The following is a 111,565-nucleotide window of genomic DNA, read 5'->3' as shown; positions in this document are numbered from 1 at the left end:
CTCGATCGCCGATCGGGTGCTGCCCTTCCGCGATACCGTTTGGTTGCTGCTCGACAAGGAGCGCCGCAAGGGAGCCCGCATCCTGTTCGAGGGCGCGCAGGGCAGCCTACTCGACATCGACCACGGCACTTATCCCTTCGTGACCTCCTCGAACACGGTCGCCGGTCAGGCGGCCGCCGGTTCGGGCATGGGGCCCGGTTCGCTCGGCTATATCCTCGGCATCACCAAGGCCTATACGACGCGCGTCGGTGAAGGTCCGTTCCCGACCGAGCTCACGGATGAGATCGGCCAGTTTCTCGGCGAAAAAGGCCATGAATTCGGGACCGTAACCGGGCGTAAGCGGCGCTGCGGCTGGTTCGACGCGGCACTGGTGCGCCAGTCGGTCGCCACAAACGGCATCACCGGCATCGCGCTCACCAAGCTGGACGTACTCGACGGCCTCGAAGAATTGAAGATCTGCGTCGGTTATATGCTCGACGGCGAACAGATTGATCATCTTCCCGCAAGCCAAGGAGCGCAAGCTAGGGTCGAACCGATTTACATCACGCTGGAGGGATGGAAGGAATCGACCGTGGGCGCCCGCAGCTGGGCGGATCTTCCGGCACAGGCGATCAAGTATGTGCGCCAGGTCGAAGAGCTGATTGGGGCGCCGGTCGCGCTCCTTTCCACCAGCCCGGAGCGGGACGACACGATACTTGTGACCGATCCGTTTGAGGATTAAGGTCACGGGTCACTGTGGAGGACAGTACGGCGGAAAGCCGGACTTCTTGAGAAAGTACTGATGGCGGATTTTATTGCAGTTATTCGGCGGGCCGTCGACGGCTTGGCTGAAAATACCCCCGAGATGCGGGTGAAGGTCTACGAACGTGCTCGCGGCGCAGTGCAGCGGCAGCTCGAGAACATGAAGCCGCGCCCGCCGGAAGCCATGCTGCAACGCCAGCTCGAAAAGCTCGAGGCCGCCATCCGCGAAGTGGAGGGGGAGCACTCCGAAGCGCAGGCGCTCGACGAGGCGACTGGCGCTGTCGCTGCGCCGGAAATCTTGGAAGAACAAGCGGTTTCTGACGAAAGCGAACTGGCGTCCGCGCCCCAGCCGGCTGTCGATCACCCGGTCGGTGAAGCCGATGTGGAATCGCCGGCGGCCGTCGACGAGCCCGATCACGTGGAAGCCCACGCACAGCCGGAAATCCAGGAAGAGGTCGCGGCCGAGGAGCCCGAACCTGCGCAGGTCGAGCCCGCGCAGACACCTGTTTCGGCGGAGACCGAGGCACCCGTCGAGACATACTGGCATCCCTCGCATGAGGAGGAGGCCCCGGCCGAGGAATGGCATGCCGGCGAGGCGCGAGATGTCGCTGCCGACGAAGTCCCGCCGGAACCACATGGTTTCGAAGCGCCGCCTGCCGGTCATCCCTACGATGAGGCCGACGAACATCGTGCCGACGAGCCGCATTCCGTGGAAGCCGACGAGGTCGCAGCCGAACCGGCGACAGTGGAAAGCCATCAGCCGGAGGCCGAGGCGGCTAACGAGCCCATCGAATCGTTTCAGCCGATCCCACGCGGCATAGAGCATGCATCCAACCGGCTGGTGGAGCCGGTCGCCGATTTCGATCGTGCGCAGGACTTCGTCGAACATAGCCGCGAGGAGCCGTTGCACGCAGATGCCGCGGCGCATTTCGACCCCGTCTGGACCGAGCCCGTCGCCGAAACACCAGCACCGGCGCCCAAGGATGCCGAGACGGAATGGGCGGATGAGGAACTTCGGCACTATTCGGAAACCGCGCCGAGCGCCACCGACACCTCGGCGCGTGCGTTCGAAGAGGTGATATCGAGCCTCGAAAAGGTGGCGCCCGCGGCGGTCATGCCGGCCGCCAAGGAAAGCTTTTCCTGGGAGACGGCCGCTTTCGATGATCTGCCGCCGATCGAGGCCGGCAGCAACAAGAAGACGCCGGTTGCCTCACATTTCGACGATGTCGATATCTTTGCGGAAGTCCACGATGGAAAGCCCGCACCCGCCGCCGGCGCGCCGAGCGAGGCGTGGCGCGAAGCGAAGGCGCTTCGTGGCTATGACCGCCGCGGCTCGGTTGCCGTTGATGATGACGACACCAATCCGGCGATGGATATCGACCAGATCGTCGCCTCCAAGCTGCAGGGCAAGAATTTCCGCATGGAGCCGAAGCGCCGCCGCTTCGGCATCGGCACCGTGATCACCCTCATCTTCGCGCTTATCCTGATCGGCGGCGCCTATGCCGGCTGGATGAACAGAGAGGCGCTGGTGGCGATGGTCGATGGGCTTGTCAGCTCGGCACCGTCGCAGGCGACGAGGAACGAGGCGGCAACGACGCCCGCGACCTCGGAGACTCCCGCGCAGCCCACGCCGACGCCAGCCCAGCCAGCCACGCCGGAAGCGCAGAATACACCGGCGGCACCGGCACAGCCGAACCAGCAGGTGGCGTCATTGAACAATGACGGTGCAGCGGCCAATTCCAAATTCACGCAGCGATTGCTTTCTGACGGAACCGAAGTCGACAGCGGCCCGGCGACGGTGCCGGGAACGCCGACCGCCGAAGGAAAGTCGGTAGCCGAGCAGAATGTGGCGGCAGCGGATACGCCGGCTGCCAGCGCGCAAGGCGACACCGCACCGCCCGAAACACAGACGCCGAACGGTCCTGCGGTATCGCCGCAGCAGGCAGCGCCGGTTAGTTCGTCGGAAAAAATGTTCCTCTATGAGGAGCGTATCGGCCAGAGTTCGCCTACGGCGATCGAGGGAACGGTCGTCTGGAGCGTACAGCACGAGGCCGGCCAGGGTGGCCGGCAGGAGGCGACGGTTCAGGGCAATGTCACCGTTCCCGAGCGCAATCTCTCGGCCCTCGTCACCTTCAAGCGCAATTCCGATCCGTCGCTGCCGGCGAGCCACCTCGTCGAGATCGTCTTCTCGGTGCCGCCCAATTTTGAAGGCGGCAGCATCGACAGCGTCCAGCGCATTTCGATGAAGCGAACCGAACAGGATCGCGGTGATGCGCTGATCGCGGTGCCGGCCAAGATCACCGATGATTTCCACATGATCGCGCTCAACGACTATCCCGATGCGCGCAAGGCCAATCTCGATCTGATGTCGACCCGCAACTGGATCGATATTCCGATCACCTACCGCAACGGCCGCCGCGCGCTGCTGACGATGGAGAAGGGTGGCACGGGAACGAATGCGTTCAATACCGCGATTAAGGAATGGACCGCGCTGGGGGATGTCTCGACGAGCCAGTGAGGCGTGGGCCGTTGCATAGGTGCCGAGCAGCCTCGATTCTGCGGCCGCCTCCCAGCAGAGGTCAGAGGCCGGCATTGAGGCTCGCTCTTCTCCCCGCTGCCCAGTAGAGACATATGGCAGCGCCTTGCCCGACAAAACAAAAACGCCACCTCCCCGAAAAGGGAGGTGGCGTTTCCATTCTTAAGTTCAGCAATCAGGCCGTGGCTTCGACGACGCGGATGGCCTTGGCGCGCTCGAGGGCTTCCTTGCGGACGGCATCCTGCACCTTCTCGAAGGCGCGAACCTCGATCTGACGGACGCGTTCACGGCTAATGTCGAACTCAGCTGAAAGGTCTTCCAGCGTCACCGGTTCCTCGGCAAGGCGGCGGGCCTCGAAGATGCGGCGCTCGCGTTCGTTCAGCACGCTCATTGCTTTCGCCAGCATGCGCCGGCGGGTGTCGAGCTCATCCTGTTCGATCAGCACCTCTTCCTGGCTGTCGTGGTCGTCCACAAGCCAATCCTGCCATTGACCGCTGTCGCCTTCGGCGGCCTTGATCGGCGCGTTCAGCGAGGCGTCGCCGGAGAGACGGCGGTTCATCGAGATGACTTCTTCCTCCGAGACATTCAGCTTCGTGGCGATTTCAGAGACATGCTCCGGCTTCAGATCGCCGTCGTCGATCGCCTGAATGCGACCTTTCAGCCGGCGCAGGTTGAAGAACAGGCGCTTCTGGTTGGCGGTCGTGCCCATCTTCACCAGCGACCAGGACCGCAGGATATATTCCTGGATCGAGGCCTTGATCCACCACATCGCATAGGTGGCGAGGCGAAAGCCGCGCTCGGGGTCGAACTTCTTGACGGCCTGCATCAGGCCGACATTACCTTCCGAGACGACTTCGCCGATCGGCAGGCCGTAGCCGCGATACCCCATCGCGATCTTCGCAACGAGACGGAGATGGCTGGTGACCAGCTTGTGGGCGGCATCGCGGTCGCCGTGCTCGGCATAACGTTTTGCCAGCATGTATTCCTGCTGCGGCTCGAGCATCGGGAATTTGCGGATTTCGTCGAGATAACGATTGAGACCGGCTTCGCCGGCGGTAATGGACGGCAAGGTATTTCGGGCCATAGTGCACCCTCCTAAAGTGAATTCCGGTTCCCGATAGAAACGCGTCCCCGCGTTGAGAAAGGCGAACCGGGACGTGCGGCTCTCAACTCAAGCCCGCACTAAGTCTATATACAGATAAGTATGGCGAAATGGCGGTTCAAGATGCCGCTCACGCAGGTGTGAGACCGGGGAGGGCGGAACTCCGGGAGCCTTATCGCCGCCGCAGTGCCTCGACCAGTTCGATCATATCGTCGGGCAGCGGTACCTCGAAATGCATGAGTTCGCCGGTGCGCGGATGTTCGAATTGCAGCATGAAGGCATGCAGAGCCTGGCGGCCGAAGCCGTTGACCACCTTGCGGATCTCTTCGGGCAGCAGATTGGCCTTGGTTCTGAAGCCGGCTCCGTAGACTGTGTCGCCAACGAGCGGATGGCCGATATGGGCCATGTGCACACGGATCTGATGGGTGCGGCCGGTTTCGAGGTGGCACTCGACCAGTGAGGCAAGCGCCGTCGCATCCGGATTCTCCTGGAAACGCTCGATGACCTGGTAATGCGTGATCGCTTCGTCGGCATCCTGGCTGTCGGGGTGCTTGACGGCGCGGCGTGTGCGATCGCCGGTGGCGCGGCCAAGCGGTGCATCGACCATGCCCGACAACGAGCGAGGGCGACCCCAGACGACAGCCTGGTAAGCCCGCTCCAGCGGCATGGTGCGGCCGTGGTCGGCAAATTGAAGCGAGAGGTGGCGATGGGCTATGTCGTTCTTGGCGACGACCATGACACCTGTCGTGTCCTTGTCGAGACGATGGACGATGCCGGGGCGACGCACGCCGCCGATGCCGGACAGCGTATCGCCGCAATGATGGATCAGCGCGTTGACGAGCGTTCCTGTCCAGTTGCCGGGGCCGGGATGGACGACCAGGCCTGCCGGCTTCGATATGACGATAACGTCGTTGTCCTCATGGAGGATATCGAGCGGGATATCCTCGCCCTTTGGGGTCGGGTCTTCCGGCTCGGGCAGGGTGATCTCGAAACTGTCGCCGACGCGCACCTTGCGCTGCGGATCGGTGACGGCTTCGCCACGCATGGAAACCTGACCGTCCTTGATCAGCGCCTTGATGCGGCTGCGGGAAAAAGCCTCGCCGAGCTGCGCCGTCAGCCAGGCGTCGAGCCGGCCTTCGGCGGTTTCATCGGCGGTCAGGACTTTTCTAATGGCGGCGGCTTGTTTAAAGGGGTCGCTCAAGAGGCTTCTTCTCCGACGCATTTTTAGAACGGGACGCACAGATGACAGCAATCGAGCCAGACGACCAGGAAGAGAAGCCCCTTGATCCGGCGATGGAAAGTGTCCGGCGCAAGATGGTCCGCCTGCAGATCGTTTCCGGCGCCATCATGTTCGTGAGCCTTATGGCGGTCTTCGGCGCTGTTGTCTACAAGACGATGCGTGAACCAAAGGGGACGACGTCCACTGCCGCGACCTCCGGTGTGCCCTCGGATGGACCGCTTGCGGCGACCGTTTCCCTGCCGCTCGGATTCAAGGTGCAGTCGACCTCGTTTTCGGCGGGGCAGATCCTGTTCTATGGCGAGACGGTCGAGGGCAGGAACAAGGCGCTGGTCTTCGACCTCACGACCGGCCGAACCGTCGCCGACATCCTCGTCACGGGCAATTGAGGCCGGCATGGCCGCCAACCCCATCGTCATCGACAGCGCCGACGATCCGCGCATCGCTGAGTTTCGCGATATAAGAGAGCGTGACCTGACGGGCCGGGAGAACCGCTTCATCGCCGAGGGTACCGTCGTGTTGCGCATGCTGGCCGAAGCCCATGCGGCGGGCCGCGGCTTCTCAGCCGAAAAGATCCTGCTGCTGCGCAACCGCGTCGAGGGCGTGTCGTCCATCCTCGAACGATTTCCGACCGATGTGCCGGTTTATGTCGCCGAGGCCGATGTGCTTAACGGCGTTGTCGGTTTTCATCTGCATCGCGGCGTTCTCGCCCTCGGCCGGCGGGAGGACCGCGGCGAGGCAGCGCTTCTCGACGCCCTGCCGGAACGGGCGCTGGTGCTGGTCGGCTGCGGCATTTCCAATCACGACAATGCCGGCTCGATGTTCCGCAATGCGGCCGCCTTCCAGGCAGATGCGGTGCTGCTCGACGAAACCTCCTGTGATCCGCTCTATCGCAAGGCGCTGCGTGTTTCGGTCGGTTCGGTGCTGAGCGTTCCGCACCGGCGCGGCGGCAAGGCATTGGATGTGCTTCTGGCGCTTGCCGAACGGGGTTTTGCCATCTGGACGCTTTCGCCCCGTGGCATCACAGACATCCGCGCCATTCCGGCCTCGGCGCGCATGGCGCTTGTCGTCGGCACGGAGGGCGAGGGCCTGCCGGAGGCGCTGCTGGCACGCTTTCAGAGCGCGCGCATCCCGCAATCGGACGGGCTCGACAGTCTCAACGCCGCGACGGCGACAGGGATCGCACTGTTTTCCATGGCTTCGGCAATGGGGCGGCTCTGACGCTTACCGCACCGGATTGGCGATGATGGCCGCTGCCCTGTCGGCTAGGCTGACGCGGTCGTTCGGGTTCTTGGTGCCGGCATCCGGCAGCAGCGTCCGGATTGGTGAGGAAGGGCCTTCGTTGAGTGCGGTCAGCGCCACCATATTGGCGGCGATCGAGGCGATCTCCTCGCGGATCGCGCCATCACGCCCGGTAACGGACTTTGCCTTCAGCAGGCGCTCGGCAAGGGCGGCGCTGCGCATGCGGACATCCTCGCCCATCTCAGCTGCCACCGCGGCCGTGTCGAACACGGATGCGGTCGTGTCTTCGGTCGTCAGTTCCGGCGGCAGCTCCGCCGCCATCTTGGCCAGGCCGGCCTCGCGCAGCACCCGATTGATCTTGCGGATCTCGGCATTGGCGGCCTTCACCTGCTCCTTCAACTTGGCGATCTCCTGCTGACGGCGGATAAGCAGGCTTTCCTTCTCAGCAGCGGAGGCGCTCTCGCGTGCGGCCTTGTCCTCCAGGCGGATCACCATATGCTGCTGTTGCGTCAGTTTCTGTTCGGCATCCTTGGCCCGCTTCTGCAGCAGGGTGACGTCCTGGCGCAATGTGTCACGTTCGTCGCGTAGCGCATTGGCGCGGAATTTCAGGCTTTCCGCCTCGGTCTCACGCGCGGCAAGGTCGATCCTCAGCCCGTCTATTTGTTCGCTGAGCTTGCTCAGCCGTGTGCGCATTGCCGCCAGTTCGCTCTCCTTGTTGGCCGCGGATTGCTCGGCAATATGCAGATTGGTCTTCAACTGGCTGATATAGTTCTCATCCTTGCGCAGGCGCGAGCGCTGCTCGGCCGCCTCGACATGCATCTCGCCGATCTCGGCCTGCAAGTCACTGATCTCGGCGGCAAGCCTGCCGGCATCGACGGCAAGCGCATCGTGGCGCAGCTGGAGCGATAGGGATTTTTCGCGTTCACGCAGAAGATCCTGGGTCGTGCGGGCGTTTTCGGCGGCGTAAAGCGCGCGCACCATATCCTTCTGGGCGCGAACCTCCTGCGGGCTCAGCGGCATCGTCGCCTTCAGCCGGTTTTCGGTATACCAGACGATGCGGCGGTGCACCGCCGGCGAGATCAGAAAGACGAGGAAGGCCGCTGTCAGGAAGCCCAATCCGAACAAAAGAGCATATTCGATCACTGCGCGGCCATCGATTCGACGTTGATACCAGAATGGGACGATTTCAGTCCGGCCGGTCTAAAATCTGAACTCTATTCTTAATGAGATGCAGCATGCTGTCATCCGAAAACTGTTCACATGTTTCGGCATCATGCTCTTGGCCAGCCGCGATGATTAAGCATGCATGGTGCATAGGGGCAAGGCCGCCGATGCGGACGGCGGCAATTTCCAGGGCCCAGCGGCGTCAGAAGGGGTTCCAGGTCGGCGCCTGGGTGATCTTGAGATAGCCGACATTGACGCCGAGGCGGGCGCCGACGCCGGTGCGGATCGGCACAATCAGCACGTTGTTGTTCTTCAGCACCGTCATGCCGAAGCCGGCGATCACATAGGCCGAACCGCTGACGCCGCCGAAGCGGGCATAGATGCCGTCGATGGAGGGCAGATCATAGACGAGCATCATGACCCGCGAGCCTTGGCCGCCGTAATCGATACCGAGAGACGGACCCTGCCAGTAGAGCGAATGCTCGCCGGCATTCTTGGTGTTCAGCTGGCCTTCGCCATAGGTGAGACCGGCGATGAAGGCGCCGCCGCCTTCCTGTCCGAGAATATAACCGTTCGGCAGGCCATATTTCTGGAAGGCGCTTTCCACCACCTTGGCGAGGCCGCCGCTGGCGGAGCCGAAGAAGGAGTGGCCCGTATCGATGATTTCCTGCATCGTATACTGACCGTTGTTCTGGGCGGCGGCCGGCCCGGCAATCATCAGCCAGGTCAGTACGAAGGCCGAAAGCAACCTGCAGAAGCCAATGAATCGGTGCGGAAATCGAGGGCGCATGGTGTCATCCGTTCGTCGTTTGGCTGGAGCGGGCACCCGCTCGCGTCGATTGCTGCATTTTGCGCCGATGATCTTAACAATCGGTTTACCAAATATGGTGTCATTATGGCACCGAGTACGATCGCAAACTTCGCGCAATTTTGATGAAGCATATTTGCCGGCGCGATGAGATTGCTGCCCTTCAGGAGACGATGATGTCCAAGAACCCGAACCTCACCCTGTCCGGCCCGGATCTGGCCGCGCTTCTCTGCAGCCGCGTTTGCCACGATGTCATCTCGCCCGTCGGCGCGATCAATAACGGCCTGGAACTTCTGGATGAAGGCGGTGCCGATGCCGATGCGATGGATTTGATCCGCACCAGCGCGCTCAACGCTTCCGTGCGCCTGAAATTCGCGCGCCTTGCCTTCGGCGCCTCGGGTTCGGTCGGCGCGTCGATCGACACTGGCGAGGCGGAGCGGGCCGCCAAGGATTTTGCCCTCGCCGAGAAGAAGACCGAGGTGATCTGGAACGGACCGCGCGCCATCGTTGCCAAGAACCGCGTCAAGCTGCTCCTCAACCTCTTCCTTGTTGCCTATTCGGCGATTCCGCGCGGCGGCGTGCTCGAAGTAACGCTCGAAGATCCCGAGTTCGATGCCAGGTTCAGGCTCACGGCCAAGGGCAAGCTGATGCGCCTGCCGCCCAAATTTGTGGAGATATCGACCGGTACGATTGAGGAGGCGATCGATGCCCATTCGATCCAGCCCTATTACACGGTGCTGCTGGCTGAGGAGTGCGGAATGACGCTTGATCACAGCGCAAGCGCCGACGAACTGGTGTTCACCGCCGCGGTCGCTGCGGCGTGATTTCGGCGCCCGGACAAGCGGCTGCGCGTTTGCGGTAACGATTCCTTAGCCTGATGGAACTATACTCTAGGGTTGTAGGAGGCATCCTGTTACGACGAATGCGAGGGCAAAGGAGTAGTCATGCAAAGGTTCATGATCACCGATAACTCGGACATCGTCCGCAAGGTCGGCAAGCGCATTCTCTCCGAACTCGACTTTCTCGTCAGCGAAGCTTCCAACGCCGGTGAGGCGCTTCAGCGCTGCCAGGCGGAGCTGCCGGAATATCTGATCGTCGATTCCGGCATGGAAGGCGCCCTTGACCTCATTGCCGCCATCCGCGCCATGGAGGGCGGCAAGGACGTCAAGATCTATTACTGCGTCATCGAAGCCGATCTCAAGAAATTGATGGCAGGCAAACGGGCCGGCGCGACAGACTTCCTGCTGAAGCCCTTCGATCGCAAGATCCTGACCGCCGTTTTCGGAAACCGCGCGATCGCAGCCTGACTGCAGGTTTCTTCCCGGCCGCATCGGCCGCCCTTGAGCACAATGCCGAAAGCGTGGACGGCTCCGGCTGCGCGACATCTTCCAACGTGATCGAGAGATGGAAACCAGCCATTCACGCTGGATCTCGAGCGTTTATCCGGACAGCAACGTCTGCGCGGTACAAACGAAAAATCCCGCCGGAAGGGCGGGATTTCGTCATCCGATAAGGGGGACCGGAAGATCAAGCGGTTTCCGCATATTCGGTGCCATCAGGCTCGCGCAGAACGTAGCCACGGCCCCAGACGGTCTCGATATAGTTGGCGCCGCCGGCCGCGTTGGCGAGTTTTTTGCGAAGCTTGCAGATGAAGACGTCGATGATCTTCAGTTCGGGCTCGTCCATGCCGCCGTAAAGGTGGTTCAGAAACATTTCCTTGGTGAGGGTGGTGCCCTTGCGGAGCGAAAGCAGCTCCAGCATCTGATATTCCTTACCCGTCAGGTGGACGCGCTGGCCGCCGACTTCGACGGTCTTGGCGTCGAGGTTGACGATGAGCTCGCCAGTCATGATGACCGACTGGGCGTGGCCCTTGGAGCGGCGGACGATAGCGTGGATGCGGGCGACGAGCTCGTCCTTGTGGAACGGCTTGGTCATGTAATCGTCGGCGCCGAAGCCGAGGCCGCGAACCTTGTCTTCGATGCCGGCCATGCCCGACAGAATGAGGATCGGCGTCTTGACCTTGGACAGCCGGAGGGTGCGGAGCACTTCATATCCCGACATGTCGGGCAGGTTCAGATCGAGAAGGATGATATCATAATCATACAGCTTGCCCAGATCGACGCCTTCTTCACCGAGATCGGTGGTGTAAACATTAAAACTTTCTGATTTTAGCATCAACTCGATGCTCTGCGCCGTAGCGCTGTCATCCTCGATGAGAAGTACCCGCATAATTATCCCCTTTACCGCCGCCGAAAGGTGGTCTGGCCCCCTACACGCTACCCGAACAAGCTACGTGATTTGGAAGCTGCCACGAAATGGTTAACAAATTCTAATTCACTCTGGCAAGGAGTATCGAATTTATTAAATAATTTTTCCATTTCTCTGTTTTCCAATAGGAATCTCAAAAAGGCGTTCCTAAACTTTAACATCAGGAAACAGCGCTAAGTGATTCATCCGACTCGCCAATGAAAAGGTTCGAACTTCATGCCGCGGCATTTACCGAGCCTTAAATCATCGGGCCTATCATTAACGATGCCCGTAAACGAAAGGTTACCAGCGGTAGGTTTTTGTTAATATCGCAGGAAATTTTTTAGCAAACCGTGTCAAAGCGGCGCGCAGGGTGGTTTCAAGTTGAGCCGGGGTCTCGCATCACGGGAGTAATGCGTATGAAGTCGCGAGAAAGTCTCGTTCGCCTGAAGGAGTTTCAGGTGAACGAAAAACGCCGTCAATTGCAGCAGTTGCAGATGATGATGTCCGAATTCGAACGGATGACGAAGGATCTGGAGAGCCAGATCGTCGTCGAGGAAAAGAAGTCCGGTATATCCGACCCGAATCACTTTGCTTATCCGACCTTCGCCAAGGCCGCGCGGCAGCGGGCCGACAACCTGCAGGTTTCGATCAAGGAACTGAAGATGCAGGAAGAGGCGCTGGAACTGGCGCTCGAGGAGATGCAGGCGGAATATGCAAGGGCGACGGCGCTGGAAGAGCGTGACGGCGGCGCCCGCGCTAGGGCCTAAGAGACAAACGGGCGCCGGCTTCGGCGCCTGAGGATCGCCAGAGAGAAGCCATGTATGATGGGCGCGCGCTGTCCGTCATACATGGCTTTTGGTGTTTGCCTTTCACGTCTGCATGTCGTCGCGCAAACCTCACCGGATTTGGGCCACGGCATCAGTTCACGACATCCTGCCATTCCGGGTGGCGTTGCGCTTGCGCCTTGAAGAAGGGGCAGAGCGGGATGATCTTCCAGCCACCCGCGCGAGCCGCTTCCACCGCATGCAGCGCCAATGCCTGGCCGACGCCCTTGCCGCGCAAGGCGTCGGGAACCGCCGTATGATCGATGATGACGAGCTTCGGCGACGCGCGCGAATAGGTCATCTCCGCCTCGTGCCCCTCGACCTCGGCGGCATAACGGCCGCCGGAGCCGCCTTCTTCATTTCGAATGTCCATCGCCTTACCTCGTACACAGATATTATCGCCGCCGACGGTGACACGGCGGCGCCGCCGTGCCAAGCCGGTGAAATCATTCCTGAGGGAGACGCAGTGTTCATGGAAAATATCGCATCGACACGAGCCTCTGGGCAATGAGAGCGCTTTCGATCGTCCGCCCCGCTCTTCTCGTCGCGGCTCCGTTCCTCCTGGCGCTCGGGCTCATCTTACCGCTGGTTCGTTTCGAGACGCTTTATTTCTTCGATCAGACTCCGTCGCTCATCGAAATCGTCGTCTCGCTCTGGCAAGGCGGAGATGGGCCGCTGGCGGCGATCGTTGCGCTGGTCTCGATCGTGCTTCCGCTTCTCAAGATGGTCGGGATCGCGGCGGAAGCGACGGCTGCCGGCGGCGGGGCCGGGAGCCTGTTCTATCGTCGCGTCGTGCCGCATCTGTCCAAGTGGTCAATGATGGACGTGCTGCTCGTCGCGATCGTCATTGCTGCGGCGAAGACAACGGGGTTGGCGGATGCCTTCACGCAGCCTGGCCTCTGGTGCTACGCCGCCTCGTCAATAATTTCGGGCCTTCTTCATTCCCTGATGGGAAATGCGCCCGGCCCGAAATAAATGTCGATGATGCGTGCGATCAGTGGCGATATTGCTGGATACGCGTGGTGCGCAGGCCGGCAAGGCCGTGGCTGTTGATCGACGACTGCCAAGAAAGGAACTCTTCGACCGTGAGCGTATAACGCTCGCAGGCCTCTTCCAGGCTCAACAGGCCACCGCGAACCGCCGCGACAACCTCTGCCTTGCGGCGGATCACCCAGCGCCGCGTATTGGGCGGCGGAAGATCCGCGATGGTCAGGGGGCTGCCATCGGGGCCGATGACATATTTCACTCTGGGACGTATCATTTCGGTCATGGGACTCTCTACACAACGCAAGACCACGGACGCCACTCTAGCTTGCCACATTTAAAAATTGCCTAAACGCATCGTAAGACTTTGATAACAAATTTAGATGGTCGGCCGGCGATCATTTGGGGCGATTGCATGCCGCTACGTCAATCTGTCGGACGGCTGCATGGGGCCAGGCGGAATGAAATCTTCCCTGTCCCCGAGAAAATTTTATAAGCCGCGCAGCAAAGAATATACGCAGAGGCTTCGCCTCCGTTCTTCCCGTTGTATCAGTCCAGCGCGTGCCTTCGACGCTTCCCGTTCTCGGGATGCGGGCAAAGGCCGTTTCTGACGACCCTCTGGCGCGAGCTTTTCATCGCCGGCAGCAAGGCCGAGCTGAAGCTTGCGGACCAGGATACGAAGATGAAAAAGCATGGGTGCGCAATCGACGATTGGCCTGAGGATGCTGGGTTTTCGCCTTAGCGGGCCGATGGCGCCGACCTGTCCTTCACCGACATCGCGGCGGCTCGGGGAGACGGCGCAGCTTGCGGCCGTCGGTTTTTATCCGCTCTCGGCTTTCCCGCATGATCTTCATCGAAAACAGGTTGATTAGCAACTGGCCGTAAAACCTCAGCGGCTTATACGAGGCGGCCGTTCCTTCTATTGCAGCCGGCTGGTGACCGCGACGAAGCGAATGGTCATGGGTGTTTTCTACGAGCGGGGAGCCTTTGCGGAGGCGCCGCCAGCAGGAAAATCGGCGTCGCAACGCCCTCCCTCAGATGCGCGGGCGGGGAATAGCTTCGCCTTCACGCTGCACGATGTGTGACCTGAAACAAGACATCCTTGCCTTCTCAGGCGGCTCTCCCCTGCTTGACGGGGATCTCAGGCGGAGGCGCTGCTGTACGCCTGTGTGGCGCTTCCCCGTGCAGCTGCGGCCTCGAGGAAGGGCCATCGGAGACGTTCACGCGGCGCGAAATCGAATGCCGGCGCTGGTCGGCTGTCGTCAGGAGCAGCGACGAGCTCGCGATCATTCTCGACCTGTCGTCGCATACCGAGGCGGGTTATTTGAAGAGTGCGATGCGCGCAAGCAGCTCGGTCAATCGCATGCAGGCGGTCGCCAGGGCACACTTCGGTACCGGCTGCTCTAAACCCGTCGCGATCTTTACAGATTCGCGTGGCATGGGCCATTGTTTTGCGTGACGTGCTTTCGGGCTGGCGGGCTTTACGAAAAACCGAAAGCGCGCCGCCTCAAACATGAGTCATACGACGCGCTTCCAGATTTTTGGTTTTCTATGTCCTTATCCCGGAATGGCTGCAGCCTTCCGGCCGACAAGTTATCAGAAGCCTTTTCCGCCGGTGAGTTCCGACACGACGGTTCCGGCAATGATTCGGACGTCCATCCAGATCGAAAAATTGGCGACATAATAAAGATCGCTGGCGATACGGGCTCGCGCCTTGGCCGGACGATCGGTCGGGCCGCGCAGGCCACGCATCTGGGCAAGGCCCGTCATGCCCGGACGCATCGCGTGGCGCTGGTGATATTCCGGCACAAGCTCTTCGTAGAGCATGCCGCCAGCGCGCATGCCGATCGCGTGGCAACGCGGGCCGACGACCGACATGTCGCCCATCAGCACATTCAGCAACTGCGGCAACTCGTCGACATTCGTGCGACGCAGAATGGCGCCGACGCGGGTGACGCGCGGGTCGTTTCTCACCGTCTGCGCCACGCCGGAGACGTCGCAGAGGTCGGTGCGCATGGAGCGGAACTTGTAAACCTTGATGGTTTTGCAGTTCTTACCCCAGCGCGTCTGCTTGAAGAGTACCGGCCCTGGGCTGTCGAGCTTGATCAGCAGGGCGACGAAAAGCAGGAAGGGGGCGAGGACGAGGAGGGCGCTCAACGACGAAACAATGTCGAACGCCCGCTTCAGGACGAGATCCATCCACGGCGCCTGAGGCGCATCGCTATGGATAACAGGTGTCTGGATCTTCAGGGCCGGCTGCTGGCGGCGGCTTGGCCGAAAAGACTCTGTCGAGATGGTGTTGTTTAGTTCCGTGATGCTCAAGGATCGTACTCTGTTGTCTTCGAGGGGCGCGGCGGCAATAGGCGATCAATGGTTGACCCTGTCACCAGGGCTGCACTCAGGTGTTGGTAACCCTACTAAAACGGAAAAATGCGACAATTGTGTAATGCTGTCCAGAGAAATATCGCATTGCAATAAATCTTTCGCAATTGCGATAAGTTGAGGCAAGCTCATGATATTTCGTTAATAATTGGAATTTCGTCAAGGTTTTTAGGCCTTTGGCGAGAGCTTCCGGGGGGCGGTCGGTGTGTTGTTTGGACACGCGACCGACCGTCGGCAGCCAGTAATTTTAACGAATTCCGACGCGAAATTTTTTTGGCGAGTATCCTCGACCGTCCTCAAACTGTGTCGGAATATGACAAAATCAAGGCCGAATCGGCGGTGTCCAAGCCGAGTGAAGTATGGCCGGGGCCAGGCAGAATCACCTGAGCCGGTTCGGCGTTGCGAATCACGTTCGGACTCCTGCCTGCATGGCGTGCCGCTCGATCGCGGGCAGGACGATACCGGCCAATCAAGAGAAGGGCGGCGGCCGTAGAACCTTCCAATAGTGTGGGGGACCGCTTATTGCGGTCTCTTCGAAAATCCTGCGGGTGATCAAGCCGGTTCGAGGACGCGTTTCCTGCCGCCCCAGGAGATGAAGTTCGGATTGGCGAAATCGAAATCCGCCGCCGTTCCTGTCTTGCCATAGGTCAGCGGCGCTCCGTCGAGCGTCACCGTCGAGCCACCGGCGGCGCGCAGCACCGCGTCGCCGGCGGCTGTGTCCCATTCCATCGTGCGCGTGAAACGGGGATAGACGTCGGCCTTGCCTTCCGCCAGCAGGCAGAATTTCAGCGAGGAGCCGATATTGGTGCATTTGGAGATCGCGTGGTGAGCAAGGAAGTTGCCGGTCTCCGGGCTGTTGTGGCGAAGGCTTGCGAGCGCAAGCCTGTCGTCCGGCTGTTCGCGCACGGTGATGGCTGTGCGCAGGCCGACCGTGAAATCTTCGGTGACGACCAGTCTTTCAGCGTGTCCGCCTTCTCCGGAGAAGGCGAGTCCGAGCGCCGGGGCATAAACGATGCCGGCCACGGGGGCACCGTTTTCGATATAAGCGATGTTAACGGTGAATTCCTGCCGTCCCTCGACGAATTCACGGGTGCCGTCGAGGGGATCGACGAGAAAGAAGCCCCGGCCGCTGATGTCGGGCACTTTTCCGGCGGCGACCGATTCTTCCGCCACGACGGGTATGTCGGGATAATCCCTGGCGAGGTGGGCGAGGATGATGCGTTCGGCCTCCTCGTCGGCGACCGTGACCGGACTTGCATCCGCCTTCATGGCGACGGGGAAGCCTTCGCGTAAGACCGTAATGATGGCCTTACCGGCTTCCAGGGCCGCCCTTTCAAATGTCCTCAGCATCGTCCTTTTGCCGTTCGCCATGCGGCGCGCACCCGCTGTCGCCCGTCCGCAAACCATCCCTGTCACCCGATACGGGATATGGTGTTTCCCGTCGCGTTCCGCATCCCCGACAACGCAGAACCACGATACTACCATAAGTCTTCAGTCATGTCAGACGAAGATGAGGTATTGCGCGTGGAATCGCGTTCGCTAAAGCGAGCAAATCCAGGTTTGAATTTGCTCCATCTTCCAATTCTGTGGAATGGCTTACGCGCGAAACGCGCCAAAAATCGAAAACGTTATTCCTGGATAATTAACCCCGCGGCGGTTTCTGACCAAAAACAGGCCGCGCCCTGCCGATTTTCTGTGGATTCTGGTTCAAAATGCGTCATTTAGCCCTGTTTCGACAAGAATCTGCCGGAATAAATCCTTTTTGTCTTCACATTTCCAGCGAAACCGCTATGCATCGGCTTATGAGGTTGCCTGAAACGGGGAACCAAAGAACCAAAAAGAGATGCAGCACGTTCCGCTCGCATCCAGGGGAAAACGACATATGGAGTATTTCGTCCAGCAGCTCTTCAATGGGCTGACGCTCGGATCCATCTATGGCCTTGTGGCTATCGGCTATACGATGGTTTATGGCATTATCGGCATGATCAACTTCGCCCATGGCGACATCTTCATGCTCGGTGGTTTCGCCGCTCTTATCGTCTTTCTCGTTCTCACATCCATCTTCGCAGGCCTCCCGGTGGCAATTTTGCTGTTGGCGATGCTTGTCGTAGCGATGCTGATGACGAGCTTGTGGAATTGGACGATCGAGCGTGTCGCATACCGTCCGCTGCGCGGTTCTTTCCGCCTTGCGCCACTGATTACCGCAATCGGCATGTCGATTGTTTTGTCCAACTTCATCCAGGTGACTCAGGGACCGCGCAACAAGCCGATCCCGCCCATGGTGAGCTCGGTCTACCAGTTCGGCAATATTTCGGTGTCGCTGAAGCAGATCATCATCATCCTGATCACCGCGGTGCTGCTCACCGTCTTCTGGTACATCGTCAACCATACGGCACTCGGCCGGGCCCAGCGCGCGACGGAGCAGGACCGCAAGATGGCGGCGCTGCTCGGCGTCAATGTCGATCAGACGATCTCGATCACTTTCGTCATGGGGGCCGCGCTGGCTGCAGTCGCCGGCACCATGTATCTGATGTATTATGGCGTTGCTTCGTTCGCTGACGGCTTTACGCCGGGTGTGAAGGCGTTTACCGCAGCCGTTCTCGGCGGCATCGGCTCATTGCCGGGCGCCGTGCTCGGCGGGCTGATGATCGGCCTGATCGAATCGCTGTGGTCGGCCTATTTCACCATCGCGTACAAGGATGTGGCGACCTTCGCCATCCTCGCTTTCGTGCTGATCTTCAAGCCGACGGGTATTCTCGGGCGGCCGGAAGTCGAGAAGGTATAACGTCATGGCAAACATCGAGAATTCTGCAGGCAAGTCCGATGCCGGACTTGTCCGCAAGGGTCTTATCGAAGCCCTTTTCGCCGCCGTTCTGTCGCTCGGGATGTTTGTTCTCTACGTCGGCCTGAAGACCGATCAGAACATCAACAACGAGCTGATCATCGTCCAGCGCTGGGGTCTGCTCGCGATCTTCGTCGCGATCGCCGCGATCGGCCGTTTCGCCATGGTCGTGTTCGTCAAGCCGAATATCGACCGCCGCAAGCTCCGCAAGGCGCGGGAAGGCGATCTCGACATCTCGACCGAGAAGAATTTCTTCCATCGGCATTTCCTGAAGATCGCGCTGATCGCTTTGATGCTGTATCCTGTGGTGATCGTTGCGCTTGTGGGCGCTCAGGGCTCGCTGAAGTGGGTCGACAATTTCGGTATCCAGATCCTCATCTACGTGATGCTCGCCTGGGGCCTGAACATCGTCGTCGGGCTCGCCGGCCTGCTCGACCTCGGTTATGTCGCTTTCTACGCGGTGGGCGCCTATTCCTATGCGCTGCTGTCGAGCTACTTCGGCCTGTCCTTCTGGGTGCTGTTGCCGCTTTCCGGTATCTTGGCCGCACTCTGGGGTGTCATCCTCGGCTTCCCGGTGCTGCGCCTGCGCGGCGATTACCTCGCCATCGTGACGCTTGCCTTCGGTGAAATCATTCGCCTCGTCCTCATCAACTGGACGGACGTCACCAAAGGAACCTTCGGCATATCGAGCATACCGAAGGCGACGCTCTTCGGTATTCCCTTCGATGCAACGGCCGGCGGCTTTGCCAAGCTCTTCCACCTGCCGATGTCCTCGGCCTATTACAAGATCTTCCTGTTCTATCTCATTCTGGCGCTCTGCATGCTGACCGCTTACGTCACCATCCGGCTGCGCCGCATGCCGATAGGCCGTGCCTGGGAAGCCTTGCGCGAGGACGAAATCGCCTGCCGATCGCTCGGCATCAATACGGTGACGACCAAACTGACAGCATTCGCGACGGGTGCGATGTTCGGGGGGTTCGCGGGCTCCTTCTTCGCAGCACGGCAGGGCTTCGTTTCACCGGAATCCTTCGTTTTCCTGGAGTCGGCCGTCATTCTCGCCATCGTCGTTCTTGGCGGCATGGGCTCGCTGACCGGTATAGCGATTGCTGCGATCGTCATGGTCGGCGGCACCGAGGCGCTTCGCGAAATGGATTTCCTGAAACAGGTCTTCGGACCCGACTTTACGCCGGAACTTTATCGCATGCTGCTTTTTGGCCTCGCCATGGTCGTCGTCATGCTGTTCAAGCCGCGCGGTTTCGTCGGTTCGCGTGAACCGACCGCCTTCCTCAAGGTGCGCAAGGCAGTATCCGGAAGCTTTACCAAGGAGGGCCACGGTTGATGAGCCCCGTTACCAATGCAATGTCGAGCGACACGCTTCTCAAGGTCGAGCACCTGTCGATGAAGTTCGGCGGCCTGATGGCCATCAACGACTTCTCGTTCGAGGCCAAGCGCGGCGATATCACCGCGCTGATCGGTCCGAACGGCGCCGGCAAGACCACCGTCTTCAACTGCATCACCGGTTTCTATAAGCCGACGATGGGGATGATCACGCTCAACCAGAGTAGCGGCAAGCAGTACCTCCTGGAGCGTCTGCCGGACTTTCGCATCACTAAGGAAGCCAAGGTGGCCCGCACCTTCCAGAACATCCGGCTGTTCTCCGGCCTGACGGTTCTCGAAAACCTGCTCGTCGCCCAACACAACAAGCTGATGCAGGCATCGGGCTACACCATCCTCGGCCTCATCGGCATCGGTCCTTACAAGCGGGAGGCTGCCGGTGCGGTCGAGCTCGCCCGTCATTGGCTTGAAAAGGCCGAGTTGATCGACCGTGCCGATGATCCGGCTGGGGATCTCCCTTACGGCGCCCAGCGGCGTCTCGAGATCGCGCGTGCCATGTGCACCGGTCCGGAACTGCTTTGCCTGGATGAACCGGCCGCCGGCCTCAACCCGCGGGAATCGGCAAAGCTCAATGAGCTCCTGCAGAGCATTCGCGCCGAAACCGGAACCTCGATCCTGCTCATCGAGCACGACATGTCGGTGGTCATGGAAATCTCCGACCACGTCGTCGTTCTCGAATATGGCCAGAAGATTTCCGATGGCACGCCCGACCATGTGAAACACGATCCGAAGGTCATCGCGGCCTATCTCGGCGTCGAGGATGAAGAAGTGGAAGAGGTGATCGCAACCGTCGAGCAGCTCGAAGGAGGCGCAAACTGATGGGCGATGCAGTAATGACGGGCCAACCGCTCCTTCAGGTGAATGGCGTCGAAACCTATTATGGCAATATCCGCGCGCTGGCCGGCATTGATGTCCAGGTCAACAAGGGCGAGATCGTCAGCCTGATCGGCGCCAACGGCGCCGGCAAATCGACGCTGATGATGACGATCTGCGGCAGCCCCCAGGCCCGCACCGGTTCTGTCGTCTTCGAGGGCCGCGAGATCACCCGTATGCCCACCCACGAAATCGCACGATTGCGCATTGCGCAGTCGCCGGAGGGGCGTCGCATCTTCCCGCGCATGACGGTCATGGAAAACCTCCAGATGGGCGCGGGTCTCGACAATCTCAAATATTTCGCCGAGGACGTTGAGAAGATCTTCACGCTCTTCCCGCGCCTGAAGGAACGCCATGCCCAGCGCGGCGGCACGCTCTCGGGCGGCGAGCAGCAGATGCTGTCGATCGGCCGCGCGCTGATGGCGCGCCCGAAACTGCTGCTGCTCGACGAACCTTCGCTCGGCCTGGCGCCGCTGATCGTCAAGGGGATTTTTGAAGCGATCCGGAAGCTCAACGAGCAGGAAGGCCTTACCGTATTCCTCGTCGAGCAGAACGCATTCGCTGCCTTGAGGCTTTCGCATCGTGCTTATGTGATGGTGAACGGCAAGGTGACGATGAGCGGCTCCGGCAAGGAACTGCTCGCCAACCCCGAGGTTCGCGCCGCCTATCTCGAAGGCGGAAGACACTAATCGAAGGAGGAGTTTGATATGCAGGGACTTTTCTTCGAAAGTGACGACGGTGTTCGAGTCGTCATTCGCGCTCTCGTCGTGCTGATCGGCTTCTGGACGGCGTGGCGGGCCGGGAAGGCGGTTGCGGACGGCTGGAATAATTATCCGCTCGCCGTGATCTACACCTTCCTCCTGGCCTGGGCGATGCAGTTTCTGCACCATGCCCTGTTCAATGGGCCGATGCTCAGCGCCTTCTATTACACCATCGATTTCGTGACGCTGCTGGTCTTCTCGACTGCCGGCTTCCGCTTTCGCCGTACCAATCAGATGGTCAACAACTATTACTGGCTGTACGAAAAAACTTCCGCGTTTTCGTGGAAGGACAAACATTGACAGTCCGTTGAAACTAGGCATGAATTGCCTTCAGAGTGGAACAGCTTTCCTGGCGCAGTCAATGGTGGGTAATGCGCCGGGCCTTGGACCGGAACCCGCCCAAAAATTGGGAGTAACAATATGAAGAAGTCTCTTCTGTCGGCGGTGGCTCTGACGGCGATGGTCGCCTTCAGCGGCAACGCTTGGGCCGACGTCCTCATCGCTGTCGCTGGTCCGCTGACCGGCCCGAATGCCGCTTTCGGCGCTCAGCTTCAGAAGGGTGCCGAGCAGGCAGCTGCCGACATCAACGCTGCCGGCGGCATCAACGGCGAGCAGATCAAGATCGAGCTCGGCGACGACGTCTCCGACCCGAAGCAGGGTATCTCGGTCGCCAACAAATTCGTTGCCGACGGCGTCAAGTTCGTCATCGGCCATTTCAACTCGGGCGTATCCATCCCGGCTTCGGAAGTTTACGCCGAAAACGGCATTCTCGAAATCACCCCGGCCGCTACTAACCCGAAGTTCACCGAGCGTGGCCTCTGGAACACCTTCCGCACCTGCGGCCGTGACGACCAGCAGGGCGCTATTGCCGGCAAATATCTTGCCGACCACTTCAAGGACGCCAAGATCGCTGTCGTTCATGACAAGACCCCCTACGGTCAGGGCCTTGCCGACGAAACCAAAAAGGCCATGAATGCCGCTGGTGTCACGGAAGCCATGTACGAAGGCATCAACGTTGGCGACAAGGACTTCTCGGCCCTCATCGCCAAGATGAAGGAAGCCGGCGTCTCGATCATCTATTGGGGCGGTCTGCACACCGAAGCCGGTCTCATCATCCGTCAGGCCGCTGACCAGGGCCTGAAGGCAACGCTGGTTTCCGGCGATGGTATCGTTTCGAACGAACTGGCCTCGATCGCTGGCGACGCCGTTGCCGGTACGCTGAACACATTCGGTCCTGACCCGACGCTGAACCCGGCGAACAAGGAACTCGTCGAAAAGTTCAAGGCTGCCGGTTTCAACCCCGAAGCCTACACGCTCTACTCCTACGCTGCGATGCAGGCGATCGCCGGCGCTGCCAAGGCTGCCGGTTCGCTCGATCCTGAAGCCGTTGCAGCGGCCATGAAGGAAAAGGGTCCGTTCCCGACCGTTCTCGGCGACATCTCGTTCGACGAAAAGGGCGACCCCAAGATTCCTGGCTACATCATGTACGAATGGAAGAAGGGCGCGGACGGCAAGTACACCTACGTGCCGCAGGGCATGTAAGCTTTACTTCCTCTCTATGAATATGATCATCGAAGCCCGGTTCCAGCCGGGCTTCTTTTTTGCGGCGCTTGATCCACGGCGCGGTCAGGCGGTGAAGCGGCGCTGATTTCGGCGCTGGCCTGAACGGATGGAGAAGGTGACTGTTGCCGCTTGTCGGTGGTACTGCGGAGGAAATGTGATCCGCGGAAGGCCTTCGCTATCCATCACATCTCATGCAGCACATGCGTAGCCTTCACGGCGGCCGATGCACGGTTCTCGACGCCGAGCTTCACATAGATCTGCTCGAGGTGCTTGTTCACGGTGCGCGCCGACAAACCCAGTATCTCCCCGATATCGCGATTGGGCTTGCCCTTTGCAATCCAAAGCAGCACTTCGGATTCGCGCTGGGTGAGCGAGAATCGCTGGCGCAGCACCTCGTCGTCGCTTCGCTGGCTGGCGGCGGTGAGGCGGAAGAGATATTCGTCCGGCCCAATCGCGCCGAGGAAGGCGAGCTGGAGCGCGGTCTGGCCGGCATGGGTGACCGAGATGATGCCTTCGCGTACCGCTGCCACGCGGTCGCGCATCCAGCCGGCGATATGGCGGACGACGATCTCCATGCCGTCGTCGCTGCCCATGGCGGCATTGACGAGCCGCGTCGCCTGCGGCGTCGACCAATGGATCGCACCGTCCCCTTTGACCGCCAGCAGGTGACGACCGGCGGCATCCAGCGCAACCCGGGCACTCTGGGTCGAGCGGGCATTGCGCAGGTGAACGCGGATGCGGGCGCGCAGTTCGTCGATGTTGATCGGCTTGGTGAGGTAATCGACGCCGCCGGATTCCAGCGCATGCACGACGTGCTCGGTTTCCGTCAGCCCGGTCATGAAGATGACCGGCACCTGAGCGACGGCGGCGTTCGCCTTCAGCCTGCGGCAGGTCTCGAAGCCATCCATCGCAGGCATGACGGCGTCGAGCAGGATGAGGTCGGGCGTGATCCGCTCCACGATGCCAAGTGCTGCCGTGCCTGAGGTGGCGATCAGCACGGAGAAGCCGGATTGTTCGAGCGCATCGGTCAGGAAGCCGAGCGCCTCCGGCGAGTCGTCGACGAGCAGAACGATATCGCGAGGGAGGGCCGGCTCAGCCAATGGGTTCCACCTTTTCTTCGAAGTCGTGCAGGAATGTCATGAAGCCGGCCAGATCGAAGGCTGCCACATAGGGTCGAAGGGCCTCCGTGAATGGCCGATTTGCCTCCAGCTTGGCAAGGTCCGAAAGCTTGGCTTCGATGCCCCTGATGTAACCGATCTCGCCGAGCCGCAGCAACTCCTGCACATGGGCCGCACCCGGGCTCAGCATCGGCGCTTCGGTCTTTGCAGGAGGGATGGGAGCGTCGTCGGCGTAGACCCAGTTCAGGCCGAGATGCAGGGCGAGCTTGTCGCGCAACTGGCGGATGTCGACGGGCTTGCCAATCGCGTCGTTGTGGCTGTCGTCGCTCTCGCTTAAGACCGTCGCATCGCCGATGTTGGCCGAGAGCATCAGTACCGGCGCCGTCTGGCCGGCCTCACGCAGGCGCGAGACGAGCTGCCAGCCACTCATGCCGGGCATCAGAATATCGACGAGGAAAAGATCGGGCATGATGCCGTCGATCAGCGTCAGGCATTCGGCGCCGCCTGCCGCCGTCAGCACGATGAAATCGAGCGGCGCCAGGATCTCACGCATCATGTCGCGGTGATCTTCATTGTCGTCAACGACGACGATCGTGCGGCGCGGACCGTCGTAACCAACGATGCGCTTTTCCTGCGGCGGGGCGGCGGCGCGCATGACGGCGGACAGCATCAGCCGCACACGGAAGGTCGAGCCTTCGTCCTTGACGCTCGAAACCGCAATCTCGCCGCCGAGCGTATTGGTCAGAAGCCGGGTGATGGTGAGGCCGAGACCGAGGCCCGGCATCGGCCGCACGCTGTCGGCTTCGCCGCGCTGGAAAGGCTCGTAGATGCGCGTGAGGTCCTTTTCGGCGATGCCGCGGCCAGTGTCGGTGACGGTGAAGGTCGCGACCTGGCTGCGATAGCCGACATCGAAGGTGACGCTGCCTTCGTCGGTGAATTTGATGGCGTTGGAGAGCAGGTTGACAAGGATCTGGCGCAGGCGCTTCTCATCCGTGCGGACGAATTGCGGCAGGGCCGGTGAGCGATCGTGGATGAAGGCTAGCCCCTTGGCCTGCGCCTGCGGCCGGAACATTTCAACGATCTGGTCGAGGAAATCCTGGATGTTGATCTCGTTGGAATAGACCTGCAGGCGGCCGGCCTCTATCTTGGAGATATCGAGCAGGCCGTCGATCAGGCCGGAGAGATGTTCGGCGCTGCGACGGATGACCTTGATCGAGGGTTGGCGTGGCGCCGGGATCGTCTCGTCGCGTTCGAGGATCTGGGCGTAGCCGAGCACGGCATTCAAAGGTGTGCGCAGCTCGTGGCTGAGGCCGACGACATAGCGGCTCTTGGCCCGGTTGGCGGCCTCCGCCGTCTCCTTGGCATTCTGCAGCGCGGCGTCGGTCTTCTTGTGAGCGGCGATTTCCTTGAGCAGCAGCGTGTTCTGACGTGAGGATTCCTCCTCTGCGACGACGCGGCTGTCATGGGCAAGCACATAGAACCAGCAGACCACGCCTGAAATCACCGAGAATACGAAGAAGACGATGAGGATGGTGCGGTTGACCACCTCTGCCGTCTCGGGAGAGGCGGAGGCGACCTGATGGGCGATCATTGCCAGGATCGCGCCGATGGCGGTCAGCGCCAGCGCGACCGCGATGCCGTAGCGGCCGAGGCGCGTCGTCAGCTTGCCAAGAATGCTTTCCGGCAGCAGCGTTTTGGCGACGGTGCCGACCTGTGCGTTGAAACGGGCGGCCGGCTTGCACATGTCGTGGCAGCGACTGTCGAGCGAGCAGCAAAGCGAGCAGATCGGTGCGGCATAGGCCGGGCACCAGGCCATGTCTTCTGGCTCGAACGGATGCTCGCAGACAGAGCAGGTGATGCTCGTCAAATTCTTCCAGCTCTGGCGCGGCTTGCGGGCGAGATAGAATTTGCCCCTCGTCGCCCAGGCAAGCGCCGGTGTGGCGATCAGTGCGATGACGAGGGTGATATAGGGAGCGAGCGACGCGGCTATTTCGCCGAAAGCGCCGAAATGGGCGATCAGCGATATCGTCGCCGACAGCGTCATGGCGCCGAGGCCGACCGGGTTGATGTCGTAGAGATGGGCGCGCTTGAACTCGATGCCGGGAGGGGCGAGCCCCAGCGGCTTGTTGATGAAGAGATCGGCAGAGATCGTGCAGAGCCAGGCCATGGCGATGATCGAGAAGATGCCGAGCGTCTCCTCCAGCAGCCGATAGATGCCGAGTTCCATCAAGAGCAGAGCGATCGCAACGTTGAAGACCAGCCAGATGACGCGGCCGGGATGGCTGTGGGTCAGCCGGGAGAAGAAGTTCGACCAGGCGAGCGAGCCGGCATAGGCGTTCATTACGTTGATCTTGAGCTGCGAGACGACGACGAAGGCGGCCATCAACAGCAGCGCGGCATCGTGCCAGGGAACCATGTAGCCGAAGGCCGTGAGATACATCTGCGCCGGATCGGCGGCGCGGTCGAGGGGCACTCCCGAGGTGAAGGTCAGCACGACGAGGAACGAACCGGCAAGCAGTTTCGGTGCGCCGATGATGACCCAGCCGGGACCGGCGAGAAAGACGGCGAGGCGGTGGTGCCACTTGCGCTGCGGGACCGGCGGAAGGAAGCGCAGGAAATCGGCTTGTTCGCCAATCTGCGACATCAGCGCCAGAATGACGGCGGAGGCCGCACCGAATTCAACCAGATCAAATTCGGCCACGGTACCCGGCGGGCCGGAGGCGTGGCGGATGCCAGCGAAGGCTCGCCAGAGATCGAACTTTTCCCAGTCCATGAAGGCGATGAAGATGAAGGGCAGGATGTTCAGCACGATCCAGAATGGCTGGGTCATCAGCTGGAACTTGCTGATCAGACGCACGCCGTGCGTCACCAACGGGATGACCATGACAGCGCTGATGATGTAGCCGATCCAAAGCGGAATGCCGAGGGTAAGCTCCAGCGCGCCGGACATGATCGAGGCCTCGATCGCAAACAGCATGAAGGTGAAGCTCGCATAGATCAGCGAAGTTATCGTCGAGCCGATGTAGCCGAAGCCGGCGCCGCGCGTCAGAAGATCGATGTCGACGCCGTGACGGACGGCATATCGGCTGATCGGCAGGCCGATCGCCAGCATGGCGATCGAGGCGACAATGATGGCGTAGAAAGCGTTGGTGGTGCCGTAGGAGAGGGTGATCGCCCCGCCGATCGCCTCAAGCGCTAGGAAGGAGATCGCGCCGATCGCCGTCTGCGAAATGCGCTCAGAGGAAAAATGGCGGGCGCTCTTCGCGGTGAAGCGCAGCGCATAATCTTCGAGCGTCTGGTTGGCGACCCAGCGATTATACTCGCGTCTCACCGGAATGATGCGTTGGCGCGCTGTCATGCCCTCTTTCCGGCACTCTCGTTGGGCTCATCGTTCCACGGCAGTTTTGGCGGGATGGACGGGAAAGGCAAGGGGTGAGCACTGGCGGATTTGCAGAACAGTCATATTTTTGAGACGGCTCTGTCACATATCCGCTCTAACCCTCCCGCGTTTCGTTCAACCACTCGGGTATACTCATGTCCGTTTCAAAACTTTGCCGCCTGGGCACCGCTCTCGTCAGCTTTCTTTCGGTCGTGCCTTCGCTTGCCGCCGCAGAGCAGGCCACGACCGCGAAAGCGCCCTATGCCGAGACCGGAAATACCAACAAGCGCGGTGACGCCTGCTTCTCGACGGTCGACACCAACGCCGCCGTCCATCTTCTCTCCGGCTTTCTCGAAGTATGGACACCGCGAACGCCCTTCGTCGATGCCGGCGTAGAAGCTCCGGCCAAGGACAGTTGCCCCGCTGTCGCCAAGACGGATTGGGATGGCATCCCTTTCAGCAAGACCGACGGCCAAATCGTCAACAAGCTCGTTCATGATGCGAATATCGGCTATGTTATCAAAGTGACGAAGGCGCGGACGGCCGAGCAGGCGGTCGCTGCCTATCTCGACGACCGGCGCGGCAAGAATGCCAGCATCGTCGACGGCCTCGGTCCGCTGAAGGATGCCTGGAAGGCCGGTTCCAAGCAGACCACCACCATCACCGAAGTCGCGGCCGATGCGACGACCGTCAAATATGACGACAAGGGCAACAATCGCGGCGCCGGCAGCAAACCGGACACGGAAAACAAGACCGATGCCAATCCGGACATGGGCCTTGCCATCGACTTCATCAACGCCGCAAGCGGTGACGGCTCGACGGAGCCCGCCAAGCGCTATTTCAAATATGCGCGTCCCTATCGCTGGAGCCAGGACGTCTCTGTCGTCCCGACCCTCGAGCCTGCCAAGAGCAGCAAGCCGGTCGAGGACGGCGGTTTCCCGAGCGGCCATACGGCGGAAGCCTGGCGAGATGCGCTCGCGATGGCCTATCTCGTGCCGCAGCGCTTTCAGGAAATGATCACGCGGGCCAGCGAACTCGGCGAAGACCGCATCCTCGGCGGCATGCATTCGCCCCTTGATGTGATGGGCGGCCGCATGCTCGGCACCGCTACCGTTGTCTATAATCTGAACAAGGCCGACAATGCAGCGTTGAAGAGCGATGGCTACGCCCAGGCGCAGGCATGGCTGATCGCCAAGTCGGGCGTTGCGGATGCGGGTGCGCTCGAAGTCGCGGCCCATGCGGCGCGGCTCTCCGCAGACCGTTTCGCCGATCATGACGCCAATCGTGCCTATGTGCTGCAGCGCCTGAGCTACGGCATGCCCACGATCCATGCAATCGATCAGCCGGCTCGGGTGCCCCAGGGCGCAGAAGTGCTTCTAGAGACCCGTTTGCCCTATCTCGACGGCGAACAGCGCCGCGAGGTGCTAATGACGACGGAAATCGCCTCGGGTTATCCGCTGCTCGACGACGCGGAAGGTTACGGCCGCCTCAACCTGTTTGCCGCAGCCGACGGCTACGGTGCATTCGAGCAGGATGTGATCGTGACGATGGATGCGGCCAAGGGTGGCTTTAATGCGATCGATACCTGGCGCAATGACATCCGCGGCAAGGGCAAGCTGGTGAAGCGCGGCAGCGGCATCCTTGGCCTTTCCGGCGCCAACAGCTATGCTGGCGGCACCGTGCTGGAAGAGGGCGTGCTGGTCACCCGCTCGCCTTCGGCTCTCGGCGCCGGCGGGCTGATGGTCAATGGCGGGTCGCTCGTCGTGGCGGCCGACAAGCCTTTGACCGTCGGCGGCGACTATCAGCAACTCGCTAGCGCCACGGCGAAGCCGACGCTCGCTGCTGACGGGGCAGGCACGCTCGTCGTTGCAGGCAAGGCGATGCTTGCCGGCGATCTCGACGTGACGCTCGCCCATGGCTTCGCGCCGGCGCCTGGAACGAAAATCGAGATCCTGAAGGCTGCTGCCGTGACCGGCACTTTCGGCAAGTTCACCATCTCCGGCCACACGGCGACCCTCTCCTACGGCCCGACCTCGGTCACCCTGACAATTGGCGGCTAATTCCATAGCGAACCGGAAGGGCATCCCTGCTGCAGGGGATACCCATCTTGCTTAAACTGCCCGTTTGCCCCCTGCGCCTACGTCATTTTGCGTATGTGTTTTCGCGCTGCAGCACCCGATAGTCCCCTCGGCAACAGTTGATTTCCGTTTTTCCGGCCTGTTGCGGAACAAAGAGAGGGGAGTTCAATCAGATGAATCTCAGAACCACTATTACGGGTGCTGCGCTCGGCGCCGTCATGGCGGCGTCCGCTGCCTTCAGCGGTGCGGTTGCCGCCGACGACACGATCAAGGTCGGCGTGCTACATTCGCTGTCTGGCACGATGGCGATTTCCGAAACCACGCTGAAAGACGCCATGCTGATGCTCATCGACGAGCAGAACAAGAAGGGCGGCCTTCTCGGCAAGAAGCTCGAAGCGGTCGTCGTCGATCCGGCGTCCGATTGGCCGCTCTTTGCGGAAAAGGCACGCGAACTGATCGAAAAGGACAAGGTCGCCGCCGTGTTCGGCTGCTGGACCTCGTCCTCGCGCAAATCCGTCTTGCCCGTCTTCGAAGAGCTGAACTCGCTGCTCTTCTATCCCGTGCAGTACGAGGGTGAAGAATCCTCGCGCAACATCTTCTACACGGGTGCCGCCCCGAACCAGCAGGCGATCCCGGCAGTCGACTACCTGATGAACACCGAAGGCGTGAAGCGCTTCGTGCTCGAAGGCACCGACTACGTCTATCCGCGTACGACCAACAAGATCCTGGCAGCCTATCTCGAATCCAAGGGCATTCCGAAGGAAGACATTCTCGTCAACTACACGCCGTTCGGTTTCTCGGACTGGCAGACCGAGGTCGCCAAGATCAAGGAATTCGGTTCGGCCGGCAAGAAGACCGCCGTTGTCTCCACCATCAACGGCGATGCCAACGTGCCCTTCTACAAGGAACTCGGCAACCAGGGCATCAAGGCAACCGACATTCCGGTCGTCGCCTTCTCGGTCGGCGAAGAAGAGTTGGCCGGTCTCGACACCAAGCCGCTCGTCGGCCATCTCGCCGCCTGGAACTACTTCGAGTCGGTGGAAAGCCCCGCCAACAAGAAGTTCATCAAGGAATGGCATGCCTTCACCAAGAACGACAAGCGCGTGACCAACGACCCGATGGAAGCCGCCTATATCGGCTTCAACGCCTGGGTGAAGGCCGTTCAGGCTGCTGGCACAACCGACACGGATGCCGTTCTCGACACCATCATCGGCGTCACCGTTCCGAACCTCTCCGGCGGTTATGCCACCGTCATGCCGAACCACCACATCACCAAGCCGGTGCTGATCGGTGAAATCCAGGCCGACGGCCAGTTCGAAATCGTCCAGCAGACCCCCGCCGTCGTCGGCGACGAATGGTCCGACTACCTGCCCGACTCCAAGGACCTGATCTCCGATTGGCGCAAGCCTCTCTCCTGCGGCAACTTCAACGTTGCCACAGGCAAGTGCGGCGGCAAGGGCTCCTGAGGATATCCCAACCGTTGAAAGCCTGAAGACTTCCGTCCGGAGCTGATCCGGGCGGAAGCTCCGTCCTTACCGCTGCGCCGCAAGGCCGACGACAATCAAGGCGAGAGAGCCGATGTTTCGCGCCATCAAGATCTTTCTTCTGACATTTTGCCTGATGTTTTCGGGCCTGACGCTTTCGATGACCGGCCTTCGCGCCGAGGGCGATGTGCATGCACTCGTCGATGCGCTCGGCGTCGGCGGCTTTCCCGAGCGCGATGCGGCGATACGGGCACTCGCCGCTTCCGGCGACCCGCATGTCAGCAAGATCCTGAAGCAGCTGAGCGACGGCCAGCTCTACGTCAATTCGGAGGGCGGTCCCGTTCTCGTTCAGGGCGGCACGGAGGATGAGCCCACCTATTCCGATCCGATCACCGGCGAGGCGGTCGCCGATGTTGACCCCGACATGATGTCGAAGGTCAAGATCAACAATGCGCTGCGCACCACGATCACGACGATGATGAGCCAGCTGACGCTTCTGAGCCCGGATCGCTCCGCGCGGCTCGCGGCGGCTGAGGGCATGCTCAAGGATGCCGATCCCGCCAATCTCGATCTCCTGAACTCGGCTCTGTCGGCCGAAAAGGACGGCGAGATCAAAAGCACGATGGAAGCGGCGCGCGCCGTGATGATGCTGAAGAGCGATGCCGGCATCGAGGACAAGAAGGCGGCAATCGACATGATCGCTGCCCGTGGCGGCCGCGATGCGCTGACGATCCTGACGACGGCGATGGCGAATGCGCCGGACGATCTGAAGCCTGCGATTCAGACGGAGATCAATTCGATCAACCGCGACCTGGCGCTGTGGGACGTCGTCCAGAACGTCTGGTACGGCCTGTCGCTCGGTTCGGTGCTGCTCTTGGCCGCGATCGGCCTTGCCATCACTTTCGGCGTCATGGGCGTCATAAACATGGCGCATGGCGAGATGGTGATGATCGGCGCCTATACGACCTATGTCGTGCAGGAAACGATCGCCTCGGCCTTTCCCTCGCTTGCCGATTATTCGCTGGCCTTCGCGGTACCGGCGGCCTTCCTCTTCACCGGTCTGGTCGGTCTCGTCATCGAACGTTCGGTGATTCGCTATCTCTACGGCCGGCCGCTGGAAACCCTGCTCGCCACGTGGGGCGTGTCGCTGATCCTGCAGCAGGCGATCCGCAGCTATTTCGGCCCGACCAATCGTGAGGTTCGCAATCCGAGCTGGATGTCCGGCGCCTTCGATTTCGGCGGGCTCGTCATCACCTGGAACCGGCTCTGGATCATCGTCTTCTCGCTGGTCGTGTTTTTGACGCTGTTGATGCTGCTCAAGCGTTCCGCCTTCGGCCTGCAGATGCGGGCAGTGACGCAGAACCGGCGGATGGCCTCCTCGATGGGCATCCGCACCGGCTGGGTCGACGCCTTCACCTTTGCGCTCGGCTCCGGCATTGCCGGCATGGCGGGCGTGGCGCTCTCGCAGATCGACAACGTCTCGCCCAACCTCGGCCAGAACTACATCATCGACAGCTTCATGGTCGTCGTCTTCGGCGGCGTCGGCAATCTCTGGGGCACGCTGGTCGGCGCGCTGTCGCTCGGCGTCGTCAACAAGTTCCTCGAGCCCTTCGCCGGCGCCGTGCTCGGCAAGATCCTGGTGCTCGTCCTCATCATTCTCTTCATCCAGAAGCGTCCGCGCGGGCTCTTCGCACTCAAAGGAAGGGCGGTGGAAGCATGATAACGGCCTTCCTTCTCCGGTCTCTCGATCGCAGGATCTCAATTGCCGTCGCCCTGCTGCTGGCGGCCGCCATCCTCGTGCCGGTGCTGAACCTTGCCACCGGCCCGACCCATCCGCTGCACGTTCCGACCTATATCATGGCGCTGTTCGGCAAGTATCTGACTTATGCGCTTCTGGCGCTGGCGCTCGATCTCGTCTGGGGTTTCTGCGGCATCCTCTCGCTCGGCCACGGCGCCTTTTTCGCGCTCGGCGGTTATGCGATGGGCATGTATCTGATGCGCCAGATCGGCTCGCGCGGCGTCTACGGCGATCCGATCCTGCCCGATTTCATGGTATTCCTGAACTGGAAGGAACTGCCCTGGTTCTGGCACGGCTTCGATCAGTTCTGGTTCGCGGCGCTGATGGTGCTTCTCGTGCCTGGCCTGCTCGCCTTCATCTTCGGCTGGTTCGCCTTCCGCTCGCGGGTCAACGGCGTCTACCTCTCGATCATCACCCAGGCGATGACCTATGCGCTGCTGCTTGCGTTTTTCCGCAACGACATGGGGTTCGGCGGCAATAACGGCATGACCGATTTCAAGGACATCCTCGGTTTCAACATCCAGGCGGACGGCACGCGCGCCAGCCTCTTTGCCGCGACCGCAATCTTCCTGGCACTGTCGCTCACGATTGCCTCGGCGATCGTGCGCTCGAAGTTCGGCAAGGTGCTGGTTGGCGTGCGCGATGCCGAAAGCCGCACGCGCTTCCTCGGCTACCGCGTTGAGCATTTCAAGCTCTTCACCTTCGTCGTTTCGGCGATGATGGCGGGCATTGCCGGCGCTCTCTACGTGCCGCAGGTTGGCATCATCAATCCTGGCGAATTTGCGCCTGCAAACTCTATCGAAGTCGTCATCTGGACGGCGGTCGGCGGGCGGGGAACGCTGATCGGGCCGATCATCGGCGCGATCCTCGTCAATGGCGGCAAGACGATCTTCACCGGCCTGTTCCCGGAGATCTGGCTGTTTGCGCTGGGTGGCCTCTTCGTTGCCGTCACGCTGTTCCTGCCGAAGGGCGTCGTCGGCACGATCTCGCATTATCTCGGCGGGCGGAAAGCCGTTACCAAAGCTGCGCCGCCGCCTGCGCAGGAAGACGGCATCGAGCCGAAAATCCAGGCAGCGGAGTGAGTGCCATGATTCCCGACGTCAAACCCAACAGCGTCCTCTATCTCAGCGGCGTCTCCGTTTCCTTTGACGGCTTCAAGGCGCTGAATTCGCTCTCGATCGTCATCGAGCCGGGCGAGCTTCGCGCCATCATCGGCCCGAACGGCGCCGGCAAGACGACGATGATGGATATCATCACCGGCAAGACCAGGCCCGACGAAGGCGAGGTTTTCTTCAACGGCACCGTCGATCTCACCAAGAAGGATGAGGCCGACATCGCTCAGCTCGGCATCGGCCGCAAGTTCCAGAAGCCCACGGTCTTCGAAAGCCATACGGTGTGGGACAATCTGGAACTGGCGCTGAACCGCCGACGCTCAGTCTTTTCGACCCTGTTCTACCGTCTTTCAGGCGAGGACAGGGCGCGCATAGACGAGATTATGGAAACAGTACGACTGACGCACCGGCGCGACGAATTGGCCGCCAACCTTTCGCACGGACAGAAGCAATGGCTGGAGATCGGAATGCTCTTGGCGCAAGAGCCGAAGCTGCTCCTCGTCGACGAGCCGGTGGCCGGCATGACGGATGCGGAGACGGCGGAAACGGCGATCCTGCTCAAGGATATCGCCAAGACCCGGTCGGTCGTCGTCGTCGAGCACGACATGGGCTTCATCCGCGACCTTGGTGTCAAGGTGACGTGCCTCGCGGAAGGCTCGGTGCTGGCGGAAGGATCGATCGACTTCGTCAGTTCGGATCCGAAGGTGATCGAGAACTATCTAGGAAGGTGAGGAATGCAACTTCCAGGCTTGAACCTGACAGAGGAAGACGTTCTAAAACGAGCGGGGTCTATTGTGGGGTTTCATCATGGCTTTTCTCGGTATTCTGGTCGCGGCGCTCAGCGGCGCGGTCATCTGGTATTGGCGTTTTAAAATGGTGCGCGAGGCGGGAAACGAGATCATCGATTCCGTCGAGCGCATGCGGGGCGCTTATAAGCGCAGAAAGTTTCGCAAGCAGGCCGAGGTCGCGCCGCTGGCCTCGATTGCCGATCCGGCGATTGCGGCGGTGGCCTTCTTCTTCTGTCTGGCCAAGGAGAAGCCGATCTATGTCGACGCGGCGAAGAATGTCGTGCGCAACCGCATGAAAGGCATCATCCGGCCGGGCGACATGGAAGAGGTGCTGGTTTTCGGCGAATGGGCGTCCAAGAACGTCACCAGTCCCGAAGATCCGATCCGCCGATTCCGGGACCTCTGGATAAAGGCGCTCGACATGCAGGAGCGCCAGCAGCTGATCGGTATTGCCGAGGACGTGGCCGCGGTCGGCGGCGAGGCAACGAAAGAACAGGACTACGCCCTGCAGACGCTGAGGCGCAGTCTGATGAACTGATGGGGAACGGGTGAACGGATGCTGACAGTCGAAAACGCAAATCTGCACTATGGCGCGGCGCAGGCGCTACGCGGCATCTCCATCAAGGCGGAGATGGGCAAGATCACCTGCGTGCTGGGGCGTAACGGCGTGGGGAAGAGTTCTCTTCTGCGCGCCGTTACCGGCCAGCATCCGCTGTCGGCCGGCACCGTCACCTTCAACGATACCAGGCTCAACGGCCTGCCGCCCTTTGCCCGCGCCAAGCAAGGCATCGGCTATGTGCCGCAGGGGCGCGAAATCTTTCCGCTGCTCACAGTCAAGGAAAATCTCGAAACCGGTTTCGCTCCGCTTGGCCGGCGCGACCGCAACATTCCCGACGACATCTTCAGTCTCTTCCCGGTGCTGAAGTCGATGCTGTCGCGGCGTGGCGGCGATCTTTCCGGCGGGCAACAGCAGCAGCTGGCGATCGGACGGGCCATGGTGACGCGGCCGAGAATCCTCGTGCTCGACGAGCCGACCGAAGGCATCCAGCCGTCGATCATCAAGGATATCGGCCGGGCGATCCGCTATCTCCGTGATTCCACCGGCATGGCGATCCTGCTCGTTGAGCAATATCTCGATTTCTGCCGCGAGCTTGCCGACTACGTCTACATCATGGATCGCGGCGAGATCGTGCATGAAGGGCTTGCCGAGGCGCTGGATACGCCGGAGGCCCGTCGCCATCTGACCGTCTGAGGGGCAGATGCCGCATTTTGCGGCAGGGGTGTGCGGGCGCTTCGTCATTCTCCCGAGCGCGTCGCCGATATCTCGCGGACGGCATGGGAATTGCTTGGTTTCCGTGATCGGCGCGGTCGAATGGAAAGCCGATCGCGTGACCGAAAGGAACGATATGACCATTGCGGCGGCCATCACGAGACCGCAAAGAGCGGAAGGACGCGGGCGTCTGGCGGCAAGGCTGCTTGACCGGCGCACGCGCATCCACGAACTCTATCAGGAGGGCGCGGCGAAGATCCGCCTGCCCGATACGTTCGATGCCTCGATGGAAGCCGTCATCATCAATACCGCTGGCGGGCTGACCGGCGGCGACCGGATGGACTGGAGTTTCGTTGCCGGCGCCGGCACGCGCATCGACGTCACGACCCAGGCCTGCGAGAAGATCTACAAGGCATCGGCGGGCACCGCAGAGGTGACGACCCGAATCGACGTCGGAGCGGGCGCGCGCGTCGACTGGCTGCCGCAGGAAACGATCCTCTTCGACCGTGCTTCACTTTTTCGCCGGCTCGATGTCGATCTCGACGAGAGCGCCGAATTTCTGGCCGTCGAAGCCGTGCTGCTCGGCCGCAAGGCGATGGGCGAGGCGGTGGAGACCGGGCTTTTCCGCGACCGTTGGCGTATCCGCCGCTCGGGCCGGCTGATCCATGCCGAGGAGCTCAGGCTTTCCGAGGGCATCGCGGCAATCGCCGCGCGCCAGGCCGTGCTCGGCGGGCAGGTTGCCTTTGCGACGTTGCTTTATGCCGGTCCGCTGGCGGAAGCTTATCTTGGCAAGGTGCGGCCGCTCGTCGAAGGAACGATGGGCGGCGCGAGCGCCTGGAGCGACAAGCTCGTCGTTCGCCTTGCGGCATCAGACGGCTTCACGCTGAGAAAAATACTGATCCCAGTCATTTCCGTCTTGCGCAATGGTGCGTCCGTGCCGAAAGTCTGGAATTTATGAAGCGAAGCATGATGGGCAAGCAATGAACCTCACTCCGAGAGAAAAAGACAAGCTGCTGATATCGATGGCGGCGATGGTGGCGCGGCGGCGGCTTGAGCGCGGCGTCAAGCTGAACTATCCCGAGGCGATCGCGCTGATCAGCGATTTCGTCGTCGAAGGCGCCCGCGACGGCCGTCCGGTCGCCGAGCTGATGGAGGCCGGCGCCCACGTGATCGGCCGCGGCCAGGTGATGGAAGGCGTTGCCGAGATGATCCACGACGTGCAGGTGGAGGCGACCTTCCCGGATGGCACCAAGCTCGTCACCGTGCATGAACCGATCAGGTGAGGATGTAGAATGCTGGAACTCAGGCCCAATTGCGAATGCTGCGACAAGGATTTGCCGCCGGCGAGCGCTGAAGCGCGGATCTGCACCTATGAATGCACCTTCTGCGCCGATTGCGCCGATGGCGTATTGAAGGACGCCTGCCCGAATTGCGGCGGCAATCTCGTCGCCAGGCCCATCCGGCCGGCCGCCATGCTCGCCAAAAATCCGGCATCGACGAAACGCGTGTTGAAGGCCGAGGGCTGCGCGCCCAAGGCGGCTTGAGGAGAATGAAGATGATTCCGGGCGAGATCATTGCCGCAAGCGGCGACATCGAACTCAACGCCGGCGCGCCGACCGTGACGCTGGAGGTTTCAAATACGGGCGACCGGCCGGTGCAGGTCGGCAGTCACTACCATTTCGCGGAAACCAATGCCGGGCTTTCCTTTGATCGGGCGGCGGCCAATGGCAAGCGGCTCGATATTCCGGCAGGTACGGCCGTGCGCTTCGAGCCGGGGCAGACGCGCTCGGTGACGCTGATCCCGCTGTCCGGCAAGCGTGAGGTCTACGGCTTCCGTCAGCTAGTGATGGGCAAGCTCTAGATCAATCGGGAGGCATGTATGCGTCTGAATATGTGCCTTACCGGGGCGGCGATGCTGGTTGCGGCCGGCGGTGCCTCGGCCCAGGATGTCGATTGCAAGAATCCCCAGACGCAATCGGACATGACCTCCTGCGAGGTGGCGCGCCACGAGACCGCCGACAAGGCGCTGAACGAACAGTACAAGAAGACGCGCGCAGCCATGGTGGCGGTCGACAAGGATCTCGACGGCGACATGAAGGGTGCAGAGAAAGCGCTGGTCAAGGCACAGCGCGCCTGGATCGATTATCGCGACGCCGAATGCGATGCCTTCGGCTTTCAGGCCCGCGGCGGAACGTTGGAGCCAATGTTGGTGGCCGGATGCCTGGCTGAAGAGACGGAAAAACGCACGAAAGAGCTGAAACGGCTCGAAGATACGATGAGCAATTAAAGTGATCAAAAAGATCGTGATCGTCGGCAATGGCGAGGTCGGAGAAGGACAGGCAGGCATGATCGATGCCGCCGATTTCGTCATCCGCTTCAACGATTGCCGCTCCTATGGGGCAGGCGGCAGCCGCACCGATGCCGTCGCGGTCTGCAATACCGGTCGGCCGGCCAAGGCGATGCTCGGTTCGCCTGAGTGGCGCGTTCATCCCGGCGTCGTTGCTGCTCGCGAAATCTGGAGCGTTCGCGACCCGGAAAAATTTGCTGCGATGCGGGAGCCGCTTGCCGTCTCCCATCCCGATCTTGATGATTTCTGCGACGACTATACGAATGCATTCGCCGCATTCTGCGCGGAGACCGGCAAGACGCATGTCGTCGTCGGCAAGGCGGTCCACGAGGCAGTCGACGCCTCGCTTTCGGCCTTTGCGCCTGAGCCCTATGTCGTGCCGAGCAGCGGCATGATCGTCGTTGCCGAAGTGATGAATAAATTTGCCGAGGCCGAGGTCATGCTGGCCGGCTTCGGGCACGCCGGCTGGGAATGGCACCCGTTTGCGGCCGAACGGCAGCTTGTCGATAGCTCTATTGCTGCCGGTCGCCTCACGCGGCTCGGCGAAAAAACACTTGTCTCTTCCTCCTACGGAGCCTGATGGATGCCCTACAAGATCTCGCGCGCCGCCTATGCTGGCATGTTCGGACCGACCACCGGCGATAAGGTGCGCCTTGCCGACACGGAGCTCTTCATCGAGATCGAGAAGGATTTCACCACTTATGGCGAGGAGGTGAAGTTCGGCGGCGGCAAGGTGATCCGCGACGGCATGGGGCAGAGCCAAGTGACGCGGGCGGACGGTGCGGTCGATACTGTTATCACCAATGCGGTGATCGTCGACCATTCGGGGATTTACAAGGCCGATATCGGCCTCAAGAACGGGCGCATCGTTGCGATCGGCAAGGCGGGAAATCCGGATATGCAGCCCGGCGTCAATATCATCGTCGGCCCGGGCACGGAGGCGATCGCCGCTGAAGGCAAGATCGTCACGGCGGGCGGCATGGACAGCCATATCCACTTCATCGCGCCGCAGCAGATCGAGGAAGCGCTGATGTCGGGTATGACCTGCATGCTCGGCGGCGGCACGGGGCCGGCGCATGGCACGCTCGCCACCACCTGCACGCCCGGCCCCTGGCACATCGCGCGCATGATCGAGGCAGCCGACGCCTTCCCGATGAACCTTGCCTTTGCCGGCAAGGGCAATGCCTCGCTGCCGGGTGCTTTGACCGAAATGGTGCTGGCCGGCGCCACCTCGCTGAAGCTGCACGAAGATTGGGGCACGACGCCCGCCGCCATCGATTGCTGCCTGTCGGTCGCCGACGAATATGACGTGCAGGTGATGATCCACACCGACACGCTGAATGAAAGCGGCTTCGTCGAGGATACGATCGGCGCCATCAAGGGCCGGACCATCCATGCATTTCACACGGAAGGGGCGGGCGGCGGACACGCGCCCGATATCATCAAGATCTGCGGCCAGCCGAACGTCATCCCCTCGTCGACCAATCCGACCCGGCCCTATACGGTCAATACCATCGCCGAGCATCTCGACATGCTGATGGTCTGCCATCACCTGTCGCCGTCGATCCCCGAGGATATCGCTTTTGCCGAAAGCCGCATTCGCAAGGAGACGATTGCCGCCGAAGACATCCTGCATGATATCGGCGCCTTCTCGATCATCTCGTCCGACAGCCAGGCCATGGGCCGTGTCGGCGAGGTGGCGATCCGCACCTGGCAGACGGCCGACAAGATGAAGCGTCAGCGCGGCCGGCTGAAGGAGGAAAAGGGTGACAACGACAATTTCCGCGTTCGCCGCTATATCGCCAAATATACGATCAATCCGGCGATCGCCCATGGTCTGAGCCACGAGATCGGCTCGGTCGAAATCGGCAAGCGCGCGGACCTCGTGCTGTGGAATCCGGCCTTTTTCGGCGTAAAGCCTGACATGGTGCTGCTCGGCGGCTCGATCGCCGCCGCTCTGATGGGCGATCCGAACGCTTCAATCCCGACGCCGCAGCCGGTGCATTATCGGCCGATGTTCGCCTCCTATGGAAAGAGCCTCACCAATTCCTCCGTCACCTTTGTCAGCCAAGCCTCGCTCGATGCCGGCCTGAAGGGCCGGCTCGGGGTCGCGAAGGAATTTGTGGCGGTGAAAAATACGCGCGGCGGCATCTCCAAGGCATCGATGATCCACAATGATCTGACGCCGGAGATCGAAGTCGATCCGGAGACCTACGAAGTCAGGGCAAACGGTGAATTGCTGACCTGCGAACCGGCGACGGTGCTGCCGATGGCGCAGCGCTATTTCCTGTTTTAGGCTCGATCATCCGCGTGCGCCGATGACTGCGATGAGGACTGGCATCCGCTGGCTGCTGCGGATCGTATTCTTGCTGGTGTTTCTGGCAACGGCAGGAACCTTCATTCCCCGGCCGCTGATCGCTCCGGTCAAGGCGTCATCGTCGGCGGCAACCCATCAGATTCTCCTGCTGGCGGGACCGATTCATACCGATATCGCCATTCCGCTCGATGAAGAAACGCGGGCGGCCTTTTCCTTCCTCGCCGATACCGATTTTCCGCTCGCTCATCCGAACGCGGAATGGCTCGTCGTCGGTTGGGGCGGCCGCGCCTTCTATCTGGAAACACCGACCTGGGCCGAGCTGAAGCCGCTGCCGGTGCTGCGGGCGCTGACAATCGATCGTTCGGTGCTGCATGTGGATCTCGCCGGCCACATCACCGAGCCACAGCCCGCTGTTACGGCATTCGATATCGGTGAGGATCAATTGGCGCAGCTGCGCAACTTCATCCTGGACAGCTTCGACGGCGAGGCAGGCGAGATCGCGCCGATTCCGAATGCGGGTTACGGCGGAATCGACCGGTTCTTCGAGGCCGAGGGATACTTCAACGCCCTCGTCGGCTGCAACACCTGGACCGCCGCTGCGCTCCGTTCGGCAGGGCTCCGGACCGGCTTATGGAACCCGCTTCCACAATCATTGCGATTGTCGGCGAGTGTCTACAATTGATGCATCCGCCGGCCGGTTCGCACTGAAACGAAATTGTGATCGAAACTCTCCAGCGGTTGTAAAAATCAATGGGAAGCCGCAATTTTCTCCGATTAGACCATTCTGGAACAGCCTCGCCGCCGATCCCAAAAAAGTTGTTTTATATCAATTCTCTACGTACATCCGCGCCCTGTTCGATTCAGGGACTTGAGGTTTACAGCCACTGCTAGAAAAAATCTGTCTACTGAATCGTCAAAAACCGTTCGAATTTTAGCGAGTCGATTAAGACACCCGCAGCAATTGGGCTCTTATCAATGCCTTGAAACGCCGGGCAGGAAGGTCGATTCTGATGAGAAACTGGATGTCGCTGCAGGCCGATTTTGGCGATTTTCAATATCGCAGGCATGTCTATCTGTTTGCGCTGAAAATGAGCTTTGTTGCCGTCATTCTCTCCGGCTTCATCATTGCTCTGACGATACCGCCGCTCGGCTTTCTCGGGCTGCTGCCGGTGACCCTTTCGCATGCGATCGGCTTCGGCGCCATTCTTTCGTGGCTTGTCGGCGGGACGGTTTCCGGCATGCTGTCGCTGGCCGCAGGCTTCACCATGCATGAGCTGACGCTGTCGCGGGCGGAATTCGAAAAGCTCAGCCGCACGGATACGCTCTCCGGTCTCCTGAACCGGCGTGCCTTCACAGAGGCGCTTGATAAAGCCGAAGACAATGCCTCGCTTGTCATTTTCGACGTCGACCGGTTCAAGGCGATCAACGACCGTTTCGGCCATGCTTGCGGCGATGCCGTCATCACCGCAGTCTCGTCCATACTCACGTCCGCCTTTGACGAGATGTGCGTGGTCGCACGGCTGGGCGGAGAGGAGTTTGGCGTCATCGTGGGCGGGGAGTTGCTGGAGTCGCGCATGGAGCGCATCGAAGGCGTCCGGACCCGGATCGCCAGCGGCGTCATTGCGGCCGACGGACACGATATCCGCATCACGGTTTCCGGTGGCGTTGCCGATCTTGTTGCCGGGCGCAGCAAGCAGATGGTCTACGCCTCGGCTGACCGGGCGCTTTATCTCGCCAAGGCGCTTGGACGCAATCGCGTCGTGCACGAACGGGAAGGTCTGCATCATGCGTGGCACGGACTTGCCGAAAATGGTCCCGATGCCGAGACAAGGGCAAATGGGAGCGACAACGTGATGCAGGCCTACGGAATATAAGGCCGGCCCTCAAGTGAAAGGCTGCCATTGGCGCTTGCATCAGCGAGAGCTATTTTGCATGGTCGTCCTTTCAGCAAAACGGACATGTCATGCAGCGCGTCACTTCCTATCTTCCAGCCGGAACCCCTTCCTCCCATCCGACCGCCCAGGTCAAGCTGCCGCATGATTTGCGCCATCTGCGCCGCAAACTGCTGCATCTGGAGAATGGCGAGATGGTCATGCTCGACCTCAAGGATCCGGTACTCTTCGCCAATGGCGATCTTCTTGTGCGCGAGGATGGTGAACTGATCGAGATTCTGGCCGCCGACGAGAAGCTCTTTGAAATTCGCGGCCGCGACCGCACACATCTGGTCGAGCTGGCCTGGCATCTCGGCAATCGTCATCTCGCCGCCCAGATCGAGGAAGACCGTATCGTCATCCTGCGCGACCATGTCATCCGCTCGATGCTGCAGGGCCTCGGCGCTACCGTTCTTGAGATCGACGAGCCTTTCCAGCCCGCGCGCGGCGCCTATCATTCCCATGGTGGGCATTCGCATGACCACGGCCATGCCGCGCATGACCACGGGCATAACCATGCTCATGGCCATGACCACAAACATGATCACAGCTGCAACCACGATCATGACCATGATCACGGGCGGGATCATCACCATGACCGTCCCGGTCACAAGCACGATTGAACACAATGGCTCGGGATCGTGAGCTGCAGGCATTGCTGCGCCTGACGGCGTGGCTGTCGCCGGCCTTTCCGGTCGGCAGCTTTGCCTATTCGGGCGGGTTGGAGCGGGCAGTTGCCGATGGGCTCGTGATCGATGCGGCTTCTCTTGGCAGCTGGATCGGCACGCTGATCGGCCATGGTTCGGTCTGGAACGATGCGGTGTTTCTGGCCGAGAGCCACAGGCAACAGGCGGATGCCGCGCGCCTTGCGGAGGTCGCGGTGCTCGCCGAGGCGCTTGCCGGATCGCGCGAGCGTCATCAGGAAACGATGTTGCTCGGAGACGCCTTCCTCGCAGCGGCACGGGCCTGGCCGGACAAGGTTTTCGACAGGCTGCCCCCCAGGGCAGCTTATCCGGTTGCGGTCGGGGCCGTCGCAGGCGCGCATGGCCTAGAGTCTGAGAAAGTCCTTGCGGTCTTCCTGCATGCCTATGCCTCGCAGGCGGTTTCATCCGGCATTCGCCTCGGCGTCGCCGGGCAGAGGGATGGCGTGGCCGTGCTTGCCGGTCTCGAAGATTGCATTGCCGAGGTCGCCGGCCAGGCGGCAGCCTCGACGCTCGATGATCTCGGTTCCGCCACCGTTCAAGCTGATATTGCAAGCCTGCGGCACGAAACATTGCCGACGCGGCTATTCCGCTCGTGACTTGCAAAATTATCCGCGGGAACTGCGTCATTTGACGGTGGCGCGCACCGCAGCCATCGCTATCATGCGGTGCGATTGGAGTAATACCTATGAAATCAAGAAACGGACCTCTGCGCGTCGGCATCGGAGGGCCGGTCGGCTCCGGCAAGACGGCACTGACTGAAAAGCTCTGCAAGGCGATGCGCGACGACTATTCAGTCGCCGTCGTCACCAACGACATCTACACGACCGAGGATGCCGAGGCGTTGGTGCGCATGCAGGCACTTCCTTCGGATCGCATCGTCGGCGTCGAGACGGGCGGCTGCCCGCACACCGCCATTCGCGAGGATGCTACGATCAATCTTCAGGCGATCGCCGATCTCAACCAGCGGATTCCCGATCTCGACGTCGTCTTCATCGAATCCGGTGGCGACAATCTGGCAGCGACCTTTTCACCCGATCTTGCCGATATCACCATCTATGTCATTTCCGTTTGCCAGGGCGAGGAAATCCCGCGCAAGGGCGGGCCCGGCATCACACGCTCGGACCTGCTCGTCATCAACAAGAAGGATCTCGCCCCCTATGTAGGCGCCGATCTCGACATCATGGATCGGGACGCGACGCGCATGCGCGCAAGCCGACCCTTCGTGTTCTCCGACATGAAACGCGGCGACGGCGTCAGCTCGATCATCAGCTTTCTGAGAGAGCAGGGTGGACTGTGAGCGGCGAGCCTGCCACAAGAGGCAGAGACAACCGGTGACGGTGGCGAAGCGATAAAACAAAACGGGCCGGGAGATGATCCCGGCCCGTTGGTTTTCCGCTTTGTTCACTCAGCTGCAAACGGCGGCAGCCGCAGCACATTGGTGTCGTTGGCGCCCTTTCGCTTGCTTTCCGGCTTTTCGATCGCCGTCAGGCGCTCGTCAAGCGCGTCGATATCGCTGCGGTTCTCGCGGGTGACACGGGTGAGATCCTCGCGTGACAGCGGCAGTTCCTCCTGGTCTTTCCTGCCGACCATGCGGCCGAAGATCCAGCCGAGCAGGCGGGAGAGATCGTCCATGATCAGGAAGAAGGAGGGCACGACAACCAGCGACAGCACGGTCGAGACGATGATGCCGCCGATCACGGCGATTGCCATCGGCGCGCGGAACGAGCCGCCTTCGCCGACACCGAGAGCGGAAGGCAGCATGCCTGCCGACATGGCGATCGAAGTCATGATGATCGGCCGGGCGCGTTTGCGGCCGGCTTCGACCATGGCCTCGACACGGGACATGCCCTGGTGGCGCATCTCGATCGCAAAATCGACGAGAAGGATGGCGTTCTTGGTGACGATACCCATCAGCATCAGAATGCCGATCATGACGGGCATGGACAGCGGGTTGCTGGTGATGATCAGGCCTGCCGCGACGCCGCCGATCGCAAGCGGCAGCGAGAACAGGATGGTGAAGGGCTGGATCACGTCCTTGAAGAGCAGGATCAGCACCGTCAGCACCAGCAGGAGGCCCATCAACATGGCATTGACGAAGCTCTGCTGCATCTCGGTCTGCACCTTGGTATCGCCGCTTTCGGCAAGATGCACGGAAGCCGGGATCTTGGCGTCGTTGACGATCTCGCGGAAACGGGCAGAAGCTGTGTCGAGCGCCACGCCCTGCGGCAGGTCGGAACCGATCGAGACGACGCGGTTGCGGTTATTGCGCTTGATTGAGCTGACGCCTTCCGAATAGTCGATATTGGCGACGCTCGAAAGCGGAACGGTGCCGCCGCTGGCGGTCTGGATCTTCAGTGCCCGGAGGGCTGCAAGATCGCGGCGCATGTCGAGCGCTGCCTGAACGCGGATCGGGATCTGGCGATCGTCGAGCGAGATCTTGGCAAGTGCTGCATCGACATCGCCGATGGTGGCGACGCGGATCGTCTCGGAGATCTGCTGCGGCGTGATGCCGAGGCGGGCAGCTTCATCCTTGCGCGGGTAGACCTGCAGTTCCGGACGGGGCAAGGCGCCGTCGGCGCTGACATTGGCGAGCAACGGGTCGGCACGGAGCTTCGATTCCAGAATGCCGACGGCGTCGTTCAGGTCCTTCTCGTTCTTGGAGAGGAAGTTGAAGGAGAGGTCGCGCTCGCCGCGGTCGTTAAGCTTCAGGATATGAACGTCGGGAATGTCGCGCACCTTGGCGAAGACTTCCTTTTCAATATCCCACTGCGGGCGTTCACGGCCATGGACCTCCACCTTCGGCAGCATTGGCCCGATGACCGGGATGGCGCCGAAGACGTCGTTGACCACCTTCTTGATCAGCGACTGGTCGAGCTTGTGAAGCGCCAGCGTAATGGTGGCGCGGCGAAGTTCGAGATCGCCCTTCGGCGACGCGCCGCCCAGGACGAAGACGCTTTCGACGCCGTTAATGTCCTTGACCCGGTCATAGATCGACTTTGTCGTCTTCTCGGTATCGTCGAGCCGCGCATTGGGCGGCAGTTCGACGGAGAGGACGATGCGCGAGGCATCTTCCGGCGGCAGGAAGCTGCCGGGAACCTTCATCAGCAGCATAACCGAACCGACGAGGAAGCCAACCGCTGCAAAAAGCGTCAGATATCGCGAATATTTATGCCCGGTCGTGGCGCGGATCAGGCGCGTATAGCCCTTCATCAACAGACCGTCATTATCATGATGGTCGTCAACGCCGTCTTCGGCGCGCATGAGATACGCGGCCATCATTGGGGTGATGAGGCGCGCGACCATCAGCGAGAAGAAGACGGAGAAGGCGACGGTCAGGCCGAACTGGATGAAGTATTGGCCCGGAATGCCCGGCATGAAGGAAACCGGTACGAAGACGGCGATGATGGTGAAGGTCGTAGCGATGACGGCGAGTCCGATCTCATCTGCCGCCTCGATCGCCGCCCGGTAGGGCGTCTTGCCCATCTTGATGTGGCGGGCAATGTTCTCGATTTCGACGATGGCGTCGTCGACCAGGATACCTGTCGCGAGCGTCAGGGCGAGGAAGCTGACGAGGTTCAGCGAGAAGCCCATCATGTCCATGACCCAGAAGGTCGGGATCGCGGAAAGCGGCAGCGCGATGGCCGAGATCAACGTGGCACGCCAGTTCCGGAGGAACAGAAGCACGACGATGACGGCGAGCAGGGCGCCTTCGAGCAGCGTGTGAATGGCGGCTTCGTAGTTGCCGTAGGTGAAATAAACCGAATCGTCGATCATCTCGATCTTCACATTCGGGTTCTCACTCCGCACCTTGTCGAGGCTCTGCGCCACCGTTTCGGCGACGCTGACTTCGCTGGCACCCTTCGAGCGGAAGACGCCGAAGGTAACAACCGGCGTGTCATTGAAGCGCGAGAAGGATTTCGGCTCCTCATAAGTGTCCTTGATGACGCCGAGATCGGACAGCTTGACGAAGCGGCCGTTCGGCAGCGCAATTGTCGTGTCGGCAAGTTCGGCGACGTTGCGGGCGTCGCCGAGAACGCGGATCGCCTGTTCGCTGCCTGCCACCTGGCCGCGGCCGGAGCCGAGGTCGACGTTGGTGCCGCGCAGCTGCTGGTTCACGCTTGCAGCGGTGATGCCGTAGGCATCAAGCTTAGCGGGGGTGAGTTCGATGCGCACTTCGCGCTCCGCGCCACCGTAACGGTCGACGCGGCCGATGCCGGCCTGGCCCTGCAGGGCGCGCTTGATCGTGTCGTCGACGAACCAGGAGAGTTCTTCAAGCGACATGGCGGGCGAGGAAACCGCGAAGCTCTGGATCGCCTGGCCCTCGACATCGACCTTGGTGACAATCGGCGTCTCGGCCGTCGCCGGCAGATCACTGCGAATGCGGTCGATCGCATCCTTGACGTCCTGCACGGCCTGTTCCGTCGGCACTTCCATCCTGAACATGACGTTGGTTTGCGAACTGCCGTCGGTCACCGTCGACTGGATTTCGTCGATGCCGGTAATAGAGGCGATCGCATCTTCGATCTCCTTCGTCACCTGCATTTCGAGCTCTGCCGGCGAAGCGCCGCTCTGCGTGACGCTGATCGACACGAGCGGCACGTCGATGTTGGGGAAGCGGGTGATCGGCAGCGTGTTGAAGGACTGGATGCCGATGAATATCAGCAGGCAGAAGGCCAGGAGCGGCGCGATAGGATTTCGAATGGACCAGGCTGAAAAATTCATCGGATGGTCTCTTTAGTTGGAAGCCGAGGGCTGTTCGCGCACCGGCGTGATGTGGTCGCCGTCGCGGACATAGGCGCCCGCCTTGGCGACGACTTCGTCGCCGCTCTTCAATCCATTGACGATCTCGACATAGGCGCCGTCCTGGATGCCGGTTTCGATCTTGGCGAATTTCACCACGCCGTCTTCGACCTTGCGGGCGGAGGAGCCCTCATTGCCCGTGAGCACCGCAGTCAAGGGAAGCGAGACGCCCTCGGTTTCGCGGACGATGATCTCGGCGCTGCCATACATGCCGGAACGCGCCTTGCTGTCATCGTCGATGGAGATATGGACGAGGCCGAGGCGGGTGCTGGCATCGACAGTCGGCGAAACCAGGCGCACGGCGCCGGAAAGCTTTTCACGGCTGCCGGAAAGCGAAATCGTCGCCTTCTGACCGGCCATGACCCTGACGATGTCGCTTTCTGCGACTTCGGCGACAAGCTCAATATCGCCATCGCGGATGAGGGTGAACAGCGGATCGCCGTTGCCGGCGGCAATGGCGCCGACCTTGGCGTTCTTTGCCGAGATCGTGCCGGCGACCGGCGTCTTCACGTCGGTGCGAGCAAGCTTCAGATCGGCGTCGGCAATCTGGCTGTCGAAGACCTTGAGATCGGCTTCGGCGACCTCGATTGCCTGTTCGGCGGAAACGACGCGGGCATTGGCGGCAGCGGCGGTCGCATCGGCCTGCTCGACCTGGGCGGTGGAAACCGTGCCCTTCTTGACCATTTCCTGGGCGCGCGCCTGCTGCTGCCGTGCCTGTTCGGCATTCGCCTGGGCCTCAATGAGCTGGGCGCGCAGCTGGGCAAGGCTTGCCTCGCCCTTGGCCTTCGTTGCCATCATCTGGCTCTTCTCCAGCACCAGTGCGTCGTCGTTGAGCGTCGCCAGCGTGCTTTCGGCCTGAACCTTGTCGCCGACATCAGCCTTCAGCGTGCGGATCGAGAGGCCTTCGACCTGCGGCTGGATGTAGACTTCCTCGACAGGTTTGACCGTTCCGGTGCCGATGACGCGGTCGACGAGCGTGCGGTTGACCGCCGTGGTGACGACGATCGCCGGCAGGTTCTGCTGCGGCTTTGCGACCGGCGTTTCCTGCGAAAAGGCGGCGGATGCAGCCAGTGCCGCTGCAAAAAGGGTGGATATGCCTAGAATTCCAATTGGCTTGCGTGCCATGCGTCTTCGTCCAATCCTGTGACAAGCTTAGCCGAATTCGCGCGTCTGCCACTCAGCTCGCGATAAGGCCACTGCCTTTCCTGCATTCTCAGGGGTATCCACACTTCATCTGCCAGTTTCATCCCTCGCCGGCAAATCGGCTTCCAATTGGTATCGATTTGCTCGATATGCAAGCCCGGCAGAAAACAATTCCCCATGAGCCGATAATAATTACCATCAGAACCTGAATCAATCATCGCAAGATTATGCGAACATGACGATGATTGATCCTGCTCCTCTCCTAATGACGTTTGACGCCGGAAAAATGCGACATCGGAGACACTTTTTTTCATTTCATCCGACAAATAAGAAACGCGCGGATAATTTCTCCGCGCGTTTCGCTTTGGCTCCTGCCGTATTTACTTGGAAGCCGCGTCTGTGATCTCGTGGGTCCAGGCGCCTGCGGGCTCCTTGCTAATGATCTTCTGGTCGAGCAGCGCCTTTGCAGTGCGGGCGTAGAGCGCTTCGTCCAGCTTGCCGGAGCCGTCGCCGACGAGCTTAGCGACTTCGCCCATCATCCGCTTCTGATGGTTTTCGTCCTGGCCGCCGTTGTCGACGACGATCTCGGCCGCCTCGTCCGGGTTTTCGGTCGCATATTTCCAGCCCTTCATCGAGGCGCGAACGAACTTGACCATCTTCTCCTTGAAGGCCGGATCCTTCAGCTTGTCTTCCATCGCATACAGGCCGTCTTCCAGAAGATCGTTGCCCATCTCGGTATAGTTGAAGACCGTCAGTTCCTCCGGCTTGAAACCGGCATCGATCGCCTGCCAGTATTCATTATAGGTCATGACGGAGATGCAGTCGGCCTGCTTCTGGACGAGCGGCTGGACGTCGAAGCTCTGCTTCAGCACGGTGACGCCGTTCGGGCCGCCATCCGTGGATAGGCCGAGCTTATTCATCCAGGCGAAGAACGGATATTCGTTGCCGAAGAACCAGACGCCGAGCGTATGGCCCTTGAAATCGGCCTCGGTCTTAACGGGGCCGTCCTTCCGGCAGATCATTTGCAAGCCGGACTTCTGGTAGGGTTGGGCAATGTTGACGAGCGGAACGCCCTTTTCGCGTGCAACCAGGGCGCCGCCCATCCAGTCGACGATAACATCGGCGCCGCCGCCGGCTATCACCTGCTCGGGGGCGATGTCGGGACCGCCCGGCTTGATGTCGACGTCGAGGCCTTCTTCCTTGTAGAAACCCTTGTCCTTGGCGACGTAATAACCGGCGAACTGGCTCTGTGTGACCCATTTTAGCTGCAGCACCACCTTGTCGGCGGCCATCGCATGAGCAGCGGCCAGCGACATGGCGCTTGCCACCATTGCAACCATCAACTTTTTCATTTTCTTGTCCTTACCCTCTGAAGTTATGCCCGGACCTCATTTGCGAAGACCGCGCGCGCCTAGCCACCACGGATAGACGGATGCCAGAACGTCACCGCCCGTTCGGTGAGGGCGATGATGCCATAGAAGATCGAGCCGGCCAGCGCCGCAACAGCGATTTCCGCCCAGACCATGTCGACATTCATGCGGCCGATCTCGGTGGAGATGCGGAAGCCCATGCCGACGATCGGCGTCCCGAAGAATTCGGCAACGATGGCACCAATCAGCGCTAGCGTCGAGTTGATCTTCAGGGCGTTGAAAATGAAGGGCATCGCTGCCGGCAGCTTAAGCTTGAGCAGCGTCTGCCAGTCGCTCGCGGCATAGGTGCGCATCAGGTCGCGCTCCATGCTGCCGGAGGCGGCAAGGCCCGCGACGGTGTTCACCAGCATCGGGAAGAAGGTCATGATGATGACGACGGCGGCCTTGGACGGCCAGTCGAAGCCGAACCACATGACCATGACGGGTGCGATGCCGATGATCGGTAGAGCAGATACCATATTGCCGATCGGCAGCAGACCGCGGCGCAGGAAGGCGATGCGGTCGGCCAGAACCGCCACCGCGAAGCCGGCGAGGCAGCCAATGATATAACCGATCAGCACTGCCTTGAAGATCGTCTGCCTGACGTCGTCACCAAGGATCGGCAGCGAGGCCATGATGCGCGCGCCGATCGCGCTCGGAGGCGGCAGCAGAATGAAGGGGACGCCGGCGCCACGCGTGATCGCCTCCCAGAGGATGAGAATCCAGGCGCCGAAGATCGCCGGGATCAGCAGCTCAAACGCCGACTTTCCGAAGCTGGTGACGGGCTGCTGGTTCGACAGCTCCGTGACGCAGCGCCAGGCAAGCAGCCAGCAGGCGAAGAGCAGCAAAAAGAACGCCCGCGTCGCCATGCCTTCATTGCCGGAAAGAGCCGAAAGCAGCATCCAGGCAGCGCCATGCGCGCCGATAAACAGCACGGTGGCGCGGTAGGCCGGTGGCTGCGGCGCGAAAGACAGGAGGGCGGCCGCAATGATGATGATGAAGACGAGGCTTGCCATGCCGTCCGTCAAGGGTTGCGCCGCGCCCTCGGCCAGAAGCGGTAGGCTCGTCAGCGCCAAGAGGCAGAGGAGGAGGGCGACGACGCCCTGCCAGGAGAAGCTCAGATGTCTCATGCCGGTCTCCCGCCCATGGCGCGATCAACCATCTTGCCGGCAAGTCCGACGATTGCAACCAGGATCCCCGCCAGCAGCGACCCGGCGACCAGGGCTGCCCAGATGTCGATGGTCTGACTGTAATAGGAGCCGGCAAGCAGTTTGGAACCGATGCCGGCGGTCGCACCCGTCGGCAGCTCGCCGACAATGGCACCGACGAGGCTTGCGGCGATCGCGACCTTCATCGAGGTGAAGAGGAAGGGGATCGAGGCCGGAACGCGAAGTTTCCAGAAGGTCTGCATTGGGCTGGCGTTATAGGTGCGCATCAGGTCGAGATGCATAATTTCAGGCGACCGCAACCCCTTCACCATGCCGACGGCGACGGGAAAGAAGGAGAGGTAAGTCGAGATCAACGCCTTGGAGACAAGGCGGGAGGCGTCTGAATCGAGGTTCAGGAGATGCGCCAGCGCGTTGTCGCCGGTCAGCACGTTGTAGGAGATGATGACGATCATCGGCGCGATGGCGAGGATCGGTATGGTCTGGCTCGCCACCAACCAGGGCATCAGCGACCGGTCCATGGCACGGTTATGCACGATCAGCACGGCTAGGAGTATGCCGAGCAGCATGCCGAAGCCAAAGCCGAGCAGGGTGGAGGAAAGCGTCACCCAGCTATGATAGACGAGGCTGCGGTTGCTCGAAAGTTTTCGCAGGACAGTATTTTCATAGACGTTCTGCACCACCTGATGCGGCGCCGGCAGAATCGGCTTCGGCTGGGCGAGCGTCTTGCCGATGAATTCCCAAGTGGTTGGCGTTGCGCCAGCGCGACTGTCCATGTCGCGCTGGAACGGCGCATTCATCAGGACGGCTGCGACATACCAGAGGGCGACGAGGGCGAGCAGGATGGTGGCGACGGGGATGATTTTGTTTTTGAAGGTGTCTGGTTTCACAGCGACTGCCCCCATATGTTGGCGTCGAATGTGCAGCCTCGCCTTGAGCTCAACACCCTAAACCTCATGGCTATGCCCCGTCCTCAGCCCCTCGCGCACGCGATGGGCGATCTCCAGGAATTCGGGGGTGTCGCGGATGTCGAGCGGGCGCTCGGCCGGCAGCGTTGTATCGATGACATCGGTCACACGGCCGGGGCGCGGCGACATGACCACGATCTTGGTCGAGAGGTAGACCGCTTCGGGGATGGAGTGGGTGACGAAACAGATCGTCTTGTTGGTGCGGGCCCAGAGTTTCAAGAGTTCTTCGTTCAGGTGGTCGCGGACGATCTCGTCGAGCGCGCCGAAGGGCTCGTCCATCAGAAGCAGGTCGGCGTCGAAGGCGAGCGCGCGGGCGATCGAGGCGCGCTGCTGCATGCCGCCGGAAAGCTGCCAGGGGAATTTCTTCTCGAAGCCGGAAAGGCCGACGAGGTCGAGCGCCTCGGCGATGCGCCTTGTCCGGTCGGCGCCGCCGTAACCCATGATTTCCAGCGGCAGAGCGATGTTGTTCTCGATGGTGCGCCAGGGATAGAGCGCCGGCGCCTGGAAGACATAGCCGTAGGCGCGGGCCTTGCGGGCTTCCTCCGGCGTCATGCCGTTGATCGAGATCTGGCCGGACGTACTCTTCTCGAGATCGGCGATAACGCGCAGGAAGGTCGTCTTGCCGCAGCCCGACGGGCCGATGAAGGAAACGAAATCGCCCTTGCGGACGTCGAGGTTGACATCGCTCAGGGCACGCACCGGGCCGTCATTCGCCTGGTAGGTGAGACAGAGATCCTTGGCGGATACGACGGAGGGTGCTTGCATCAATGCGACCAGTCTTGTTTTCCCCGCGCAAGCGCGGTTTGCGTGTTACCATCGCCGCAGGCTCTGGCGGCGGCACAATTCATGGAGGAAGAGAATGGACGCCACATCAAAACCCACCTGCCACATCATTCGACCCAACCATGCCTATGACGGCAAGCAGGGGCTCAGCTATTTCCAAGGCATAGCGGCCGAAACCGTCGGCGCCAAAGGCATCTGCATGCACCTGCTGACGATCCCGCCCGGCGTGCGGGCCAAGGCGCATCTGCATGAAGCGCACGAAACAGCGATCTACGTGCTCTCCGGCGAGGCCCATACCTGGTACGGCGATCGGCTGGAACATCACGTCATTACCCATGCGGGGGAACTGTTCTATATCCCGGCCGGTGTGCCGCACATGCCGGCGAACCTCAGCAGCACGCCCTGCACGGCGGTCATCGCGCGCACCGATCCGCACGAGCAGGAAAGCGTCGTGCTTCTGCCGGAACTCGACGCGTTGGTGCCGGCGTGAGCTCATCAGCATGGAGGCGCCGTCCTCCAGTTGGTAACCGTATCATTACACTCCATCGTCATACGCCGGTTGCCGGAATGCCCGAGCGCTCCACCTTGCGCGGAGAGGTGATCTCCTTCCAGGTCGACAAAGCCTTGCTGACGGCTGTGACCGGTTCGCGCCTGACGAACTCGCCATGGCCCTCACGAGTCTTGATCGTGCTTTCCTCGATCGCCACCACGCCGCGGGTCAGCGTGTAGCGGGGCAGGCCGATCACTTCCTTGCCTTCGAAAACGTTGTAGTCGATCGCCGACTGTTGCGTCTTCGACGAGATAACCTTCGAACGGTTCGGGTCCCACACGACAATGTCCGCATCGGCGCCGACGAGGATCGCGCCCTTTTTCGGATAGATGTTGAGGATCTTGGCGATGTTGGTCGAGGTAACGGCGACGAACTCGTTCATCGTCAGCCGGCCGGTGTTGACGCCATGTGTCCAGAGCATCGGCATGCGGTCTTCGAGGCCGCCTGTGCCATTCGGGATCTTGGTGAAGTCGCCGACGCCGAAACGTTTCTGCGCCGTGGTGAAGGCGCAATGGTCGGTTGCGACCACCTGCAACGAACCGGAGGCAAGCCCGGCCCAGAGCGAGTCCTGATGCTGCTTGCTGCGGAAGGGGGGCGACATGACGCGGCGGGCGGCGTGATCCCAATCCGGATTGGAATATTCGCTTTCGTCGAGCGTGAGGTGCTGGATCAGCGGTTCACCGTAAACGCGCATGCCCTTGGAGCGGGCGCGGCGAATCGCCTCGTGCGCCTGTTCGCAGGAGGTGTGGACGATGTAAACCGGGCAGCCGGCCATGTCTGCAATCATGATGGCGCGGTTGGTGGCCTCGCCTTCAACCTCGGCTGGGCGCGAATAGGCATGCGCCTCGGGGCCGTTATTGCCCTCGGCGAGCAGCTTAGCCGACATCGAGGCGACGACATCGCCGTTTTCGGCGTGCACCAGCGGCAGGGCGCCGAGTTCGGCGCAGCGCTGGAAGGAGGCGAACATCTCGTCGTCATCCACCATCAGCGCGCCTTTGTAGGCCATGAAGTGCTTGAAGGTGTTGATGCCCTTGTCGCGGACGATGGTCTCCATTTCCTTGAAGACCTGTTCGCTCCACCAGGTGACCGCCATATGGAAGGAATAGTCGCAATTGGCGCGGGTCGATTTGTTGTCCCACATCGTCAGCGCTTCGAGCAGCGACTGGCCGGGGGCGGGAAGGGCGAAATCAACGACCATGGTCGTACCGCCGGAAAGGGCCGCCCGCGTGCCGCTCTCGAAATCGTCGGAGGAATAGGTGCCCATGAAGGGCATTTCGAGATGGGTGTGCGGATCGATGCCGCCGGGCATGACATAACATCCGGAGGCATCGAGCGTCTCGTCGCCCGAGAGGTTCGGACCAATCTCGATGATCTTGCCGCCGTCGATCTTGACGTCAGCCTTATAGGTGAGGTCGGCCGTGACGATGGTGCCGTTCTTGATGACTGTGGTCATGATCGTTCCCTCTTCTTTTCTTTGGATTCGCCTGGTGAATAGAAGCTGAGCGTTCCCTTGCTGGCTTCAAGCCGGCCTTCTAATGCTGCCAGTATTGTTTCGAGTGCCGAGCGTCTTTCGCGAGAGACTTCCTGATTCCAGAAGCGCAGGACCGAATAGCCATTCGCATTGAGCCATTCGGTTCGCCATTGATCGGTGACGTTTTCGGCATGCTGGAAGCCATCGACTTCGACGATCAATCGTCTTTCGCGACAGAGGAAATCGACAATGAACGGGCCGAGCGGAACTTGCCTTGCAAATTTATAACCGTTCAAGCGGCGGGCGCGCAGGTCGCCCCAGAGATGGTATTCTTCTTCGGTTTCGTTTTGACGGAGCTGTCGAGCTTGTGCTGTTTTGGCCGGACGATGTTTGCGGATATCCTGTTTGATAACTTTTGTCGCGCCCGGAGCCCCCTCATCCGCCCTTCGGGCACCTTCTCCCCGAGGGGAGAAGGGACAAGCCGCGACGTCCGCCATTCCCTTCTCCCCAGCGGGGAGAAGGTGGCCCGAAGGGTCGGATGAGGGGGCTCCGGGTGCTGCAGCAGACATCACACCACGATCTCCGCCGTCTCGACCACCGCGTGGAACAGTACATCGGCACCAGCCGTCGCCCATTCCTTGGAGATCTCTTCCGCCTCATTGTGGCTAAGCCCGCCGACACAGGGGCACATGACCATGGTGGCGGGGGCGACCTTGGCGGCCCAGCAGGCGTCGTGGCCGGCGCCGGAGATAATGTTCATGTGGCTGTAACCGAGGTGTTCGGCGGCAGAGCGAACGGCCGTGACCAGCTTTTCGTCGAAGGTGACCGGCTCGAAATGGCCGATCGCCTCGATGGAACAGCCGACACCTAGGGCGTCGCAGATCTTCGGCGCTTCCGCCTCAATCTTTGCCCGCATGCGGTCGAGCTTGGCCTTGTCGGGCGAGCGGATGTCGACGGTGAAGACCACCTTGCCCGGCAGGACGTTGCGCGAATTCGGCGAGAAGAACACCTGGCCGACGCCGCCGACGGCGCCCGGCTGTTCGCCCATCGCCACCCCCTGAACCATTTCCAGGATGCGCGACATGGCAAGGCCGGCATTGACGCGCATGTTCATCGGCGTCGAGCCGGTATGGGCTTCCTTGCCGGTCAGCGTGAATTCCAGCCACCACAGGCCCTGACAGTGTGTGACGACGCCGATCTGCTTGTCTTCGGCTTCGAGGATCGGCCCCTGCTCGATGTGATACTCGAAATAGGCGTGCATCTTGCGGGCGCCGACCTCTTCGTCGCCGACCCAGCCGATGCGCTTCAGCTCGTCGCCGAAGAGATTGCCTTCGGGATCCCTGCGGTTATAGGCGAAATCAAGGCTGTGCACGCCGGCGAAGACGCCCGAGGCGAGCATGGCCGGGGCGAAACGCGCGCCTTCCTCGTTCGTCCAGTTGGTGACGACGATCGGGTGCTTGGTCTTGATTCCGAGATCGTTCATCGTGCGCACGACTTCGAGCGCTGAGAGCACGCCGAGTACGCCGTCATATTTGCCGCCGGTCGGCTGGGTGTCGAGGTGCGAGCCGACATAGACGGGCAGGGCATCGGGATCGGTGCCGGGGCGAGTGGCGAACATCGTGCCCATGCGGTCGACGCCCATGGTGAGGCTCGCTTCGTCGCACCATGTCTTGAAAAGGCTGCGGCCCTCGGCATCGGCATCCGTCAGCGTCTGGCGGTTGTTGCCGCCGGCAATGCCGGGGCCGATTTTCGCCATGTCCATGAGACTGTCCCAGAGACGGTCGCCATTGACGCGCATGTTCTCGCCTGGTGCTGCCACCATTCTTCAAGCCCTCACCTGTTTGCGGCAGGCATGCAAGGGCATGCCCGCCTGTTCCCGTGGTCAGTTCCTGCGCCTCTTATTGGTTTTGTTGAGCGCCGCAAAAACGCCAGTTGCCTTTGTTTTGCATCTGGCGGATATTTGACCGATTGGTAAACATTACAACTTCCACCGCCGGGCTCAAGACGAAAATCACGAAAATTGCCGATAAAAATGCGGGCAGTTGCTCAAGAAACAACTGGACCATCTTCGGCCCAAACTTGAGCGAAGAAGTTGAATTTCAAGGGGAAACAATAGCCGATGGCTATTCCGAGAGCAGCGAAGACCTTGAGACGGACCCGAATCCAGGAGGAGAAGGAAGAGCAGATTCTCGAAGCCGCGCTCGACGTTTTCTCGGCCCGTGGATTTCGCGGCTCGACGATCGACCAGATCGCCGAAGTGGCCGGCATGTCGAAACCCAATTTGCTCTATTATTTTCGCACCAAGGAAGCCATGCACCGGGCGCTGATCGACCGGGTGCTCTACACCTGGCTGGAGCCGTTGCGCGCCTTCGATGCCGAAGGCAATCCGGAGGAGGAAATCCGCAGCTACATCAGACGCAAGCTGGAGATGGCGCGCGATTTTCCGCGCGAGAGCCGGCTTTTCGCCAACGAGGTGCTGCAGGGCGCGCCGCATATCGAGGACGAGCTGAAGGGCCCGCTGAAGCAACTCGTCGACGAGAAGGCGGAGGTCATCCGCGCCTGGACGAAATCGGGCAAGATCGCCAAATGCGATCCCTATCACTTGATCTTCGCGATCTGGTCGACGACGCAGCACTATGCCGATTTCGACGTCCAGGTGCGCGCCGTGTTGGGGCAGGAGCATGCCGGGGAAGGACGCTTCGAGGATGCGGCGCGGTTTCTCGAACAGCTCTTTATCGGCGGATTGCGGCCAAATCTTCCGATAACCTGACCATCTTATTTCCTCTTGGGAAGCTCCACCCGGGCGAGGAGATCGGTTATGCCTTCGGTCGTATAGGGTTTCTGCAAGACGGGTGCGCCCGAGTGGCTATTCGCCTGGGCGATCCCTTCGCCGTAACCCGTGGCAAACACGAAGGGAACGCCTGCGGCTGCCAATCGGTCGGCAATCCCGAAACTCGTCTCGTCTCCCAAATTGACATCGAGAAGCGCGAAATCGAAGGACTGGCCGGCGAGGATCTCCATCGCCTCGGCGACGCTCGGCGCCGTGCTCACGTCGGCACCCAGGCGGCGCAGGATGTCCTCTCCATCCATGGCGATGATCAGGTTGTTTTCCACCAGCAGGATCTTCAGACCTGATAGCGGCTCCTGATCATCGGCGGGCGCGGTTTTGCTTGGCGCAACGCCGGCAGTCGTCGCGTTCTGCAACAGGCTGGGGTCGACGGCGTTCACGTAGCGAGCCGGAATCAGGAAATCCGCCTCCAGCCCCTCCTTGATGTAGCGGACTTCGGCCTTGCCGCCGAGGTCGTAGGGAATGGAGCGCCGGATGATCGTCGAACCGAACCCGTGGCGGTTCGGCTCGATGACGGGCGGGCCGTCCTTTTCGCGCCAATCGATGCGCAGATTGCCTTCATTGTCGCGCTCCCAGCTGAGTTCGATCGTGCCGCTGCCGGCGATGGAGAGGCTGCCGTATTTGGCGCTGTTGGTCATCAGCTCATGGAAAACCAGGGCGGCGGTGGAAAAGGCCTGCGGCTCCAGCAGCACGTCTTCGCCCCTCATCCGGAAGCGTTGCGCGTTTTTTCCAAGATAGGCCGCGGTTTCGGCCGATAACAATTGCCGCAGCGAAGCGGGCGCCCAGTGATCCCTGGTGATCTGGTCATGGGCACGGGAGAGCGACTGAATGCGGCCCTCGAGTTGACGGACATAGTCACCGAGGCCGACCGACGTCGTCTGCGACTGCCGGATGATTCCGGTAATGAGGCTCAATATGTTGCGGACGCGGTGGTTGAGTTCGGCGATCAGCAGTTCCTGCCGCTCGTTCGCCATCTGGCGCGCCATGCTGGCCTCGTCGGTCAGGCGCAGCACCACTTCGATCAGCGTGAGGCGGATCGTTTCGGCGACCCGGCGCTCGGCTTCCGTAAAGGGCAGCGAGCGGCCGCGCACCAGTTCCGACCAGGCTTCGAAGCTCTTGCGCGGCGTCAGCCGCGGGCCGTTGGGGCCATATTCCAACGGCTTGTGCGGATCGCCGCCCCAGCGGACGGTGCGCACCAGTTCCTGACGGAAAAGCACGACGTAATCGCGCGGCGAACGCGAGATCGGGATGGCAAGCATGCCTGCCACCACATCGTCGATTTCAAGATCCGGATAGGTTTCGCCAAGCCTGTCGACGGCATAGATGCGCCCGCCGGCGTTGCGGTTGAGATGGCGGATGAGAGCGGAAAAGCCTCGCTCATCCGGCCCGATGCCTGCAAGCGCGAGGCGCCCATTGATCCAGACGCCGATGCCGTCGGCAGGAATGGCGTCGGCGAGCGCCTCGATCAACCAGGCCGGATCGTCGAGCAGGCTGGCATTATCGGCGACGGAGGTGAGAAGACGATCGGCGATGCGACGCGCCTTGGTCTCGTAGTCGAGCGCCAGCCGCCGTTCACGGCTTTCAAGACGCGACGCGAACATCTGGCCGAAGAGTTCGGCAGTCGAGCGGCTTTGCGCCGATGGCAGGCGCGGGCCGTAATGATGGCAGGCAAACAGGCCCCAGAGCTTGCCGTCCACGACGATCGATATGGAAAGCGACGCGCCGACGCCCATGTTTTTCAGATATTCGATATGGATCGGCGAGACCGAACGCAGCACCGACATGGAGAGATCGAGCGGCTGGCCCTGTTCGTCGAGCTGCGGGAGAACCGGCACAGGCACCGCCTCGATATCGGCGATGATGCGGAATAGGTTGCGCAGATAAAGCGCGCGCGCCTGAATTGGAATGTCGGAGGCCGGATAGTGCAGCCCGAGGAACGAGCCGATGCCGCTGCGGGCGGCCTCCGCCACGACCTCGCCGGAACCCCCTTCATCGAAACGATAGACCATCACCCGGTCGAAGCCGGTGAGCGCGCGTGCCTGCCTCGCGCCCTCGCGGAAAAAAGCCTCCAGCGTTTCCGTCTGGTCGAGGCGGGACATCATGCTGCGCATGGAAAGCGACGGAGCGTTGCGCTTTTCTTGCTGGCAGCGTTCGCCTTCGAGGATGACCTGATTTTCGTTGACGTGAACGGCAAGGTCGAAACGCGACTGATCGGGCAGCAGGGCAATGTCGAAAATGCGCTCGACGACATCGGGACCGCGCAGCGTGGTCAGCTTGTTGCGGATCGTGTGCAGCGCCTCCGGCGTGATCAGCGAGGAAATCGGACGGCCGAGCGCATCGGCCTGGGACACGCCTATAAACTCCGCAAGATTGGCGGAGGCCCGCGTGACCATCCAGTCGAGCGATATCGTCAGCAGGAAGCCAAAGGGTTGGATGGCGCCGAGCTGGTGGATCGGCTCACGGTCGCAGTTGGTGAGATCGACGGGTTCGGGTGTGCCGCTCATGGGACGGCTTCCAGTTCGAGCTGCCCGGCTTTGAGGAAAAGATCGAAGAGCGTGCGCGCCGAGGAAACGGCGGCGAAGGGATCGTCGGCCCCGATTGCCTCGAGACGATCCATGAAGATCCTGATGGCACCCTTTGGACCTCGTGGCGTGAGATAGCGGCTGGGCAGGGGATCGGGTACGGATCTCGCGAGCACGGCGCCGCCGAGTTTCGAGCCTTCGAGGACGTAGAGGGCACCCCAGAGCGCCGCTTCATCATGCAATGCCGGCGCCGGAAGGCGCTCGGGCAAACGGTCGCCGAGTTCGCCGATATCGGCAAGCAGCAGCTGCGCTCGCCTTCGTTCCGGCCAGTCGGGCAGCAGCCGAACGACCCCGGCCTCGTCGAGTGCATTTTCCGCCGCCGGTACGACCCGGGCATGCGCGCGCAGGAATGTCCTGTACTGCACGTTGCTGGAGAGGTCGAAAGTGCCGAAGAGCTTATCGACTTCGGCGTGGCAATCTGCTGTTTGTGCGCGGAGCACGCTGCGAAGTGACATGTGGACCGTGTTCTGAGTGATATGGCACGGATGCCGTTTATGCGGGAGCGACGAACTAACGATATATTGCGGCATCTCGGTACTTCCAGACAAACCCACAGAAAAACATGGGCTTCCCGTTTGGCTTGAGCTTCCCGAGAGGCCGCGTCTTTCAGCTCATTATCTCAGGCAGCTCCGCAGCCAGCGTATCGATCGCAAGGCGCACTTTCGGCAGCATCACCGGCGATCTCGGCCAGACGGCATAGGCTTCGAAAATGCTGGACGGCATATCGGTCAGGACCCGCACGAGTTCACCAGACTGGACCCTGTCCCGCACCAGCCAGCAGGTCAGCCAGGCTAGCCCGCGGCCTTCAACCGCAGCGTCCGCTATCGAGGCGAGATCGTCGAGCCGCAGCCGCGATTTCGGCAGAACTTCGCGTGGGGAACCGGCCGCCGCCGGGAAGATCCAGGCCCTGTCATTGTCGCCCCTGCGATAGACGATGCCCTGATGGTGGGCGAGGTCGTCGAGCGTTTGCGGCACGCCATGTTTTTGAAGATAGGCGGGCGAGGCGCAGACCGTCATTGACTGCCGGGCGATCCTCCGCGCCATCAGATCGGGATTGTCCTTCAGCGGGCCGTTGCGGACGGCAAGGTCGAATCCGTCCTCCAGGAGATCGACGACGCGATCGCTGAAGGACAAGTCGAGTTCGAGATCCGGGTGATCGTCCAGCAGGCGGGTGAGGATCGGAGCGGCGCAGTGGCGCCCGAACAGCGCCGGCATCGATACCCTCAGCCTGCCGCGCACCTCGCGCCTGCCCGATTCAAGCTGCGCCTCGCCGATCCGGATTTCCTCGATGGCTCTCAGGCAGCGCTCATAGAAGAAGCGGCCTTCGTCGGTCAGGCTCTGGGTCCGGGTTGTGCGGTTGAAGAGCCGGACGCCGAGCCGCTGCTCGAGCCTTGCAATCGTCTTGCTGACGGCCGAGCGTGTGAGATGAAGCCGTTCGGCGGCAGCTGCGAAACCACCGGCTTCAACCGTCTCGACGAAGATCGAAATGCCCTTCAGCCGCTCCATATTTGTTTCCTCAATGGCACCATTATGGCGATTTAATATCGCAACAGGAGATCATTATTCAACGATATATGTGCTGCTCCTCCAATGGAGAAGGAGCAGGAAGATGCAGACGACAAGGCAGTGGCAAACCGATGCGATCGGGCCGGAGGCCAATCTGACGATCGGTGAAGCCAGAATTCCCGAGGTGTCCGGCGCGATGATCCGGGTGCGGACGCAGGCGGTCTCCCTCAATTTCCGCGACAGGCTGGTGCTCGAAAGCGGCATGGGGCTGCCGTTGCAGTTTCCCTTCGTGCCGGCCTCGGACATGGCAGGCATGGTCGAGGCCGTCGGGCCAGATGTTACCCGCTTCAAACCCGGCGATCTCGTTATCTCCACCTTTTCCCCGGACTGGATCGACGGCCGCGGCCCCGGTACGGCGCGTGATCTACCTTACCAGACGCGCGGCGGTTTCTATCCGGGCGTGCTGTCCGAATACACGGTGCTTTCCGAGGAGTGGTTTACCCTTGCACCGAAAACGCTCGATGCCGCCGAAGCGAGCACGCTGCCCTGCGCCGGGTTGACGGCATGGTTCGCGCTGATCGAATGCGGCAAGCTGAAGGCCGGCGATAAGGTGCTGGTGCAGGGAACCGGCGGCGTCGCGCTCTTCGGCCTGCAGATCGCCAAGGCACAGGGCGCCGAGGTCTTCGTCACGTCGGGCAGCAGCGAAAAGCTCGACCGGGCGCAGGCGCTCGGCGCCGATCATCTGATCAACCGGCATGAGGGCGACTGGGTGGAGCAGCTCCATCGCCTGACCGGCGACTATGGCGTCGACCACGTGCTCGAAATCGTCGGCGGACCGCATCTCGGCCAGGCGCTGAAGGCCGTGGCGGTCAACGGCCGGATTTCGGTGATCGGTGTTTTCGAGGGCTTCGAGGTTTCGGCGCCGGCGGCGCCGCTGCTTCTCAAGGCACCTGTCGTGCAGGGGATTGCGGTCGGTCATCGGCGGGCGCTGGAAGATCTGGTGCGGGCGGTCGACCAGACCGGGTTGAAGCCGGTCATCGACCGGCGGTATGCCTTCGCGGAACTGCCGCAGGCGCTCGATCATCTCTATCGAGGTCCGTTCGGCAAGGTCGTCATCGAATTTTGAGACAGGCGCTCCCTCCCATTATGGAAGGGAGCGTTCTTTCATTCGGCGGCGATGGCCTTGCGTTCGAACTCGAAACCCTCGTCGGCCCAGCCGGTCACACCGCCGATCATCAGCTTGGCCTGGAGGCCAAGCTTGGCGAGGCGGAAAGCGGCCTTGTCGGCGCCGTTGCAATGCGGACCGGCGCAATAGACGACGAAGAGCGTGTCGCTGGCCCATTCCGACATGCGATGCGCGGTCATCTTGCCATGGGGCAGGTTGATCGCGCCCGGCACGTGGGATTGCGCAAACAGCGCCGGCGAGCGCACGTCGAGAAGGACGAAATCGACCTTGCCGGCGGCAAAGGCTGCGCGGACATCCGAACAATCGGTTTCGAAGGCGAGCTTGGCAGCGTAATGGGCGGCGGCGATATCGGGTTCGGCGGCTGACATTTCGGAGACGGCGCTGGGCATCGGTCTTTCCTATCGTGTTGGATTGCCGCCTGGTATCGCCGATGTTAGAGATTTGCGAAATTGGCCATCATGACTGACAGCGTAAAGATCATGCCAAACGCATCTCTGCAGACGAAGGGACCACTGGTCGCAGTTCTTGCCTATGACGGGCTCTGCACCTTCGAATTCGGCATTGCCTACGAGGTCTTCGGGCTGCCGCGTCCGGAGATGGGCGAGGGCTGGTATCGCTTCTCGGTCTGCGGCATCGAGCCGGGGCCGCTTCGCGCCGCCGGCGGATTGACGGTCGCGGTCGACAACGGGCTGGAGGTGCTCGACGAGGCGGAACTGATCGTCGTGCCCGGCTGGCGGTCGATCGATGCGCCTGTGCCGGAACCGCTCGCCGCCGCGTTAAGGGCGGCGCATCGGCGCGGCGCGCGCATCATGTCGTTCTGCTCCGGCGTTGCCGTCCTTGCAGGCTCCGGCCTGCTCGCCAACCGCAGGGCGACGACGCATTGGCGCTATGTCGCCTCGATCGCGGCACGTTATCCCGACATCACGCTCGATGCCGACGTTCTCTACATCGACGAGGGCAGCCTGCTGACGGCGGCCGGCAGCGCTGCCGGCATCGATCTATGCCTACATGTCGTGCGCAGCGATTTCGGCTCGGAGGCCGCCAATAGTGTCGCCCGCCGCCTCGTCGTGCCGCCGCACCGAGAAGGGGGACAGGCGCAGTTCATCAGCGTGCCGGTTCCGCAGGAACGCGAAGGTATTCGCCTGGGCCCGCTGATCGAATGGATGCGTCAAAGCCTTGCCGAGGAGCAGCCGATCAGCTTGCTCGCCGAGAGGGCCGGCATGAGCATGCGCACCTTCCAGCGCCGCTTCGAAGCGACGACCGGTCTCAGCGTCGGCGAATGGCTGCTGAAGGAGCGGCTGCGCCACGCCCGCGACCTTCTCGAAAGAGAGCTTGCCGTATCGCTCGACGACATCGCGATATCAAGCGGCTTCGGCACGCTGGCGACGATGCGGCATCACTTCCGCAAGCGGCTGGGCACGAGTCCGCATGCCTATCGGAAGTCATTCGGCGGTTAGCGCCTGACGGTGCCACTTGCTTCACTTACACTCTATGGCAAACGTCTCGTACGGCTTGAGCTCAACCGTTTCCCCGATCATGTGCACCGGTTCATAATTCAGATAAGGCATTCTCCCATGATGGCGAGCTCCGTCGGTAAACTCAACGCAATATTCCTAGGGGTGAAGTTGGCAACCACTATGATCCAGCTCCTGTCGAGCGCGCGGGTATAAACGAAGACATCGGGGTGCTGGTCGAGCCAGGACCGGTACTCCCCATAGACGATGACAGGGTGGGTTTTCCGGAGAGCGATCAGCTTGCGATAATGGTTCCAGATCGACCTCTCGTCCTTGATGGCCGCTTCGGCGTTGACCTTCGGGTAATTAGGATTGACCTCGATCCAGGGCACGCCGGCAGAGAAACCGCCGTAGGGGGCAGCACTCCATTGCATCGGTGTGCGGGCGTTGTCGCGGCCGTTCTCGTTTGCTCCGCGGATGAATTCCTCCGGTGAAAGCCCGGCCTCCACGTGGAGCCTGTGCATGTTGATGGTTTCGATATCCCGATACTGTGAGATCGAGGTGAAAGGGACGTTGGTCATTCCGATCTGGGGATGCTTGCGGGTTCCACCGGGCCAATCCTTCCTTCCGCATCCCGCACGTCGGCAGACCAGCCGACCCGAGGAACCCCCTCCTCTCGAAACCGTTAGGAGGTGTGGCAACAGAGATTATCGGGAGACCATTGCGGTGCCGAACCGTAGCAGCAGCTGGTATGAGGAGGCAGTGATCTACAGTGTCGATGTCGAGAAATTCGCCGATGGCAATGATCACGGAATTGGCGACTTCATCGGACTGACCGAAAAGGTGCCATACCTTTCAGAACTGGGGATCACCTGCATCTGGCTCCTGCCGTTTTACCGCAGCCCTGACCGTGACAACGGTTATGACGTCAGCGACTTTTATTCGATCAACCCGAAGGTCGGAACGCTTGATGACTTTCTGACATTTCTGCACAGCGCGGGTGAGCATGGCATTCGGGTAATCGTCGATCTCGTCGTCAATCACACATCCGATCAGCATCCCTGGTTCCAGGCCGCCAGGCGGGACGACGAGACGCGCTACCGCGGTTACTATGTCTGGAGCGCCGATCCCCCACCTGTCGCTCCAGGAGCCAAATCGATTTTTCCGGGCGAAGTGGAAAGCCTTTGGACCTATGATCAGGTGGCGCGAGCCTCTTATTTCCATAGTTTCTACGAGTTTCAACCCGAATTGAACGCTGCTAACCCGCAGGTCCGGGAAGAGATGTTGCGCATTGTCGACTACTGGACTGCGTTCGGCGTCAGCGGGTTCAGGCTCGACGCTGCTCCGCTCATCATCGCCGATAAAGGACTCGAGCATGCCAATCCCCGTGATCCGCATGGCATCCTCAGGCAGATCGGCAGCTATCTGCAAAGCAGGCGGCCGGGCGGTGTGCTCGTCGGCGAAGTCAATCTTCCACCGGAGGCTTCCGACGCGTTTTTCGGGGAAGGGGAGCAACTCCAGCTTCTGCTCAACTTCATGCTCGCTTGCTATCTCTTCGCGAGGTTCGCCCGGGAAGATGCGTCCTCGATCAACCACGGACTGAGCCTGCTCCCGGAACCACCGCCCGGCTGCGGCTGGGTCAATTTCCTGCGCAACCTCGACGAGCTCGATTTTTCTCGAGTTTCCGCGGAATTGAAAAAGAACGTATTCGACGCCTTCGCGCCGAAGGAAGAGATGCAGGCATTCGGACGCGGTATCCGCCGTCGCGTTGCGCCCATGTTGAGCGGCGACCAGCGACGAATCGAACTTGCCTTCAGCATCATCTTCTCGCTGAGCGGGCCGCCGCTTATCGTCTACGGCGATGAGATCGGCATCGGCGAGGACCTGTCCCAGTCCGGACGCAATACGGTGAGGGTACCGATGCAATGGTCGGCGGAGAAGAATGCCGGCTTCTCCGGTGCCAATGCCGGAAAACTGTGTCAACCGATCGTCGCCGATGGCCCGTTTTCCTTCAAGAGGGTCAATGTTGCCGACCAATCGAAGGATCCGGATTCCCTATTGAACGGCATCAGGCGCTTTATCTCTCTTCGCAGGAACCAGCCGATCTTCACAAAGGGGCGGATGGTGAGGGTAAGCGCCGCGGATCCGGCCGTTTTGGTCCACGGTTTTGAAGACGCTGGGGCGCTTCTGTTGCTCGTCCATAACCTCGCGGGCCGGCCTATCGAGACGGAGATAAATTTTGCCGGCATGCAGCCCAGGAGGTTTCGAGATCTGATCGGCGATGTTGAGTACGAAGGTATCACCCAGACGCGCCTGGAGCTCGAGCCCTATGCCTACCACTGGTTTATTTCCGAAGGTAACGGATCATGACGCTCATCGGCTATCACGCGTCCCATGAACAATTTTCGCCAAGTGAGCTCATTGGATATGTGCAAGCGGCGGAGGCTGCAGGTTTCGACGCCGTGATGTCGTCCGATCACCTGACGCCATGGAGCGAGCGGCAGGGGCAGTCGGGCTTTGCTTGGGCCTGGTTAGGAGCGGCGCTCCAAGCCACGCGGGCTATTCCGTTCGGTATCATCACCATCCCTATGGGCTGGCGTTATCACCCGGCAATTACCGCGCAGGCTGGCGCGACGATCGCAGAGATGTTTTCGGAACGGTTGCCGTGGATCGCGGTCGGTAGCGGGCAAGCCATGAATGAACACGTCATCGGTGAACGCTGGCCTTCCAAGTCGGAAAGAAACGAACGGCTACTCGCGGCCGTCGAGATCATCCGCGACTTGTGGTCGGGCAAGCTTGTCAGCCGGGCAGGGCCTATCAAAGTCGATCAGGCCCGCATCCACACTCTTCCCGACGAAATTCCTCGCATTGTTGCCGGCGCTCTTTCGCCGGAAACGGCTGAGTGGGCGGGAGGCTGGGCGGATGCGCTTATCACCATCAATCAACCGCCCGACAAGCTCCGCAAAATCGTCGATGCCTTCCGGCGCGGCGGCGGGGAGGAAAAGCCGCTCTACCTGCAGACACATGTTTCATACGCCGGCTCCGATGAGGACGCCAGGGCAAACGCCTTCGAGCAGTGGCGGAGCAACGCAATTTCGGCCGCAATCTCGGAAACGCTTCGGTTGCCGGAAGAATTCGATGAGGCGTGTCTGAAGGTGCGGCCGGAAGACCTGGATGAACATGTGCGCATCTCGGCTGATCCGCAACAGCATGTCGAGTGGCTGGAAGCTGACGTCGCGATGGGATTCGAAGAGATCTACATTCATAATGTCGGGCGCAATCAGTGCGAATTCATCGAAGTCTACGGACGCGAGGTCCTGCCCGTTTTCAGGGCCGGCGCGACAGCTGCTGCATCCGATCCCTCGATCCGGGTAAACCTGAAGGGCAGGCCAGGAACCAGCTGATCGGACTTCATTGCGGCTGACGCACCAGTTGCCTGCCAAAGGAGGTATTATGTTCAAGAAATACGCCTACGCCTGGATCACAGTCGGCTTCTTTCTATTTTCGCTCGCCGGCCATTGGTTGTTTGGCTGGTTTGCTTTTGTCGGCGAGCAACAGAGCCACGGTCAAGCCCCTGATATCAATGCCTACCTCATGGAGATGAGCCGAGACACCTTTGAAAATTGGCAGTCCGAATTCTTGCAGTTGCTCTGGCAGGTCGTGGGTCTTGCCTACTTTCTCTATATCGGATCTCCTTCTTCGAAGGAAAACGATGACCGCACCGAAGCGAAACTGGACGCTCTGATCAGATTGAATGGCGGAGAGAAGGCTGAAGCGATCATCGCCGAGATCGACAAACACTTCATGAGAACCGGTGGACATGCGGGTCCATACGCCCACGAGCTGGAGACGCAAAGAGGCCCGAAACGGATCGGCGACGCCACCTAGGCCGGCGCAGGCGGATCACGGAGGTGCCGGTCGTTTGCATCCCGCAGCCGGTCGGAGCCAGTCGAGGCGCCCGAAGCAGCCACGTAAAAAAGGAGAGTGGCCACGCTTCTTTCCAGCTTGAGGTCAAGCACCGCACGGAGGTACGCTAGCGGACGGAAACAAGTCCCTCTAGACGACGTTTGGTCTGCGGAAGTCAGGAGGAGCCGTGGCACACGATGAACAGATAGTGGCGATCGCCGGCGCGCTTGAACGCCGGCAGGCTATGTTGTTCGTTGGCGCAGGCATATCGATGAATGTCGGCTTACCGTCGTGGACCTGCCTGATTGACCACATGTTGATGGATCTAGGCCTGCCTTCGTCGTTCGCCGTCGCGAACGGCACGACCTACCAGGAGATCGCCGAATATTACCGCCTGAAGCACGGCTCATTGTCTCAGTTGGTCGACTGGATGAAGCGCGAGTGGCAGATTTCGCCGGCGCAACTGAAAAACTCGGAGTTGCATCGGCTGATCGTGGAACTGGACTTTCCTCTCGTCTACACGACGAATTACGATTCAAATCTCGAGATGTCCTATGAAACATTCGGGCGGCCATTCACCCGGATCACGAGCGCGAAAGACATGGCCATGGCGCCGGCCGGCAAAACTCAGATTGTCAAATATCACGGCGATTTCTCCGATCCTGACACGCTGGTGCTGACCGAGTCGGACTACTTCGACCGCCTGTCATTTGGTGCCCCCTTGGACATCAAATTCAGGAGTGATGCCTTCGCCTCGACATTGCTGTTCATCGGCTACAGCATGTCAGATCTGAATATTCGCTTTTTGCTCCATCATCTGTGGTCAACGTGGCGTCGAACAGGGCTGGACCGACACCGGCCGCCGCTATTTCTCTTCATGCACGAGCCAAGCGAAGTCCAGGTGCACGTCCTCAAGAGGTGGGGCGTCACCGTCCTCAGCGGCGACGGCGAGAATTCAGGTCACTCCCTCGCTCAGTTCCTCGGACGTCTGCTTGAACGACGAAATCCGGACGACTGCCGCTAAGTGTCAGGATCTCCGGCTCGCAAAATGCCGGCTTGCCACTTCTCCATCGGCACTGCTGGCGCGTCTTGCTTATTATGGAATTTTGCGGCGGCGAGCACGAGGGCAATATCCCCATTCAATACCCAGCGCTTTTGAAAATCATAGGGGCGGCGGCCGCTACCACCGTATGAGGCATCTTCACTGGACCACGAGAGATGCCATTGGTGAGCCTCTGGTGGAGCAAAAAGCGGATCCGGCAGACTGTCTATCGCGAGATCGTTGCCGAAGTTGATCAGCAATAGTCTCTCGTCAGAGGGTTCCTCGGCGAAGAATCGCAGGAGAAAGGCGGTGCTGGACAAGATACTGCCGTCCATTTCGCCGTCACGGGCGCAGGCCTGGCGAGAAAAGGCCTTATCTGTCTGACGCAGATTCAGCAGGTCGCGATGAAGCTGAACGACTCCCGCGTTCCTGTCCCATTCGGCCCAATCAAGCTTCACCTTGTCGAACGTCGCGCGAGCACATGGATCCGCCATGTGTCTAAGCAGTTCTTCATCCCTCAGGTTCGGGAATTGGCTTATAAAACTGCGCCGTCCCTGCCGTACCACGTCGGCGATTTCTCCCTCGTGATCTGCGAAATAATAGAACGGGGAAGAGGAACCAAACTCCTGCCCCTGAAAGAGCATGGGCGTCTGCGGCCCCAGTAAATGGAGCGCCGTCAGGGCTCGAAGGCGAGCCGGCGATGTTATGTGGCCGATCCTGGTTCCTGTGCCGGAGTTGGCGATCTGATCGTGATTTTGGAGAAAGTGGACAAAATTCCACGGCTTGAGGTCGAACCCCGCAGTGCCCCGTGGCTTGTCCTGCCAATCGTATCTTTGTCCCTGAAACAGGCAGCCATATTTGGCGGCAGAAACGAGTTCCTGAGCCGTACCGCGATGATCATGATAATAGGCTTCATTGCGGCCCGTCAGCGCGACTGTCGCGGAGCGGTGGAAATCCTCATTCCACAAGGCGTCCAGCCCATGCCCTCCCACCTTAGCCGGTCGCGCCATGTCGGTTTGTTGCGGCTCATTTTCGCTGACGAGATAGATTTGACGCTGTCTCGTTGCTGCGCGAGCTTCCCTGGCAATGACCGTGACGATGTGTTCGCGGCTTGAGTCGAACAAGGCCTGCGTTGCATCGATGCGCAATCCGTCAAAATGAAATTCGTCGATCCAGTAGGTCGCGTTCTTTGCGATATATTCGCGGACGCCACGGCAGTTCGGACCATCGAAATTGATCGACTTGCCCCATTCGTTCGAGTAACGCTCGGTGAAATAGTCTGGTGTAAATTCGCAAAAACGCTCGCCTTTGCCGAAGTGATTGTAGACCACGTCGAGGATCACACCAATGCCGATCCGGTGGGCTTCGTCGATGAAGGCGCGCACGTCATCAGGCAGTCCATAGAGCCGGGTCGGAGCATAGAGCAACGTGCCGTCGTAACCCCAGCCGAACTCGCCTTCAAACTCGTTGATCGGCATTACCTCCAGGCAGGTGATGCCAATCGCCCGCAGTTTAGCCAGCTTTTCCCGGGCTGCCGCAAAGGTACCCTCCCTCGTGAAGGTGCCGATATGCATCTCATAGACAACAGCTCCGAAGGCTTGGATCCCTTGCCAATCGTGATCATTCCACTGATACCGCGCCGGATCGACGACAGCTGATGGCCCCGATAGACCCTCCGGCTGAAAACGCGAGGCAGGATCGGCAAGGAGATCATCCGTGTCGCCAAAGTGAAACTGATATCGCGTCCCTTCACTCAAGCCCGGCAGATTGAGGCAGAAGTAGCCGTCGTCTTCCGCGTTCATCTCGTATTCGGAATTTCCCCCGATCACGAGGAAACAGCGCTCTCTGGCAGGGGCCCAGAGTCGGAACGAAACGCCGCCGGCATCAACCTCGGCTCCGATCGGAAGGCGTCGGCTCGATCTGGGAGGCATCTGTTTCGATTTTTCGCTGCTTGAGTGGTCGTGCATGGCTCTCTCGCGGAGATCGCCTGCGCTAACTTCGGCAGCCTCGTGTTGTTCCCGCCGCCGGGTCGCCCATCAAGCCCGAAATCCGGATTTGCAATCTAGCGTTACGCCGCGGACGAGCTGGTCCGCGGCGTAACGAAGCGTCACTCCGCCGCTTGGCGCGCCATCGGGTTGTTCGGGTGGGTCGTCCAGTTGGCATAGTTCGGATCGACGGTGCGGCCGGTACGCCTGTCGAGAGTGCCGGCGGCAAGCGGTTCCATGGTGATGCAGTTCTCGACCGGACAGACGTTGACACAGAGATTGCAGCCGACGCATTCCTCTTCGATCACCTCGAAATGGCGCAGGCCGTTGACGACGTTGGTGATCGCCTGGTGCGAAGTGTCCTCGCAGGCGATGTGGCAGCGGCCGCATTTAATGCAGGCGTCCTGATCGATCTTCGCCTTGGCGACATAGTTGAGGTTCAGATACTGCCAGTCGGTGACGTTGGGCACGGCGCGGCCGGTAATGTCGTCGAGGGTCTTGTGGCCCTTTTCATCCATCCAGTCGGAAAGGCCAGTGATCATCTCCTGCACGATCTTGAAGCCGTAGGTCATCGCCGCGGTGCAGACCTGTACGTTGCCGGCGCCGAGAACGAGGAATTCGGCCGCGTCCCGCCAGGTGGTGATGCCGCCAATGCCGGAGATTGGCAGGCCGTAGGTTTCCGGATCACGGGCGATCTCGGCCACCATGTTGAGCGCGATCGGCTTGACCGCCGGGCCGCAATAGCCGCCATGGCTGCCCTTGCCGCCGACCGTCGGGTTGGGGGCGAAGTTGTCGAGATCTACGGAGACGATCGAATTGATCGTGTTGATCAGCGACACGGCATCGGTGCCGCCGGCCTTGGCCGCCCGCGCAGGACGGCGGATATCGGTGATATTGGGCGTCAGCTTGGTGATGACTGGCATACGCGTGTACTGCTTGCACCAGCGCACGACCATCTCGATATATTCCGGCACCTGGCCGACGGCCGAGCCCATGCCGCGCTCCGACATGCCGTGCGGACAGCCGAAATTGAGTTCGATGCCGTCGGCACCGGTCTCTTCGACGAGAGGCAGGATTGCCTTCCAGGCCTGTTCCTCACAGGGCACCATGATCGAGGCGATCAGCGCCCGGTCCGGCCAGTTCATCTTCACCTGCTTCATTTCACGCAGGTTGGTGTAGAGGTCGCGGTCGGTAATGAGCTCGATGTTGTTCAGGCCGAGCAGGCGGCGGTCGGCGCCAAAGATTGCGCCGTAGCGCGGCCCGTTGACGTTGACAACCGGCGGGCCTTCCTCGCCGAGCGTCTTCCAGACCACGCCGCCCCAGCCGGCCTTGAAGGCGCGCTCGACGTTGTAGGCCTTGTCGGTCGGCGGCGCCGATGCCAGCCAGAACGGGTTCGGGGATTTGATGCCGACGAAATTATTGCGGAGATCAGCCATTGTTCATTCTCCCCTTCAAGCAACCGCGACAGCCGGAGCAGCGGCTGCGGTGAGGGCGCGATGGATGGATTCAGCCGCGTCGCGGCCGTGGGCAACGGCGGAAACCGTGAGGTCCTCGCCGCCGAAGACGCAGTCGCCGCCGGCCCAGACGCCGTCGAGCGAGGTATGGCCTTCAGTGTCGACGGCGATGCGGCCGGATTCCATGCGCAGCGAGCCGAGACCGGAGGCCTCGAAGGTCTGGCCGATCGCCTTGAAGATCTGGTCGGCGGCGATCACACCCGTTTCACCGGTGCCGACGAGGCGGCCTTCGACGAGTTTGGTGTATTCCACTTCGATCGCAGCGACCTTGCCGTCCTGCGACAGGATCGATTTCGGCGCCAGCCAGTGGCGGATGATGACGCCTTTGGAACTGGCCAGATCCTGCTCGTATTCGGAGGCGTTCATGTGCTCCTTGCCGCGGCGGTAGCAGATCGTCACCTCCTCGGCGCCGAGGAGCTTTGCCTGCACGGCGGCGTCGATTGCCGTCATGCCGCCGCCAAGCACGACGACGCGGCGGCCGATGGCGATGTCACTCTTGTCTTCAGCTTGGCGCAACGCCGCGATGAAATCGACGGCATCGTCGACGCCCGCAAGGTTTTCGCCCTCGATGCGCAACGCATTGACACCGGCAAGGCCGATGCCGAGGAAGACGGCGTCATATTGCGCCTGCAGATCGGAAAGCGAAAAATCGCGGCCGAGAAGGGCGCCATGGCGCACCTCGATGCCGCCGATCGAGAGGATGTATTCGACTTCCTGCTGGGCGAAATCGTCGACCGTCTTATAGGTGGCGATGCCGTATTCGTTGAGGCCGCCGGATTTTTCCCTTGCGTCGTAAATCGTGACGGAATGGCCCTTCACGGCCAGGCGATGGGCAGCGGCAAGGCCTGCCGGGCCTGCGCCGACGACGGCAATCCTCTTTCCCGACGGTTCGGCTCTGACATAGAACTGCTTGCCGGCCTGCATCGCGGCATCGGTGGCATAACGCTGCAGGCGGCCGATCTCGACGGGACGCTCTTCGGCCGTATTGCGCACACAGGCCTGTTCGCAAAGCTCTTCGGTGGGACAGACGCGGGCGCACATGCCGCCAAGAATGTTCTGATCGAAGATCGTCTTTGCCGACCCGAGCGGATTGCCGGTCGAAATCTGGCGGATGAAGAGCGGAATGTCGATCGAGGTGGGACAGGCCGTCATGCACGGCGCGTCATAGCAGAAATAACAGCGATCGGCGGCGACCAGCGCTTCATGATTGTCGAGGCGCGGATGCAGATCGGAAAAATTAGCCTCATACTCAGCGGACGAAAGCCGGCCGGCATGAATCCCAGTTTCCAGTCGTTCCATTGAAGTTCCCTCATTATTGGTAAACGGCCTGTGAGCGAAGGGTAACTCAGGTTTAAAAATTTATCAAACGGTAAAATTTTTTGAAGATCCGGAAAATCGACGAGGCTAAGCCTGTATTTTTGTTAGCGTAATTCGTGCGATGTGCAGCAATGGAATGCCTGACGGGGGAGCGACGGGGGAGCATCCGAAAAAAGATCCAAAAAAGCTGACTTTTTTTCGGATGGAAGGGAACCAAAGTTTGCGCTCGCCGTTATTGCGGTATCCGGATGGTGATCGCATCGACCCAACATGCGCGCCCCCAACCCACTATCCGGACGTACTCACGGTCCCCTCCCGGTGAGTGAAGACAGCCGGTGCGCCGCCCTCGCACCGGCTGTTTTTCCGTTGTTAGCGGTGTCAGACTTCACACACGCTTGAAGATTTCGAATTCGGTTTCCGGAATGGTAAGACGATATTCGATGCGGCCGGGCACGAGGTTCAATTCCGCTTTGCCGTTGACCGACGAGGGCACGACACGCTCCAATACGGTGCGGCCGAAGCTGTTCTCGCTGAATTCATGGACTTCAGACTGATCCTGCAGCACTTCGTTCCAGGTGATCTCGATGGCCTTCCTGTCGTTGATCCCGGCCTCGCGGCAGTTCAACGTGATGGAGGCGGCGCCGCCCGATATCGCGCCGTAGGAGGCGGAATTGACGATCAGTTCGTGCAGCGCAAGGCCGAGATGCACGGCGGCATTCGGCGTCAGATGGGCGTTGATGCCGTAGATTGGCATGGAGCCTGATGTCTCAGGCCAGTAAGGAGCGAACTGTTTTTCCGCAAGTTCAAAGAGATAGGCGCCGCGCCAGCTCGAATCCGTGACCAGGTCCTGGGAATTGGAAAGCGATTGCAGCCTGCCGCGGAACTTCAGGAGGAAGCTGTCGAGAGAAAGCGTATTGCGCGCCGTTTGCGTCGCAATGCCCTGGATGATGGCAAGGAGGTTCTTCGAGCGGTGCGAAAGCTCGCGCAGCAGCGATTTCAGCACTTTTTCACGATGCCGGGTTTCGGTGACTTCCGTCATGACGGACAGCAGTCCCAGCGTGCCGCGTTCGCCGGTGCGTTGGATTTTCAATTCATAGGTTCGCATTTCGCCGTCGACATCGATCTCGACCTCGGCATTGTTGGGAATGCCGGTCTCCAGCACCTTGCGTTTCAGCGCCGTCAGATATTGCCCATGGACCTCGCCGAACAGGGCGGCATCGCTGCCGCCGGGCATAAAAAGCGCGGCGAAATGCGGCGGCAGATTTTCGGCGTAGAAGATCAAAAGCCGGGCGTCCTGGCAAAGGATTGAAATCCCGGCGCTGCCGAGCGCCCGCTCCATCATTGCGGCTTTGCCTTCGAAAGTGAAAGGCGTGCCCGACAATGGTTCAGTCGTATTCACTCGGCCGCCTTTCCTTGTGACATCTCGAACGTCGCCGAAGGGAGCGCCCTTCCCGAAACTGCCTGCCAACTCTAGAACAAAGCGCTGCAAAAACCGTTAAAGCCTTCGGGGCATCCCGGTTGCACCGGAACGCCTGTTTCGGCGATTGGTTCCGAAGGCCGGCAAATTGCGGCTCAGGCGGCTACCTTGGTCGATTCATTGAAGAAAAGCGCTTGGCTGATCAGTGCTTTGACCATGTCGGGATTGAACGGCTTAGTGACGAGGAAAGTGGGTTCGGGGCGCTCGCCCGTCAAAAGCCGTTCCGGGAACGCGGTGATGAAGATCACCGGCACGCTCGACGTCTTGAGGATGTCGTTGACCGCGTCAATACCGGAACTGCCATCAGCAAGCTGGATGTCGGCAAGCACCATGCTCGGCTTTGTCTTGTTGTAGAGCGCGACGGCTTCAGCATGCGTACGGGCAATGCCGGTGACGCGATGGCCGAGGCTTTCAACCATCTGCTCTATATCCATGGCGATGAGCGGTTCGTCCTCGATGATCATGATGTCGGTTGCGACCTGACGGGAGATCTCCTGCGAGGCCTTGTCGAGCAGGTGCATGACATCCTGTTCGTCGAGTTCGAGAATTTCTGCGATCTCAGCAACGCGGAAATTCTCCACCGAAGCGAGAAGGAAGGCCTGACGAGCGCCCGGTGAAACCTTCGACAGGTTGAGCGTGGCGCGCTGTTCCCATGCGTAAGGCGAGGTTGGCTCCGGAATCTGAACTGCGGTGGAACCAAACAGTTGGGTGAACAGTTTGTAAAGTGCGACCCGGTCATTTGCCGTATCAGGGAAAATCGACAGGTCGGCTATAATAGCTTCGAGAACGGCAGCGACATAAGCGTCGCCTGAAGTCTGGGTGCCGGTAAGGGCGCGGGAATAGCGACGCAGATAAGGAAGGTGCGGCGCAATTCGAGTAGAAAGTGTCATCAATGGCTCCCGTATGCAGGCCGGTCGTAGGTTCAATGAGCAATTAACGTTGCCTTGATAAAAAAGTTCCGGAACGGGAGGAACTTTTTTTGTCGCGCTGCATTATTCCAGCCGACAAAGGAAGGGCGTAGCATTTTGACCCATGCCGCGGCAAACATCAGCGACATCGATAGTGCAACGGTCAGTATCGATGGTTGATTTCGTGATTACCATGCACGCCTCTGGAACGGATAAACGGCGAGAAGACGAATTGATGACGACACGCAAGAAGGATGCAGCCGATCAGCGAAAGCTGGAGCTGCGGGCAAGCGATATCCTGGACCCGAACAATCAGATCGGTGTCAAATTGCGGTCGCTTTATGCGGCCGCACAGGATGAGGCGATCCCGGATCGTTTTCTCGATCTTCTCGAAAAGCTCGACCATGCCGAGATGATGGCTTCCGCCAAGATGGCCGAATAGGATCGTCGCATGGAAGAAAAAGTGCAACCCAGCTTCAAGCGGGAATTGCTGGCGGCCCTCCCTAGCCTTCGCGCCTTTGCTATTTCGCTGATAGGCCGGCACGACCGCGCCGATGATCTCGTTCAAGACACCATCATGAAGGCCTGGGCCAAGCAGGATCATTTCGAGATGGGCACCAATATGAAGGCCTGGCTCTTCACGATCCTGCGCAACGAGCTGTACAGCCAGATGCGCAAGAGTGGCCGCGAGGTGCAGGACAGCGACGGTCTGTTCACGGAATCGATGGCGATGCATCCCTCCCAATACGGCGCGCTCGATCTGCAGGACTTCAAGAAGGCGCTCGACCAGTTGCCGCCGGACCAGCGCGAAGCGATCATCCTCGTCGGCGCTTCGGGCTTTTCTTACGAGGAAGCCGCCGAAATCTGCGGCTGCGCCGTCGGCACCATCAAGAGCCGCGTCAACCGCGCTCGCCAGCGGCTGCAAGAACTGCTGCAAATATCGGGCGAGGCTGATTTCGGCCCCGACGCGACATCTGCGCCGCTGACGTCGAAGGCGTTTGCTTTCTGAGACGGATTATATTGGGGAGGAGGGCACTGCTTCTCCTCCGGCAGCTACCGGCCGCTCCTGTCTTGCAGTCGGATTAGACCGGCCTCGGTCGAGCAGAAACCGCAGGCACGGTAGAAGCCCGCCAGATTTGTCTCGAAATCGACATGCAGCCACTCTGCCCTGCGCTCTCGCGCCACCCGTACCGCCTCCTGCACCAGCGCCGTGCCGATGCCCTGCCGCCGCATATGGTGATGCACACAAGTGTCGAGGATGAAGGCATGGATGCCACCATCCCAGGCGACATTGACGAAGCCGATCAGCCGGCCCTCGTGATAGGCGCCGATATGGGCAAGGCTACGCGGCAGGATGCAGGCAAAATCCGGCGGCCGTGTTGTGTCCCAGCCGCTGGCCCAAAGTACGGCGAGCTCCTCATTTGAGGGGTAGGGGTCGATGCGGAGTTCTGGCATGGAGCGGTTTCCAAGTCCGGCGATTGGCAGCCGCCGAGATCGTCAGCGGATCGATGAGGAGCAGCCGACTCGTCAGTGCGAAGCCGATGAGTGCGACAGGGGTGGCACCGCAAGGACGTGGCGCATAAAAATCGCCGACCAGTCGACTCTCAGCCCCTTCGGCTGGCACTTCTCCGCGTCGGGGGCGAAGGGGAGATGCCGCGACCTCGTCAATTCCCCATCACGTTGCGCATGGCTCAACCATCAATCGTCGCGCTTCGAACCCACCAGATTCGCCGCCACGATGGCCGCCAACACGCCGGCCGTCAGGAGCGGTTGGGCGCGGACGAGGCCGAGGCCGACCGTCGCCAGCGATTCCAGCGCCGCGCGGCGTTCACGGGCCCGGCGTTTCTCCTGGGCGTTGATCACCGCCATCACTACCAATGCTATAATGGCGATTAATAGCGCACAAGCGGCGAGGAAAAGGGCCGCGCCAATCGGGCCATAAATGCCGGCAAGCCAGATGGTGCCAGCTGTGACTGCCAGAGCATAGGCGGTGAGAAGGAAGAGTAGGGCGAGCGCGATGAAGATGCTGTTGCGTTTGGCGCGCGCGATTGTCCGATGCACGCTTGCGCCCGTCAGCAGGCTGAGGATCGAGAGCATCGCGTTTCCTCAGCGACGCGCGAGGAAGGCGATGGCCAAGCCGAAAGCGGCAGCGGCGCCGATGGTTGCCAGGGGATGTTTGCGCACTGTCTCGCGCATTTCGGTCGCGCCGCGTTCGTAGCCGTGCTGAAGCTCACGCAGCAGATCCTCGCTGCGGCCGAGCAGATCCTCAAAGCCGGCGGTGGCCTGGCTGCGAATCTTCTCGCTCTGATGGCGTGAGTTCTTGCCGACGAGGCGCGTCAGTTCGGCGAGCTCGTCGCGCAATGCCTCGATCTGTTCTTCGATGCCGGATTCGAGGTTATGGAAGGTGCCATTGCGGCGGCTGCGGCCGGAGTGGAAGAGGGAATAGGTCATGGCTGTCTCCATTGGCTGGGGCGCGCACAAGCCCGCCTGTTTCGCACCAGGGTCACCACCGTCCGTTGCATGAATGATGTCGCCCGGCATTGACCCAGATCAATGCCGACAACGTGTTGCGGGGGCAAAAGTTCCGCCCGCGCAGGCTCAGAAACGGGAAAGGGCGCTGTGGGCGAGCACGAAAGCCGTGCCATCGGCAGGCACCTGGTTGATCCTGAGTGCACAACCGAACACCGACAGCATCGTCTCGTCGGTCAGCACCTCCTTGACGTTTCCGGCGGCGGCGAGGCGGCCGGATTTCATCAGCACGAGCCGGTCGGCAAAGAGGGCGGTCAGGTTGAGGTCGTGCATGACGGCGATGACGCCGCCGCCGCGTTCGCAGAAATTGCGGGCAAGCGCCATGATGGCCAGCTGATGGCTGATGTCGAGGCTCGAGACCGGCTCATCGAGCAGCAGCCAGCAGGGCTCGCCGTCGACAACGGGCTCGGCGATCTGGCAGAGGACGCGGGCCAGCTGCACGCGCTGCTGCTCGCCGCCTGAGAGTTCCTGGTAGAAACGGCCTTCGAAGCCGACGAGGTCGACCGAGGCAAGGGCGGCAGCCGCCGTCTGATCGGCCTTGTCGGGATGCAGGTTCAGGCCGGAGGTCAGGCCCATGCGGACGATTTCGCGCACGGTGAAAGGAAAGGCAATGGTGCTTGCCTGCGGCAGCACGCCGCGAATGGCGGCAAGCTGCCAGGGTTTCAGGCCCTTCACCTCGTCGCCGCCGATGCGCACGGAACCGTTATAGGCGAGTTCGCCTGAAATCGCCTTCATCGTCGTCGTTTTGCCGGAGCCGTTCGGTCCGGCGATCGCCGTCAGTTCTCCGGCTTTTGCGGTGAAGGAGACGTCGCTGACGATGGCTTTGCCGGAAAGGCGCACCGAGACGCCGGAAACTTCGATCATTTCAGTCGCTCACAGGGCAACGCGCGAACGCTGCTTCAGCAGAATCCACAGGAAGAACGGCCCGCCGACCGCGGCGGTGATGATGCCAATCGGCAGTTCGGCCGGGGCAACCAGCGTGCGGGCGAGAACGTCTGCGAAGATTAGCAGCGAGCCGCCGAGAAGAGCTGCGGCCGGCAGCAGGAAACGATGATCCGGGCCGATCGCCATGCGCAGGATATGCGGCACGACGATGCCGACGAAGCCGATGCCGCCACTGACGGCGACGGAAGCGCCGGTCGCAGCGGCGACGCCGACGATCGCCACATTCTTCAGCCGCTGCACCGGTACGCCCATATGAAAGGCGGCGGCCTCGCCGAGCGTGATGGCATTGAGCCCGCGAGCCATGAAGGGCAAGGCGGTGAAGGAAAGAAGAATGATCGGGCCGGCGGCGGCGATCTTCGTCCATGTGGCACCGGCAAGCGAACCCATGCTCCAGAAGGTCAGGTCGCGCAGCTGCTGGTCGTTCGCCATGTAGATCAGCAGGCCGGTCAGCGCCAGGGCGAGCGCGCCCAGCGCGATACCAGCAAGCAGCATCGTTGCCACCGAGGTCTGGCCTTGGCGGGTGGCGATCCTGTAGAGCAGCAGCGTCGTGGCGAGGCCGCCGCCGAAGGCGGCCGCCGGCAGAGCGTAGATGCCGAAAATTGCTACGAGCGGGGCCGCGAGACCGCCGCCAAGCACGATGATGGCGACCGCGCCGAAGCTTGCGCCGGAGGAGACGCCGACGAGGCCGGGATCGGCCAGCGGATTGCGGAAGAGGCCCTGCATCAGCGTGCCTGAAACGGCCAGCGAGGCGCCGATCAGGAAGCCGAGGATCGCCCTCGGCAGGCGGATGTCGAAGATGATTATTCGATCGCGGGCGCTGAGCGCGGTCTCCGTGCCCGTCATGTTGCGGATCACGTCGAGGATCGATGCATCCGAAGCGCCGGTGGTCACCGAAAACAGCATCGAGAAGACCGAGCCGGCGGCAAGCACGGTGATTGCTAGCAGGGCGAGCCGCGTCCGGTCGCCTGTCTGCCCGATATCACGCATCTCTTCCATCCGGAATGGTCGCCTTCGCCGCGTCATGGCTTGCGACAGAGCCATGATCAGCCCCCGTAGATCGCCGCATTGAGGTCACGCACCGCGCTCGCCGTACGCGGGCCGAAGCCGAGCAGGTAGACGCCGTCCATCCGGATGATTGCCTTCTTCTCTCCGGCCGGCGTCAACGCGATTGCCGGCTGCGCCAGCAGGTCTTCGTTCTTAGTGCCGGCGCCGTCGCCGCGGTTCATCATCAGGATGATGTCGGGCTTGGCTTCGATGATCGCCTCGTCGGTCAGCGGCTTATAGCCGGGGAATGCGCCGACGGCGTTGACGGCCCCGGCAAGCTGGATGACGCCATCGGCCGCCGTGCCGGTGCCCGATGCCATGATCCGGCCGTTCTGGGCGCTGAGGATGAAGAGAACGCGCTTGCGCTCCGTCTCCGGGCGCCTTTCGGCATCGGCGATCGCTGCGTCGAGATCGGCCGCGACCTTTTCTTCGAGCGTCTTTGCCTTGTCAGGCACGCCGAGCAGCGTGCCGACGCGGTCGATCTTGGCGATGATGCCGTCGCGGGTAAAGGCGTTCGGCACCATCTCGAAGGGAACGCTGGCATTCTTCAGCACCGCAAGCGCCTCCGGCGGACCGGAGCCTTCGACGGCGATGATCGCCGTCGGGTTCATCGCAAGGATGCCTTCCGGCGAGAGTGCCCGCATGTAACCGACATTCGGGAGCTTCAGCGCCGCCTCCGGATAGAGGCTCGTCGTGTCGCGGGCGATCAGCCGGCCTTCCTCGCCGAGGGCGTAGACGATCTCAGTGACGTCGCCGCCGACCGAAACGAGGCGCGACGTATCGAGCTTCCTTTCCTCGGCGTGAGCGGTGCGGATGAGAGAGAAGTGCTTGCCGGCCGGCGCTGTCAGGATCAGCGGCAGCGCCATGACAACAGCCGTCAAGGCCAGTTCCCATAGACGAATCCGGCGCAGATTGTTACGCATCGTCATCGCTGTGATCCTTATGCGGCGACACTGGCAGCTCGCGGCAGGTTTTCCATGATCTCGCGCCATTCGGCGCGTTCGTCGGAGCCTTCTTTCCGCTTGCCGAAGAATTGGATGATCATCTCGCCGTCGGCATCGTAGGCTTCCAGCGAGGTGACGTGGCCGTCCTTGGTCGGCTTGCGCACCGCCCAGGTCTCGGCGATGTGATCCTGGCGCAGATGCAGGTGGAAGGTCGGGTCCATGATGTTGATCCACGGACCCATCGCCTGCACGTTGAAAATCGGGCCGGAATGGATCTGGACGATGCCGCTATTGGCGACGAAACACATGATCGGCAGGCCCGATTTCACCGAAGCATGCATCATTCCCGCCGTCGCAGTGTTGTCGAGCTGCCAGGCATAGTCGTCGCCGACGGTGCGTACAGCCGCCTGGCGGCCGATCTTCAGGCGCTTCAGCATGCCGAAGAATTCGTGGGTATCGGTGAGCTTGCTCCAATTGTCGCGCAGCTCGTCGCGGCTGACATCGGCGGTCTCATTGGCGGCATTCGAGATCTCGGCCTCGACGAATTCCTGCGACTGATCCTCGAGTCTCAGCTCGGCGACGATCGCGTGATAGGCCTCGATATTGGAATTCGGACGCAGATGCACCTTGTGCACGGCGTTGCCCGCCTTGTCGAAATATTGCAGGCTGAGACGCTCCTGTTCGCCATCCTTCTTGGAGACGGCAAAGCCATGCTCCCAGCGGTTGGGGAAGATGCGCAGGTCGATGTTCTCGCCGAGGACGATCGCGGCCTGGGCGCCGCTCTTGATGTTTTCGAAGACGCCGATCTTTTCGTGCACGGCGCTTTCGTTGCGCGACAGCGCCATCACTTCGCCGAGGCGTTCCACGCGCTCGAGAAGCTTCAATGCGCTGCCATCGATGCGGGTGACGCTGATGCCGGTTTCGGCGGCGACGAGGGCTGCCTCGGAAATCTTCAGCTGAGCGGCGATTTCGCGCTCGCGCATCTTCGGATTCTCGGCGCGAAACGCGCGGATTTCGGCTGGCGCCGGTCTTTTCTGCTCAGTCATGTCCTGCCCTATTTATTGAGAATGAGTTTGCCCTGGCGGGTAATCTTCAGGCGGTAAACCAGCCCGTCGTGTCGAATCATGATCTCGTTCGTGCCGCGGAAAAGATCCGCGCTTTCGACGATTCGGTGCTGCGCCGCCGTCTCGGAAGGCAGTGGCGCATGCTTAAAGGTATCTGGCTTTTCAACCATCATTTCGGCTGGCAATTCCGTAAGACCGGGGATCTGAAGGTCTCCGGTTGCGTTTACAATTATCTTGACTTTCTTACTCATAGTTTTTTAAAGACGCAATAGGAGACTAACGCAGTCAAGTTTTTGAGATTGCTGATATGAAGCCGTTTGCCCACGGCTCGCGACAATGCGGAGAAGATTATGACGGGTAGGTTTGCGGCCGTTGCGGCCGGCTTGATGATGGCGGCTGCTGGCGTATGCCAGGCGCAGGAGGCGGCACCCGCGGCTTCTCTGGATGTCGAACTCAATGCGCTGGCGCCCTCGCAGAAGGGCTGCATGATGACCTTCGTAGCACTGAACAAGCTGCCCGCCGCTATCAACAAGGTTTCCTTCGAGCTTGCCTTCTTCAACGACAAGAATGCCGTCGACCGCATCACGGTTCTCGACTTCCGCGATCTGCCGCAAGGCAAGAAGCGCGTGCGCCAGTTCGACATGCCGAATGTCAAATGCGAGAGCGTGACCCGAATCCTCATCAACTACACGCCGGTGTGCGACGGGCCGGTCGCCGGCGAGTGCATGAAGGCTCTCGTCACCCGCTCGCAGATCTCCGTTCCCTTCGAGGGTTAGAGCATTTCCATGCGGGGAAATGCTCTAGCTCTTTGTTTTCACGCAATTCCGGACGCAAAACCGCTCCGCAGTTTTGCTGGAATTTGCTCACGAAAACGCCGGGATGAACCCCGGCGGACATGTTCCAGGCTTTCCGAGGCGTAGAGAATGGCGATTTCAGCGAAATCCAGATCGAGACACGTGCTCATCGGGGAGGCGGACGCCGGCGGCAGCCTGAACGACAATACACCCGGTATGCACCCTGGCCACGAACTTCCCGAACTGCGCAACGCGCAGCGGCAGCCGGCCGGCGAGACGGTGTTCCACTACACGCGTTTTGCGCAGATATCCTCCTTTCCCGACCATCCGGAAACCGCGCCGGCCGCTCCCGTTTCCGCGCCGCCCTTGGATGCGGCGGTGGAGAAGCAGGAAGACGAGAAGGCGCCGGTGCGGCAGCGGGTGGCGCTGACGTGTGTTGGTTCGTTCTTCTTTCACGTCGCATTGGCCGCGGCGCTGGTCGTTGCCTTTCCGCACATCCCGGAGAAGGCGGTCGAGGAAGCTGGTGAAGCCGTAAGTGTCGTGATGTTCGGCAATTCGGATGTCGATCAGACCGCTGCCGGCAAGGCCGAGGTGACGGTACAGGAGGAGATCATTCCGGAGGCTGTCGAGCCCGATACGATCCAGCCAACGGAAACGGCAAGCCTTCAGCCGGAAACCGTTCAGCCAAGCGCGGTTTCACCTGTCGAGACGCAAGATCCGGTTCAGCAAGTTCCGGCTCCAGAGGTGACGCGCGTGTCTCCGGAAGCCGTGGCAGCTGTCGAGCCGGAAGTTCTCGTTTCGGAAGTGCCGGCGGAAACCGCCGTTGCGCAGCCGTTGTCGACGGTTGTTCCGGAGGAGCAGAAGCTTGAGGAAGTCCCTGCGGAAGTGCAGCCGTCCGAGGTGCCGCCTGTTGCGGCGGTCGAACCCGAAGAGGTGAAGCCGGTCGAAACGGCGGAGGTTCAGCCCGAGCCGGAAGCGCCGCAAGAGATTGTGACGCCGAAGCCGAAGCCAAAAGTGGCGGCTCAGGATAAACCGAAACAGGTTGAGAGGAAGCGGCCGCCGAAAAAGGCCTCTGGTTCCCAGGGCGAGGCGCAGCAGGATTCAGTACGAGGTGTTGCCGAGGGTAATTCGTCATCTCAGTCGGATCACAGTTCACGCGGCGTCAGCAACAATGATGGTGTCGGAAGTGCAGCTTTTGCCAATTACGACGGCAAGGTCCGCAGTCGCATTCGCCGTGCGGTCAGAACGCCACGTGGTGTCGAGGGAACCGTGGTTGTCTCGTTTTCGGTGAATGGAAGCGGAGGCCTGACCTCCGTTCGCGTGGTGAACGGATCTGGCGTTGCCGAAATCGATCAACTTGCCGTCAATGCTATCAGGCGGGCCGCGCCATTTGGCCCAACGCCCGGTGGAAATGGAAGGAATTTCAACTCGCTTGTGATCGAGGTTCAATAATATGATAAAATCATTCAACTTTATACTTTACTCCAAAAATCAAGTTTAATAAGGTCCGTTCGCACACGCATGAATCGTGTGACGATCAACGAGCGAACGGGTGGGATATGGCTCGCAAGGGCAAGAAGGGATCGAACCGGGAAGTCCGCGACAGCGCGGCTGAGGACGCCGGCCAGGCATCCCACGGACGATCCAAACTGGATGGCCGCAGTTTCCTCTATGTCGGCGGTCGTGACTGCCAGGTGGCGCATCTTCGCCAGATCGCCAGCAATTTCGGCGCCGAGCTCATCCATCATGATGGCGGCTTGCGTGAGGCGGTTTCCCGCATCGACACGCTGCTTCCCTCGGTCGACTGCGTCTTCTGCCCGATCGACTGTATCAGCCACGATGCCTGCCTGCGCGTGAAGACCGGCTGCAAGAAGTTCAGCAAGGCCTTCATCCCGCTTCGCAATGGCAGCAAGTCCAGCCTGGAGCGTGCGCTGCAGACGATGAACGAACGAGACAACTCCCGATGAACGACCAGCGCCGCGATGGCTTCACCATGATCGGTCTGCACAAGCTCGCCGCGCAGAGCGGCGACGGCCTCGTGCCCGAGCTCTACGAACTTTTCCTGCTGCATGCCGAACGCCAGCAGTTCCATCAGAACGTAACGCTGTTCCCGACCTGGGAGGCGCGTATGCCCGGGGAAGCCGCGACAAAGCCGGTTGGCACGGCGGCGGCAAACGGCAATAATATTCTCGCCTTTCCCGCGCGCGTGGCCAGGAAGGCGTAAGGAGACTCCATGTATATCGCAATGAACCGCTTCAAGGTTGTAACCGGGACCGAGGGCGATTTCGAAACAGTCTGGCGCAACCGCGATTCCAGCCTGGCCGAGGTGCCTGGTTTCATCGAATTCCGCCTGCTGCGCGGCAAGGCCGACGAAGAGGAGGGCTATACGCTCTATTCCTCACACACGGTCTGGAGCAGCGAAGACGATTTTCGGAACTGGACGAAATCCGAGAATTTTCGCGCGGCGCACCGCAATGCCGGCGACCGCAAGGCGATGTACAAGGGACCGCCCGTGTTCGAAGGCTTCAACGTGGTGGATGGCATATGAAACAGGGGTCTGATCGTATCGAGGTCCTGCCGGTTCTGCCGTCGCTCGATATCGACGCGACGCTGGCCTTCTATCGAGACAAGCTCGGTTTTGCCAATGTCGTCTATCAGGCGGAAGACTATCTCATACTGCGGCGTGACGAGATGGAACTGCATTTTTGGCGCACCACAGATGCGGGGCTTTGCGAGAAGACCTCTGTCTACCTCAGGGGCGGCGCTATCGGCGCTCTTCACGCGGAATATCTCGAAAGGGGCATTGAGCGCCTGACCGAGATGGAAGTGCGGCCGTGGAATATGGAGGAATTCTACATCCATGACCCGCACGGCAATCTCTTGCGCTTTGGCCGTGTGCCGCAGCAGCGCGTCTAAGCCCTCAGTCGGAAGATAGCGCCTCCCGCAACGGCCAGCCAGCCAAGCATCATCGCCCAGCCGCCGGTCGGCGCGGCGTAGGGGAAGAGCCCGGAGCCGGAAAAGCGGAGCGTGACGAGATCGCCGGCAAAAAGCAGGGTTCCGACGATCATTAGAAAACCGGCCAGCCAGGCGGTTTTAAGCCGGGTGGCACCGAGCGCCAATGCCAGCAAGGCGGGGGCATGCGCTAGGCACATGGCGGACGCGGATGCGGCTAGGTTGGCATCACCGCCGCCATGGACGGCAAGCGCTGCGAGCGCCACGCCGGCTACGCCGAACAGGCCGGCAAAGAAATAGAGCGCCGGCTCCAGGCGCGCGTTGAGCCTCATGATTATTCCTTGTTTTGCATGTGATAGGCAAGGCGTTCGACCGGCGCCCAGATGAGATCGCGAAGCGATTGGCTCGATACCGTTTCGTCAAGCGCGCGGCGAAAGCAGAGCAGCCATTCGTCGCGCTCGATCGGGCCGATCTCGGCGACGAAATGGCGGCTGCGCAAGCGCGGATGGCCGCGTTTGTCGGTATAAAGCGGCGGCCCGCCGAGATAGCCGGTCATGTATTCGTAGAATTTCTCTTCGCTTCCTTCGAGGCTCGCCGGGTGCACGGCGCGCACGTGGCTTGCCTCCGGAAGTGCATCCATCAGCGCGTAGAAGCGTCGCGTCAGCGCCCGCACGACCGGATCGCCGCCGATCGCTTCATATAAAGTGGTGACCTTCTCCGTCACGAAATCATCCCCGATATCGTTCCTATGCGCCCGACCCTTCATGCACCTGATGGCAAATGATCGCAACTGTCATCAAAGTGCCGCGGCATTTCGCCCATAATTCCAGCGCGGCAGGAGATTCAGCTGATTTCCCTTGACAAACCGTCTGGACGGTATCTTTATGACGCGTATGTCGACCGCTCATCATCGCAAGAAACAACCGGCGCTCGTGCGCCAGCAGTTGCTGGAGGTCGCGGCGCGTCTTGCGGCGAGCGACGGCATGGCGGCGGTAACCCTCGATGCCGTCTCTGCCGCCTCCAGTGTCAGCAAAGGCGGGCTGCTGCATCACTTCCCGACGAAGAATGCGCTGCTCGACGCGCTGTTCGAGAGCCTGCTCGACAGGTTCGACGCCGACATCGAGGAACTGATGCGCGGCGATCCATTGCCGCAGGGCCGCTTCACCCGCGCCTATCTCGAGGCAGTGTCCGGCCTCAGGGATCGTCCCGATGATTCCCGGAGCTGGACCCAGGTGACCATCGCGCTTCTCGCCGAACCCCGGCTGCGCCTGCGCTGGCGTCAATGGGTCCAGGCGCGGGCTGAGGAATATGTCGGCACCGATTCCTCGCTCGATGCGCAGATCGTGCGTTTCGCCGCCGACGGGCTGTGGTTCGCAGACACGTTGGAAAGCCATGACATCAACGACGCTCTGAGGCGCAATCTCATCGACCGCCTTGTCGAACTGACCGGAAAGTAACAGCAGGGAATTCAACCATGAGCCAGGCCGCCATCTACGGGCTGCTCTTTGCAGCCATCGTGCTCGAGGTCATCGGCACGACCGCGCTGCAATTGTCGCAGCAGTTCACCCGCATCGGGCCGACGGCGCTTGTCGTCGCCTGCTATGCGGCTGCCTTCTATTGCCTGTCGCTCACGCTGAAAAGCATCCCCGTCGGCATCGCCTATGCGATTTGGAGCGCTTTGGGAATCGTCCTGATTTCTTCCGTCGGCCTGATTTTCTTCAAGCAGCGTCTCGACCTGCCGGCCATTGTAGGCCTCGGCCTGATTATATCAGGCGTCGTCGTGGTCAACCTGTTCTCAAAGTCCGTTTTTCATTGATTTTGCACCGATATTAGCGAAAACTTCCTCGCGCTCCCCCCGGAAAAATTTCCCCTTTGTCAAATTCCTGACAAAGGTCTATGAGTTGCTTGAACGTGGAGGAGACGAGGCGCGAATAACGCCGCTTTTCCAAAGCGCTTTGAATCCTGCTTTTCCCACCTTTCGATACTTTCAGCTTCCAGGAGCACATCATGGCCATACGCACCGTCGTCTGGGGTGAAAACATCCACGAGACTACCAATGCGATCGTCCGCGGCATCTATCCCGAGGGCATGCACACGACGATCGCCAATGCGCTGAACGTCGATCCCGCTATCTCGGCGACCACTGCGACGCTGCAGGAGCCGGAGCACGGCTTAAGCGAAGCCCGTCTTGCCGAAACCGATGTCCTGACCTGGTGGGGCCATAAGGATCATGGCGCGGTCTCCGACGTCGTCGTCGAGCGCGTCGCCAAGCGCGTCTGGGAAGGGATGGGCCTTCTGGTTCTGCATTCCGGCCATTTCTCCAAGATCTTCAAGCGGCTGATGGGCACGCCCTGCGCGCTGAAATGGCGCGAGGCGGGCGAGCGCGAGCGGCTGTGGACGATCAATCCCCGCCATCCGATCGCCGCCGGCATCGGCGAGCATTTCGAGCTGGAGAACGAGGAAATGTATGGCGAGCAGTTCTCGGTGCCGGAGCCGCTCGAAACGGTATTCATCTCCTGGTTCCAGGGCGGCGAGGTGTTCCGCTCGGGCCTGACCTGGCGCCGCGGCGCCGGCAACATTTTCTATTTCCGCCCCGGCCACGAGACCTATCCGACCTATCACGACGCCACTATCCAGAAGGTGCTGATCAACGGCGTCAAGTGGGCCTATAACCCTGAAGGCGCGTTGACCGGCATCACCGAGGCTCCGAATGTGCCGGTAGAAAAGGCACTGGAACCGATCGTCGAACGCGGACCGAAACTGCACCAGGCCGGCGAAGCCGGTTACCGCTGAGGTACATTCATGCGACTACTCGTTCTTGGCACGGGGGTGATGGCGAAAAACCAGCTCACCCACTTCAGCAAAATCGATGGTGTGACCGTGGTCGGCGCCGTCGACACCGATCCCGACCGGCTTTCCGCCTTCGCCGACAAGTTCAGCATCGAAAAGCGGTTTCTTTCGCTGGAGGAGGCGATCGCTTGGGGCGAATTCGACGCGGCGACCAACATCACGCCGGATCGGATCCACCACCCGACGACGCTGGCGCTGATCGCCGCGGGCAAACATGTGCTGTGCGAGAAGCCTCTGGCGGAAAATTATCCGAAGGCGCTGGAGATGACGGAAGCGGCCGAAAAGGCCGGCGTCATCAACATGGTGAACCTGACCTATCGCAACGTCGCGCCGCTGCAGCGCGCCCGCGAGATGGTGCTTGCCGGCGAGCTCGGAACGATCAAGCACGTGGAGGCCTCCTATCTCCAGAGCTGGCTCGTTTCGCGCGCCTGGGGTGATTGGCGGACGGAATCGACCTGGCTGTGGCGACTTTCCACCGGTCACGGCTCGAACGGTGTGCTCGGCGATGTCGGCATCCACATTCTCGATTTCGCAGCCTATGGCGCCGCGACCGACATCGACCACGTCTTTGCGCGGCTGAAGACCTTCAACAAGGCGCCGGGCGGCCAGATCGGCGAATATATGCTCGATGCCAATGACAGCTTCACCATGTCGGTCGATTTTGCCAATGGCGCCCTCGGCGTCATCCACGCCAGCCGCTGGGCAACCGGCCATCTGAATGAGCTGAAGCTGCGCATCTATGGCGAAAAGGGCAGCCTCGAGGTCATCCACCGACCGTCCGGATCGGAACTGCGCGGTTGCCTCGGCGAGGATGCCGAGACGGCGACCTGGAAGGAGATTGAGGTGACACCGGTGCCGACCAACTACCAGCGTTTTGCAGAAGCGGTGGCAAGCGGCATCCAGCCCGACCCGAATTTCCGCCACGCCGCGAACCTGCAGAAGGTGCTCGACCTCGCGATGGTGACCGAGCGCGAGCGGCGCGAGCTGAAGGTTTGACTTTGTTCGCTGGCCGCCAAGCCACTGGCTACTGAAATGTGGGTTGGAACAAGCGATGCTGTTGAACCGCCCGCAACGCGGATGTTACGGGCGGCTTTTTTACCTAGAGTATCTTAGCGAAGCATTCTGCGCAGGTAGTTGTCGCAGGACACCACTTCTGCAAAGTCGTGAAAGTCAGTTGCAAATTAGCGCTTTATCAGCGTGTCTCTCGACACGGTGCGGCTTCCGCTTTCGGCCACACCTGAAATCTGAAGAACGTTTCTGTCACTCAAGTCGCTTGCAGAACTTAGACCTTCGCGAGTGAATTTGGCGACAAATCGTGTTGATTGCGTGGCTTGCCGAACACTGCGATGGCGGAGCAAACGCCGCCAAACTGCAATGTTGCTCCAATTGCCTCAGCGAGAGATGGGAGCCGGCCCTCGAATATGAAGCCGTAGCCGAGACCGAAGACCGTTTCCGCGACAATGAGTTGGGCGGAGAGTGCCAGCGGTAAGCGACGAGAAGCAACCACCCAACACCAGGTCGCAAGCCACGAGCCGGCCAGCCCCATTACCAGCGCCCATACGACAAAGCCCAAAGTTTCGGAGGCCGTTGCAATATCCAGCAGATCGAACGAAGCCAACGGAAGCAGCAGCAGGCTTCCAACCGCCGCGCCGACACCTTGCACCCCTGTCCATTGCAGACCATCCGGGGCATCGACCGATCGCATCACCGTCGCATTCGCCAACCCATAGGCGACCCAGATCGCAAGCGCTGCCAAACTGGCGAGAACGCCGAGCAAAATCGACGCCGTATCAGCAACGTTTGCCGCGTGGATCGCCGCAACATTCACCATCGTCACCCCTGCCGCGATCAACGACAGCGGCAGGAGAAGAAACCGCCACGGCGCGGAATGGTCCCGAACATTGGCAATGACTGCCAGAAGCACCGGCATAGTGCCCACTATAACGGGCGGGACAGTTGCACCTGCAAGCTGAACGGCAAAGGCGACACTGACGAAATATCCGACATACCCCGCTCCGCCAAGCAGGATCCCGATCAGGAGTCGCGAGGGGCCAATGCCGGCGGGTCGGAACCGTCGATCTGCCATCAGGATAAGACAGGCCAGACCGAAGATAACATAGCGGGCAATGGTCAAATCCCAAGCCGTGAATGGCGCGACGGCGCGTGGGGCGACGAAAGTCAGCCCCCAGAGGGCGCAAGTGATCAGGCCGGCTATGATCCCAGGCAACATGATTTTCTCCTTTTGGAGCCATCATGCAATGCAATCCGATCGATTTCTATGGAATGCGAAGAGGAGTTCGAGTAGATTGCTTGCCATGTCGAAGGCAAAAATACCTCAGAACCTTCAAACTAGAAAATCGACGCTAGATGAAATAGATGCGCGTATTCTGTCCGCGCTCAATTCCGACGCCCGCTTGTCGATAAGTGAGCTTGCTCGCCTCGTGGGCATGTCCCCACCGAGCGTGTCGGACCGGATTCGCCGGCTGGAAGCTGCCGGCGTTATCCGAGGCTTCACGGTAGATGTGGATACGCGAGCTATCGGCTACCAAATACGGGCGATAGTGAGGATCAGGCCGTTGCCCGGCAAACTGCATCTAGTCGAACGGCTTATTCAGGAACGACCCGAATTTATCGAATGCGACAAGATCACTGGTGACGATCCTTTCCTTGCCCGCCTAGCTGTCCATTCGATCGAACAAATGGACGATGTTCTTGAAACGCTCTCTGAGCACGCCGTCACCAGTACGGCCGTTGTTAAAGGAACGTCCGTTAAAAAGCGGTTGCCGCCTCTTTAAGGACCCGGGCCCTTCGCTTCAGCGGCCCTGATCCCATCAATCGGGATGGAGGCTCGGCTGATGCTTTCCGGCATGCATATTCTATCGCTCAAGCAGGGCAAACTTTACTGCGATCGATTCCGATGGAGGAGCTGCCCACGAAAAAAGCCCCGCCGAAGCGGGGCTGGAGGTAGCCGAGCCGCGGCAGGCGGTCTCGACGAGTTGATTATTCAATCACCTGCACGACGCGGTGCGTGCGGGGTTCGACGATCACACGGCGGTCGTTGATGACGGTATAGGCATATTTCGGGTTGTCAGGCACCGGCGTCACGACGACATCAGCCGGAAGTGGCTTGCCGACAACGATCGGTTGCTCGACGACCACGCGGGAGGTCGGGGCCGGCTGCTGCTCGACATAGGTGACGACCTCGCGCGGCGGCGGGTCAATCGCGGCACCGGCAACACCGCCGGCAATACCGCCAACGGCAGCACCCACGGGACCACCGACGATTGCGCCGGTAATGGCGCCACCGGCTGCACCGGTCACGGCCCCATCAGCGAGCGCATTGGTGGCAAGCGACGACAGCGCAAGGGCGCTGGAGACAAGTAGGATCTTGTACATTTTGCTTCTCCTTTGCTGGGGTTGCATCTTGGTAACGACGCCGCCAATGCGATGTTCCCGCCGCAAAGAGTCACGCTTTGGAAGCCTGATTCACATTCTGTGAGGCCGCTGGGGCCTTCCTCGGGGGACTATTCCAGGCGCCGGCGGAAGAGCCAGGCGGCGGCGCTCAGCGTAACGGCGGCGATCAGCGCCAACGGAATCGTCTGGTTGACCACCTCGCTCAGGGGAATGTCCTTGAGGAATACGCCTTTGACGATCACCAGGAAATAGCGCAGCGGATTGACGAAGGTTATCGGCTGCAGCCAGCCCGGCATGTTTTCGATCGGCGTCGCAAAGCCCGAAAGCAGCATCGCCGGCACCATGAACAGAAAGGCGCCGAGGATCGCCTGCTGCTGCGTCATCGACAGCGCCGAGATGAAGAGACCGAGGCCGGCAACAGAACCGAGATAGAAGATTGCGCTACCGTAAAGCAGCAAGAGCGAGCCGCGCAGCGGCACCTCGAACAGGAAGACGGCGGCCAGGATGTAGACGGTGATGTGGAAGAGACCGATCATCATCGGCGGGATCAGCTTGCCAATCAGGATCTCGTGCAGGCGCAGCGGCGACACCATCAGCTGGTCGAAGGTGCCGAGTTCGCGCTCGCGGGCAATCGACAGCGCCGTGACGATCAGGCCGATCAGAAGCGCGATGCTGGCAATCAGATTCGGCACCATGAACCATTGATAGGTGAGGTTCGGGTTGAACCAGTTGCGCGGCACGGATGAGACGATGCCGGGGCCGGTGCGTTTGCCGGCCGGCGTCTCGGCGGCAAGCGCAGCTGCAATCTGCGAGAGGTAGCCCGCAACGATCTGCGAGGCGTTGGAGCGGCGGCCGTCGAGCACCACCTGCAGGTCGGTCGGCGCCCCAGCCTCGATATTGCGGGAGAAATCCGGGCCGATTTCGATCGCCGCGATGACAGTCTGATTGTCGATCGCGACCCGGACCTCCGCCTGATCGGCGGCAATCTCGATCGTCCGAAAAGTCGGCGAGCCATCGATGCGCTCGATCAGTTCCTGGCTCCAATGGCCGCTGTCGCGGTTGAGGATCATGACGTCGACATTGCGTACCTCAAGGGTCGCCGCATAGGAAAAAACGAGAAGCTGGACGATCGGCGGGCCGATCAGGATGGCGCGGCCCTTTGGGTCGCGCAGCACGGCGAGCAATTCCTTGACGATGAGGGCGTAAAGCCTTGTCCATCCCATCTCAGCCGATCCTCTTTCGGGTGCTGCGGGCCGCCAGCGTGAACATGATGCCGCCGATCGTGAGCATGACGGCGATTGCTTGAGCAAACATCGGCCAGATGTCGCCGGCGAGAAACACCGTCTGCAGGCTGGGGATCAGGTAACGCGCCGGCACGATGAAGGTGATCCACTGGATGATCGTGGGCATGGAATTGATCTCGAACAGGAAGCCCGACAGCAGAAAGGCCGGCAGGAAGGCGGAGATCAGTGCCAGCTGCGAGGCGAGGAACTGGTTCTTCGTCGCCGTCGAGATCAACAGGCCTTGCCCCAGCGCTGGGATCAGGAAGGCGGCCGACAGGGTGTAAAGGGCGGCGACGGAGCCGCGGAACGGCACGCCGAAGAGAAAGACCGCCAGCAGCACGCAGAGCGTCATTGAGGTGAGGCCGAGCAGGAAATAGGGCAGGATCTTGCCGGCGAGCAGCTCGACCGCCGTCACTGGCGTCGCCATCATCGCCTCCATCGTGCCACGCTCCCATTCGCGGGCGACGACGAGCGAGGTCAGCAGTGTACCGACCAGCGTCATGACGATGGCGATCGAACCCGGCACGAGGAAGTTGCGGCTGGTGAGCTCCGGATTGAACCAGAAGCGCTGCTCGACCGTGACGGCGGGTCTGGAAGCGGCGACGTCCGCCTGTCTCTGGTGCTCCCAGTTGGCAACGGCGCCTTGTGCGTAGTTCTGGACGAAATTCGCGGTATTAGGGTCGGAGCCGTCGACGATCACCTGGATGTCCGGACCGTTGCGGGCGGTGTAGCGCGTCGTGAAATCGGCCGGAATGACGACGATGCCGCGCACCTTGCCGAGCACGAGATCTTCCTCGAACGGGCGCCGGTCGCGGCCGATCGCCACATCGAAATAGCGCGAGGCCCGGAAACTGGCCGAAAGGTCCTGCGTCAGCGGCGTGATCTCCTCGGTCACGAGACCGATTCGGGTGCGCGCGGTATCGAGGGAGACGCCGTAGCCGAAGAGAAAGAGCAGGATCAGCGGCAGTACAAAGGCGATGAGGATGCTGCTCGGATCGCGGACCGCCTGGAAGCTTTCCTTGCGTACAAGGGCAAAAAGACGCCTGAGTCGGCCAAGTTTGGATTGAAGGGGGGAAGCGATCATGCGGCATCCTCCGTTTCCGACTGCTGCACCAGCGCGATAAAGGCGTCCTCCATCGTCGGATCCGGCTCATCCTTTGTTACGACCCGGGCTTTCAATTCGTCGGGAGAACCGAGCGCGATCGAGCGACCGCGATAGATCAGCGAGATGCGGTCGCAATATTCCGCCTCGTCCATGAAATGGGTGGTGACGAGCACGGTGACGCCCTTTTCAACCAAGCCGTTGATATGCGTCCAGAATTCGCGGCGGGTGATCGGATCGACGCCGGAGGTCGGTTCATCGAGGAAGAGGGCGCGCGGCTCATGCATGACGGCGCAGGCCAGCGCCAGGCGCTGCTTCAGGCCGAGCGGCAGATCCTTGGCAGCTTGACGGGCGTGGCGGCCGAAATCGAAAATATCGGACATCAGCGCGATCTTCTCGCGCCGGCGCTGGCCGCGAAGACCATAAACCCCGGCGAAAAATTCCAGATTCTGCATGACGGTGAGATCGCCGTAGAGCGAGAATTTCTGCGCCATGTAGCCGAGGTGATTGCGTGCTTCGGCGGCATCACGGCGAAGATCGAAACCGGCGACGCGGCCTTCGCCGCTGGTCGGCTTCAACAGGCCGCAGAGCATCTTGAAGGTTGTGGACTTGCCGGCGCCGTTCGGCCCGAGCAGCCCGAAGATCTCGCCACGGTGGATATGGAAGCTGATATTGTCAGCGGCGGTGAAATCGCCGAAGCGCTTGGACAGGCCCGTGGCTTCGATTACCGGCCTGTCGCCCTCAACCTTCAGTAGCGCTTGCGCTTCGGCCAGCCTGGAGCGTCCGCCCGGGCCACCGCCCAGCATGTCGACGAAGGCATCCTCGAAGCGCGGCGGGGCAGGGACAAGCGACTCGCCGTCATCGCCTTTGCCGATATCGGGCTTGCTGTCCCTGGCTGCGACCAGGCGGATCGCTTCGCCCTGGATTACGCCGTCGATGACGCCGTCGGCTTGCAGGAGTTCGGCAAGTACCTGCCGGCGGCGGCCTTTGACGCCGGACACCCGGAAGACGCGGTCGTTAACGCGGGCGGTCATCTCCTCCGGCTTTCCCGAGAAGAGCAGCTTTCCCTGGTTGAGCAGCAACACATGGTCGCAGGCTTCTGCCTCGTCCAGATAGGCGGTCGACCAGAGCACTCCGATACCTTCCTTTGTCAGGTTCTCGACCATCTTCCAGAGGTCACGGCGTGAGATCGGATCGACGCCGACACCCGGCTCGTCGAGCAGCAGCAGGCGCGGTTTTTTCAGAAGCGCGCAGGCAAGGCCAAGCTTCTGCTTCATGCCGCCGGAAAGTTTTCCAGCGAGCCGGCTGGTGAAACGCTTGAGATCGGTGAAGGTCAGGAGTTCGTCGAATGCGCCAGGACGTTCGCTCTTCGGCAGGCCGCGCAGGTCGGCGTAGAGATCGAGATTTTCCTGCACCGAGAGGTCTTCATAGAGGCCGAAGCGCTGCGGCATGTAGCCGATTGCCGCCTGGATGCCGGCGGCGTTCTTCCTTGTATCGAAGCCGAGCACCTCCACCATTCCCGCATCTGGCAGCATCAGGCCGGTCATCAGTCGGATCAGCGTCGTCTTGCCGGCGCCGTCCGGGCCGACGAGACCGGTGATCGCGCCGCCGGCAATCATACCGGAGACGGCGTCGAGGGCAGGAGGAGCGTCGCCGAAGCGCTTAGTGACGGCGTCGATCCGGACGAGCGGCTTATCGTCCCGGCCGCTTTCGCCGGCGGTCATTGTCTGTCTGCCGCAGGTGTCGGAAGATGCACCGTAACCGGCATGCCCTGGCGCAGATCCTGGCCGGGCCTGTCGATGACGATCCTCAGGCGATAGACGAGATCGGTCCTGAGTTCCGGCGTCTCCACTGATTTCGGGGTGAACTCGGCGACCGGTGAAATGAAGCCGATCGTGCCTTCATAGGGCTTGTCCGGCGCCGTATCGGAGGCGACGGAAACCTTCATGCCCGGGTGGATGCGGCCTAGATCGGGCTCTGCCACATAGCTGCGCACCCAGACGGGCTCGGTCAGCGACAACACGAAGACGGTATCGGCCGGCGAGACGATCGCGCCGATTTCCCGGACACGCGAGAGGATGACGCCGTCGTTCGGCGCGCGCAGTTCCGTGTCGGCGAAGGAGGTGCGGGCCGAGGCCAGTGTTGCCTCGGCTGCTTTCAACTGGGCCTCGGCTGCGGCGATATCCTCGACCCGCGAGCCTTCCTGCAGCAGCTTCAGCGCCTCGTTGGCGGACTGGGAGCGGGCGGCGGCCATCGCCTTTGCGGCAGTCGCCTGATCGAGGCTGGCCTCGGAAATCGTGCCCTGCGGGCGAAGCTGGCGGGCGCGGTCGTAGGCAAGGTTGGCATTCTGCAGGTCAGCAAGGCTCTCCTCATAGGCGGCGCGCGCCTGGGCAATCTCGGTCGGTCGCGGGCCTGCCTTCAGCTTGTCGAGCGTGGCGCGAAGGGCGGCGGCATTGGCTTCCGCCGACCGGACGGCAAGTTCATAGGGCGCGGCGTCGAGTTTTGCGAGAACCGTTCCGCTCTTGACGAGGTCGCCCTCGTCGACGCGAAGTTCGGAGACGCGTCCGCTGACGCGGAAGCCGAGCGATACCTGGCGGATATCGACGTTGCCATAAAGGACGAACTCGCGGCGTGCCTCGGGGAGCCAGCCGAGCCTTTCGGGCAGGCCGTACCACCAGGCGGCGGCACCTGCCGCCACGAGGAGAAGAACTGCGAGGGGAAGGATGCGTTTCATGCCGCACCTCCTTTCGATGGGCCGATGACATCGACCAGTTCGGCGGCAAGGCCGCGCAACAGTTCCACCTGTTTCGGGCCGAAGGTGTCCCATTCCATCTGGGCGAGAACGGCCGCGCGGGCAAAGCGGAAGACGAGGATGCTGCCGACGAGATTGAACGTGCGCAGGCGTACATGCTCGGATGCCGGGTCGTCGCCAAGAATGGCGCCGACCAGGCGCCGGCCCATTTCGATCATCGGCCGCATGAGGCCCTGATAGACGCGCTTGAAAGCCTCGGTCGGCTCCATCTGCTCGCGGATCAGGAAGCGGGCCCAGGGCTCGGATTCCTCAGCGACGAAGAGCGTCACCATGGTCTGGAGAACTTCGGTTAGGAGACGCCGGGCGTCGGCTTCGCCAAGCGGCTTGCCGGCCGCGTCGAGGGCCATGAGATGCGCGCCGATGCGCGCCCTCATGCCGCTGACATGCGTATCGATCTGCATCATCAGATATTCGGCGGTGGCGATGTAGAGGCCTTCCTTGCTGCCGAAATAATAGGGGATGGCCTGCAGGTTGACGCCGGCGGCTTCGGTCAACTGGCGCGTCGAGGCGCCATCGAAACCGTAGCGACCGAAGACGTCGAGAGCGGCGGTCAACATCTTCTGGCGCGCGATCTCTGCACGGGCGGAAGCCGGCGGATTTTGGTTGTCGTTATCTTGGGTCATGACGAATTTATAGCATCAACTGCAGAATCAGTCAATCGAATGATATATTTTTGCTGTCGCCGGGCTGGCGATACTAAAGTAACGTGACATCGGTCACGCGGCCAAGCTGAAGGGCGGCGGCGGATGGCGCGGAGAGAGAAAAGCAAAGAGGCCCGCGGGGAACGGACCTCTTAAGGATCTTTGGGTGGCTGCTAACAGCAGCGATGCACTATCGCTAATTTGACGACACTAATATGTCTGGCGCCGATCGCTGAGGAAGGCTTGCCGTTTTTCTCGTTATGCGCTCATTTTTTGACACAAAAGCGCCTAGCTTTTTCCGTATCCGCGAGTCGATGCGTATCCAAATCTATATTATCGCGCTTCTCTTGAGCGCCATCATGTGGTCGATCTCGTTCGACGCGGCGCGAGAATCCTATCATGCCGCCCAAAGCGCGGGATTGATGCCAAACCTGCATATCAACAAGAAGATCGATCGCATTCTCTGATTGCGCTCGCGTTCAGCTATGAGCGTTTTGCCAATGCCGCGTGGTTCAGCTGTCGGGGCGGCGAAGGCATTTTCATGGGCGTCCCGAGCCCTCTCAGAGAGAAAGTCAACTTTCCTAAAATTTGACCGATCTGCTTAAAAGCCCTGCAAATACTGACGTGTAGAGTGTTTCCATGAAGGCGGCCGAAGCGTGGACAGACGCGTCGATCGCTTGGAGCCGGGCGAATCATGTGCCCGCCGATCCGAAACGGGGACTTCGACATGCAGAAAATTCTTACCGCCATTGCCTTGACCTTGAGCATCACCTCGGCTGCCGGTCCGGCCTTCGCCATCGGTCCGGCGAGCCTTGCCCGCGACCTGACGTACACCTCCGCCATCGGCCATTCCCCCGAGGTGCCCTTGACGACGCGCGCCGGCTTCGTTCGCCCAGGCGTTCCCTTAGTGCTGCGCAGCCCGGCTGCGGTCGAGGGTGAGGGCGGGATGAATGTGTATTCTAAGCGCCTGACCGTTGTCATCGACTATGTGCTTTCGAAGGCGGTCGTCGCGGTGCAGGCAGTCACGTTTCTCCGCTGACGCTCCGCTACCCGGAAAGGCTTTAGGCGTTAAGCTCGCCCTGTACGTCGACATACCACTCGACGAAGGCCTTCACGCCGACGTCCAGTGTCGTATCCGGCTTGTATCCGGTCAGTGCGACGAGCAGATCGGGAGCGGCGAAGGTGCGCGGCACGTCGCCCTTCTGCATCGCCAGCATCTTGCGGATGGCAGGACGGCCAAGCGCCTTTTCCACCGTTTCGACGAAATCCATCAGGCTGACCGGCTGGCCGCCGCCGATATTGACGACGCGGAAGGGCGCCTGGCGCGACAGCGTTTCCACGGCGACGTTATCGAGACGATTCTCCTCGCTCGGGGCAATCGCCGACAACCGGACGATCGCTTCGATGAGATCGTCGATATAGGTGAAGTCACGGCTCATATTGCCTTCGCCGTAAATCTCTATCGGCTGGCCTTCGAGCATGTTCTTGGCGAATTTGAACAGCGCCATATCGGGACGGCCCCACGGACCGTAGACGGTGAAGAAGCGAAAGGCCGTCGTCGGAATCTTGTGCAGATGGGCATAGCTGTGCGCCATCAATTCCATCGATTTCTTCGTTGCCGCATAAATGGTCAAGGGCTCGTCGGCGCGGTCGGTCTCATGGAAGGGAACGGTCGCATTGGCGCCGTAGATCGATGATGTCGAGGCGAGCATCAGGTGGCGGATTTCGACGCGCCGCGCGATCTCCATGATGTTCCAGGAGCCTTCGACGTTCGAATGAATATAGGCCTCGGGATTTTCCAGGCTGTAGCGCACACCCGCCTGCGCGGCGAGGTGGATCAGGATGTCGGGCTCGGCCGCGGAGACTGCCGCCTCCAGCGCCGGCCGGTCCTCGAGCATTGAGATGACCGGTTTGAAGGCCGGAAACTGGGAGAGAGCCGCATGGCGCATCTCCTTGAGCTTGACATTGTAATAGGGGGTGAGGCCGTCGAAGCCCGTTACCTCGTGCCCTTCCTGCAGCAGGCGTCTGGCCAGATGAAAACCGATGAAACCGGCCGTGCCTGTAATGAAGTAGCGCATTCCCACCTTCTCTCGACCCCTGCCGACGGCAAAGAGCCAATTCCGCTTAAAATGGCCCCCACTTACAGGATAAAAAGAGGGCGAGTCGATAGGCCTCGGAAAGATAAGGTCCGAGGGCCGCCGCTGACGCCGTTTCCTAAGCTGATGTTGCTTTGCAGCATTGTCGCCGGCATGTTATGGCCGGCGGGTCGTCGGGCGGAACTAGGAATCGATGAGAAACATAATTTACTGGATTCTCTCGGCGTTTCTGACTTTGGCCATCGCGATCGTGTCGCTGCGCTATGTCACAGACTTCTGGCTGCTGTCTTTCATCTACAGCTTTCAGATTCACCTCGGCGTCGCATTCGTCGCCGCCAGTCTGCTCATCCTGGCCATCCGGAGACACGCCTACGGCTTTGCCCTTCTCTTCGCTGCGTTGCTTCTCACCGCGCACGGCGTCGTCATGCTGCGCGAATTTGGCGGGGAAGGCAGGGCGACGGGCGCGGCGCCGCTTTTCCGTCTGATGTCATTCAACGTCGCGATCGACAACTGGAAAAACTCGACTGCCATCGCCGACATGGTGATCGCTTCGAATGCCGACGTCGTCAATCTGCTGGAAGCCAAGCCGCTGACGTTCCATCTGCAGCGATTGTTCAAGGTCTATCCCTATCATATCGGCTGCGACAACGGCAAAGATAGCTGCGATACGCTGGTGCTGTCCAAACGCCCCTTCGTGACCCGGCAGGTCACGAGCATCGGCAGCCTCAGGAAAGACAGGCTGGTTGTCGCAGGAGTCGATTTCGGCGGGCACACCGTCAATCTCGTCTCGGCGCACCTGACCAAACCCTATTTCGACGATTACCAGGTGGAAGAACTGGAGGATCTCGACAGGGCGCTTGGTCAGATCTCAGGTCCGCTGGTGCTGGCCGGCGATTTCAATTCGTCCTCGATCGCGCCCGGCATCCAAGCTTTCCTGCGCAAGCAGAACCTAAAGACGATGGCGCCTGAACCGGCGACATGGCCGATCGCCGCCGGCTGGTTCGGGATCGCCATCGATCATATATTCGGGCGCGCGCCGCTTCATCTGACGTCACTGAAACGGCTCGATGACAATTTCGGCTCCAACCATTCAGGTCTGATCGCCGAATTCGTTCTCGAAAGAGATGGCGAAACGGCGGCGGCACGATAACCGGTAAAGTAATCCCAGGCCGAAATCAGAATCTGGTTCGGCCGCCCTTCCGATCGATCATCTGAAAATTCTTGCCGTCAGTCTTCACGCTGACGCAATCGGTCGATTTGTCGGGAAACCGGACACACACCCGGCCATTGTCTATCTTATAGCCATTCTTGCTGCCCTCGCGATATTCGTAGCCATTGCTGCTTTCTTTCAGCTCCGACGTGCCGGGCAGATGCTGACGGATTTCCGTCTCGGTTGCGGCGCGCATGTTCGCCGTTTGGGCAGAAGCCATCGCCGGCAGCATGATCGAAAGAAATCCGGCTAGGGCGGGCAGGGTACGCATCAGAGGACATCTCCTGTCAGGTCTGTCGGCATGTTCATTCTACGAGAATCTCGGGAGAGAGTTCAACAGAGATGGTGGTCACGCCGGGAGCGCCGGCAGACTGACTTTAGCCTGCCGTTCCGGGCGCCTATTTACGTTCTTCCGAACTCGTCGACAATGCGGATGATATCGTCTTCGCCGAGATAGGAGCCTGTCTGGACCTCGATGAGCTCGAGGACGATCTTGCCGGGGTTGGCGAGACGGTGGACTTCCCCGAGCGGGATATAGACGCTTTCGTTCTCACGCAGCATCCGCACATTCTCACCGACCGTCACCTCGGCGGTGCCCTTCACGACCACCCAGTGCTCGGAGCGATGGTGGTGTTTCTGCAGCGAAAGCTTCTTGCCCGGCGTGACGAAGATGCGCTTCACCTGGAACCGATCGCCGTTGAAAATGGAGGTGTAACCCCCCCAGGGTCGATAGGATGTCGGATGCGTTTCGGTGAATTTCGCGGTCGTCGAGGAGGAGGCCAGCATCTTGACCAGTTGCCCGACATTCTGGCTGTCCTTGAGCGGACCGACATAGACGGCGTCCTCGCTGGCGATGACGGCGACATCCTCCATGCCCTGGACGGCAAGATGCACGCCATGCGTCATGACCAGCGAGTTGCGGGTATTGACGACGGTCGTATTGGCGGCGGCGACATTGCCGCTATCGTCGCGTTTGCCCGACTTCCAAACGGCATCCCAGCTTCCCATATCCGACCACCGAAATGGCGAGGGGACAACCGCGGCTTTCGAGGTCTTTTCCATGATTGCATAATCGATCGATATATCGGGGCTCTTGGCGAAATGATCGGCGTCGAGGCGGGTGAAGTCGAGGTCGCGGCTTGCCTTGGAAACAGCCTTGCTTGCTGCCTTCAGCACCTCGGGCGCGTATTCCTGCAGTTCGGCAAGAAGTTCCGTGACCGGGAACATGAAGATGCCCGAGTTCCAGTAGAAGCCGCCATCGGCGAGCATCCGCTGGGCTTCGTCCAATGCCGGCTTTTCGACGAAGCGGCTCACCTTGTGAGCGCCATTTTCGAGCGCATCGCCGATCTCGATATAGCCATAACCCGTCGCCGGCTCGGTCGGGTTGATGCCGAAAGTGACGAGCCTGCCGCCTGCCGCCGCCGCGCGGGCGAGGCGGATGCAGTCGAAATAGCTCTTGTCGGCGAGGATCTCGTGATCCGAGGCGAGCATCTGGATGATGGTGTCCTTGCCAAAGAGGTCGGCGGCAAGCGTTGCAGCGGCAGCGACTGCCGCGGCAGTATTGCGGGCGACCGGTTCGAGCAAGACGGCGGCAAGCGGGATGGCAAGCTCGCGCGCCTGCTCGGCGACGAGAAAGCGGAACTCCTCATTGGTGACGACGATCGGAGCTTCATAGATCTGGGGATCGGACACGCGTTCGAGCGTTTCCTGAAACAGCGTCTTGTCGCCCACGAATCTGATGAATTGTTTCGGGGCGGTGGCACGGGAAAGCGGCCAGAGCCGCGTGCCTTTGCCGCCGGCCATGATCACGGGAACGATTTTCTGCGTCATAGGCGAGTTCCTTTAAACGGATTATTCGTCGCATGTTAGCGGGCGGCTGCCCAGCTTCTTATACTGTCGAGCCCGCTATGCAGCAGGTCGAGGGCTGCGGATTCGCTGCCGGCTTCCACGTAGCAGCGCATTTCCGGCGCATTGCCGGACGGGCGGAAATGGATAATCCCGCCATCCCCCAGCGTCACTCTCAGGCCGTCGATGTCGGATTTTACCGCCACTTCGCCGATCGGCTGCAGGAAGAGGCGAAGATTTTCATCCGAAGCGCGCAGATACGCCATCAGCGCTGCGCTCGTCTCTACCGGAAAATTCTCCAGACGGTCGGCCGCGGCAAAAGGCAGGCGATAGGAGGCGGCAATGGCGGAGAGCGGCTCTCTGCGAATGGCGGCGAGCGACAGGATCGCGAGCAGAGGGATGAAGCAATCGCGTGTCGGCAAGGCGCGAACGCTCCGGCCGTTGATGTCGAAGGGGGTCGCGGTCAGCAGCCCGCCATTGGCTTCGAAGCCCATGACGTGATCCTGCCCTGCGGCCACGGCCTCTTCCATGCCTGTTATGACGAAGGGAGAGCCGACACGGGTGCGCTTGACGGCGAAGGACCCTGCTGTCTCGATGCCGGAGTTGGAGGTGACAGGGGTTACCACCGTACGGGCTCCCAAGAAGTCGGCTGCCACCAAGCCGAGAAGGTCGCCGCGCAGCGGCGTGCCGGTTTCATCCGCGACAAGGGGCCGGTCGCCGTCGCCATCGGTCGAAACGATTGCATCGAGCTTGTGCTCGGATACCCAGCGTCTCATCAGCGTGATCGTGTCGTCGGACACGGCTTCCGTGTCGACGGGAATGAAACTCTCCGACCGCCCGAGAGCGACGATCTCGGCACCGTAATGGCCAAGAACGTCGACCAATAGGTCGCGGGCGACGGTGCTGTGCTGGTAGACGCCGATCTTCAAGCCGGACAGCGCGTCTTGTGGAAGCAGGGCGGCATTGCGTTCGAAAAAGAGCTGCCGGCAGATCGCCTCGTGTTCTTCCGTTTTGGCCGGCGCCTCGGCTAGCGCTTCGCCGTTTCGCTCGATCTCGGCTGCCTCTGCGGTAATCGCCGCCTCGTCCGATTTGTCGATCTCACCGTCCGGGCGATAGAATTTGATGCCGTTGCGGTCCGCCGGAATATGCGAGCCGGTGACCATCAGGCATGCGGCCTTGCGTTCGAGGCCATAAAGGGCAAGTGCCGGTGTCGGCACATTGCCGCAATCGAAGATCCGAAAGCCGAGTGCCGTCAGCGCGCTGGCGCAATTTGCCGAGATTTCAGGACTTGAATCGCGAAAGTCGCGTCCGATCAGAATAATGTCGCCGGCCCGGGCCCTGCCGGTCTGCAGCAGATATTTGCCGAACGCCGTGGCGTAGAGGGCGGAGGCGCGTCCCTTGAGTTCGACTGAAAGTCCGCGAAGCCCACTCGTGCCGAATTTCATATGAAGACATATCCCCGATTGTCACGATAAATTCTACTCAGCCCGCTAGTCGGCGTAAATACCGAAGCGGGCATATAGTTAAACACGGACGATGACGTCTCGAACAGGCTCTGCATCTCATTCGCCAGTTATCGCTGGCTGGGACTGCCGCGGGACCGACAGGCATTGCGACATCAGCCTATTTTGTTAGAACCGTGTGTCCGCCGTTTCATCCTATGCTGAAGGTTTTCTGATGAGCGATACATCCGTCAGTCTCGAGGAGAGCTGGAAGGCCGCGTTGACGGGGGAGTTTTCCAGCCCCTATATGCAACAACTCAAGTCCTTCCTCGTCGCACAGAAGCAGGTCGGCAAACGGATATTCCCCAAAGGCAGCGAATATTTCCGTGCTCTTGATCTGACGCCGATCGCCAACGTCAAGGCCGTCATCCTCGGCCAGGATCCCTATCACGGGCTCGGGCAGGCTCACGGCCTATGCTTCAGTGTCCGGCCCGGGGTGCGCATACCACCCTCGCTCGTCAATATCTATAAGGAGTTGGAAACGGATCTCGGCATAGCACCGGCGCGCCACGGTTTTCTGGAACATTGGGCAAGGCAGGGCGTACTCCTGCTGAACAGCGTGCTGACCGTCGAGGAAGGGCAGGCGGCAGCCCATCAGGGCAAGGGCTGGGAGCGCTTCACCGATGCGGTGATCCGCAAGGTCAATGACGAATGCGAATCCGTCGTCTTCATGCTTTGGGGTTCCTATGCCCAGCGCAAGGCCGCCTTTGTCGATACGGCGCGGCATTTGGTGCTCAGGGCGCCGCATCCATCGCCGCTGTCGGCTCATAACGGCTTCTTTGGCTGCAAGCATTTTTCCAGGGCGAACGCCTTTCTGCAGTCCCGCGGTCGGGCGCCGATCGACTGGCAATTGCCGGCAGATCCTCATGGCGCCTGAAGTGAACGCAAATTGATCATCGTTCACTAAAAGAAGACAATGCGTTTTAGTCCGCAGGTCTGGTCGGAAGGGAGTTCAGCGCGCATCTTAGCCTCATCGAAAGCCCGCAGCGGCGGGCAATGAAAGGGGTCTTAAATGCTCGATCAGATCAAGGGTCTGCACCACGTCACGTCGATGGCGGAGGACGCCCGCACCAACAACCAGTTTTTCACCCATGCACTCGGGTTGCGCCGTGTAAAAAAGACGGTGAATTTCGACGCGCCTGATGTCTATCATCTCTATTACGGCGACGAGACCGGTGCGCCCGGCACGATCATGACCTACTTTCCGTTCCCGAAGATGGCGCAAGGCCGTCCCGGCACGGGCGAGGTCGGCACGACGGTATTTTCGGTTCCGCAAGGCTCGCTCGGCTTCTGGAACGATCGTTTTGCTGGCCTCGGTGTCGGCGGCCTGAAAGCCGAGGAAAGTTTCGGCGAAAAGCGTCTGAACTTCTCCGGCCCCGATGGTGACGGCTTTGCGCTCGTCGAGGTCAAGGACGACGCCCGCCAGCCCTGGACCCATGGGGGCATCAGCGAGGATCACGCCATTCGTGGCTTTCATTCGGTTGCCATGCGGCTGAGAGACGAGGGCGCCACGGCCGAACTGCTAAGGTTCATGGGTTATGAGGTGGGCGAGGAGAGGGATGGCGTCAAGCGGCTGATCAAGCCTGATGGCAACGGCGCGCATCTCATCGACCTTGAGACCATGCCGAACATTGCCCGCGCGCTTCCCGGCGCCGGCTCCGTCCACCATGTCGCCTTCGCTGTCGAAAACCGCGAAAAGCAGCTCGAAGTGCGCAAGGCGCTGATGGACACCGGCTATCAGGTCACGCCGGTGATCGATCGCGACTATTTCTGGGCGATCTATTTCCGCACGCCGGGCGGCGTGCTGTTCGAGGTCGCAACGAACGAGCCCGGCTTCGACCGCGACGAGGATACGGCCCATCTCGGTGAAGCCCTGAAGCTGCCGCACCAGCATGCCCATCTTCGCGCGCTGCTCGAACAGCATCTGCAGCCGCTCGAGGGTTAAGGGGAAAACGATGACTGAAAACGGATATGTGCACCTGCTGCATGCCGGTGCACCTGACAAACCCATGCTGGTCGTGCTGCACGGCACCGGCGGCGACGAAAACCAGTTCTTCGAATTCGGCCGGCGCCTGTTGCCCGAAGCGACTGTTCTCTCGCCGCGCGGCGATGTTTCAGAATACGGCGCGGCGCGCTTCTTCCGCCGCACCGGCGAGGGCGTTTACGATATGCCCGATCTTTCCCGCGCGACGGAGAAAATGGCGGCCTATGTCGAGGCGGTTGCCGGGGAATATCGGGCTTCCGCGATTCTCGGGCTCGGTTTTTCGAACGGCGCAAACATCCTCGCCAATGTGCTGATCGAGAAGGGTATCTTCGACGCTGCGGTTCTGATGCATCCGCTCATCCCGTTTAGACCGGAAGCCCGGTCGACGCTTGCGGGAAGAAAAGTGCTGGTGACGGCGGGGCAGCGGGATCCCATCGCTCCCGTCCCCGTGACCGAAGCACTGTCGCAACACCTGAAAGAGCGCGGGGCCGACGTCAGCACGGTCTGGCATCCCGGCGGCCATGAGATTGCTCCGCTCGAAATCAATGCGGTGCGTGAATTCTTCAGTGGCTATTGATGAAGTGCCTCAATTCGTGCGAGGTGATTGTGGGGCCGGCAAACGCCGGTCCCACATCCTTGCTCAGCAGGTGGTCCTGTCGGCGTCCTCGACAGGACGCAGGCGCTCTAAGGGCGAGGAGGATATTTGCCCCTGATTGCCTTCATGTAAAAATTACCCGGCGATTCCGCCATCGTCAGACCGACGACGACCCCCTTGGGAACGCCTTCATATTCTCGTCTCTGACCGTTGGTCAGATAGACCCGTAGATGCCGGCTGTCTTCGTCGTAGGTAATCGCCTCGATAAGTTTCGAATCAACCGCAGTTTCCACTTTGAACCCCGCAATTTTGGATCTGAGATTCTTGATTGCGAACGTCGTTCACGCGCGCAACGCATCATCATTATGCGCCGCCGCAGGGCCGTCAAGCGCGATAAGCTTAAACGTTCATTTTTTTGTGATGGCTCTCGCTATAGTTGATTTTTACAGCTTTTTCGCAGACCTTGTCTGTGGAAATCCGGTTACCGGCAATTCTGTAGCCCGGAGAATGAGTGACCGGTACAGCTGCTGACGGGACGAACAAGATGATTTAACGCCGGATTAACCAGCATATACCAAAATGCAGCGTAATATTGGCGGTGAAACCTTCCCGATATCAATGAAGACAAGGGCGTTTCTCGGGGCAGCAGTTGCGCTGCCGCGGCAAAATGCCTGAGCGGGACCGGCACTTTCAGGCGGGGGAGCGACGCGATGGTCGAAGATTGCGACCCGGTGGCTCGACGCGGCGATCGGGGCGCGCAGGCGGTGCTGCAATTGGTCTCCGATGATGTCGTTTCGAATGCGGCGGCGTTGCGAGTACAATGTCGACGAGGCCGTGATCAAGCCAATTTCTTTTTGAACATTGAGCCTCATGCCGGATTGGATAAGAAATGGATCGCTTCCGAAGAACCTCGCGTTCGGTCGGATCTCGTAAATGGGTTACATGTTTAACTATCTAGGGCCGTGGCGACAACAGATACCGATACTGGCCGGTAACCGCAAAGGACGTGCTCGGCTGACGTTTGCCGAGGGAGAATTCGCTGCGGTCTACGCCATGAGCGATATTCACGGCTGTTATAACGAGCTCGTCGCGGTGCATCGCCGCATCGAGGAGGATGCCGCGCGCATAGCCGGACCGAAACTCATCGTCATGCTCGGCGATTACGTCGATCGCGGGCCGGATTCGAGCGCGGTGCTGGAATTCCTCAGCAAGGGCCCGCCGCCGGGGTTTCAGCGTTTGGTCTTATGCGGCAATCACGACGCGGAACTGGTGAAGCTCTATCGCAAACCGGCGCGCATTTTCGAATGGCTGAGCTTTGCTGGAACCGAGACGCTGCAGTCGTACGGTATCGATATCGACCATTTGTTGCAGTCGGCGGCCGGAAACGAGGCGATCGCCCGCGTCATTCACAACATGATACCCGAGCGGCATATCCAATTTCTGGAATCACTGCCGGTCATGCTGCAGATGGGAAGGGTCCTTTTTGTCCATGCGGGCGTCAAGCCGGGCGTCGATCTCAAGAAACAGAAGGACCTTGACCTCATGTGGATCCGCCAGCCCTTCCTGGATGAAGGACCGCAGCTTCCCTTCTTGGTGATCCACGGGCACACACCGGCGCGAATCCCGACATTCGGACCGCAGCGCATCGGTATCGACACCGCGGTGTCGGCAACCGGCCGTTTGACCGTGCTGACGATCAAGGGAACACGGGTCGGCATCCTTTAGACACAGAGAACATGGCACGATCGGAAAAATCGCCGCCATTTTGCGCCACCCCCTCCAAAAACGAACGCCGCGGGAGCTATGCCCCGCGGCGTCAGAACGTTCACATATCGACGAGGCGCCGTCAGGCGTCCTGGTAGAGATTGGTGCCGATACCGGTATAGGTAAAGCCGTGTTTGCGGATCTCGTCACTGCGATAGATGTTGCGCAGGTCGACCAGGATCGGGGCGCGCATCGACTGCTTCAGGCGATTGAAATCGAGCGCGCGGAACTGGTTCCATTCGGTGACGATGACGAGGGCATCGGCGCCGGCGGCGGCTTCATAAGGGCCATTCGCATATTCGATGTTCTCGATGACCTTGCGGGCATTCTCCATACCCTCAGGATCATAGCCGACAACCTGGGCACCGGCATCCTGCAGCGTCTGGATGATGGCGATGGCCGGGCTGTCGCGCATGTCGTCGGTGTTCGGCTTGAAGGTCAGTCCGAGGATGGCGACTTTCTTGCCGCGAATGTCTCCGCCGACGGCCGAAATGACCTTGCGGCCCATCGCCCGCTTGCGATTGTCGTTGATCGAGATCGTCGTTTCGATCAGACGGACCGGCGCATCGTAATCCTGCGCCGTCTTGGCAAGGGCAAGCGTATCCTTGGGGAAGCACGAACCGCCGTAACCGGGACCGGCGTGCAGGAACTTCGAGCCGATACGGCCATCGAGACCGATGCCGCGCGAAACGTCCTGAACGTTGGCATCGACCCTTTCGCAGAGATCGGCGATCTCGTTGATGAAGGTGATCTTCATGGCCAGGAAGGCGTTGGCTGCATATTTGATGAGCTCGGAGGTGCGGCGGCTCGTGAAGACCAGCGGAGCCTGGTTCAGGTAAAGCGGACGGTAGACTTCGGTCATCGTCTCGCGCGCCCGGTCGTCGTTCAGACCGACGACGATGCGGTCGGGACGCTTGAAATCCTCGATCGCCGCGCCTTCGCGCAGAAACTCGGGATTGGAGACGACGGCGACATCCGCCGAAGGATTGGTTTCCCGCACGATGCGCTCGACCTCGTCTCCCGTGCCGACCGGCACCGTCGACTTGGTGACGATCACGGTAAAACCTTCAACATAGGTGGCAATCTCGCGTGCAGCCGCATAGACGTAGGAGAGATCGGCATGGCCGTCGCCGCGCCGGGACGGCGTGCC

114 protein-coding genes (2 of these 114 only partly in view) are annotated in these 111,565 nt (G+C 60.9%); 61 read left to right on the top strand and 53 right to left on the bottom strand.

The genetic code is table 11. The features are described from left to right. Both J0663_RS04445 and J0663_RS04440 read left to right on the top strand, forming a co-directional pair. Positions 1-721, top strand: partial view of an adenylosuccinate synthase gene (locus J0663_RS04445; RefSeq protein ID WP_207243238.1) — the 3' portion only. 578 nt of this gene lie to the left of the window's left edge; the window shows 721 of its 1,299 coding nt (coding positions 579-1,299); the start codon falls outside the window, past its left edge; its stop codon occupies positions 719-721. Positions 722-781: 60 nt separating this feature from the next. Then, a complete protein-coding gene (locus J0663_RS04440; protein ID WP_207243237.1) occupies positions 782-3,259 on the top strand; it encodes a RodZ family helix-turn-helix domain-containing protein in 2,478 nt (825 codons plus the stop codon). A 193-nt stretch (positions 3,260-3,452) separates the two neighbouring features. On the opposite strand, the gene rpoH is transcribed toward J0663_RS04440, so the two are convergent. Both rpoH and J0663_RS04430 read right to left on the bottom strand, forming a co-directional pair. After that, a complete protein-coding gene (gene rpoH / locus J0663_RS04435; RefSeq protein ID WP_207243236.1) occupies positions 3,453-4,361 on the bottom strand; it encodes an RNA polymerase sigma factor RpoH in 909 nt (302 codons plus the stop codon). Positions 4,362-4,551: 190 nt separating this feature from the next. After that, complete coding sequence (locus tag J0663_RS04430; protein ID WP_207243235.1) at positions 4,552-5,580, bottom strand: RluA family pseudouridine synthase; 1,029 nt, start codon at positions 5,578-5,580, stop codon at positions 4,552-4,554. Between the two features lie 41 nt (positions 5,581-5,621). On the opposite strand from J0663_RS04430, the gene J0663_RS04425 reads away from it, so the two are divergent. Next, positions 5,622-6,005: a hypothetical protein gene (locus J0663_RS04425; RefSeq protein WP_207243234.1), complete on the top strand. Its 384-nt coding sequence runs from the start codon at positions 5,622-5,624 to the stop codon at positions 6,003-6,005. A gap of 7 nt (positions 6,006-6,012) precedes the next feature. Then, positions 6,013-6,837, top strand: coding sequence for a TrmH family RNA methyltransferase (locus J0663_RS04420; RefSeq protein ID WP_207243233.1), 825 nt, complete (start codon positions 6,013-6,015; stop codon positions 6,835-6,837). A gap of 3 nt (positions 6,838-6,840) precedes the next feature. Here the strand turns inward: J0663_RS04420 and J0663_RS04415 are convergent, their stop codons facing one another. Both J0663_RS04415 and J0663_RS04410 read right to left on the bottom strand, forming a co-directional pair. Continuing rightward, positions 6,841-8,001: a coiled-coil domain-containing protein gene (locus J0663_RS04415; protein WP_207243232.1), complete on the bottom strand. Its 1,161-nt coding sequence runs from the start codon at positions 7,999-8,001 to the stop codon at positions 6,841-6,843. Positions 8,002-8,224: 223 nt separating this feature from the next. Further along, positions 8,225-8,812 (bottom strand): DUF1134 domain-containing protein, encoded by a 588-nt coding sequence (locus J0663_RS04410; RefSeq protein ID WP_207243231.1) that lies wholly within the window; start codon positions 8,810-8,812, stop codon positions 8,225-8,227. A 194-nt stretch (positions 8,813-9,006) separates the two neighbouring features. On the opposite strand from J0663_RS04410, the gene chpT reads away from it, so the two are divergent. Further along, positions 9,007-9,654 (top strand): histidine phosphotransferase ChpT, encoded by a 648-nt coding sequence (chpT, locus tag J0663_RS04405; protein WP_207243230.1) that lies wholly within the window; start codon positions 9,007-9,009, stop codon positions 9,652-9,654. 120 nt (positions 9,655-9,774) lie between these two features. Beyond that, positions 9,775-10,137, top strand: coding sequence for a response regulator (locus J0663_RS04400; protein ID WP_207243229.1), 363 nt, complete (start codon positions 9,775-9,777; stop codon positions 10,135-10,137). A gap of 220 nt (positions 10,138-10,357) precedes the next feature. Here the strand turns inward: J0663_RS04400 and ctrA are convergent, their stop codons facing one another. Further along, positions 10,358-11,059, bottom strand: a complete 702-nt coding sequence (gene ctrA, locus J0663_RS04395; protein ID WP_007533606.1) for a response regulator transcription factor CtrA — start codon at positions 11,057-11,059, stop codon at positions 10,358-10,360. Positions 11,060-11,496: 437 nt separating this feature from the next. On the opposite strand from ctrA, the gene J0663_RS04390 reads away from it, so the two are divergent. After that, complete coding sequence (locus J0663_RS04390) at positions 11,497-11,847, top strand: flagellar export protein FliJ (protein ID WP_207243228.1); 351 nt, start codon at positions 11,497-11,499, stop codon at positions 11,845-11,847. A gap of 151 nt (positions 11,848-11,998) precedes the next feature. On the opposite strand, the gene J0663_RS04385 is transcribed toward J0663_RS04390, so the two are convergent. Continuing rightward, positions 11,999-12,277, bottom strand: a complete 279-nt coding sequence (locus tag J0663_RS04385) for a GNAT family N-acetyltransferase (RefSeq protein ID WP_138396460.1) — start codon at positions 12,275-12,277, stop codon at positions 11,999-12,001. 134 nt (positions 12,278-12,411) lie between these two features. Between J0663_RS04385 and J0663_RS04380 the strand changes: the two genes are divergently transcribed. Then, the gene (locus J0663_RS04380; protein ID WP_207243227.1) at positions 12,412-12,879 is read left to right on the top strand and encodes a paraquat-inducible protein A; all 468 of its coding nucleotides are present in this window, start codon (positions 12,412-12,414) and stop codon (positions 12,877-12,879) included. Positions 12,880-12,898: 19 nt separating this feature from the next. On the opposite strand, the gene sciP is transcribed toward J0663_RS04380, so the two are convergent. The 3 genes from sciP to cysQ form a co-directional block, all read right to left on the bottom strand. Further along, positions 12,899-13,174 carry a CtrA inhibitor SciP gene (sciP, locus tag J0663_RS04375; RefSeq protein ID WP_007533628.1) on the bottom strand — a complete coding sequence of 92 codons (276 nt, stop codon included), beginning with the start codon at positions 13,172-13,174 and terminating at the stop codon, positions 12,899-12,901. 1,310 nt (positions 13,175-14,484) lie between these two features. Further along, positions 14,485-15,210, bottom strand: a complete 726-nt coding sequence (locus J0663_RS04370) for a sugar transferase (RefSeq protein ID WP_207243226.1) — start codon at positions 15,208-15,210, stop codon at positions 14,485-14,487. A gap of 612 nt (positions 15,211-15,822) precedes the next feature. Further along, entirely contained in the window at positions 15,823-16,620 is a 798-nt protein-coding gene (gene cysQ, locus J0663_RS04365; protein ID WP_207244428.1) for a 3'(2'),5'-bisphosphate nucleotidase CysQ, read from the bottom strand. 532 nt (positions 16,621-17,152) lie between these two features. Between cysQ and J0663_RS04360 the strand changes: the two genes are divergently transcribed. The 6 genes from J0663_RS04360 (at position 17,153) to J0663_RS04335 (ending at position 22,683) form a co-directional block, all read left to right on the top strand. Next, entirely contained in the window at positions 17,153-18,055 is a 903-nt protein-coding gene (locus J0663_RS04360; protein WP_064811172.1) for a branched-chain amino acid ABC transporter permease, read from the top strand. Positions 18,056-18,059: 4 nt separating this feature from the next. Next, positions 18,060-19,451 carry a high-affinity branched-chain amino acid ABC transporter permease LivM gene (gene livM, locus J0663_RS04355; protein WP_207243225.1) on the top strand — a complete coding sequence of 464 codons (1,392 nt, stop codon included), beginning with the start codon at positions 18,060-18,062 and terminating at the stop codon, positions 19,449-19,451. Further along, positions 19,451-20,326: an ABC transporter ATP-binding protein gene (locus J0663_RS04350; RefSeq protein ID WP_207243224.1), complete on the top strand. Its 876-nt coding sequence runs from the start codon at positions 19,451-19,453 to the stop codon at positions 20,324-20,326. Before livM ends, J0663_RS04350 begins: the two co-directional genes overlap by 1 nt. Further along, a complete protein-coding gene (locus J0663_RS04345) occupies positions 20,326-21,069 on the top strand; it encodes an ABC transporter ATP-binding protein (protein ID WP_207243223.1) in 744 nt (247 codons plus the stop codon). The genes J0663_RS04350 and J0663_RS04345 overlap by 1 nt, the downstream gene beginning before the upstream one ends. Before the next feature lie 18 nt (positions 21,070-21,087). Then, positions 21,088-21,441: a DUF6867 family protein gene (locus J0663_RS04340; RefSeq protein ID WP_207243222.1), complete on the top strand. Its 354-nt coding sequence runs from the start codon at positions 21,088-21,090 to the stop codon at positions 21,439-21,441. Between the two features lie 120 nt (positions 21,442-21,561). Then, a complete protein-coding gene (locus J0663_RS04335) occupies positions 21,562-22,683 on the top strand; it encodes a branched-chain amino acid ABC transporter substrate-binding protein (protein ID WP_207243221.1) in 1,122 nt (373 codons plus the stop codon). A 203-nt stretch (positions 22,684-22,886) separates the two neighbouring features. On the opposite strand, the gene J0663_RS04330 is transcribed toward J0663_RS04335, so the two are convergent. Both J0663_RS04330 and J0663_RS04325 read right to left on the bottom strand, forming a co-directional pair. Further along, positions 22,887-23,804 (bottom strand): response regulator transcription factor, encoded by a 918-nt coding sequence (locus tag J0663_RS04330; RefSeq protein WP_207243220.1) that lies wholly within the window; start codon positions 23,802-23,804, stop codon positions 22,887-22,889. Further along, a complete protein-coding gene (locus J0663_RS04325; RefSeq protein ID WP_207243219.1) occupies positions 23,797-27,180 on the bottom strand; it encodes a hybrid sensor histidine kinase/response regulator in 3,384 nt (1,127 codons plus the stop codon). The genes J0663_RS04330 and J0663_RS04325 overlap by 8 nt, the downstream gene beginning before the upstream one ends. A gap of 176 nt (positions 27,181-27,356) precedes the next feature. Between J0663_RS04325 and J0663_RS04320 the strand changes: the two genes are divergently transcribed. The 19 genes from J0663_RS04320 (at position 27,357) to ureG (ending at position 44,327) form a co-directional block, all read left to right on the top strand. Further along, positions 27,357-29,261 (top strand): acid phosphatase, encoded by a 1,905-nt coding sequence (locus J0663_RS04320; protein ID WP_207243218.1) that lies wholly within the window; start codon positions 27,357-27,359, stop codon positions 29,259-29,261. Positions 29,262-29,452: 191 nt separating this feature from the next. After that, complete coding sequence (gene urtA / locus J0663_RS04315) at positions 29,453-30,745, top strand: urea ABC transporter substrate-binding protein (protein ID WP_207243217.1); 1,293 nt, start codon at positions 29,453-29,455, stop codon at positions 30,743-30,745. A gap of 112 nt (positions 30,746-30,857) precedes the next feature. Further along, positions 30,858-32,483, top strand: coding sequence for an urea ABC transporter permease subunit UrtB (urtB, locus tag J0663_RS04310; RefSeq protein WP_207243216.1), 1,626 nt, complete (start codon positions 30,858-30,860; stop codon positions 32,481-32,483). After that, a complete protein-coding gene (gene urtC / locus J0663_RS04305) occupies positions 32,480-33,643 on the top strand; it encodes an urea ABC transporter permease subunit UrtC (protein ID WP_207243215.1) in 1,164 nt (387 codons plus the stop codon). The genes urtB and urtC overlap by 4 nt, the downstream gene beginning before the upstream one ends. 5 nt (positions 33,644-33,648) lie before the next feature. Beyond that, positions 33,649-34,404, top strand: a complete 756-nt coding sequence (gene urtD, locus J0663_RS04300) for an urea ABC transporter ATP-binding protein UrtD (RefSeq protein ID WP_207243214.1) — start codon at positions 33,649-33,651, stop codon at positions 34,402-34,404. Positions 34,405-34,480: 76 nt separating this feature from the next. Further along, positions 34,481-34,999: a hypothetical protein gene (locus tag J0663_RS04295; RefSeq protein ID WP_207243213.1), complete on the top strand. Its 519-nt coding sequence runs from the start codon at positions 34,481-34,483 to the stop codon at positions 34,997-34,999. Positions 35,000-35,017: 18 nt separating this feature from the next. Then, positions 35,018-35,713, top strand: a complete 696-nt coding sequence (gene urtE, locus J0663_RS04290; RefSeq protein ID WP_207243212.1) for an urea ABC transporter ATP-binding subunit UrtE — start codon at positions 35,018-35,020, stop codon at positions 35,711-35,713. A gap of 154 nt (positions 35,714-35,867) precedes the next feature. Then, the gene (locus tag J0663_RS04285) at positions 35,868-36,689 is read left to right on the top strand and encodes an urease accessory protein UreD (protein WP_207244427.1); all 822 of its coding nucleotides are present in this window, start codon (positions 35,868-35,870) and stop codon (positions 36,687-36,689) included. Between the two features lie 22 nt (positions 36,690-36,711). After that, on the top strand, positions 36,712-37,014 hold the full coding sequence (locus J0663_RS04280) for an urease subunit gamma (RefSeq protein ID WP_025570360.1): 303 nt from the start codon (positions 36,712-36,714) through the stop codon (positions 37,012-37,014). 9 nt (positions 37,015-37,023) lie between these two features. Further along, positions 37,024-37,275 (top strand): DUF1272 domain-containing protein, encoded by a 252-nt coding sequence (locus tag J0663_RS04275; RefSeq protein ID WP_207243211.1) that lies wholly within the window; start codon positions 37,024-37,026, stop codon positions 37,273-37,275. Between the two features lie 11 nt (positions 37,276-37,286). Then, positions 37,287-37,592, top strand: a complete 306-nt coding sequence (locus tag J0663_RS04270) for an urease subunit beta (protein WP_207244426.1) — start codon at positions 37,287-37,289, stop codon at positions 37,590-37,592. An 18-nt stretch (positions 37,593-37,610) separates the two neighbouring features. After that, positions 37,611-38,018, top strand: coding sequence for a lysozyme inhibitor LprI family protein (locus J0663_RS04265; RefSeq protein ID WP_207243210.1), 408 nt, complete (start codon positions 37,611-37,613; stop codon positions 38,016-38,018). A gap of 16 nt (positions 38,019-38,034) precedes the next feature. Next, a complete protein-coding gene (locus tag J0663_RS04260) occupies positions 38,035-38,658 on the top strand; it encodes an ATP-binding cassette domain-containing protein (RefSeq protein ID WP_207244425.1) in 624 nt (207 codons plus the stop codon). Positions 38,659-38,661: 3 nt separating this feature from the next. Further along, on the top strand, positions 38,662-40,374 hold the full coding sequence (gene ureC / locus J0663_RS04255) for an urease subunit alpha (RefSeq protein WP_207243209.1): 1,713 nt from the start codon (positions 38,662-38,664) through the stop codon (positions 40,372-40,374). Positions 40,375-40,405: 31 nt separating this feature from the next. After that, complete coding sequence (locus J0663_RS04250; RefSeq protein ID WP_207243208.1) at positions 40,406-41,077, top strand: TIGR02117 family protein; 672 nt, start codon at positions 40,406-40,408, stop codon at positions 41,075-41,077. A 328-nt stretch (positions 41,078-41,405) separates the two neighbouring features. After that, a complete protein-coding gene (locus tag J0663_RS04245; RefSeq protein ID WP_207243207.1) occupies positions 41,406-42,269 on the top strand; it encodes a GGDEF domain-containing protein in 864 nt (287 codons plus the stop codon). 89 nt (positions 42,270-42,358) lie between these two features. Then, on the top strand, positions 42,359-42,949 hold the full coding sequence (ureE, locus tag J0663_RS04240; RefSeq protein WP_207243206.1) for an urease accessory protein UreE: 591 nt from the start codon (positions 42,359-42,361) through the stop codon (positions 42,947-42,949). A gap of 5 nt (positions 42,950-42,954) precedes the next feature. Continuing rightward, positions 42,955-43,626, top strand: a complete 672-nt coding sequence (locus J0663_RS04235; RefSeq protein ID WP_207243205.1) for an urease accessory protein UreF — start codon at positions 42,955-42,957, stop codon at positions 43,624-43,626. A gap of 89 nt (positions 43,627-43,715) precedes the next feature. Beyond that, positions 43,716-44,327 (top strand): urease accessory protein UreG, encoded by a 612-nt coding sequence (gene ureG / locus J0663_RS04230; RefSeq protein ID WP_207243204.1) that lies wholly within the window; start codon positions 43,716-43,718, stop codon positions 44,325-44,327. 104 nt (positions 44,328-44,431) lie between these two features. Here ureG and J0663_RS04225 read toward each other — a convergent pair whose 3' ends face one another. The 6 genes from J0663_RS04225 to J0663_RS04200 form a co-directional block, all read right to left on the bottom strand. Next, entirely contained in the window at positions 44,432-47,752 is a 3,321-nt protein-coding gene (locus J0663_RS04225; RefSeq protein ID WP_207243203.1) for an efflux RND transporter permease subunit, read from the bottom strand. Between the two features lie 12 nt (positions 47,753-47,764). Further along, positions 47,765-48,955: an efflux RND transporter periplasmic adaptor subunit gene (locus J0663_RS04220; protein ID WP_207243202.1), complete on the bottom strand. Its 1,191-nt coding sequence runs from the start codon at positions 48,953-48,955 to the stop codon at positions 47,765-47,767. Between the two features lie 398 nt (positions 48,956-49,353). After that, positions 49,354-50,325 carry an ABC transporter substrate-binding protein gene (locus J0663_RS04215; protein WP_207243201.1) on the bottom strand — a complete coding sequence of 324 codons (972 nt, stop codon included), beginning with the start codon at positions 50,323-50,325 and terminating at the stop codon, positions 49,354-49,356. Between the two features lie 59 nt (positions 50,326-50,384). Further along, entirely contained in the window at positions 50,385-51,512 is a 1,128-nt protein-coding gene (locus J0663_RS04210) for an ABC transporter permease (protein ID WP_207243200.1), read from the bottom strand. Next, positions 51,509-52,438, bottom strand: coding sequence for an ABC transporter permease (locus J0663_RS04205; protein WP_207243199.1), 930 nt, complete (start codon positions 52,436-52,438; stop codon positions 51,509-51,511). Before J0663_RS04205 ends, J0663_RS04210 begins: the two co-directional genes overlap by 4 nt. 57 nt (positions 52,439-52,495) lie before the next feature. After that, a complete protein-coding gene (locus J0663_RS04200) occupies positions 52,496-53,281 on the bottom strand; it encodes an ABC transporter ATP-binding protein (RefSeq protein WP_207243198.1) in 786 nt (261 codons plus the stop codon). Positions 53,282-53,375: 94 nt separating this feature from the next. Between J0663_RS04200 and J0663_RS04195 the strand changes: the two genes are divergently transcribed. Continuing rightward, positions 53,376-53,789, top strand: coding sequence for a cupin domain-containing protein (locus J0663_RS04195; protein ID WP_207243197.1), 414 nt, complete (start codon positions 53,376-53,378; stop codon positions 53,787-53,789). A gap of 58 nt (positions 53,790-53,847) precedes the next feature. On the opposite strand, the gene hydA is transcribed toward J0663_RS04195, so the two are convergent. Genes hydA through J0663_RS04180 form a run of 3 tightly spaced genes read right to left on the bottom strand, consistent with a single transcriptional unit; the run spans position 53,848 to position 57,142 of the window. After that, on the bottom strand, positions 53,848-55,302 hold the full coding sequence (hydA, locus tag J0663_RS04190) for a dihydropyrimidinase (RefSeq protein ID WP_207243196.1): 1,455 nt from the start codon (positions 55,300-55,302) through the stop codon (positions 53,848-53,850). Beyond that, positions 55,299-55,889, bottom strand: coding sequence for an endonuclease domain-containing protein (locus tag J0663_RS04185; RefSeq protein WP_207243195.1), 591 nt, complete (start codon positions 55,887-55,889; stop codon positions 55,299-55,301). The genes hydA and J0663_RS04185 overlap by 4 nt, the downstream gene beginning before the upstream one ends. After that, positions 55,889-57,142 carry a Zn-dependent hydrolase gene (locus J0663_RS04180; RefSeq protein ID WP_207243194.1) on the bottom strand — a complete coding sequence of 418 codons (1,254 nt, stop codon included), beginning with the start codon at positions 57,140-57,142 and terminating at the stop codon, positions 55,889-55,891. The genes J0663_RS04185 and J0663_RS04180 overlap by 1 nt, the downstream gene beginning before the upstream one ends. A gap of 297 nt (positions 57,143-57,439) precedes the next feature. Here J0663_RS04180 and J0663_RS04175 point away from each other — a divergent pair, with 297 nt between their 5' ends. Beyond that, entirely contained in the window at positions 57,440-58,090 is a 651-nt protein-coding gene (locus J0663_RS04175) for a TetR family transcriptional regulator C-terminal domain-containing protein (RefSeq protein ID WP_207243193.1), read from the top strand. Positions 58,091-58,095: 5 nt separating this feature from the next. Here the strand turns inward: J0663_RS04175 and J0663_RS04170 are convergent, their stop codons facing one another. The 3 genes from J0663_RS04170 to J0663_RS04160 form a co-directional block, all read right to left on the bottom strand. Next, positions 58,096-60,672: an HWE histidine kinase domain-containing protein gene (locus J0663_RS04170; RefSeq protein ID WP_207243192.1), complete on the bottom strand. Its 2,577-nt coding sequence runs from the start codon at positions 60,670-60,672 to the stop codon at positions 58,096-58,098. Then, positions 60,669-61,205 carry a biliverdin-producing heme oxygenase gene (locus tag J0663_RS04165; RefSeq protein WP_207243191.1) on the bottom strand — a complete coding sequence of 179 codons (537 nt, stop codon included), beginning with the start codon at positions 61,203-61,205 and terminating at the stop codon, positions 60,669-60,671. Before J0663_RS04165 ends, J0663_RS04170 begins: the two co-directional genes overlap by 4 nt. A gap of 151 nt (positions 61,206-61,356) precedes the next feature. Beyond that, on the bottom strand, positions 61,357-62,256 hold the full coding sequence (locus J0663_RS04160) for a LysR family transcriptional regulator (RefSeq protein ID WP_207243190.1): 900 nt from the start codon (positions 62,254-62,256) through the stop codon (positions 61,357-61,359). Between the two features lie 103 nt (positions 62,257-62,359). Between J0663_RS04160 and J0663_RS04155 the strand changes: the two genes are divergently transcribed. Further along, positions 62,360-63,382 (top strand): zinc-dependent alcohol dehydrogenase family protein, encoded by a 1,023-nt coding sequence (locus J0663_RS04155; RefSeq protein ID WP_207243189.1) that lies wholly within the window; start codon positions 62,360-62,362, stop codon positions 63,380-63,382. Between the two features lie 38 nt (positions 63,383-63,420). Here the strand turns inward: J0663_RS04155 and J0663_RS04150 are convergent, their stop codons facing one another. Beyond that, positions 63,421-63,831, bottom strand: a complete 411-nt coding sequence (locus J0663_RS04150) for a rhodanese-like domain-containing protein (protein ID WP_207243188.1) — start codon at positions 63,829-63,831, stop codon at positions 63,421-63,423. Between the two features lie 69 nt (positions 63,832-63,900). Here J0663_RS04150 and ftrA point away from each other — a divergent pair, with 69 nt between their 5' ends. After that, positions 63,901-64,899 (top strand): transcriptional regulator FtrA, encoded by a 999-nt coding sequence (ftrA, locus tag J0663_RS04145; protein WP_207243187.1) that lies wholly within the window; start codon positions 63,901-63,903, stop codon positions 64,897-64,899. 98 nt (positions 64,900-64,997) lie between these two features. Here ftrA and J0663_RS04140 read toward each other — a convergent pair whose 3' ends face one another. Continuing rightward, entirely contained in the window at positions 64,998-65,477 is a 480-nt protein-coding gene (locus J0663_RS04140) for an alpha-amylase family glycosyl hydrolase (RefSeq protein ID WP_246590369.1), read from the bottom strand. Positions 65,478-65,658: 181 nt separating this feature from the next. On the opposite strand from J0663_RS04140, the gene J0663_RS04135 reads away from it, so the two are divergent. The 4 genes from J0663_RS04135 to J0663_RS04120 all read left to right on the top strand — a co-directional run bounded on the left by J0663_RS04135 (position 65,659) and on the right by J0663_RS04120 (position 69,826). Beyond that, positions 65,659-67,266, top strand: a complete 1,608-nt coding sequence (locus J0663_RS04135) for an alpha-amylase family protein (protein WP_246590368.1) — start codon at positions 65,659-65,661, stop codon at positions 67,264-67,266. Beyond that, positions 67,263-68,300 carry a TIGR03885 family FMN-dependent LLM class oxidoreductase gene (locus tag J0663_RS04130; RefSeq protein WP_207243185.1) on the top strand — a complete coding sequence of 346 codons (1,038 nt, stop codon included), beginning with the start codon at positions 67,263-67,265 and terminating at the stop codon, positions 68,298-68,300. The genes J0663_RS04135 and J0663_RS04130 overlap by 4 nt, the downstream gene beginning before the upstream one ends. Positions 68,301-68,349: 49 nt before the next feature. Beyond that, complete coding sequence (locus J0663_RS04125; protein WP_207243184.1) at positions 68,350-68,784, top strand: DUF6766 family protein; 435 nt, start codon at positions 68,350-68,352, stop codon at positions 68,782-68,784. 205 nt (positions 68,785-68,989) lie between these two features. Then, a complete protein-coding gene (locus tag J0663_RS04120) occupies positions 68,990-69,826 on the top strand; it encodes an SIR2 family protein (RefSeq protein WP_246590367.1) in 837 nt (278 codons plus the stop codon). Here J0663_RS04120 and treZ read toward each other — a convergent pair. The 5 genes from treZ to J0663_RS04095 form a co-directional block, all read right to left on the bottom strand. Beyond that, positions 69,823-71,775: a malto-oligosyltrehalose trehalohydrolase gene (treZ, locus tag J0663_RS04115; RefSeq protein ID WP_246590394.1), complete on the bottom strand. Its 1,953-nt coding sequence runs from the start codon at positions 71,773-71,775 to the stop codon at positions 69,823-69,825. The genes J0663_RS04120 and treZ overlap by 4 nt on opposite strands. A 176-nt stretch (positions 71,776-71,951) precedes the next feature. Then, entirely contained in the window at positions 71,952-73,265 is a 1,314-nt protein-coding gene (gene preA / locus J0663_RS04110; protein WP_207243182.1) for an NAD-dependent dihydropyrimidine dehydrogenase subunit PreA, read from the bottom strand. A gap of 15 nt (positions 73,266-73,280) precedes the next feature. Then, positions 73,281-74,642, bottom strand: coding sequence for an NAD(P)-dependent oxidoreductase (locus tag J0663_RS04105; protein WP_207243181.1), 1,362 nt, complete (start codon positions 74,640-74,642; stop codon positions 73,281-73,283). A 403-nt stretch (positions 74,643-75,045) separates the two neighbouring features. Further along, on the bottom strand, positions 75,046-76,041 hold the full coding sequence (locus J0663_RS04100; RefSeq protein ID WP_207244423.1) for a sensor histidine kinase: 996 nt from the start codon (positions 76,039-76,041) through the stop codon (positions 75,046-75,048). Between the two features lie 191 nt (positions 76,042-76,232). After that, positions 76,233-77,027 (bottom strand): response regulator, encoded by a 795-nt coding sequence (locus tag J0663_RS04095; RefSeq protein WP_207243180.1) that lies wholly within the window; start codon positions 77,025-77,027, stop codon positions 76,233-76,235. Between the two features lie 253 nt (positions 77,028-77,280). On the opposite strand from J0663_RS04095, the gene J0663_RS04090 reads away from it, so the two are divergent. Next, a complete protein-coding gene (locus tag J0663_RS04090; protein ID WP_207243179.1) occupies positions 77,281-77,487 on the top strand; it encodes a NepR family anti-sigma factor in 207 nt (68 codons plus the stop codon). Positions 77,488-77,496: 9 nt separating this feature from the next. Then, positions 77,497-78,054 carry an RNA polymerase sigma factor gene (locus tag J0663_RS04085; RefSeq protein ID WP_064695458.1) on the top strand — a complete coding sequence of 186 codons (558 nt, stop codon included), beginning with the start codon at positions 77,497-77,499 and terminating at the stop codon, positions 78,052-78,054. Between the two features lie 44 nt (positions 78,055-78,098). Here J0663_RS04085 and J0663_RS04080 read toward each other — a convergent pair whose 3' ends face one another. The 8 genes from J0663_RS04080 to hemP all read right to left on the bottom strand — a co-directional run bounded on the left by J0663_RS04080 (position 78,099) and on the right by hemP (position 83,744). Beyond that, a complete protein-coding gene (locus J0663_RS04080) occupies positions 78,099-78,500 on the bottom strand; it encodes a GNAT family N-acetyltransferase (protein WP_207243178.1) in 402 nt (133 codons plus the stop codon). A gap of 243 nt (positions 78,501-78,743) precedes the next feature. Next, positions 78,744-79,142: a hypothetical protein gene (locus tag J0663_RS04075; RefSeq protein ID WP_207243177.1), complete on the bottom strand. Its 399-nt coding sequence runs from the start codon at positions 79,140-79,142 to the stop codon at positions 78,744-78,746. Positions 79,143-79,151: 9 nt separating this feature from the next. Then, positions 79,152-79,496, bottom strand: a complete 345-nt coding sequence (locus J0663_RS04070; RefSeq protein ID WP_207243176.1) for a DUF883 family protein — start codon at positions 79,494-79,496, stop codon at positions 79,152-79,154. A 147-nt stretch (positions 79,497-79,643) separates the two neighbouring features. After that, on the bottom strand, positions 79,644-80,438 hold the full coding sequence (locus tag J0663_RS04065; protein ID WP_207243175.1) for a heme ABC transporter ATP-binding protein: 795 nt from the start codon (positions 80,436-80,438) through the stop codon (positions 79,644-79,646). Positions 80,439-80,447: 9 nt separating this feature from the next. Beyond that, positions 80,448-81,560 carry a FecCD family ABC transporter permease gene (locus J0663_RS04060; protein ID WP_207243174.1) on the bottom strand — a complete coding sequence of 371 codons (1,113 nt, stop codon included), beginning with the start codon at positions 81,558-81,560 and terminating at the stop codon, positions 80,448-80,450. 2 nt (positions 81,561-81,562) lie between these two features. Further along, positions 81,563-82,492 (bottom strand): heme/hemin ABC transporter substrate-binding protein, encoded by a 930-nt coding sequence (locus J0663_RS04055; protein ID WP_207243173.1) that lies wholly within the window; start codon positions 82,490-82,492, stop codon positions 81,563-81,565. 11 nt (positions 82,493-82,503) lie between these two features. Further along, positions 82,504-83,553 (bottom strand): hemin-degrading factor, encoded by a 1,050-nt coding sequence (locus J0663_RS04050; protein ID WP_207243172.1) that lies wholly within the window; start codon positions 83,551-83,553, stop codon positions 82,504-82,506. A gap of 8 nt (positions 83,554-83,561) precedes the next feature. Continuing rightward, positions 83,562-83,744, bottom strand: a complete 183-nt coding sequence (gene hemP, locus J0663_RS04045; protein WP_207244422.1) for a hemin uptake protein HemP — start codon at positions 83,742-83,744, stop codon at positions 83,562-83,564. A gap of 177 nt (positions 83,745-83,921) precedes the next feature. Here hemP and J0663_RS04040 point away from each other — a divergent pair, with 177 nt between their 5' ends. From J0663_RS04040 to J0663_RS04015, 6 genes are all read left to right on the top strand, one after another. After that, positions 83,922-84,347 (top strand): hypothetical protein, encoded by a 426-nt coding sequence (locus J0663_RS04040; RefSeq protein ID WP_207243171.1) that lies wholly within the window; start codon positions 83,922-83,924, stop codon positions 84,345-84,347. Between the two features lie 147 nt (positions 84,348-84,494). Further along, on the top strand, positions 84,495-85,817 hold the full coding sequence (locus J0663_RS04035; RefSeq protein ID WP_207243170.1) for an energy transducer TonB family protein: 1,323 nt from the start codon (positions 84,495-84,497) through the stop codon (positions 85,815-85,817). 107 nt (positions 85,818-85,924) lie between these two features. Then, complete coding sequence (locus J0663_RS04030) at positions 85,925-86,332, top strand: DUF2325 domain-containing protein (RefSeq protein WP_207243169.1); 408 nt, start codon at positions 85,925-85,927, stop codon at positions 86,330-86,332. After that, a complete protein-coding gene (locus tag J0663_RS04025; protein WP_207243168.1) occupies positions 86,329-86,589 on the top strand; it encodes a hypothetical protein in 261 nt (86 codons plus the stop codon). The genes J0663_RS04030 and J0663_RS04025 overlap by 4 nt, the downstream gene beginning before the upstream one ends. A 9-nt stretch (positions 86,590-86,598) precedes the next feature. Then, a complete protein-coding gene (gene hmuQ / locus J0663_RS04020) occupies positions 86,599-86,913 on the top strand; it encodes a heme-degrading protein HmuQ (RefSeq protein ID WP_207243167.1) in 315 nt (104 codons plus the stop codon). Continuing rightward, positions 86,910-87,281, top strand: coding sequence for a bleomycin resistance protein (locus J0663_RS04015; RefSeq protein WP_207243166.1), 372 nt, complete (start codon positions 86,910-86,912; stop codon positions 87,279-87,281). Before hmuQ ends, J0663_RS04015 begins: the two co-directional genes overlap by 4 nt. On the opposite strand, the gene J0663_RS04010 is transcribed toward J0663_RS04015, so the two are convergent. Further along, the gene (locus tag J0663_RS04010) at positions 87,278-87,649 is read right to left on the bottom strand and encodes a DUF423 domain-containing protein (RefSeq protein WP_207243165.1); all 372 of its coding nucleotides are present in this window, start codon (positions 87,647-87,649) and stop codon (positions 87,278-87,280) included. The two genes, J0663_RS04015 and J0663_RS04010, sit on opposite strands and share 4 nt — an antisense overlap. Before the next feature lie 2 nt (positions 87,650-87,651). Further along, positions 87,652-88,041: a group II truncated hemoglobin gene (locus tag J0663_RS04005; RefSeq protein WP_207243164.1), complete on the bottom strand. Its 390-nt coding sequence runs from the start codon at positions 88,039-88,041 to the stop codon at positions 87,652-87,654. A 169-nt stretch (positions 88,042-88,210) separates the two neighbouring features. Between J0663_RS04005 and J0663_RS04000 the strand changes: the two genes are divergently transcribed. The 4 genes from J0663_RS04000 to J0663_RS03985 all read left to right on the top strand — a co-directional run bounded on the left by J0663_RS04000 (position 88,211) and on the right by J0663_RS03985 (position 91,163). Next, positions 88,211-88,774, top strand: a complete 564-nt coding sequence (locus J0663_RS04000; RefSeq protein ID WP_207244421.1) for a TetR/AcrR family transcriptional regulator — start codon at positions 88,211-88,213, stop codon at positions 88,772-88,774. A 32-nt stretch (positions 88,775-88,806) separates the two neighbouring features. Next, positions 88,807-89,133 (top strand): DMT family transporter, encoded by a 327-nt coding sequence (locus tag J0663_RS03995; RefSeq protein WP_375337075.1) that lies wholly within the window; start codon positions 88,807-88,809, stop codon positions 89,131-89,133. Positions 89,134-89,324: 191 nt separating this feature from the next. Continuing rightward, the gene (locus J0663_RS03990; RefSeq protein WP_207243162.1) at positions 89,325-90,110 is read left to right on the top strand and encodes a ThuA domain-containing protein; all 786 of its coding nucleotides are present in this window, start codon (positions 89,325-89,327) and stop codon (positions 90,108-90,110) included. A 9-nt stretch (positions 90,111-90,119) separates the two neighbouring features. Next, positions 90,120-91,163, top strand: coding sequence for a Gfo/Idh/MocA family protein (locus J0663_RS03985; RefSeq protein ID WP_207243161.1), 1,044 nt, complete (start codon positions 90,120-90,122; stop codon positions 91,161-91,163). Between the two features lie 286 nt (positions 91,164-91,449). Here the strand turns inward: J0663_RS03985 and J0663_RS03980 are convergent, their stop codons facing one another. Continuing rightward, positions 91,450-92,397, bottom strand: a complete 948-nt coding sequence (locus J0663_RS03980) for a DMT family transporter (RefSeq protein ID WP_207243160.1) — start codon at positions 92,395-92,397, stop codon at positions 91,450-91,452. A gap of 85 nt (positions 92,398-92,482) precedes the next feature. Between J0663_RS03980 and J0663_RS03975 the strand changes: the two genes are divergently transcribed. Further along, the gene (locus tag J0663_RS03975) at positions 92,483-92,962 is read left to right on the top strand and encodes an Lrp/AsnC family transcriptional regulator (RefSeq protein WP_207244420.1); all 480 of its coding nucleotides are present in this window, start codon (positions 92,483-92,485) and stop codon (positions 92,960-92,962) included. A 205-nt stretch (positions 92,963-93,167) separates the two neighbouring features. Here the strand turns inward: J0663_RS03975 and J0663_RS03970 are convergent, their stop codons facing one another. The 6 genes from J0663_RS03970 to J0663_RS03945 all read right to left on the bottom strand — a co-directional run bounded on the left by J0663_RS03970 (position 93,168) and on the right by J0663_RS03945 (position 99,401). Then, the gene (locus tag J0663_RS03970; protein WP_064695442.1) at positions 93,168-93,563 is read right to left on the bottom strand and encodes a DUF1236 domain-containing protein; all 396 of its coding nucleotides are present in this window, start codon (positions 93,561-93,563) and stop codon (positions 93,168-93,170) included. 128 nt (positions 93,564-93,691) lie between these two features. Further along, the gene (locus J0663_RS03965) at positions 93,692-94,804 is read right to left on the bottom strand and encodes an ABC transporter permease (RefSeq protein WP_207243159.1); all 1,113 of its coding nucleotides are present in this window, start codon (positions 94,802-94,804) and stop codon (positions 93,692-93,694) included. A 1-nt stretch (position 94,805) separates the two neighbouring features. Continuing rightward, a complete protein-coding gene (locus J0663_RS03960; RefSeq protein ID WP_207243158.1) occupies positions 94,806-95,948 on the bottom strand; it encodes an ABC transporter permease in 1,143 nt (380 codons plus the stop codon). After that, positions 95,945-97,690, bottom strand: a complete 1,746-nt coding sequence (locus J0663_RS03955) for an ATP-binding cassette domain-containing protein (RefSeq protein ID WP_207243157.1) — start codon at positions 97,688-97,690, stop codon at positions 95,945-95,947. Before J0663_RS03955 ends, J0663_RS03960 begins: the two co-directional genes overlap by 4 nt. Then, entirely contained in the window at positions 97,687-98,700 is a 1,014-nt protein-coding gene (gene hlyD, locus J0663_RS03950; RefSeq protein ID WP_207243156.1) for a secretion protein HlyD, read from the bottom strand. The genes J0663_RS03955 and hlyD overlap by 4 nt, the downstream gene beginning before the upstream one ends. Continuing rightward, the gene (locus tag J0663_RS03945; protein ID WP_207243155.1) at positions 98,697-99,401 is read right to left on the bottom strand and encodes a CerR family C-terminal domain-containing protein; all 705 of its coding nucleotides are present in this window, start codon (positions 99,399-99,401) and stop codon (positions 98,697-98,699) included. Before J0663_RS03945 ends, hlyD begins: the two co-directional genes overlap by 4 nt. A gap of 332 nt (positions 99,402-99,733) precedes the next feature. On the opposite strand from J0663_RS03945, the gene J0663_RS03940 reads away from it, so the two are divergent. Both J0663_RS03940 and J0663_RS03935 read left to right on the top strand, forming a co-directional pair. Further along, entirely contained in the window at positions 99,734-99,886 is a 153-nt protein-coding gene (locus J0663_RS03940; RefSeq protein WP_207243154.1) for a hypothetical protein, read from the top strand. 260 nt (positions 99,887-100,146) lie between these two features. Then, positions 100,147-100,458 (top strand): hypothetical protein, encoded by a 312-nt coding sequence (locus J0663_RS03935; protein WP_207243153.1) that lies wholly within the window; start codon positions 100,147-100,149, stop codon positions 100,456-100,458. A 22-nt stretch (positions 100,459-100,480) separates the two neighbouring features. Here J0663_RS03935 and J0663_RS03930 read toward each other — a convergent pair whose 3' ends face one another. Then, complete coding sequence (locus tag J0663_RS03930; RefSeq protein WP_207243152.1) at positions 100,481-101,497, bottom strand: NAD-dependent epimerase/dehydratase family protein; 1,017 nt, start codon at positions 101,495-101,497, stop codon at positions 100,481-100,483. Between the two features lie 211 nt (positions 101,498-101,708). On the opposite strand from J0663_RS03930, the gene J0663_RS03925 reads away from it, so the two are divergent. Then, a complete protein-coding gene (locus tag J0663_RS03925) occupies positions 101,709-102,665 on the top strand; it encodes an endonuclease/exonuclease/phosphatase family protein (RefSeq protein WP_207243151.1) in 957 nt (318 codons plus the stop codon). Between the two features lie 25 nt (positions 102,666-102,690). On the opposite strand, the gene J0663_RS03920 is transcribed toward J0663_RS03925, so the two are convergent. From J0663_RS03920 to J0663_RS03910, 3 genes are all read right to left on the bottom strand, one after another. Then, positions 102,691-102,996 (bottom strand): hypothetical protein, encoded by a 306-nt coding sequence (locus J0663_RS03920; protein ID WP_207243150.1) that lies wholly within the window; start codon positions 102,994-102,996, stop codon positions 102,691-102,693. Between the two features lie 131 nt (positions 102,997-103,127). Beyond that, entirely contained in the window at positions 103,128-104,555 is a 1,428-nt protein-coding gene (locus tag J0663_RS03915) for a mannose-1-phosphate guanylyltransferase/mannose-6-phosphate isomerase (RefSeq protein ID WP_207243149.1), read from the bottom strand. Positions 104,556-104,590: 35 nt separating this feature from the next. After that, positions 104,591-106,015 (bottom strand): phosphomannomutase, encoded by a 1,425-nt coding sequence (locus tag J0663_RS03910; RefSeq protein WP_207243148.1) that lies wholly within the window; start codon positions 106,013-106,015, stop codon positions 104,591-104,593. Positions 106,016-106,247: 232 nt separating this feature from the next. Here J0663_RS03910 and ung point away from each other — a divergent pair, with 232 nt between their 5' ends. From ung to J0663_RS03895, 3 genes are all read left to right on the top strand, one after another. Continuing rightward, positions 106,248-106,949, top strand: coding sequence for a uracil-DNA glycosylase (gene ung, locus J0663_RS03905; RefSeq protein WP_207243147.1), 702 nt, complete (start codon positions 106,248-106,250; stop codon positions 106,947-106,949). A 135-nt stretch (positions 106,950-107,084) separates the two neighbouring features. Beyond that, the gene (locus J0663_RS03900; protein WP_207243146.1) at positions 107,085-108,017 is read left to right on the top strand and encodes a VOC family protein; all 933 of its coding nucleotides are present in this window, start codon (positions 107,085-107,087) and stop codon (positions 108,015-108,017) included. Positions 108,018-108,027: 10 nt separating this feature from the next. Then, positions 108,028-108,633 carry an alpha/beta hydrolase gene (locus J0663_RS03895; protein ID WP_207243145.1) on the top strand — a complete coding sequence of 202 codons (606 nt, stop codon included), beginning with the start codon at positions 108,028-108,030 and terminating at the stop codon, positions 108,631-108,633. Between the two features lie 107 nt (positions 108,634-108,740). On the opposite strand, the gene J0663_RS03890 is transcribed toward J0663_RS03895, so the two are convergent. Then, positions 108,741-108,944 (bottom strand): KTSC domain-containing protein, encoded by a 204-nt coding sequence (locus J0663_RS03890; RefSeq protein WP_018446824.1) that lies wholly within the window; start codon positions 108,942-108,944, stop codon positions 108,741-108,743. Positions 108,945-109,584: 640 nt separating this feature from the next. Between J0663_RS03890 and J0663_RS03885 the strand changes: the two genes are divergently transcribed. After that, positions 109,585-110,376: a metallophosphoesterase gene (locus J0663_RS03885; RefSeq protein WP_207243144.1), complete on the top strand. Its 792-nt coding sequence runs from the start codon at positions 109,585-109,587 to the stop codon at positions 110,374-110,376. A gap of 121 nt (positions 110,377-110,497) precedes the next feature. On the opposite strand, the gene J0663_RS03880 is transcribed toward J0663_RS03885, so the two are convergent. Then, positions 110,498-111,565: the 3' portion of a UDP-glucose dehydrogenase family protein gene (locus J0663_RS03880; RefSeq protein WP_207243143.1), read on the bottom strand. 252 nt of this gene lie beyond the right edge of the window; the window shows 1,068 of its 1,320 coding nt (coding positions 253-1,320); its start codon lies off the right edge, out of view — the gene reads right to left on this strand; it ends in the stop codon at positions 110,498-110,500.

The organism is Rhizobium lentis (assembly GCF_017352135.1).
GTDB lineage: Bacteria > Pseudomonadota > Alphaproteobacteria > Rhizobiales > Rhizobiaceae > Rhizobium > Rhizobium lentis.
Note: the sequence above shows the minus strand (reverse complement) of the source record. Positions and strands in the feature narration are given on the sequence as shown.

What these genes read in the sequence shown, in the direction of transcription:
- J0663_RS04440 (WP_207243237.1), top strand. Translation starts at nt 782, where the DNA reads ATGGCGGATTTTATTGCAGTTATTCGGCGGGCCGTCGACGGCTTGGCT.
- rpoH (WP_207243236.1), bottom strand. Translation starts at nt 4,361, where the DNA reads ATGGCCCGAAATACCTTGCCGTCCATTACCGCCGGCGAAGCCGGTCTC.
- J0663_RS04425 (WP_207243234.1), top strand. Translation starts at nt 5,622, where the DNA reads ATGACAGCAATCGAGCCAGACGACCAGGAAGAGAAGCCCCTTGATCCG.
- J0663_RS04420 (WP_207243233.1), top strand. Translation starts at nt 6,013, where the DNA reads ATGGCCGCCAACCCCATCGTCATCGACAGCGCCGACGATCCGCGCATC.
- J0663_RS04410 (WP_207243231.1), bottom strand. Translation starts at nt 8,812, where the DNA reads ATGCGCCCTCGATTTCCGCACCGATTCATTGGCTTCTGCAGGTTGCTT.
- chpT (WP_207243230.1), top strand. Translation starts at nt 9,007, where the DNA reads ATGTCCAAGAACCCGAACCTCACCCTGTCCGGCCCGGATCTGGCCGCG.
- J0663_RS04400 (WP_207243229.1), top strand. Translation starts at nt 9,775, where the DNA reads ATGCAAAGGTTCATGATCACCGATAACTCGGACATCGTCCGCAAGGTC.
- ctrA (WP_007533606.1), bottom strand. Translation starts at nt 11,059, where the DNA reads ATGCGGGTACTTCTCATCGAGGATGACAGCGCTACGGCGCAGAGCATC.
- J0663_RS04390 (WP_207243228.1), top strand. Translation starts at nt 11,497, where the DNA reads ATGAAGTCGCGAGAAAGTCTCGTTCGCCTGAAGGAGTTTCAGGTGAAC.
- J0663_RS04385 (WP_138396460.1), bottom strand. Translation starts at nt 12,277, where the DNA reads ATGGACATTCGAAATGAAGAAGGCGGCTCCGGCGGCCGTTATGCCGCC.
- J0663_RS04380 (WP_207243227.1), top strand. Translation starts at nt 12,412, where the DNA reads ATGAGAGCGCTTTCGATCGTCCGCCCCGCTCTTCTCGTCGCGGCTCCG.
- sciP (WP_007533628.1), bottom strand. Translation starts at nt 13,174, where the DNA reads ATGACCGAAATGATACGTCCCAGAGTGAAATATGTCATCGGCCCCGAT.
- cysQ (WP_207244428.1), bottom strand. Translation starts at nt 16,620, where the DNA reads ATGCTGAGGACATTTGAAAGGGCGGCCCTGGAAGCCGGTAAGGCCATC.
- J0663_RS04360 (WP_064811172.1), top strand. Translation starts at nt 17,153, where the DNA reads ATGGAGTATTTCGTCCAGCAGCTCTTCAATGGGCTGACGCTCGGATCC.
- livM (WP_207243225.1), top strand. Translation starts at nt 18,060, where the DNA reads ATGGCAAACATCGAGAATTCTGCAGGCAAGTCCGATGCCGGACTTGTC.
- J0663_RS04350 (WP_207243224.1), top strand. Translation starts at nt 19,451, where the DNA reads ATGAGCCCCGTTACCAATGCAATGTCGAGCGACACGCTTCTCAAGGTC.
- J0663_RS04345 (WP_207243223.1), top strand. Translation starts at nt 20,326, where the DNA reads ATGGGCGATGCAGTAATGACGGGCCAACCGCTCCTTCAGGTGAATGGC.
- J0663_RS04340 (WP_207243222.1), top strand. Translation starts at nt 21,088, where the DNA reads ATGCAGGGACTTTTCTTCGAAAGTGACGACGGTGTTCGAGTCGTCATT.
- J0663_RS04335 (WP_207243221.1), top strand. Translation starts at nt 21,562, where the DNA reads ATGAAGAAGTCTCTTCTGTCGGCGGTGGCTCTGACGGCGATGGTCGCC.
- J0663_RS04325 (WP_207243219.1), bottom strand. Translation starts at nt 27,180, where the DNA reads ATGACAGCGCGCCAACGCATCATTCCGGTGAGACGCGAGTATAATCGC.
- J0663_RS04320 (WP_207243218.1), top strand. Translation starts at nt 27,357, where the DNA reads ATGTCCGTTTCAAAACTTTGCCGCCTGGGCACCGCTCTCGTCAGCTTT.
- urtA (WP_207243217.1), top strand. Translation starts at nt 29,453, where the DNA reads ATGAATCTCAGAACCACTATTACGGGTGCTGCGCTCGGCGCCGTCATG.
- urtB (WP_207243216.1), top strand. Translation starts at nt 30,858, where the DNA reads ATGTTTCGCGCCATCAAGATCTTTCTTCTGACATTTTGCCTGATGTTT.
- urtC (WP_207243215.1), top strand. Translation starts at nt 32,480, where the DNA reads ATGATAACGGCCTTCCTTCTCCGGTCTCTCGATCGCAGGATCTCAATT.
- urtD (WP_207243214.1), top strand. Translation starts at nt 33,649, where the DNA reads ATGATTCCCGACGTCAAACCCAACAGCGTCCTCTATCTCAGCGGCGTC.
- J0663_RS04295 (WP_207243213.1), top strand. Translation starts at nt 34,481, where the DNA reads ATGGCTTTTCTCGGTATTCTGGTCGCGGCGCTCAGCGGCGCGGTCATC.
- urtE (WP_207243212.1), top strand. Translation starts at nt 35,018, where the DNA reads ATGCTGACAGTCGAAAACGCAAATCTGCACTATGGCGCGGCGCAGGCG.
- J0663_RS04285 (WP_207244427.1), top strand. Translation starts at nt 35,868, where the DNA reads ATGACCATTGCGGCGGCCATCACGAGACCGCAAAGAGCGGAAGGACGC.
- J0663_RS04280 (WP_025570360.1), top strand. Translation starts at nt 36,712, where the DNA reads ATGAACCTCACTCCGAGAGAAAAAGACAAGCTGCTGATATCGATGGCG.
- J0663_RS04275 (WP_207243211.1), top strand. Translation starts at nt 37,024, where the DNA reads ATGCTGGAACTCAGGCCCAATTGCGAATGCTGCGACAAGGATTTGCCG.
- J0663_RS04270 (WP_207244426.1), top strand. Translation starts at nt 37,287, where the DNA reads ATGATTCCGGGCGAGATCATTGCCGCAAGCGGCGACATCGAACTCAAC.
- J0663_RS04265 (WP_207243210.1), top strand. Translation starts at nt 37,611, where the DNA reads ATGCGTCTGAATATGTGCCTTACCGGGGCGGCGATGCTGGTTGCGGCC.
- ureC (WP_207243209.1), top strand. Translation starts at nt 38,662, where the DNA reads ATGCCCTACAAGATCTCGCGCGCCGCCTATGCTGGCATGTTCGGACCG.
- J0663_RS04250 (WP_207243208.1), top strand. Translation starts at nt 40,406, where the DNA reads ATGAGGACTGGCATCCGCTGGCTGCTGCGGATCGTATTCTTGCTGGTG.
- J0663_RS04245 (WP_207243207.1), top strand. Translation starts at nt 41,406, where the DNA reads ATGAGAAACTGGATGTCGCTGCAGGCCGATTTTGGCGATTTTCAATAT.
- ureE (WP_207243206.1), top strand. Translation starts at nt 42,359, where the DNA reads ATGCAGCGCGTCACTTCCTATCTTCCAGCCGGAACCCCTTCCTCCCAT.
- J0663_RS04235 (WP_207243205.1), top strand. Translation starts at nt 42,955, where the DNA reads ATGGCTCGGGATCGTGAGCTGCAGGCATTGCTGCGCCTGACGGCGTGG.
- ureG (WP_207243204.1), top strand. Translation starts at nt 43,716, where the DNA reads ATGAAATCAAGAAACGGACCTCTGCGCGTCGGCATCGGAGGGCCGGTC.
- J0663_RS04225 (WP_207243203.1), bottom strand. Translation starts at nt 47,752, where the DNA reads ATGAATTTTTCAGCCTGGTCCATTCGAAATCCTATCGCGCCGCTCCTG.
- J0663_RS04220 (WP_207243202.1), bottom strand. Translation starts at nt 48,955, where the DNA reads ATGGCACGCAAGCCAATTGGAATTCTAGGCATATCCACCCTTTTTGCA.
- J0663_RS04215 (WP_207243201.1), bottom strand. Translation starts at nt 50,325, where the DNA reads ATGAAAAAGTTGATGGTTGCAATGGTGGCAAGCGCCATGTCGCTGGCC.
- J0663_RS04210 (WP_207243200.1), bottom strand. Translation starts at nt 51,512, where the DNA reads ATGAGACATCTGAGCTTCTCCTGGCAGGGCGTCGTCGCCCTCCTCCTC.
- J0663_RS04200 (WP_207243198.1), bottom strand. Translation starts at nt 53,281, where the DNA reads ATGCAAGCACCCTCCGTCGTATCCGCCAAGGATCTCTGTCTCACCTAC.
- J0663_RS04195 (WP_207243197.1), top strand. Translation starts at nt 53,376, where the DNA reads ATGGACGCCACATCAAAACCCACCTGCCACATCATTCGACCCAACCAT.
- hydA (WP_207243196.1), bottom strand. Translation starts at nt 55,302, where the DNA reads ATGACCACAGTCATCAAGAACGGCACCATCGTCACGGCCGACCTCACC.
- J0663_RS04185 (WP_207243195.1), bottom strand. Translation starts at nt 55,889, where the DNA reads ATGTCTGCTGCAGCACCCGGAGCCCCCTCATCCGACCCTTCGGGCCAC.
- J0663_RS04180 (WP_207243194.1), bottom strand. Translation starts at nt 57,142, where the DNA reads ATGGTGGCAGCACCAGGCGAGAACATGCGCGTCAATGGCGACCGTCTC.
- J0663_RS04175 (WP_207243193.1), top strand. Translation starts at nt 57,440, where the DNA reads ATGGCTATTCCGAGAGCAGCGAAGACCTTGAGACGGACCCGAATCCAG.
- J0663_RS04170 (WP_207243192.1), bottom strand. Translation starts at nt 60,672, where the DNA reads ATGAGCGGCACACCCGAACCCGTCGATCTCACCAACTGCGACCGTGAG.
- J0663_RS04165 (WP_207243191.1), bottom strand. Translation starts at nt 61,205, where the DNA reads ATGTCACTTCGCAGCGTGCTCCGCGCACAAACAGCAGATTGCCACGCC.
- J0663_RS04160 (WP_207243190.1), bottom strand. Translation starts at nt 62,256, where the DNA reads ATGGAGCGGCTGAAGGGCATTTCGATCTTCGTCGAGACGGTTGAAGCC.
- J0663_RS04155 (WP_207243189.1), top strand. Translation starts at nt 62,360, where the DNA reads ATGCAGACGACAAGGCAGTGGCAAACCGATGCGATCGGGCCGGAGGCC.
- J0663_RS04150 (WP_207243188.1), bottom strand. Translation starts at nt 63,831, where the DNA reads ATGCCCAGCGCCGTCTCCGAAATGTCAGCCGCCGAACCCGATATCGCC.
- ftrA (WP_207243187.1), top strand. Translation starts at nt 63,901, where the DNA reads ATGACTGACAGCGTAAAGATCATGCCAAACGCATCTCTGCAGACGAAG.
- J0663_RS04140 (WP_246590369.1), bottom strand. Translation starts at nt 65,477, where the DNA reads ATGACCAACGTCCCTTTCACCTCGATCTCACAGTATCGGGATATCGAA.
- J0663_RS04130 (WP_207243185.1), top strand. Translation starts at nt 67,263, where the DNA reads ATGACGCTCATCGGCTATCACGCGTCCCATGAACAATTTTCGCCAAGT.
- J0663_RS04125 (WP_207243184.1), top strand. Translation starts at nt 68,350, where the DNA reads ATGTTCAAGAAATACGCCTACGCCTGGATCACAGTCGGCTTCTTTCTA.
- treZ (WP_246590394.1), bottom strand. Translation starts at nt 71,775, where the DNA reads ATGCCTCCCAGATCGAGCCGACGCCTTCCGATCGGAGCCGAGGTTGAT.
- preA (WP_207243182.1), bottom strand. Translation starts at nt 73,265, where the DNA reads ATGGCTGATCTCCGCAATAATTTCGTCGGCATCAAATCCCCGAACCCG.
- J0663_RS04105 (WP_207243181.1), bottom strand. Translation starts at nt 74,642, where the DNA reads ATGGAACGACTGGAAACTGGGATTCATGCCGGCCGGCTTTCGTCCGCT.
- J0663_RS04095 (WP_207243180.1), bottom strand. Translation starts at nt 77,027, where the DNA reads ATGACACTTTCTACTCGAATTGCGCCGCACCTTCCTTATCTGCGTCGC.
- J0663_RS04090 (WP_207243179.1), top strand. Translation starts at nt 77,281, where the DNA reads ATGACGACACGCAAGAAGGATGCAGCCGATCAGCGAAAGCTGGAGCTG.
- J0663_RS04085 (WP_064695458.1), top strand. Translation starts at nt 77,497, where the DNA reads ATGGAAGAAAAAGTGCAACCCAGCTTCAAGCGGGAATTGCTGGCGGCC.
- J0663_RS04080 (WP_207243178.1), bottom strand. Translation starts at nt 78,500, where the DNA reads ATGCCAGAACTCCGCATCGACCCCTACCCCTCAAATGAGGAGCTCGCC.
- J0663_RS04075 (WP_207243177.1), bottom strand. Translation starts at nt 79,142, where the DNA reads ATGCTCTCGATCCTCAGCCTGCTGACGGGCGCAAGCGTGCATCGGACA.
- J0663_RS04070 (WP_207243176.1), bottom strand. Translation starts at nt 79,496, where the DNA reads ATGACCTATTCCCTCTTCCACTCCGGCCGCAGCCGCCGCAATGGCACC.
- J0663_RS04065 (WP_207243175.1), bottom strand. Translation starts at nt 80,438, where the DNA reads ATGATCGAAGTTTCCGGCGTCTCGGTGCGCCTTTCCGGCAAAGCCATC.
- J0663_RS04060 (WP_207243174.1), bottom strand. Translation starts at nt 81,560, where the DNA reads ATGGCTCTGTCGCAAGCCATGACGCGGCGAAGGCGACCATTCCGGATG.
- J0663_RS04055 (WP_207243173.1), bottom strand. Translation starts at nt 82,492, where the DNA reads ATGACGATGCGTAACAATCTGCGCCGGATTCGTCTATGGGAACTGGCC.
- J0663_RS04050 (WP_207243172.1), bottom strand. Translation starts at nt 83,553, where the DNA reads ATGACTGAGCAGAAAAGACCGGCGCCAGCCGAAATCCGCGCGTTTCGC.
- hemP (WP_207244422.1), bottom strand. Translation starts at nt 83,744, where the DNA reads ATGATGGTTGAAAAGCCAGATACCTTTAAGCATGCGCCACTGCCTTCC.
- J0663_RS04040 (WP_207243171.1), top strand. Translation starts at nt 83,922, where the DNA reads ATGACGGGTAGGTTTGCGGCCGTTGCGGCCGGCTTGATGATGGCGGCT.
- J0663_RS04035 (WP_207243170.1), top strand. Translation starts at nt 84,495, where the DNA reads ATGGCGATTTCAGCGAAATCCAGATCGAGACACGTGCTCATCGGGGAG.
- J0663_RS04030 (WP_207243169.1), top strand. Translation starts at nt 85,925, where the DNA reads ATGGCTCGCAAGGGCAAGAAGGGATCGAACCGGGAAGTCCGCGACAGC.
- J0663_RS04025 (WP_207243168.1), top strand. Translation starts at nt 86,329, where the DNA reads ATGAACGACCAGCGCCGCGATGGCTTCACCATGATCGGTCTGCACAAG.
- hmuQ (WP_207243167.1), top strand. Translation starts at nt 86,599, where the DNA reads ATGTATATCGCAATGAACCGCTTCAAGGTTGTAACCGGGACCGAGGGC.
- J0663_RS04015 (WP_207243166.1), top strand. Translation starts at nt 86,910, where the DNA reads ATGAAACAGGGGTCTGATCGTATCGAGGTCCTGCCGGTTCTGCCGTCG.
- J0663_RS04010 (WP_207243165.1), bottom strand. Translation starts at nt 87,649, where the DNA reads ATGAGGCTCAACGCGCGCCTGGAGCCGGCGCTCTATTTCTTTGCCGGC.
- J0663_RS04000 (WP_207244421.1), top strand. Translation starts at nt 88,211, where the DNA reads ATGTCGACCGCTCATCATCGCAAGAAACAACCGGCGCTCGTGCGCCAG.
- J0663_RS03990 (WP_207243162.1), top strand. Translation starts at nt 89,325, where the DNA reads ATGGCCATACGCACCGTCGTCTGGGGTGAAAACATCCACGAGACTACC.
- J0663_RS03985 (WP_207243161.1), top strand. Translation starts at nt 90,120, where the DNA reads ATGCGACTACTCGTTCTTGGCACGGGGGTGATGGCGAAAAACCAGCTC.
- J0663_RS03980 (WP_207243160.1), bottom strand. Translation starts at nt 92,397, where the DNA reads ATGTTGCCTGGGATCATAGCCGGCCTGATCACTTGCGCCCTCTGGGGG.
- J0663_RS03975 (WP_207244420.1), top strand. Translation starts at nt 92,483, where the DNA reads ATGTCGAAGGCAAAAATACCTCAGAACCTTCAAACTAGAAAATCGACG.
- J0663_RS03970 (WP_064695442.1), bottom strand. Translation starts at nt 93,563, where the DNA reads ATGTACAAGATCCTACTTGTCTCCAGCGCCCTTGCGCTGTCGTCGCTT.
- J0663_RS03965 (WP_207243159.1), bottom strand. Translation starts at nt 94,804, where the DNA reads ATGGGATGGACAAGGCTTTACGCCCTCATCGTCAAGGAATTGCTCGCC.
- J0663_RS03960 (WP_207243158.1), bottom strand. Translation starts at nt 95,948, where the DNA reads ATGATCGCTTCCCCCCTTCAATCCAAACTTGGCCGACTCAGGCGTCTT.
- J0663_RS03955 (WP_207243157.1), bottom strand. Translation starts at nt 97,690, where the DNA reads ATGACCGCCGGCGAAAGCGGCCGGGACGATAAGCCGCTCGTCCGGATC.
- hlyD (WP_207243156.1), bottom strand. Translation starts at nt 98,700, where the DNA reads ATGAAACGCATCCTTCCCCTCGCAGTTCTTCTCCTCGTGGCGGCAGGT.
- J0663_RS03945 (WP_207243155.1), bottom strand. Translation starts at nt 99,401, where the DNA reads ATGACCCAAGATAACGACAACCAAAATCCGCCGGCTTCCGCCCGTGCA.
- J0663_RS03940 (WP_207243154.1), top strand. Translation starts at nt 99,734, where the DNA reads ATGCGTATCCAAATCTATATTATCGCGCTTCTCTTGAGCGCCATCATG.
- J0663_RS03935 (WP_207243153.1), top strand. Translation starts at nt 100,147, where the DNA reads ATGCAGAAAATTCTTACCGCCATTGCCTTGACCTTGAGCATCACCTCG.
- J0663_RS03930 (WP_207243152.1), bottom strand. Translation starts at nt 101,497, where the DNA reads ATGCGCTACTTCATTACAGGCACGGCCGGTTTCATCGGTTTTCATCTG.
- J0663_RS03925 (WP_207243151.1), top strand. Translation starts at nt 101,709, where the DNA reads ATGAGAAACATAATTTACTGGATTCTCTCGGCGTTTCTGACTTTGGCC.
- J0663_RS03920 (WP_207243150.1), bottom strand. Translation starts at nt 102,996, where the DNA reads ATGCGTACCCTGCCCGCCCTAGCCGGATTTCTTTCGATCATGCTGCCG.
- J0663_RS03915 (WP_207243149.1), bottom strand. Translation starts at nt 104,555, where the DNA reads ATGACGCAGAAAATCGTTCCCGTGATCATGGCCGGCGGCAAAGGCACG.
- J0663_RS03910 (WP_207243148.1), bottom strand. Translation starts at nt 106,015, where the DNA reads ATGAAATTCGGCACGAGTGGGCTTCGCGGACTTTCAGTCGAACTCAAG.
- ung (WP_207243147.1), top strand. Translation starts at nt 106,248, where the DNA reads ATGAGCGATACATCCGTCAGTCTCGAGGAGAGCTGGAAGGCCGCGTTG.
- J0663_RS03900 (WP_207243146.1), top strand. Translation starts at nt 107,085, where the DNA reads ATGCTCGATCAGATCAAGGGTCTGCACCACGTCACGTCGATGGCGGAG.
- J0663_RS03895 (WP_207243145.1), top strand. Translation starts at nt 108,028, where the DNA reads ATGACTGAAAACGGATATGTGCACCTGCTGCATGCCGGTGCACCTGAC.
- J0663_RS03885 (WP_207243144.1), top strand. Translation starts at nt 109,585, where the DNA reads ATGGGTTACATGTTTAACTATCTAGGGCCGTGGCGACAACAGATACCG.